The organism is Yersinia intermedia, assembly GCF_900635455.1.
Classification (GTDB): Bacteria; Pseudomonadota; Gammaproteobacteria; order Enterobacterales; family Enterobacteriaceae; genus Yersinia; species Yersinia intermedia.
In genome coordinates, this window is the sequence record NZ_LR134116.1 from 2,422,074 (window position 1) to 2,537,416 (window position 115,343).

A 115,343-nucleotide genomic window follows, 5' to 3' on the forward strand; every position below is an offset into this window, starting at 1 on the left:
GGTGACGGAATCGGCCAAGATAGCCAAAATACGTGCATTGTGGATATCCTCAACCGGATCAGGCAACGCTTTCATATCACTAAAGAAAGGGGGCAACCGGATGTAAGTAGAATCACTCTGCCAATCATAAGTCGGCGTGCTATCGACCTGAATTGACTGCCACTCCTCATCACCATCAAATACAGCAGCATATTCCTTACGGAACATCTCCGTTTTAACCTCTTCCACCGCTTTGGCTATTTCAAACCCGCTAGGCCAAATATCCTTCAAATAAACCGGCTTGCCTTCTGGGTCGTTACCAAGCGCCTCTTGGGCTAAATTGATGTTCAAATTACCGGCCAGGGCATAAGCCACTACCAGCGGCGGCGAAGCCAGCCAGTTGGTTTTGACTAAAGGATGAATGCGCCCTTCGAAGTTTCGGTTACCGGACAGCACCGCACCGACGGTTAAATCCCCACTTTTGATGGCTTTTTCTATTGGCTCTGGCAATGGGCCAGAGTTACCAATACAGGTAGTACAACCATAGCCCACCAGATTAAAACCCAGATTATCCAGGTAAGGGGTTAATCCGGCGGCGTTGAGATATTCAGTCACCACTTTAGAGCCTGGTGCTAGTGAGGTTTTCACCCATGGTTTGGTTTTTAGTCCCTTCTCTGCCGCTTTTTTAGCTAACAGACCGGCTGCCATCAGTACGCTGGGATTCGAAGTATTAGTGCATGAGGTGATCGCGGCAATCACCACCGCACCAGATACCAACTCGTGCGTTGTCCCTTCCAGTGTGAAGCTAACATGGTCAACTTTATCTTTTTTGCTATTGATTTCCAGTTCTTCAAACGCTTTAAAGGCTAAGGGCACTTTGGGTAAAGCGACCCGGTCTTGTGGCCGCTTCGGCCCAGCCATACTCGCTTCTACTGTGCTTAAATCCAATGCGAGCTGGCTGGTGAATATTGGCTCGTCACCAGGATGACGCCACAACCCCTGTGCTTTACTGTAGCCCTCAACCAAGGCTATCTGTTCATCACTGCGGCCACTTAAGCGCATATACCCCAGCGTCACGTCATCCACCGGGAAGAAACCACAGGTAGCACCAAACTCAGGCGACATATTGGCTATAGTCGCGCGATCTGCCAGTGGTAAATCAGCCAGACCATCACCATAAAACTCAACGAATTTGCCGACTACCCCGTGTTTTCGCAGCATTTGCGTTACGGTAAGCACCAAGTCCGTGGCAGTGATCCCTTCACGCATCTTACCTGTCATTTTGAAGCCGACCACATCGGGAATCAGCATTGAGACAGGTTGGCCCAGCATTGCGGCTTCCGCTTCAATCCCACCGACGCCCCAACCGAGTATCCCCAAGCCATTGATCATGGTGGTGTGGGAATCGGTACCCACTAACGTATCGGGGTAAGCAACCGCCCGCCCATCCTGCTGTTCATGCCAAACCGTCTGCCCCAAATACTCAAGGTTAACCTGATGGCAGATCCCGGTACCCGGCGGTACCACACGGAAACGGCTAAAGGCTTTCTGCCCCCAACGCAGGAAGATATAGCGCTCGTGGTTACGTTCCATTTCGAGCCGGACGTTCTCGCCAAAAGCGGCTTTATCACCAAACTCGTCAACAGTGACGGAATGGTCAATAACCAAATCTACCGGTGACAATGGGTTAACCTGCGCCACATTGCCCCCCAGCCGTTTGACTGCTTCACGCATCGCAGCCAAATCGACTACCGCCGGTACGCCGGTGAAATCCTGCATTAATACCCGCGCGGGCCGGTAAGCAATTTCCCGGCTGGCATGCCCGGTTAGCTGCCAATCAATAATGGCTTTTAAATCATCCTCTTGAACCTGTTCGCCATCCAGATGACGCAGTAGATTCTCCAGTAACACTTTCAGTGATTTCGGCAGTCGGTCAATATCCCCCAGCACTGCCGCCAATTGCGGCAGGCTGTAGTAGTGATATTCGTGATTAAGAGCGACCAACTTGGCCATACTCGTTTTTCGCAGATCCAACGACATAGCGCCTCCATTGTTTCTTATAAGTGCTCTAAAACAGCATTCATCCCAACAAGGCTATTCCCTTGTAATTATGAGGTCTGAATTAAATATAACACAAAGAAACATTAACATTTTGGCAACAATGGCGATTACTGGCAGCGATAGGTGTAAACGATGGTGATGGCCAATTTGTGTCAATTACTCAGATTTACATTATCTATCAAATAGCATCGTCCCATTCAAAATCATCTTTTGATCGATGCTCAAATTCATCATTTATCTCTGCAAAATCTTGAGTGAATTTAACTGAATCACTTTCTAGTTGTTTAAGAGCTTTCTCATCATTCTCTATCTCATTTTTAAGATCATCAGAAAAGTTTGTTATCATTTGTTCAATTTTATTATCACTACACTCATCTAATTCATTGTCTATATAATGAGTTATTTCATCAAACTCATGAGAAATTTTTTCAAAAAATTCATGGCGACCATTTTCATACTTTCCATTCGTTCTACTTTCTATTACGGAATCAGCACTATTATCCTGATTGATATTTCCTTTAGAAAAATTCACCTCAATATTATTTTCCATATCGGCAACAAATTGAGCACGTTCAAGCACAGAACCATTCAAATGAAATAAATTCATTAACCAATCTAAAAATACCTTTATTACAGTTCTGGAGTCCAGAGTCTCTTCTAACACCGGAGGGCATTGAGGGGAAAAATCGATAGAAATGAAATATTTTTCATGACTTAATTTACAATCTTTATCAAACAGAAACTCACCCGTCAATTTAAAAAGATTACAGTTATTTTCACTGTGGACTACCCCATAATGCATCTTCACACCAGATTGGCCATTATCCTCAAAGCAGAAAGTTGCGTTATAACCAGGCGGCAGACCACATTTCAGTGCGTTATCGAAACCTATCATCCTTTCTGCCAATGAGGTTTCAGCCAAAGAACTCAGTAAATTGTACAGGTTCGTGTCTTGATAATTTGCAGATGGATTAACCCACCCATGTTTACATAACTCATCTAATACTTTATTAATTCCATTCTTTTTTTCTAAAATAAACTGTTCTTCACCCATTTTCATATTAAAAATTTCATTTCCGGTATAGACATCATCATGGAATGAAAACATATTAGTTAATCTATCACTTAATAACGGACAAGATATTGAAGACATATATTCCCCTGAAAGCACCTATAAAAATAACACCATTATTTTCATAAACAAATTAACAGGAGAGGTGACTATTGGCTTTTGAATTTTTACTTATTAGTTCTGTTATGGAAAAGCCATCACTAAAAAGAGATGGCTTTTATTTCTTTATAAATCACTTAGTCGGCAATTTAATGTCCTTGAACATCGCCTCAATATCATCATTAGAACGCAAAGCAACCGCTTTATCCACCACATCACGGGTCAGATGTGGGGCGAAACGCAGAATAAAGTCATACATATAACTGCGCAGGAAAGTGCTGCGGCGGAAACCAATTTTCGTCGTGCTGTAGGTAAAGATATCACGGGCATCAACTATCACCAGATCAGGATCTTGGATCGGATCAACTGCCATACTGGCGATAACCCCAACACCCAACCCTAATCGCACATAGGTTTTAATCACATCAGCATCTGTCGCGGTAAAGACAATGCGCGGAGTCAGGCCAGCACGATTAAACGCAGTATCCAGTTCAGAACGGCCAGTAAAACCAAAGGTATAAGTCACAATCGGGTATGCTGCCAGCTCTTCAATGCTGACGTGGGTTTTACCTGCTAAAGGGTGATCTGGCTTCACTACCACAGCACGGTTCCAGTGATAGCACGGCAACATAATCAGGTCGTCATATAAATGCAGCGCCTCAGTGGCGATAGCAAAATCAGCGCTCCCTTTAGAAACCGCTTCGGCTATTTGGGTCGGCGAGCCTTGATGCATATGGAGCGACACCCGCGGGTAACGCTCAATAAAACCTTTAATCACATTCGGCAATGCATAACGCGCCTGAGTATGGGTGGTGGCAACATACAGCGAACCTTTATCAGGATAGGTATGTTCACCGGCAACGGCCTTAATCGCATCTACTTTGGACAAAACTTCACGGGCAATACGGATGATTTCCAGCCCTGCGGGGGTCACCTGCGTGAGATGTTTGCCACTGCGGGCAAAAATTTGGATACCCAGCTCATCTTCCAGCATGCGGACCTGCTTACTGATCCCCGGCTGCGAGGTATACAGCCCTTCTGCGGTGGATGATACGTTAAGGTTGTGATTAACCACCTCAACAATATAACGGAGCTGCTGCAATTTCATATCGATACCATCCTAGGTTGAACACTGTGGGAACACCACAGTTTGGTATATCGGTATCACCCGGTATGCCGAGAAGTTATTAACTAAAACCCGTAAACTGCATGGTGCGAAGCTGGTCAGTATTGACCTTATAATAACATTAGGTGATAAGAAAATATTTTATATAACTACTATATCATTTCATTGCTAACTGTATATACCCTTCTGACCTGGCATTACAGTACATCAGCCTAAAAATAATAGTATTTTTTGATAAATGCAGACAGTAGCCAAAGTGCGATAACTTTAGCGGATTAACTAAGACTATAAAGCACTTGAGTGGATTAGCCCAATAAAAAAACCAGCCATTGAGGCTGGTTCTTTTATTGTACCGGAGTGCCACACTATAGGCTTAAGTGTGCTCAGATCGGTTCAGACGCTTATTTCTTCGCTTCAACCCACTTGCCATCAATATAGAAAGCAGACCAACCTGTGGCTTTGCCATCTTTCTCTGATGAAACATACTGCTGTTTAGTTTTACGACTAAAACGCACCATGGTTGTATTACCCTCATTGTCCGCCACAGGCGCATCAGCCAGATAACGTAATTTTTCAGGTAAGCGATCTTTGAAGCGAACCAACTCTTCGACTAACGGCGCACGGGTTTCACGCGACTTAGGGAAGGTGTTCGCAGCCAGGAACACGCCAGCGGCACCATCTCGCAACACGAAATAGGCATCTGACTTCTCACAAGGCAGTTCTGGCAACGGTACTGGATCTTCTTTAGGTGGTGCGACTTCGCCACTGCGCAAGATTTTACGGGTATTTTTACACTCATCATTGGTGCAGCCCATGTACTTACCAAAACGCCCCATTTTCAGATGCATTTCAGAACCACATTTCTCGCACTCAACAATCGGGCCTTCATACCCTTTGATACGGAACTCGCCCTCTTCTATCTCATAACCATCACACGCCGGGTTATTACCGCAAACATGCAATTTACGTTGGTTATCGATCAGATAGCTATCCATTGCCGTACCACATTTCTGGCAGCGGCGGCGGGCGCGTAATGCGTTAGTTTCCGCATCATCACCCTCAAGGATATTGAGAATTTCAGCTTCGGGTACCAGATTAATCGTGGTTTTGCAGCGCTCTTTAGGTGGCAATGCATAACCAGAACACCCAAGGAATACACCGGTGCTGGCAGTACGAATCCCCATCTGACGCCCACACGTTGGGCAATCAATGCTGGTCATCACCATTTGATTCGGGCGCATGCCGCCCTCTTCAGGGTCTTTCTCTGCTTTTTCAAGCTGCTCGCTGAATTCAGCAAAGAAGCCATCCAGAACGGCTTTCCACTCGGCCTGATTGTTGGCAACCTGATCCAGGCCACTTTCCATGCGAGCGGTAAAATCGTAATTCATCAACTCGCGGAAGTTTTCTTCTAACCGGTCAGTAACGATTTCGCCCATTTTCTCAGCATAGAAACGGCGGTTTTCTACCCGCACATAACCACGATCCTGAATGGTCGAAATAATTGATGCATAAGTGGATGGACGGCCAATGCCCCGTTTTTCCAACTCTTTTACCAGCGATGCTTCGCTGTAACGCGCCGGCGGCTTGGTGAAGTGTTGGCTTGGGATCAGTTTTTGTAAATCCAGATCACTGCCCACTTCAATTACCGGTAAAGTGCGGTCTTCATCGCCTTTACGTAGCGCTGGCATCACCTTGGTCCAACCATCGAAGCGCAAAGTACGCCCTTTAGCCCGCAGTTGGAAATCCCCAGCCTGAACGGTCAACGTGGTGGAGTCATACTTAGCTGGTGTCATCTGGCAAGCCACAAACTGACGCCAAATCAGTTGGTACAACTTCTGGGCGTCGGCTTCCATATCTTTTAGCTGCTCAGCAATCACATTCACATCTGAGGGGCGAATAGCTTCATGCGCTTCCTGCGAATTTTCTTTGCTGCTGTACTGATTAGGCGCGGATGGCAGATACTTAGCACCGAAATTATCGCCAATATAATCACGCACCATAGTCAGCGCATCCTGACTTAAATTGGTGGAGTCAGTACGCATATAGGTGATATGACCTGCTTCATACAAGCGCTGCGCCATCATCATGGTTTTTTTCACACCAAAACTCAGGCGGGTACTGGCAGCCTGTTGCAAGGTGGAAGTAATAAACGGCGCGCCAGGCTTGCTACTGGTCGGTTTATCTTCACGATCCAGCACGTTATAGCGCGCATTTTCCAGTAATTTCAGTGCAGCATGCGTCTGCTCGCGATTTACCGGTTTAAACGGCTTATCATGGGCATGGGTGACTTCCATTTGAATCGGAACGTCACCTTTCGCCAGCAAGTCAGCATGCAGCTCCCAATACTCTTCTGGAACGAATGCTTTGATATCCCGTTCACGCTCAACAACTAAGCGCACCGCCACTGATTGCACTCGACCGGCAGACAAGCCACGAGCAATCTTTTTCCATAGCAGCGGGGAAACCATATAACCAACAACCCGGTCCATAAAGCGACGAGCTTGCTGGGCATTCACCCGGTTGATATTCAATTCACCCGGTTGATTAAACGCTTGCTGAATGGCGTTTTTGGTAATTTCGTTGAATACCACGCGGCTAAAGCGCTTATCGTCACCACCAATCACTTCCCGCAAATGCCAGGCAATTGCCTCTCCTTCGCGGTCAAGGTCGGTTGCGAGATAGATGTGGTCAGCGTTTTCGGCTAATGCTTTCAGCTCGGCAACCACTTTTTCTTTGCCGGGCAAAATTTCGTACTGCGCTTTCCAGCCATGATAAGGGTCGACGCCCATACGGTTCACTAACGCAACCTTTTCGTCTTTCTTTACTTTGGTCTTGGGCTTGTCGGTTTTCTTGGCTTTATCTTCAGTTGAGTTAGCGCTCTTCTTACTGGCTGATCCACTGGTCGGCAAATCACGAATGTGACCGACACTGGACTTAACCACGTAGTTATTCCCTAAGTATTTATTAATAGTTTTGGCTTTTGCCGGGGACTCAACTATTACGAGGGCTTTACCCATAATGACCTTTACCTAAATTATTTCTTCTAAAAGAAGGTTTTTATCTTGCCGTACCGCGGCATTCTGAATCTCTTTTTTATATTGCGGTACTTTCTCAGGAGATCAACCTGTTTTTTTGATCGGGGCCATAAATGTGCCTGCCGAGTCTTACCTGACGATCCCTCAAAATTTTTGCCTGCGCCCAGAGCTACTGCAGTGAATTCTGCCTCATGGCGTCAACAAAACCTTCCACCTAATAGTATAAAATCCCACACTGTACCTGATAAAAAGCACTACGCAACCTAATTAGCGAGGAATATGAATTTATCCAATCGCGGCTGCAAAGCAGCCAGAGGCTCGAATAAACCTTAGCCGGTTTGCGGACAAATGCTAACCCGCAGTACAATAGTGAGATAAATTACACTGTAGTGAGGAGATATCATGTTCGGCAACACAACACCGATTGAGCGTAATAAATTATTGGCAGAGGCTAATGAGATTATTCGTCAACATGAAGATTATCTGCATGGCATGCAGGCAACTGAGGTTGAGCAAAAAGGGCCGGTATTAGTATTTCGCGGCGAGTTTTTCCTGGATGCGGACGGTTTACCGACAGCGAAAACAACCGCAGTATTTAATATGTTTAAACATTTGGCCCACGTTTTGTCAGCTAAATATCATTTAATTGATTAATCGCCGGTGACTTTTCTCGTTACTGTGTGGCCCGTTGAGCCACAAAAAACAGGGGGCTAAGCCCCCTGCCTTTCTTCACTAAAAACCCAAAGTTTCAGATTATAACAAAGGTTTTTCGCCACGCTGCCACCAGCGTAATAATAGACGATCAGCACTTTCTGCCGCGCTGCCGGTAAAACGGTCCATCAGACGTTTGCGCCGCGCATAATGCACACCTATAACCTCATGATTATCCATTTCAGCAATCAATAAATCATCACTGGTACCAATAGCATCAACCAACCCTTTATCTTTGGCCTGGGTGCCAAACCAGTGTTCACCGGTCGCAACCGCATCAATGTCCAAAGAGGGGCGTTGCTGCTGCACGAACTGTTTGAATAACAGGTGCGTTTCATTTAAATCTTCACGGAATTTCTCGCGCCCTTGCTCGGTATTCTCACCAAACAATGTCAGCGTGCGTTTAAACTCACCAGCGGTGTGCAACTCGACATCAATATCGTTCTTTTTTAGCAAGCGGTGGAAGTTCGGGATTTGGGCCACAACACCGATGGAGCCAATGATAGCAAAGGGCGCACTGATGATACGATCAGCCACACAAGCCATCATATAACCCCCACTGGCCGCTACTTTATCTACCGCAACCGTCAGGCGAATCCCTTTATGGCGCAAACGCTCCAATTGCGAGGCTGCTAAACCATAACCGTGCACCACACCGCCAGGGCTTTCGAGGCGGAGCAGCACTTCATCTTGCGCACTAGCAACCGCCAACACTGCGGAAATCTCTTCTCGCAATGACGTCACTTCATGCGCATCAATGCTACCTTTAAAATCAATCACATACAGACAGGGTTTTACTGCTGCCACCGCACCGGCTTTGGCGCGCTGCTTCTTCAGTTTTTGATCCGATTTTTGCTGCTTCTTAAACTCTTTGATCCAGGTTTTTTGTTCTGCATGGCTCATGCGCGCCAGCCGCATTTCCCGCTGCATTTCCTTATACTGCTCACCCAGATCAACCAGATTCAATTCTCCCCGTTGCCCTTGTTTTCTCATCCCTTGGCTGACAACCAGTAACACTACCGCACCAATGGCGACCACAATCGTCACTACTTTGGCCAGAAACAGTCCGTACAGAGAAATTAACTCCACAAATACCGCCTTTATTCATCTGCTATTAGAGAGATACCTGCATTCTAGCGAACCCGTAAGCTGCCGTCTTGCGCAAATGAAAAATTGCATTGGTTTCGCTTAAATATAAGAATGTAAAACATATCGCGGCATGTCTGAATACAATATCTGCCGCCAGTAAGAGGAATAGTTATGCATTATCAACCTAAAAACGACCTGCTCAATAATCGCACTATCCTGGTGACGGGAGCAGGTGATGGTATTGGTCGCGAAGCGGCCCTGACTTATGCCCGTTTTGGTGCTCGTTTAGTGTTAGTTGGCCGAACGGAAAGTAAATTGATTGCTGTACAGCAACAGATAGCTGAGGCTCAAGGGTTACCAGCGTTAGCACTGCCACTTGACCTATTACATGCAACAGAACAAGATTGCCAGCAGTTAGCAGGAACCCTAAGCCAGCATGTTTCTCATCTGGACGGTGTGTTACATAATGCCGGTTTATTAGGCGATATCGCCCCAATGGCGGAGCAGAATATTGCCCTCTGGCAAGAGGTGATGCAAGTGAATGTAAATGCGACATTTATGCTTACTCAAGCGCTTTTGCCTCTGCTATTGAAATCCCACAGCGCCTCTCTGGTCTTCACCAGCTCTAGCGTTGGTCGCCAGGGCCGTTCTGGCTGGGGGGCTTATGCAGTATCCAAATTTGCCACTGAAGGCATGATGCAAGTGCTTGCAGAAGAATATAAACACAGCAATCTGCGGGTTAATTGTATTAATCCGGGGGGAACCCGGACTCAGATGCGGGCGTCCGCCTTCCCTGACGAAGATGCGGCTAAGTTAAAAACGCCTGCTGATATTATGCCGCTGTATCTTTATCTTATGAGTGATGATAGCCGCAGAAAAACCGGTATCAGTTTCGATGCACAACCCGGCCGCAAACCCGGCCCCGCCGAATAAAGGAACATGTTATGTCTGAAGAACGCCACCAGCAGCGCCAACAAAAAATAAAAGAAAAGGTTGAATCACGGGTTGCGGCAGCGCAAGAAACACGCGGCATCATGATTGTTTTTACCGGTAACGGCAAAGGCAAGACCACCGCCGCTTTTGGTACGGTGACCCGGGCGGTCGGGCATGGCCTGAAAGCGGGAGTGATTCAGTTTATTAAAGGTGAATGGCCTAACGGTGAGAAAAACCTGTTGCAACAACATGGGGTTGAATTTCAGGTTATGGCGACCGGTTTTACCTGGAATACGCAGAATAGAGAAACCGATACCGCCGCCTGCCAAGGTGTGTGGCAACACGGGTTGCTAATGTTGGCAGACCCAAGCCTGGATTTAGTGGTGCTGGATGAGCTGACTTATATGGTCGCCTATGACTATCTGCCACTTGATGAGGTTATCACAGCACTCAAGCAGCGCCCGGCCCATCAAACTGTGATTATTACTGGCCGTGGCTGCCACCGCGACTTGTTAGAAATGGCCGATACCGTCAGTGAATTACGCCCGGTCAAACATGCTTTTGATGCCGGAGTTAAAGCACAGCAAGGTATTGACTGGTAATTCGCAGTATTCATGCAAATCAATAAGGTGCCGCAGAGGTAATATCTGCGGCATTTTCGCTAGATAGATAAATAGAGACACGCTAGTTTTTTATACTTTAGGAAGGAAAAGGATATCTGAGGAAGTGGGATGATGTGAATGCATAAAATGAATGAGGGGGAGAAAAGGATCCCCCCCTTAGATGAATTACCCGCGCTTGTTCGATCCGCGACGAGCTGCCGTTGCTGCTGGCGCTGCATTACCCGCATTTTGACGAGTAGAACTTTTACGAGCAGAACCTTGACGGCCCGCGACCTGGCGGCCAGCGACTTCAGTGTGGCGTTTAACCGCACGACGGATTTGATTGGCTTTAACCCGGCGTCTGTCTTTCTCTACAGGCAATTTACTGACTGTTTCAGAATTCAATTCGACCAACTCACGCAGGTAGTTGGTTGCCTTTAGATCCAATTCGGTCCAACCGCCGCGTGGCAGCCCCTTCGGCAAATTAATATCACCATAACGCACACGAATCAGACGACTAACCTGCACGCCAACAGCTTCCCACAAGCGGCGAACTTCACGGTTGCGCCCTTCGGTTAACGTAACGTTATACCACTGGTTAATCCCCTCTCCGCCTTGGAAGCTAATGGTGCGAAAAGCTGCCGGACCATCGTCCAACTGCACGCCACGGCTGAGTTGTTTGATTTTCTCGTCATCGATTTGACCAAACACCCGCACGGCATATTCGCGCTCGACTTCACGGCTTGGATGCATCAGACGGTTGGCAAGTTCACCATCAGTGGTGAACAATAATAAACCTGACGTATTCACGTCCAGACGACCTACTGCCACCCAACGCGAACCGCGCAGTTTTGGCAAACGATCGAATACCGTTGGGCGACCTTCGGGATCGTTACGCGTACAGAGTTCACCTTCCGGCTTGTAATATGCCAAAACACGGCAAACAGCCTCTTCAGATTCTTTAATAGAAAGAAGATGACCATCGAGGCGAATTTTGGTGGCCTGAGTGACTTCAACACGATCACCCAGTGTTGATATTTTGCCATCAACACTGACGCGGCCTTGTTGGATAATGGTTTCGATTTCCCGACGCGAGCCATGACCGGCCCGTGCCAAGATTTTCTGTAATTTTTCACCCACAATTTTATCGCCCTGTGGTTTAGGGCTTTGTGGCTTTGAGTTTGGTAATTTTTGGTTTTCTGACTTCTCGCTCATTGAGCAACCTCTAATGTCGCCTTCACAGGCGTCGAGTTATATATTGTAATCAATAAGTTAAGCTCACAATCAAGCAAAACTCACTGATTGTAATACATTTTGGAACACAGCATGGCGCACTAAAAAGGGTGCAGGCGGCTTCACACGCTGGTTCGTGACCCGACATATTACACTAATTTCACACTCAAGGATTCAAAAAGTGTCTGCCCCCCTTTTCACTTGCCCAAAGGTGCACGGGGCCAAGACTGAATTTCGGTTATACCGTATCCAACATCCCAGATATAAAGATATTTAGCGGAACGGCGTGGCGTCCCCCGCTCCTTCACGAATAACTTCAGGAGAAGAATCCGTCAGGTCAATAACGGTAGTAGGCTGTTGCCCTAATGAACCACCATGAATAATTAAATCCACTTGCTTGCCGAGATGGTCTTTGATCTCTTCTGGATCGGACTCAGCAAAGTCATTACCCGGTAGCATCAATGTCGTTGACATCAATGGCTCACCTAATACATCCAGCAACGCCAGCGCAATAGGGTTAGATGGCACACGTAAACCAATAGTTTTACGTTTGTCATTCATCAAACGCCGAGGAACTTCTTTCGTCGCCTTCAATATAAAGGTGTAGTTGCCAGGGGTATTATTTTTGATCAGCCGAAACGCCGAATTATCAACATATGCATAGGTCGATAACTCAGACAAATCACGGCATACCAGTGTGAAGTTATGATTACCATCTAATTGGCGGATGCGACAGATACGTTCCATTGCCGCTTTATCTTCTAAACGGCAGCCAAGGGCATAACCAGAATCTGTCGGATAAACCACCACCCCGCCCTTGCGTAACACATCAACACTTTGGTTGATCAGTCGCGGCTGAGGGTTTTCCGGGTGTATATAAAAAAATTGACTCATGACACTACCTCATCATTCAACATATACGTTAGCTGGCTCTACAGGCCAATCACGCCATACCGGTTCCACCCCAGCGGGGAGCCACAATTTGCGGCCCAATTCAATCCAGGCGCAAGGCTGATGGAAATCAGATCCCTGGGATGCAAGTAAATTATAGTCGCGCGCGTACTGCGCAAGCTGCGCTCGTTCATGGGGAGCCTGCTGGCACTGAGCAACTTCCATCGCATCTCCGCCATGCTCAGCAAAATGGGCTAATAAACGTTTCAACCATTTGGCGGTTAAATCGTAACGACCAGGGTGCGCCAAAACCGCTTGCCCACCAGATTGCTTAATGGCTTCAATGGCTTGTTCTATTGTACACCATTGCGCTGGGACATAACCGGTCTTGCCTTTGGCTAAATACTTTTTAAAAACCTGCCCGACATTACTCGCTAACCCCAACTCCACCAGATAACGGGCGAAATGCCCACGGGTTACCTGGCCGCCCCCCGCCAAGCGGTTCGCACCTTCCCAAGCCCCAGGAATACGTGCTTTTGCCAGACGCGCACTTATCTCTTGCGCTCGAAGATGGCGATAGTTGGACTGCTCACTCAATAATTTGCAGATACTGGCATGCTGGGTATCAATGCCCAACCCCACAATATGAATCTCGTGGTTTTCCCATAATGTGGAAATTTCCACCCCGGCAATAAGCTGCAATGCCAATTGTTGCTGGGCAATGGTGGTAGCCGCTTCTGCCAGCCCTGCGGTGGTATCGTGATCAGTAATAGCCAACACCCCCACCCGCATTTGCGCCGCTCTTATTACCAGCGCTGAGGGAGTCAATAAACCGTCCGACGCAGTGGTATGGCTATGCAAATCATAAAGTGTAAAGGCCGTTGATGTGGCAGCAGCATCCTTATCAGCAGGGATGGTGCTATCAATCAAAACAGGTTTATTTATCAAAACGGTCTTATTAATCAAAACAAAAGTCCGAAAAAACGTGGCTGGCTATCATACCCGTTAATAAGACGCTAACGTTAATCAAACTTGACCGCACTCAGCCACCTGGATTGAATTAAAGTGTAATAGGTAACCATACAGACTTTGTTAGAAAACAATCAATCAAGGGTTGACATTCATCTCGCGAACTAGTTAACTAGTACGCAAGTTCACAAGGCACTTAAGCATCTAAGTAAGCAGCAAGCGAACGTAGCTAACACCCCTACGGCTTCAAGGACTAGGGGGATAAACTGAATGCAATCATAGAGAGTAGTGACTGATAATGAAAACTTCCCTGATTTCCTTACTGCGTTGGTGGCACATCTCCCTCTCTCGGGCGGTGTAATCACGCATATCAGTCACCAGACAATGCAGATTGCTTCAGCCCGCTAATAGCGGGCTTTTTTATGGACAGATTTCAGCGTAATCCCTTTTCAGGAAAGATAAATGATGCAAACTTCGCGCCCCACATTACAGTTACTGAGCGCTCAGGCGTGTTACCGCGATGACCCAACCGCGCTGTTTCACCAACTCTGCGGCGCGCGGCCTGCCACTTTGCTGCTTGAATCAGCAGAAGTGACCAGCAAGCAGAATCTAAAAAGTCTGCTGATTATTGATAGCGCGCTGCGTATCACTGCCCTTGAGCAGAAAGTCACGATCGAAGCGCTCAGTCGCAATGGCGCATCTTTATTACCGTTACTAGATGCCGCCTTACCGCCGCAAGTAGAGATTCAAGTACGCCCGAATGGCCGTGAGTTAACTTTCCCTGTCATTAATGAAGTGCAAGATGAAGACTCACGCTTACAGTCATTATCGGTTTTTGATGCGCTACGCCTGCTACTAAAACTGGTTGATGCCCCAGAGTCTGAGCGGGAAGCCGTCTTCATTGGCGGTCTGTTTGCTTACGATTTGGTGGCAGGTTTTGAGAATCTCCCCCCGCTGCGCCATGACCAACGTTGCCCGGATTTCTGCTTCTATTTAGCCGAAACCTTGTTGATATTGGATCATCAGCATCGTTCAACGCAGCTACAAGCCAGTCTGTTCACCACCGACGAGGGCGAGCATTCACGCCTGACCCAGCGTTTAGAGCAAATTAGCCACCAGCTACAGCAAGCGCCGCAACCGATCCCGGCCAAGTCAGTGCCTGAAATGGAGTTACAGTGTAACCAGTCTGACGAAGAGTACGGCGCAGTCGTAGCCCAATTGCAGTTGGCTATCCGGGAAGGCGAAATTTTCCAGGTTGTGCCTTCACGCCGTTTCTCACTGCCTTGCCCATCGCCACTGGCCGCATACCAAACACTAAAAGATCATAATCCCAGCCCGTATATGTTCTTTATGCAGGATAACGAATTCGCCCTGTTTGGTGCTTCGCCAGAAAGTGCGCTGAAATATGATGCCACCAACCGCCAGATTGAGATTTACCCGATTGCCGGTACGCGACCGCGTGGCCGCCGTGCCAATGGTGAATTGGATCGCGATTTAGATAGCCGTATTGAGCTGGAAATGCGCACTGACCATAAAGAACTGGCTGAACATCTGATGCTGGTGGATTTAGCGCGTAATGATTTGGCCCGTATTTGCGAACCGGGCAGCCGCTATGTAGCCGATTTAACTAAAGTTGACCGCTATTCCTTTGTGATGCATTTAGTCTCACGCGTTGTGGGCACACTGCGTCAGGATCTGGATGTACTGCATGCTTATCAAGCCTGTATGAATATGGGCACCCTGAGCGGCGCACCGAAAGTCCGCGCTATGCAATTGATTGCGGGCAGTGAGGGGTCGCGCCGGGGCAGTTACGGTGGCGCGGTGGGTTACTTTACCGCACACGGCGATTTGGACACCTGCATTGTGATCCGCTCGGCTTATGTCGAAGACGGTATCGCCACGGTGCAAGCGGGGGCGGGTGTGGTGATCGACTCTATTCCACAGGCCGAAGCCGATGAAACTCGCAATAAAGCACGTGCGGTACTGCGCGCGATTGCCACCGCACACCATGCCAGGGAGATCTTCTAATGGCTGATATCTTGCTGCTCGATAATATTGACTCCTTTACGTATAACCTGGTGGACCAATTACGCTCCAGTGGTCATCGGGTGGTGATTTACCGTAACCAAATCGCCGCTGACACCATTATCGCTCGCTTGCAACAACTCGAACAACCGGTGCTGATGCTCTCACCTGGCCCCGGCACACCGGCACTGGCGGGGTGTATGCCCGAATTATTGCAACGCTTACGCGGGCAGTTACCCATTATCGGTATTTGCCTTGGTCATCAGGCCATCATCGAAGCTTATGGCGGCCATGTTGGGCAAGCAGGAGAGATACTGCACGGCAAAGCCTCGGCCATTGAACACGATGGAAAAGGTATGTTTGCAGGCATGCCTAATCCGCTGCCGGTAGCCCGTTATCACTCATTAGTGGGCAGCAATATCCCAACAGAATTAACCGTTAACGCCCGTTTTGGTGAGATGGTTATGGCAGTTCGCCATGATGCACACCGCGTGTGTGGCTACCAATTCCACCCGGAATCTATTTTAACCACCCATGGTGCTCGTCTACTTGAGCAGACGCTGGACTGGGCGTTATGCCCGCCACATATGAAGCTGTAGCGGTGCTAGCTACATTCGTTACTCGCTGGCTGTCTCCCTGTAACACCATGTTCTTTGGGTAGGGTGTAATTAAGGACTATAAGATGCAAAATTTATTATTATCAAAAGAATTATTATTAGAAAAACTGTTTCAGGCTAAATCCCTGACCCAAGCTGAAAGCCAAATTCTGTTTAGCTCTATCGTGCGTGGCGAACTGGAAGCGAGCCAATTGGCGGCGGCGTTAATCAGTATGAAAGTACGCGGTGAAACACCCGCCGAAATAGCGGGCGCAGCACAAGCCTTATTGGCGGATGCACAACCCTTCCCGCGCCCGGATTACCTGTTCGCCGATATCGTTGGTACCGGGGGGGATGGTACTAACAGTATTAATATCTCTACTGCCAGCGCCTTTGTTGCCGCCAGTTGCGGCGTAAAAGTCGCCAAGCATGGCAATCGCAGTGTTTCCAGCCGTTCAGGTTCATCAGACTTGCTGGCCGCATTTGGTATTCGCCTGGACATGAGCGCGGAGCAATCGAGATTAGCATTGGATGAGTTAGGGGTTTGCTTCTTGTTTGCACCGCAGTATCACACTGGCTTTCGCCACGCGATGCCGGTTCGCCAACAGTTGAAGACCCGCACCCTGTTTAATGTGTTGGGGCCATTAATTAACCCGGCTCGCCCGCCGTTGGCGCTGATTGGTGTTTACAGCCCTGAGTTGGTATTACCTATCGCGCAAACCCTGCAAGTGTTGGGTTACCAACGTGCCGCAGTGGTGCACGGTGGCGGAATGGATGAAGTGGCAATTCATGCACCGACTCAGGTTGCTGAGCTGAATAACGGCAGCATCGAAAGCTATGAATTGGCACCGGAAGATTTTGGTCTGAACCGCTATCCACTTGGCGCGTTACAAGGCGGCGCACCGGAAGAAAACCGTGACATTTTAGCACGGTTGTTACAAGGTAAAGGTGAACCGGCACACGCCGCAGCCGTGGCGGCTAACGTGGCGTTATTGCTGAAGTTGCACGGTCAGGAAAACCTGCGCCATAACGCGCAGCAGGCATTGGAAATGATTCACAGCGGTCAGGCTTTTGATCGTGTTACCGCTCTGGCGGCGAGAGGATAAATCATGCAGGAAACTGGGCTTAATAAAACCGTGCTCCACAACATTGTGCACGATAAGGAAATCTGGGTTGCCGCGCGGAAATTGCAACAGCCTCTGGCTAGCTTTCAAAACGATATCACCCTGAGCCAGCGCGACTTTTATCACGCGCTGCAAGGCAGTAAGACCGTTTTTATCCTGGAATGTAAGAAAGCATCCCCGTCCAAAGGGGTTATTCGCGAAAACTTTAATCCGGCTGATATTGCGGCTGTGTATAAAAATTATGCGTCGGCCATCTCGGTATTAACCGATGAGAAGTACTTCCAAGGCAGCTTTGACTTCTTGCCACTCGTCAGCGCAGCCGTCACTCAGCCAGTGCTGTGTAAAGACTTTATTATCGACGCCTACCAGATTCAATTAGCGCGGTTTTATCAGGCAGACGCCATTTTACTGATGTTATCGGTGCTTGATGATGACCGTTATCGCCAACTGGCCGCCGTAGCACACAGCCTGAATATGGGGGTGTTGACCGAGGCCAGTAACGCTAAAGAGCTGGATCGTGCTATTGCATTGGGTGCCAAAGTGGTCGGTATTAATAATCGGGATCTGCGCGACTTGTCGATAAGCCTTGATCGCACCCGCGAACTGGCTCCACGGCTACCAAAAGGTGTCACGGTCATTAGTGAATCGGGCATTAACAATTACCAACAGGTGCGTGAACTGAGCCATTTTGCCAATGGGTTCCTGATTGGCAGTGCGTTGATGTCTGAACCTGATCTCAACGCTGCCGTGCGCCGCGTGTTATTGGGTGAAAATAAAGTCTGCGGTCTGACCCGCGCTCAAGACGCCGCGGCGGCTTATCACGCAGGTGCCGTCTATGGTGGCTTGATCTTTGTTGGCAGTTCGCCGCGTTATGTCGATATTGCCAAAGCACGTACTGTTATTAGCGGAGCACCATTGAAGTATGTCGGGGTATTCCGTGATGCCAAAATTGAAACTGTGCAGCAAACAGCCGAGCGCCTGTCGCTAACAGCAGTGCAATTGCATGGGCAAGAGGATCAGAGCTATATCAATCAACTGCGGGCGATACTGCCGGCCAGTTGCCAAATTTGGCGGGCGCTGCGTGTTGACGATGCCGTGCCGCAACGCAACTTACAGCATGTCGAGCGTTATGTGTTGGACCACGGCAACGGTGGCACTGGTCAACGCTTTGACTGGTCATTATTGGCCGGACAACCACTGGATAATGTGCTGCTGGCGGGTGGGTTAAGTGCTGACAACTGTTGTGCAGCAGCCCAACAGGGTTGTGCCGGTCTTGATTTCAACTCCGGTGTAGAAAGTGCCCCCGGCATCAAAGATCCACAACTGATCGCCGCTGTTTTCCAGACGTTACGCGCTTACTGATGGATGATTTTGCTGGCTAACTTTATTCATGGACATACTTTAGTAACCCCATAGGACAGAAAAATGACCACACTTAATCCTTATTTTGGCGAGTTCGGTGGCATGTATGTGCCGCAGATTTTGATGCCAGCATTGAAGCAACTGGAAGAGGCTTTTGTCAGTGCTCAACTGGACCCTGAGTTCCAGGCAGCATTTCAAGATCTGTTAAAGAACTATGCTGGTCGCCCGACCGCACTAACCCTGTGTCAGAATTTGACCGCCGGGACAAAAACCAAGTTATATCTGAAACGTGAAGACCTGCTGCACGGCGGCGCGCACAAAACCAATCAGGTTTTGGGTCAGGCTTTATTGGCCAAACGCATGGGTAAAACCGAAATCATTGCGGAAACCGGCGCAGGTCAACATGGGGTGGCTTCAGCACTGGCTTGCGCCCTGCTCGGCTTGAAATGCCGTATTTATATGGGTGCCAAAGACATTGAGCGCCAGTCACCAAACGTGTTCCGTATGCGCCTGATGGGGGCTGAAGTGATCCCGGTGCACAGCGGTTCTTCCACCTTGAAAGATGCCTGTAATGAAGCACTGCGCGATTGGTCTGGCAGCTACGAAACCGCCCACTATATGTTGGGAACCGCAGCAGGCCCACACCCTTACCCGACTATCGTGCGTGAATTCCAACGGATGATCGGCGAAGAAACCAAAGCGCAGATGTTAGCCCGAGAAGGCCGCCTGCCGGATGCGGTACTGGCATGCGTAGGTGGTGGTTCGAATGCGATTGGTATGTTTGCTGATTTTATCGATGAGCCAGGTGTTGGTCTGATTGGCGTTGAACCGGCAGGGCTGGGTATTGAAACCGGCCAGCATGGCGCTCCGCTCAAGCACGGTAAAGTGGGTATCTACTTCGGTATGAAATCGCCGATGATGCAGACCAGTGACGGTCAAATCGAAGAGTCCTACTCTATTTCTGCCGGGTTAGACTTCCCATCCGTAGGGCCACAGCATGCCTATTTAAATAGTATTGGTCGTGCTGATTATGTTTCCGTTACCGATGACGAAGCATTAGATGCCTTTAAAGCACTGTCATGCAAAGAAGGGATTATTCCAGCGCTGGAATCCTCCCATGCCTTGGCTCATGCCTTAAAAATGATTAAAGCGTCGCCGGAAAAAGAACAGATATTGGTAGTGAATCTGTCCGGGCGCGGTGATAAAGACATTTTCACCGTTCACGATATTCTGAAAGCACGGGGAGAGATTTAATGGAGCGTTATCAGCAGCTTTTCAATCAGTTGGCAGCAAAAAAAGAAGGTGCATTTGTTCCCTTCGTACAGTTAGGTGATCCAACACCTGCTCTATCTTTAGACATTATTGATACATTAATTGCGGCGGGTGCAGATGCGTTGGAGTTAGGTATTCCATTCTCTGATCCGTTGGCTGATGGCCCAACCATTCAAAATGCAGCATTGCGTGCGTTTGCCGCTGGCGTGACGCCCGGTATCTGCTTTGAGATGCTGGCAGAAATCCGCAAAAAACACCCTACTATTCCCATTGGTCTACTGATGTATGCGAATCTGGTATTCCACAACGGAATTGATAGTTTCTACCAGCGTTGTGCTGCTGTCGGTGTCGATTCAGTGCTCATTGCTGACGTACCGTTTGAAGAGTCAGCCCCGTTCCGCGCAGCGGCACTGCGCCACGGCATCGCGCCTATCTTTATTTGCCCGCCAAATGCGGACGATGATTTACTGCGCGAGATAGCCTCTCATGGCCGTGGTTACACCTACTTACTGTCACGCGCAGGTGTCACTGGTGCTGAGAATCATGGCCACCTTCCGCTGAATCATCTGATTGATAAACTGCGTGAGTACCATGCCGCCCCAGCACTGCAAGGTTTTGGTATTTCAGAGCCGGAACAAGTGAAAACCAGCCTGGCAGCAGGTGCTGCCGGGGCAATTTCTGGCTCCGCAATTGTAAAAATCATTGAAAACAATGTCTCACAGCCCGCAGAGATGTTGGCCCAATTGTCCCGTTTTGTGACCGAAATGAAAGCGGCGACTCGTCGTTAATTTCACTATCAGCGCCTGATTGCTCGTTCAAATCAGGCGCTATATTCGCTCGAAATTCTCGCCTGCCACGCTATATATCTGCTGCAAATTTGAATAAACATCATTCATAACCAATAATTATGTAACACGTTAAGCATTTCTTTACATTTAGGATGCTATGAGTGATCAGTAACACGACGTTAATATGAATTAATTGCGCTTTCGACAAGTTATTTTTTTCGTCATGTTCAGTTAAGACATTGGTAAACATGGAGAGTAATTATGAAGCTTTTTAAGACCCTTTCAGCTTTGTGTATCGCAGTAATCATGGCCATGGCAGTAGCGGCCTGTGCACCAACCCCAAAATCAGAAGGCACCGGTGGCTACCTGGATGATACCGTGGTGACCACCAAGGTAAAATCGGCGTTGCTGGCTGAGAAGAATCTTAAATCTACTGAAGTCAGTGTTGAGACCTTTAAAGGGCGGGTCCAGTTAAGCGGCTTTGTTAGTTCGCGTCAGGATGCAAACCGTGCAGTACAGATCACCCGTACCGTACCAGGGGTGAAATCTGTTAGTGATAAGATGCAAATCAAATAATCCCCTTATCGGAGGCGCTTTGCGCGCCTCCTTTGCAGGCCCCCCCGCAATCACATCAGAGATTCCTCAAAAGGCATTGCCGTTGCAGGTAGGCGGCCAGCAAACGTTTCCCGATGAGCTGACTCAGGTCAGTGATTCGAGTAAATGAGCGCAGCCAACACCCCTGCAGTGGCAAGAGCGAAAGCTATTACCCAAAGTTATTGCCGTTGCAGGTAGGCGGCCAGCAAACGCATCCCGATGAGCTGACTCAGGTCAGTGATTCGGGTAAGTGAGCGCAGCCAACACCCCTGCAGTGGCAAGAGCGAAAGCTATTACCCAAAGTTATTGCCGTTGCAGGTAGGCGGCCAGCAAACGCATCCCGATGAGCTGACTCAGGTCAGTGATTCGGGTAAGTGAGCGCAGCCAACACCCCTGCAGTGGCAAGAGCGAAAGCTATTACCCAAAGTTATTGCCGTTGCAGGTAGGCGCCCAGCAAACGCATCCCGATGAGCTGACTCAGGTCAGTGATTCGGGTAAGTGAGCGCAGCCAACACCCCTGCAGCGGCAAGAGCGAAGGGTAATTAGAAACGATAGCCCGCGCCAAACATAAACACCCATGGATCAAGACGGGTATTGATACTATGTTCCTGACCATTTTGTTTAAATTTCACGTCAGTTTCGATATTTATCCACCAGACCGACATATTCAGCATCCAGTTTTCACTGACCATGTAGTCCATACCCGCTTGCCCGGCAATACCCCACGAATCTTTAACACTTAAATCCGTCAAACCGGCACCTTGCCCTGTGTTGTTGAATTTCTCATCAAAGAAGGTGGTGTAGTTCAGGCCGATACCCAGGTACGGGCGCAGTTTGTCTTGTTTATCGCGGAAATAGTATTGCGCCATTAAGGTTGGTGGCAATTGCTTAACTTCAGCAATAGTACCGGTTGCCTCCAGACCAATTTTATGGCGGAACGGTGTGGCTGCCAACAGTTCTACACCGATGTTATCAGTAACCAGATAGCTGAAAGTCAGGCCCAACTGAGTATTGTTATCCGCTTTGAAGGAACCGTAACCTAGTACATCATCAGACCCGGCATTTGGTCTGACAGTTGCTGTCCCTGCCCGGAAAATATAATCGCCTGCTTGATGCGCGCTTGCCGCAGTGGGAGCCAGAGCTGCTACAGCTAACAATGCCAAAGTGACTTTTTTCATTATCCATTCCATTTGTAGGTTTATTCGCGGACAAAATATACCCATAAATGAGTATTCATGATCCAATCGGGATCACATCTTTGGTAACAAATTAAATAAATCCTATTTTATGTAAGGTTATTTAATTCCTTAATAACGTTGAAATTGATCTGGATCATAAAAGCCACTTTGGGGCAAATAGTGCTAACGCCCATTGCTGAAAAATAGAACCGTTGTCATGCTGCTATGCTTGGATGTTGTATGTGTGAAATCGCGATCGGTTGGCTGTTTACTTTGTAAGGAGCAGTAGATTCAAGATGAGCGCTAAAATTAATCCGTGTGAAAATTGTGGCGCTTGTTGCGCCTATTTTAGAGTGTCGTTCTATTGGGCTGAAGCCAAAGAGGGAGGCGGTACAGTGCCCGATGCCATGACCGAACAAGTCACGCCCTTTATCAGTTGTATGTCCGGCACTAACTGTAAATCCCCCCGTTGCAGTGCACTTCAGGGCGAAGTCGGTCACGTTGTTTCCTGTTCAATTTATAGTGACCGCCCATCCCCCTGCCATGAATTTGAACGGTCAGGAGATGCCGGGATTCATAATCCGCACTGTGATCGCGCCCGCGCACGCTATGGGTTACCGCCGTTACCTATTGATAACTTCGAGGTAATCAGATTAGAAGAAATCACAGCTAGATTAATGACAGGATCCCACAGCGCCCCATAACAAGGTATAATCATCGGCTAGCGCTATTTTTTCGATCTCAAGGAGCTTTCATGCCTATCACGGCGAACAGTTTATACCGTGACAGTTTTAACTTTTTACGTAATCAACTGCCAGCAATCCTGCTGCTGGCTTTGCTGACTGCGTTCATTACCGTCATGCTGAACCAAGCATTTATCCCTGATGCTGAACAACTGGGTATTTTAAGTGCTGCGGACAGTGATATTGCGTCATCCGCAAGTGTCAGCATCAGTGAGATAGTCTCGCAGATGACACCAGAGCAGCAGATGGTACTGCTGAAAGTCTCTGCTGCGGCGACCTTTTCTGCCTTAGTCGGTAACGTGTTATTAGTCGGTGGAATGCTAACCCTGATTTCTATGGTATCGATGGGCCGCCGGGTCAGTGCCTTGCAAGCTATTGGTATTTCAGTACCGATCTTGCCACGTTTACTGTTGCTGATGTTTATCGGTACCTTGTTGATTCAATTAGGATTAACAATATTTATCGTGCCTGGTGTGGTCATTGCTGTCGCGTTATCACTCTCACCGATTATCGTGACCACAGAGAAAATGGGAGTTTTCTCTGCAATAAGAGTCAGTATCAAATTGGCCTTTGCCAATGTGCGATTAATCGTACCCGCTATGATGCTGTGGATAGCCGCTAAACTGATTCTGTTGTATCTGGTCAGCCACCTGACTATTTTGCCAACACCGATTGCGACGATTATTTTAAGCGCACTTAGTAATCTGGTTTCCGCATTATTACTGGTGTATCTGTTCCGTTTATATATGTTGCTGCGCCCTGCAACTCCAGCGGAATAAATACCCCTTCAGATAAAAACAAAAAGGGCCATTACGGCCCTTTTTGCTTATCAATGCTCGATACCTATCAGCTAATTTCAGGCTCCGCAGTTATCTCTGATTCCTGTTTCTCTGCCACCCGTTGCTTACTTTGGATCAGTTTTAGTGCCAAGTAGAGATCAGGCACCAGGATCAGATCATTATCCTGGCTTTTCAAGCGATTAATTCGGAACCAGCGCGTCAACTCGGTGCGCCGACCGGCCAGTATCAACTTAATATTACGTTGTTTCAGGTCACGTTTAAGTTCATCAATCGCCGACAGTACACTGATATCGGCATAGGTAAAGCTGGCAACGGCGTCAATAACCACCCAGTCCGCTGGATGTGGTGTGCTATCAACCAAATTCAAAATCCGCCGCTTAAAATACGCCACATTGAAATAGGTCAGAGGTGAGTTAAAGCGGTAAATCATCACGCCGGGTACCGATTTGATCCCATTGCCACTGCGCATTGAATGGATCATCCCATCAGCATTAACGCCTAACAGTTGCTCTGTTGGGCGAAAAACTGTGCGCAAGAACTGCAATAGCCCCAACAGAACCGCCAATCCGATACCACTAATCACGCCGACCAATACTACGCTGACGAAAGTAAATATCGCCAAATAGAAAGCCTGAGAATTACGTTTACGTAATTGCCATAAACTCCTGAACCCCAGCAGCGACCAGGCAGCATAAATCAGCACCACGCCCAATGCGGCGATCGGAATAAATTGCAGCGGTCGGGTTAAAAATAGCAATACCATCGCAATCATCAACGCAGCAATAATAGAAACCAACTGGCTTTTGCCATTATTGGCGTCATTCACTGCGGTGCGGGTACTGGCCCCACTGATAGCAAAACCTTGCGATAGTGCGGAAACAATGTTGGTAATCCCCAATGCGCGCAGTTCTACATCGGCATCAACCTCATAACCATTTTTGGCGGCAAAACTACGGGCGGTCAGCATCATACTGACAAAACTGACCACTGCCAGGTTAAGTGCAGGAATAACCATATCGCGCAGCAAACCTGGCTGGAAATCAGGCCAATGCACCATTGGCAAGCCCCCATCGAACCCCCCTACCACCGCCACACCAAATTGCTGCATATTGGCAGCCCAGGAAACAAAGGTCGCAATGACAATTGCCAGCAGCGGCGCAGGCCAGTTGGGCCGTAACCACTTAACGCCATACAACACCACAAAGGTCAGTAGCGAAATGGCGACCGTGGGCAAATGGCTGTTAATTAAGTTATGGGGTAGCGCCAGTACCCGCTCAATCAGTTGCGGTGGTCGGGTCATAAAACCAAAAACCTTACCTAACTGATCGACAATAATGGTAACTGCTACCCCATTAAGTAACCCGGTCAATATTGGTCGTGATAATAGATCAGCCAAAGCCCCCAACTTGAAACGACTGGCCACCAGACACCATGTGCCCATCATTAATGTCATCATGATGGTGAGTTGCCAGTGAACTTCACTATTCCCCGCCGCCAGTGGCGCAACCACGGCGGCAATCACCGCACAAGTTGCCGCATCAGGCCCGACGATTAATTGCCGCGATGAACCAAAAAAAGCGTAGGCAATCATCGGTAAAATACATGAATACAAGCCGACGGCGGCACTAACACCGGTCAGCTCAGCATAAGCAATAGCGATAGGCAATGCGACGGCGGCCACGGATAGGCCAGCCCTGACATCAGGTTTGAGCCAGTCGCGTTCATATGCCATCAATTGGGTCAAACCCGGCATCCAATACCGCAGTGTTTTTTTCTGCATAGCGACTCCACACACCCTAACCCAATATTTATTACTTATCATGCTGGGTTAACGCACTACTGGCAATATGCTGACAAAATCTGTTACTTGTTTATCGTAAGTTTCTGCAAATTCCACTGGCAGAGCGCGCATTCCGATAGATAATTAAGGATAATAGCGTTTTAGCACTGGTACCCTCACCTCACTGAATCCGGTATAGTCGGGCTGTGTACAAATGATGGATTGATTCATGAAGCAACTTTTAGATTTTCTTCCGTTAGTCGTATTTTTTATTTTCTACAAGATGTACGACATTTTTGTCGCCTCAGGAGCGCTGATTGTCGCAACATTACTCGCGTTAGCCTTTACCTGGCTTAAATATCGTAAAGTAGAAAAGATGACGTTAGTTACCGCAGTTATGGTGCTGGTATTCGGTACTTTGACGCTTACATTCCACAGTGACTTATTCATTAAATGGAAAGTGACAGTGTTATATGCGCTGTTCGCCGTGGCTTTATTAGTAAGCCAATGGGTCATGAAAAAACCCTTGATTCAGCGCATGCTGGGGAAAGAGCTAACGCTACCAGATGCGGTATGGTCAACACTGAATATGTCATGGGCGCTGTTCTTCTTGGCCTGCGGCCTGCTAAACATTTATGTCGCGTTCTGGTTACCGCAAGATATTTGGGTAAACTTTAAAGTCTTTGGTTTAACCGCACTCACCCTGATATTCACATTGATCAGCGGCGTTTATATTTACCGACATATGCCGGAAGAACAGAAAAAGTCATAATTTAAATAATACCCCCCAACATCATTGAGGTCACAGGCAGGCAACACCGCAGGGCCTCAATGACGTTGGTATATTTTATGCTTATTGAAATTTCAGTGAGCCATTCCAGGTGAATAGATTTACTTTTAGAAGTAGGCAGAGATGACTCAAGAACAATTATCACCTCGCGGTGAGCAATCATTACCTAACGGTGAATTGGTACTTCGTACCCTGGCAATGCCAGCCGATACCAATGCAAATGGCGATATATTTGGCGGTTGGTTAATGTCACAAATGGATATCGGCGGTGCCATTCAAGCTAAAGAGATAGCTCAGGGGCGAGTTGTCACGGTACGGGTTGATGGCATGACCTTCCTCAAGCCGGTCGCTGTTGGTGATGTGGTTTGTTGCTATGCCCGCTGTATTAAAACCGGTCGTAGCTCAATTACTATCAATATTGAAGTCTGGGTGAAAAAGGTCTCTTCTGAGCCAATCGGGCAGCGCTACCGTGCCACTGAAGCGGTATTTACCTATGTCGCTGTAGATGATGCGGGTAAGGCCCGCGCCTTGCCGAGTGGTAGAGGGAATTTCGAAGTTGGCGCGACGCAATAACCGCTGACCGAGTTTGTCCTGACGCAAAAAAGGGTCGCCTTGCATAAGAGCGACCCTTTTCTTATTACGGTATTTACCGGTTATTCAATCACCAATACCCTAATAATCTTAATTCATTTCCATATTGCCACCGATTTTGAATACGATGGTGGTGACATAATCTTTAGCGGCAACCGCTTCAAATCGCCACTTACGCATCACTTGCTTCACCTCACGCTCAAAGGTATTACGCGGCGTCGCTTCCAAAACACGCACATTAGTGACACGGCCATTTTCGTCAATATCGTATTGAACCTTAACCTGCCCTTCGACACCCAAAGCCAGTGCCCTTGCCGGATAAGTTGGCTTTGCCTTACTTAAGGCTTTTGGCCCGGCAGTGGTTGATGCACCCGGCACTGACGCTTTCGGCGCTGCTTTTACCGGCGCATTATTGGCAACCAGTGCTGGCTCATCAGATTTGAACGGTTTGTCATCCGGTGGTGCCTCGGTCTTCTTCACTTCCGGCTTTTTAACTTCTTTTTTTACCGGTTTCGGCTTAGGTTTCGGTTTTGGCTTCACCGGTTCAGGAATGGGGACAGCAACAGGCTCAGGCAGCACTTCAGGCTCTGGCGGTGCCTCTTCAATCTTTTCAGATTCAGGTTCAACCTGTGGCTCTGCCGCCGCAGGTTGTGGCGCAGCAAAGGTGGCTATATTAACCATCGTAACGGCAAGCGGCGCATCCTCTATTTCAGGTTGTATTTTCATTTGCTCTACTGAAACGTACAGCAGAGTTGCAATTACGCTACCATGTAAACCAACTGAAAATGCGATTGGCCATGTAAGCCGACGACCCAAGAAAAATTTATTTAGCTGCATAATAATTCAATGTCCTCTAATGCAGCTAAGTGTAAATGCAAATAGCAATCATATTCAATAAGCAACCGCAAACAATCTTCCTCAACAGCCTTAAATGATGCTTTAAACGGCAATATTAACGGAATAACACTTTCCATTTACGCTTAGTTATCATTCTATTCCATTATTAACTACCGGTGTATTCGTCTGCTAACCAGGGTTGGTGACATTCCCGCATATTATTGAATTTATGGGTAGAACATGGTGTTATGGCACACCGAGTACAAACCATCATATTGAAGTATATACCCTAAATAATTCGAGTTGCAGGAAGGCAGTCAACACACATGCAGCTTGAAGTATGGCGGGTATGATAATTTTAAAGGTGAAACATGCTTTATATAATCTTTGCAACTGATGTTCCTGATTCGCTGGAGAAGCGCTTATCTGTTCGCCCTGCACATCTGGCCCGCCTGCAAGCATTGCAGGATCAAGGGCGTTTACTGACCGCAGGCCCAAACCCTGCAATTGATAGTGCAGACCCTGGTGCCGCCGGATTTACAGGATCTACTGTTATTGCCGAATTTACATCGCAACCAGAGGCCGAGCGTTGGGCGGAGCAAGACCCTTATATTGCCGCTGGCGTGTATCAGTCGGTTATTGTAAAACCCTATAAACGGGTATTCTGAATCACGACAAGTTTGTGACGTATATTCAGCCATAGGCAACTCAGGTTGAATATACGTTCCCCATCGGGTTATTACATGTATTTAATTATCTTTACTTATAATTACTGAGAATCATTGTCTAATCACATATCGATTTTTCTATCGTGACGTTAAGTCATTTTTGTTAAATGCGGAGATGAAGACTATGCAGTGTCCAGTATGCAAAGATACCCAACTGGTGATGTCTGAACGTAAAAGCATTGAGATCGATTATTGCCCGAACTGCCGTGGTGTATGGCTGGATCGTGGCGAGCTAGATAAAATCATTGAAAAATCAGTTGAAAGTACACCGACATCAGCACCATACACTGACGCCAGAGACCGTGAACACGATCGCGATAATCACGGATATTCAAAGCCTAAGCACTACAAAAAGAAAAGTTTCCTGTCAGAGTTATTTGATTAACTCAGTAGGTAATTTTCTGATGTGGTCGTGAACAGTACCTAACGTGATCATACGCCTGAACACAGGCGTATTTGATTTATGCTGTTATTTAAAACAGGTGATCTAAGGCTACGCTCATCAGGCTTTGTAGTGTTTAAGCCAGTGCTCTTCGCATGCATCAACAGCTTTATCCAACATATGCGCCGGTGCCTTTAAAATCATATGGTCTTTTCTTACCCAAACCGAATAAGTGTGTTTGCCAGCAGCAATGACTTGCTCACAATAAATAGCAGCATGATATATCAGCTCAGATTCTTCACAATAAATCTCGTACTTATAAAGTGCAGTGCTGACTTTTAAATCCCCGAAGAATACTGTTTTAGCTAATTTATATTGAGACATGAACTATAGCCTTTACTGAAATAGGGACTTTATCATCCGCTCATCTGCCGCATATAACTGTGATATTCGCAGCAAAAGCACCCTAAGTTGATGTCCTATCGGCAAAATCTGAAATTATCCGAGTGATAACTTATTCACCTCACTCAATGAAAATGAACTAAATAGGTAACCTTGCATGGCATCCACTCCCTGGTCAGATAGTTGAGTAAGTTGCTGGTGGGTTTCTACCCCTTCAACTATCACATACTGGCAGTGTTCACGTAGTTGGATAAGCAAATTATCAAACGTGACACTCCCTCCCCATTGCCAGAAAAAATGCTTATCAATCTTGACACATTCAAAGAAACCACTGGCAGCCGCAGCCAGGTGAGCATTGCCACTACCAAAGTCGTCCAGCCACAGCGAGTATCGTTCAGCCAACTTACTTAATAATGTGTTCTTTGGCCCATCACTGAGATTGGGGAAGCTCTCCATTATCTCCAGCCGGATAAAAGGCATCATAGCTAATAATGAGATGACTTCCTCGTCATACAGCACCGCTTGGGCCATATCAAAATCTATATTAATTGAGAGTATTATTTGTTGGTCAATAAACCATTCCTGCTGTGTTTTTACTGCACATAATTGGTCAAGTAGCAGTTTAGCCTTCATCTGAGCATTAAGTTGATGGAGGAAACGCTCGGTATAAATAGGCGATTTAAAAGAGGCCGTTGTGAAACGACTCAATAATTCCACAGCAAATAACTTACCGTTCTGCCGGTAAACTGGTTCACAGATAAAAGTGCAATCAACTGCAATGTTTAGCCTGCTATCCACAGTAAAACCCTTTTATTTGATTAGAACAGCAGTATTGATCAATTGATAAAATTGATCAATTTTTTATTATTGATCACTAAAAACGATATAAGAAATCGCTAAAAGAAGCAACAAAAACGAACAACCCATTGATAGATAAGAAAGTGTTACTCAATCATGATAATGACTAAGATTATTATTTCATAATCATTTATTTCATAGCGGAATGGCCGCATCGAACAACCGAACAGTAACACCCCTGAAACTGAACGATTAGAACGAAGCGGCCTAATATATAGGGTAGCGCGATGTCATTCTGATGTGAAATAAACTTATAAAGTATTATTGTGCACCTTTTATTATTAATAGTAACATCAGAATTATCGCATTTTGATAATTTAGGATATGAGTGATTTTTCTTCGAACAAAAACGATATTTTAAGTGGAAAATATCATTCTAGATTTTAACGCAGGCAACAAATTATTGACAAGTTCATCAGGAATAATCCAGTAGCAACGTGTGTAATATGAGATTTCCTGTAGTAAAAAGTTAATAAAAGCTGGGAATTGGTGGAGATGAAAACAAAAACAGCCTCATAAAGAGACTGTTTTTATTACCATCACAGTGAACTACCATTCATAAGCCACAGTGAACAATAACGCCCTACGATGCTGATGCTCGTGGAGTTGCCTGACACAATAGATATGGCGATAGCGCCGTGATTGCCCTTCAAGCCAGCGATTTCTTCGGCGCTGATTTTGCCGCAGCATACGCCAGCGGCCCACCTCATTCTTACTCCGTCTCATGAAACATTTCTTCCAAAGCTGAGAACTGGGCTATTATAAACCATTCATCTCTTGAGCCAAGTCACTGCGCGGCAAAATCGTGGGTTTAGCCTAAATAGCCGATGTATCTCAGTGTGAGAAGATCAAAATAATACCGTTAAATGTTTAATTTACCGTTGCAAGTCCTTTAGCTTAAAAGATTTTATCCAGTAATATCTCTGATTAAAGGTTTCGCCTTTGCAATACTGTGCGTACACTCTTTAGTGACCGTTTGTGAACAGGACTTCCGCCCTTATGACAACATTTTATACCGTAATCAGTTGGCTCTCAGTTTTTGGCTATTGGTTGCTTATTGCCGGGGTTACATTGCGTATTCTGATGAAACGCAGAGCCGTTCCTTCGGCCATGGCATGGCTACTGGTTATTTATATTCTGCCATTGGTTGGGATAATTGCTTATCTGTCGTTTGGTGAGCTTCATTTGGGCAAGCGCCGCGCTGAGCGTGCAAAAGCGATGTGGCCTTCCACCGCCCGCTGGCTTAGTGAATTGAAAGACTGCCAGCATATTTTTGCCACTTCAAATAGCGAGGTCGCCACCCCACTATTTCAATTATGTGAACGCCGCCAAGGCATCAGTGGCGTTAAAGGTAATCAATTACAGTTATTAACCACCACCGATGACACATTAAAAGCGCTGGTGCGTGATATTGAACTGGCCCGTCACAACATCGAGATGGTGTTTTATATCTGGCAACCAGGTGGCTTGGTTGATCAGGTCGCCGAATCCTTAATGGCTGCAGCACGGCGAGGTGTCCATTGCAGACTGATGCTGGACTCTGCCGGTAGCCAGCAATTCTTCCTCACCCCCTATCCGGCTATGATGCGCAATGCGGGAATTGAAGTAGTCGAAGCACTCAAAGTTAATGTATTCCGGGTATTTCTGCGCCGAATGGATTTACGCCAACACCGCAAAGTCGTGTTGATTGATAATTATGTTGCTTATACCGGTAGCATGAATATGGTTGATCCTCGCTTTTTCAAGCAAGATGCTGGCGTGGGTCAATGGATCGATATGATGGCCAGAATGGAAGGCCCGGTGGCTACCACCATAGGTATTGTGTATGCCTGTGACTGGGAAATTGAAACCGGCAAACGCATTCTGCCTCCGGCACCTGATGCGAATATCATGCCGTTTGAGGAAGAGAGCGGCCATACCATCCAGGTTATCGCCTCTGGTCCTGGTTTCCCTGAGGAAATGATTCACCAGGCCTTATTAATGGCGGTATATGCCGCCCGTGAGCAGCTCATCATGACGACACCGTATTTCGTGCCTAGTGATGACCTGCTACATGCCATCTGTACCGCAGCGCAGCGTGGAGTTGATGTCAGCATTATTGTTCCTCGAGATAACGACTCGATGATGGTCCGCTGGGCAAGCCGAGCATTCTTCTCTGAATTGTTGGAAGCGGGCGTTAAAGTTTATCAGTTTGAAGGCGGGCTGTTGCACAGCAAAAGTGTGCTGGTCGACGGCCAACTGAGTTTGGTTGGAACGGTCAATCTGGATATGCGCAGCTTATGGTTGAACTTTGAAATCACGCTGGTCATTGATGATGATGGTTTTGGTGCAGATTTGGCACAAGTTCAAGACGATTACATTGCCCGCTCGGTGTTGTTAGATGGTGAATTATGGAATAAGCGCCCTCTCTGGCACCGCGTTACTGAACGATTATTCTACTTTTTCAGTCCGTTACTGTAAGTAACTTAGGCCGCAGGGCCATCAAATTGTAGATTCTCTGAGTTATTGACTTCAGATAGCATAATAATTGTAAAAGCTGCATAGAGAATGTTTTAATGAGCGCAATCTGCAAATAACAAATGGGAATCGGCAAATGGACCAGAACAGACAAGAGCCAAGCTTAATGGATCTCAATAACCGCCTGACTGAAGATGAAACACTGGAACAGGCTTACGATATCTTTCTGGAGCTGGCGGGTGACAACCTTGACCCAGCGGATATCTTGTTGTTTAACCTTCAGTTTGAAGAGCGTGGCGGTGCAGAGTTATTTGACCCAGCCGAAGATTGGCAGGAACATGTCGATTTTGATGTAAACCCTGATTTTTTTGCCGAAGTTGTTATTGGTCTTGCTGATAGTGATGGTGAAGAGATTAATGATGTGTTTGCGCGTGTTCTCTTGTGCCGTGAAAAAGACCATAAGCTTTGCCATATCTTGTGGAAAGAGTGATCGTCATACCCCCTTTACCCCATGGCTGTTAATGCTGTAATGACAAAAATCCCCGTCAGTTCTCTGGCGGGGATTTTGCTATTGGGCGATCACTCAGCGCATGCTATAGCGGATCAACTTTCAGACAAGATACCGCATGGCGGAAGCTGCCCTCTAATAGTGGGCGGGTTTTTGCGCACTCTGGCCCGGCGATGGGGCAACGAGTACGAAATACACAGCCTGATGGCGGGTTAATTGGTGAAGGTAGCTCCCCCTCTAACAACTGGATCACTTTCGCCCTTTCTTTGTCAGGATCAGGGATAGGTACCGCCGACATCAGCGCCTTGGTGTACGGATGCTGCGGATTATGGTAAACCTCATCATAGGTTCCCAACTCTACTGCATGGCCCAAGTACATCACCAACACCCGGTCAGAAATGTGTTTTACCACCGCCAGATCATGGGCAATAAAAATCAGTGATAACCCCATTTCACGCTGCAATTGCTGCAACAAGTTCACCACTTGCGCCTGAATTGATACATCAAGCGCAGAAACCGGTTCATCACAAATCACCAGTTTCGGTTCAAGAATCAATGCCCGGGCAATACCAATACGCTGGCACTGCCCCCCCGAAAACTCGTGGGGATAACGGTTGATTAGGTTAGGTAACAAGCCAACCTTCAGCATCATGGCTTTAACTTTATCTTTGACTTCCTGACGCGGCATTTTAGGATGATAAGTCCGCAGCGGCTCAGCGATGATTTCACCGATGGTCATTCGCGGGTTTAATGACGCCAGCGGGTCCTGGAATATCATCTGAATATCGCTACGGGTCTCACGCCATTGCGCATCACTCAGGCTCAGCAAGTCTTTACCTAACCATGCCACACTGCCACTGGTCGCTTTCACCAAACCAATAATGGCGCGGGCGAATGTTGATTTGCCACATCCAGACTCGCCGACCACACCTAAGGTTTCGCCTTCATACAAGCGCAGTGTTACACCATCAACGGCTTTTAGTGTTTTCGCTGGCTGCCAGAACCATTGTTTGCCATCATGAATATCAAAATGAACTTTCAGATCAGCCACTTCTAGCAATACTTTCTTCTCAGTCATGACATTCATACTAATTCCCCCACTGGCTTATAGCAGGCACGTAAACGGCCTTCACCAAAATGCTCCAATGCCGGAGCAACTCCGCAGCGATCCATTGCATATTGGCAGCGCGGCTGGAATGGGCAACCTTTAGGCAAGCGTAATAAATTCGGCGGATTACCCGGTATCGTCATGAGAGATTCGCCTTCAGCATCAAGACGAGGAACAGCATTCAGCAAACCAATAGAATAAGGGTGGCTTGGGTGATAAAACACATCGCGAGCCTGACCATACTCCATAGTTCGCCCTGCATACATCACCAGAACTTTATTGCAGATCCCCGCAACGACGCCAAGGTCATGGGTGATCATAATGATTGCAGTATTGAACTCATGCTTCAGCTCATTCAGCAAAGTCATGATTTGCGCCTGAACGGTTACATCAAGTGCGGTTGTTGGCTCATCGGCAATCAATAATTTAGGGCGGCACAACAGCGCCATCGCAATCATTACCCGCTGACGCATACCACCAGAGAACTCATGGGGATACATGCGCATGCGCTTACGCGCTTCCGGCATTTTTACCGCATCAAGCATACGGATCGACTCTTCGAATGCTTCGCTTTTGCTCATCTTTTTATGCAGTTGCAGCACTTCCATTAGCTGCTCACCGACGCGCATATACGGGTTCAGAGAGGTCATTGGGTCTTGGAATATCATCGAGATTTCCTCAGCCCGTAAGCGGTTCAATTGTTTTTCTGGCAGATTTAAGATTTCACGGCCATTAAACTTTGCAGACCCCCCGATCCGGCCATTACTGGCCAACAAGCCCATCAACGCAAAAGCGGTTTGTGATTTACCGGATCCAGATTCCCCTACAATGCCTAATGTTTCGCCAGCACGCAGGTCAAAATTAAGAGCGTTAACTGCGGTCACATCACCGTCTGGCGTGCCGAAAGTCACGGTTAAATCTTTTACATCCAGCAGTATATCTTGCGCCAACAATGCAGATTGCTGAACAGCAGACCGATTATCAATAGTCGTCATAGTGCTACTCCTCAGCGATCTTTCGGATCGAGGGCATCACGCAAGCCATCGCCGATAAAGTTGAAACAGAACAAAGTCACTACCAGGAAACCGGCAGGGAACATCAGTAACCACGGCGATACTTCCATGGAGTTAGCACCATCACTGAGCAATGCACCCCAGCTACTCAAAGGTTCTTGTGTGCCTAACCCAAGGAAACTCAAGAAGGATTCAAACAAAATCATGCTAGGAACCAGTAACGAAGCGTACACCACCACCACACCCAGAACGTTCGGAACAATATGGCGTAATACGATGTTGCGAGTGGAAACACCACCAACTACTGCTGCTTCAATGAATTCTTTCCGTTTTAGACTTAATGTTTGCCCGCGCACAATACGCGCCATATCCAGCCAGGACACCATGCCGATTGCCACAAATATCAATAGAATATTCTGGCCAAAGAAGGTCACCAGCAGAATAACGAAGAACATAAAGGGGAATGAGTTAAGAATTTCCAGCAGGCGCATCATCAGTGAATCAATTTTCCCACCGAGATACCCCGATAACGAACCATATAAGGTGCCAACAACCACGGCAACCAAAGCCGCAGCCACCCCCACCATCAATGAAATTCGACCACCGATAGCAACACGAACCAACAGATCGCGACCTGAGGAATCGGTACCGAAATAGTGCCCGGACTCAATATTGGGGGCGGCTGACATCATGCCCCAGTCCGTATCCGAATAGGTAAACTGCGCCAACATGGGGGCCAGAATAACAAATAAGGTAATTAACATCAGGATCACCAAACTGGTGATCGCCGCTCGGTTATGAATAAAACGGCGGCGGGCATCCTGCCAAAGGCTGCGCCCTTCAACTTCCAGTTTTTCACTGAAAACTTCCAGAGCTTCGCTATTTTTATTGCTCAACATAATTGGCGTGCTCCAGTGCTAGTAACGGATTTTAGGATCGATAACGGCATACAGCACGTCAACAATCGCGTTGAATAAAATAGTCAAAGCGCCGACTAAAATGGTCAAACTCAGCACCAAAGAGTAATCGCGGTTTAACGCCCCGTTGACAAACAACTGACCAATGCCCGGCAAACCAAAAATGGTTTCAATAACCATCGAGCCAGTAATAATCCCAACAAACGCGGGCCCCATGTAGGACAACACCGGCAGCAATGCAGGTTTCAGTGCATGACGGAATACAATGGTTCGCAGTGGCAATCCCTTCGCTCGCGCCGTGCGGATAAAGTTAGAGTGGAGAATTTCAATCATTGATCCGCGTGTGATACGCGCAATACTGGCGATATAAGCCAGCGACAACGCGACCATCGGTAAAATAATATATTTTGGTGATCCGCCATTCCAACCGCCACCCGGTAACCATTTCAATATAATGGCAAAGACCAACACCAATAAAGGAGCTACCACAAAACTTGGAATGACCACTCCGGTCATGGCAAATCCCATTACCGTATAGTCCCATTTGGTATTTTGATTCAATGCCGCAATAACACCGGCACTCACACCTAACACGACTGCGAGTATAAATGCGGCAAAACCAAGCTTTGCCGAAACAGGAAACGATGCAGAAACCAGATCGTTCACGGTGTAATCTTTATATTTAAACGAAGGTCCAAGATCGCCGTGCGCAAGTTGACCCAAGTAATTGAAATACTGCTTATAGACGGGGTCATTGAGGTGATATTTCGCCTCAATATTGGCCATAACTTCTGGAGGAAGATTACGTTCGCCGGTAAAGGGACTTCCTGGGGCGAGACGCATCATAAAAAATGAAATGGTTATCAAAATGAACAGTGTCGGAATCGCTTCCAGACAGCGGCGTAGAATAAATTTTAACATTGCCTGTACCTTTAGCCTTTTACTGCACTTTATCCCCTTAGTTCGCTGGTTGCCGACCCTGTCATACCAACTACTTTGGGTAGATATTATCAAAACAAAAAGGGCAACACGCTGATGCAGCGGCTGCCCTTAATATATTAGTGCTTGATAATATACAGATCTTTAACGTGCATATTATCCAGTGGGTCTTTACCGGTATATCCACCGACATAAGGTTTAACTAAACGGGCATTAACATAATAGAACAACGGCACAATAGCAGAATCTTTATCCAGCAATACTTCAGCTTGCTGATACAAACCTGCGCGCTCTTTTTCGGATTTAACTTTCAGCGTATCTTGGATCAGCTTGTCAAATGCCGGGCTTTTATAATGTACGGTGTTATTACTGCTGTCAGATAGCATCATATTCAGGAATGAAGACGGTTCGTTATAGTCGGCACACCAGCCAGCACGCGCGACATCGAAAGTCCCTTGATGGCGGGTATCAAGGAAGGTTTTCCATTCCTGATTTTCCAGCTTAACGTCAACGCCCAGATTTTTCTTCCAGATAGAGGCCGCAGCAATAGCCAGCTTTTTGTGCAAATCAGAAGTGTTGTATAACAGATTGAACTTCAGTGGTTTATCTTGTGTATAACCCGCTTCAGCCAGTAACTTCTTAGCCACTTCATTACGTTTTTCCTGAGTCCAGCCAAACCATTCTGGTGGTGTTAATTCAGCACCACTGGTATATGGCGGCGTAAAGCCATAGGCAGGTAAATCACCTTGGTTTTTCACTTTGTTCACGATGATATCGCGATCCATGCCCAGTTTTAGTGCTTCACGAACGCGTGCATCGGTGAATGGCGCTTTTTGGTTATTGATTTCGTAATAATAAGTACACAGATATGGGTCAACATGAACTTCTTGTGGGATCTCTTTTTTCAGTTTCTGGAATAATTCAATCGGCATGTTGTTATAGGTCATGTCGATCTCGCCGCTACGGTAGCGGTTAACATCAGTCACTTCAGACGAGATTGGCAGGTAAGTAACCTGATTGATAACCGTTTTAGCATTATCCCAATAGGTCGGGCTGCGTTCTAACACAATACGTTCGTTAACGGTCCAATCTTTTAATTTATAGGCACCATTACCGACAAAGCTCTGTGGCTGAGTCCACTTCTCACCAAACTTCTCAACCACGGTTTTATTCACCGGGGACATAGAGGGGTGAGCTAACAGTTTATCCAAATAAGGAACAGGTTCAGTCAGCGTGACTTCCAACGTATGGTCATCTAACGCTTTTACACCCAAGGCATCAGGTGATTTTTTACCGCTAATAATATCGTCGATATTCGCGATATGAGCATATTGTACATAACTGGCATAAGGAGAAACTGTTTTAGGGTCTGCCAGTCGTTGCCAGCTATAAACGAAATCTTGTGCCGTTACAGGGTCACCATTTGACCATTTAGCATCTTTACGCAGATGGAAAGTCCAGACTTTAAAATCCTTATTATCCCAACTTTCAGCTACACCAGGCAAAATCTTGCCGTTTGGATCGTTAACGACCAACCCTTCCAGCAAATCGCGCGATATATTAGATTCTGGCACACCCTCAATTTTATGCGGATCCAATGACTGAGGTTCTGAGCCGTTATTACGAACTAAAACTTGTTTCTCAGCCAGTTGGACACCTGCTGGTACATTGGCTGCAAAAGTGTTCCCTACAGCCATCATACCCATAGCAGCAGCAATGCCTGCGGCCAGGAAAGTTTTCTTTGTGATGTTGGTCATGCTGATATCCACTCCAGATTTTATTATTGCGTCGCTCAGAAACTGAGCAAGCCTCACCTTTAAAAGGTATCTTTAAATCACATTGCACGGGGAACGAACCCGGCCATGTAATGCCCTATATGTATTAGCATCAGACTAAAATCGGTGCTGTGCTATACACCCCTATTATCTTGTCTATATTCTTATTTACTGCCACGCCACAGCGACTCTAGGTTGTGAACAATTGGCATATAAGATTGTTTTACTGCCATAGCGTTTTATTGCTCAACTTTTCTACAACTTGCGAATATAAAGATTTTTTAAGTCCACTAAGTCTTGTGGATCTTTACCCGTAAATCCACCGACGGTTGGCCGGATAAGACGGACACTGACTCGATAATAAACCGGCACCAGCGCAGAATCTTTATCCAGTAAATTCTCAGCCTCTTGATACAAAGCAGTGCGCGCAGTGGCATTCGGCATGGTCAGCGTTTTTGCTAACAGCGCATCGAATTCAGGATTTTTATAGAAGAAAGTATTGTTGCTACTATCAGACAGCAGCATATTCAGAAAAGCAGTCGGCTCGTTGTAGTCACCACACCAGGTTGCTCTGGCAACATCAAACTGCCCTTGATGGCGGCTTTCTAATGAGGTTTTCCATTCTTGATTCTGTAAAGTGACGGTAGCACCCAGGTTTTTCTGCCACATAGATGCAGCGGCAATAGCCTGCTGCTTGTTTTGATCTGAGGTGTTATAGAGCAATGTAAACTTTAAGGGATTTTGGGCATTGAAACCGGCTTCGGCGAGCACTTTTTTCGCCTCAGCATTGCGTTGTTCTTGAGTCCAGTTGGACCATTCTGGCAAGGCGAAATTGCCGCCATCGGTAAATGTCGGGGTAAAGCCATACGCAGGAATCTGCCCTTGCCCCATAATCTTCGTTGCGATGATGTCACGATCCAGCGTTAACTTAATTGCCGTTCTTACTCTGGCGTCGGTAAATGGTGGTTTTTTATTATTAATTTCGTAATAGAAAGTACAGAGATATGGGCTGATATGAACCTGCGATGGCAGATCCTTTTTCATTTTGGCAAATAAATTAGGGGGTATTGCGCTGTTGGTAATATCGATTTCACCACTGCGATAGCGATTAATATCACTGACTTCCGACGTTATCGGTAAAAAGGTCGCTTTGTTGATAACCGTTTCTTTGTTATTCCAGTAAGTCGGACTACGTTCCAGCACAATCCGCTCATTAACTACCCAATCTTTTAACTGAAAAGCGCCATTGCTAATAAAGTTTTGTGGCAGAGTCCATTTATCACCATACTTTTCAACGACCTCACGCTTAACTGGCTTCATCGAGGTGTGGGATAACATGCTGATAAAATAAGGCACGGGTTGCGTCAAGGTAACTTGCAACGTTTTGGCATCTAATGCCTTAACACCTAACTCATCCGGCTTTTTGGTGCCTTTCAATACCTCGTCGACATTCTCAATTTGGGCATACTGCAAATAACTGGCATAAGGTGAACCCACTTTTGGGTTAGCCAAGCGCTGCCAACTATAGACAAAATCTTGCGCGGTGACCGGAGTACCATCACTCCACACGGCGTTGTCACGCAAATGGAAAGTCCAGACCTTAAAACCTTCATTGTCCCAACGAGTTGCAACGGCTGGAATAATATGTCCAGTGGCATCATTGCTTACCAGGCCTTCTAATAGATTCAGAATAATATTGGTTTCAGGGATACCTTCGACCTTATGGGGGTCTAATGAGGCGACCTCAGAACCATTATTAATGGTAATGCTTTGATCTGTAGCTAATATCACACCGGCCGGAACTGCCGCCGCCATCGATACAGCCGAAAATGACAAACCCAACACAGTGCCAATTATTGCCAGTGGTCGTCGCGTAAACTTTATTTGCATTTCAAACCGCCTTTTACGAGATTTGGTGATGTTTTTCTCAAGGTTTATGTCAATCGGCTACCAACAACGACTAGCAATAACTATTCCAAAAATTAAAATTCAGTTTAGTTTTATTAAAAAATAAGATATCTCTTATCACAGAGTTGTCCGAAAACTAACAGAACCCGAAATCTGACGCCAATAAATTTTACAGAAATGTTAAGTAATTCTCTTTTCTACCGAGTAGCTAACGATAGTAGCTAACTAACTTTGCCGGCCAAAGACAAGATAACCATATGATTTAATTAATTTATATTGGGTTGAAGTTTAAATTCACGTCAAAAAAAATGTCTAAAAAACCGTTCTAGAAACATAAAGTTAACATTAGCACCAATGTCAGAATAAACATCTAATCATTGCGGTGTAATCACTAATAACATCTAGATAAATTCCGCACAAGCTCTACAGAATGATGTGAGCATTTTAACAACAACTCGGGTGTTTAATTCACGCTACCGGGCAATGGGTGATTCATTAAAGATGAACAAATAGGCCTTAAGCTAAATTAGTTATATAGAATGGCTTTTATTGCATTATTTAAGTGCAACAGATTAAAATTAATACATTATTCGCACCAAATTAATGCTTTATGATTTAAATATCAGGCTGGAAAAACGAAAAAGGCCACCAGTAACACACGGGTAGCCTCCATACTGCGGGATGTGGGGATGGATTAAAGCAATCCGGGGAAAATCGCTTTGATGCCTGTAACAATAAACTCGATGCCCAGAGCCATCAACAATAATCCCATAATACGCGTTATAACGTTAATACCAGTTTGCCCTAGCAACCGAACCAGCAGTGGCGCCGCCCGGAACAGCAGCCAGCAACAGAAGGCAAACAAGGCCACCGCTAGCGTCAATCCCAACAAATTTTGCCAACTATGGTAGCGGGAGCTCCAAACAATTGTGGAACTGATCGCTCCTGGCCCCGCCATCAACGGCAATGCGAGTGGGACAACACCGATACTTTCACGAACCGCAGTTTCAGTTTTTTCCTGCTTGTTCTGCTTATCCTCACCGAGTTTACCGCTGATCATCGACATCGCAATGCTGACCACCAGTATCCCACCAGCAATACGGAACGAGTCGATGGAAATACCGAAAATTTTCAGGATGGCATCCCCTAAGAACAAGGATATCCATAAGATAATCGCCACTGACAGATTAGCTGTCAGGTTGGTTTTATCCCGCCCCGCCGCCGCCTGATAGCTGGTCATACTGATAAATACCGGCAATATGCCAACCGGGTTCACCAGCGCAAATAAGCCAACAAAAAACTTGATGTAACCTGAAAGGTCCAACAATGATTGACTCACACATCACTCCGCGCAATTGCTGATAAAAACGACACAGATAACAGGCCATTATAACTTAATGCCCCAGGACAACACATCTTATGGCCCGAGCCTGGAAAATTTGCGACAAAAATAATGTTGTTAACATGCAGAATTGCACCCACATTATTCAAGCATTTCACCGCAGTTCTTTTCACTAAAAATTACCCTTAAGGCACCCATCTACAGGTGTGCGCGCTAATGTAATAGAATTAGTCGCAGGAATCTATGTAATAAAGCAGCATTTATAGAAGACTAAATTTTACCGCTTAAAATGATAACTCTTGTTAATGCCCTGTGGCGTTAATGAAGCTTTAACGTCATGAATTATCAATTTATTCGTGCTAATGATAATTACTATCAACAAATAATTGCTGAATGGTGTCAGCTTGCCGATTTTGTGATATAAATCACGAAAAACATACCTAAGAATAGTTAAGCTCTGAGCAGTGGTCGAGAGTAAGTTCACTGAGAAATAGCGTATAAAGGTTGAAATTGGCATTTCCCCGCCCACCTTATTTCTAAAGGAACAGAAGCTCTTTCAGTAAATCAGCGGTAAAAAATGAGAAAGTAAGCTATAAAACTATCTCTATTTGACCTTACGGCATACTAGAGCCTGTCTATACTAGTTGCTTCAACAGCTCATTTACTAAAAGAGTTTAACATTATCAGGAGAGCATTATGGCTGTAACGAATGTCGCTGAACTTAACGAGCTAGTAGCACGCGTCAAGAAAGCCCAGCGCGAGTATGCCAACTTTACTCAAGAGCAGGTTGATAAAATCTTCCGTGCCGCAGCTCTGGCTGCAGCGGATGCCCGTATTCCCTTGGCCAAACTGGCTGTAGAGGAATCAGGTATGGGTATTGTTGAAGATAAAGTGATCAAGAACCACTTTGCTTCTGAATACATCTACAATGCTTACAAAGATGAAAAGACTTGTGGCATTTTAGAAGAAGATAAAACCTTCGGTACTATTACTATCGCTGAACCTATTGGTTTAATCTGCGGTATCGTACCAACAACTAACCCGACTTCTACCGCTATTTTCAAGGCATTAATTAGCCTGAAAACGCGTAACGGTATCGTATTCTCTCCACACCCACGTGCTAAAGACGCAACCAATAAAGCCGCAGATATCGTGCTTCAAGCCGCTATCGCCGCAGGTGCGCCAGCAGATATTATTGGTTGGATTGATGCGCCAACAGTTGAGTTGTCTAACCAATTGATGCACCACCCTGACATTAACCTGATTCTGGCAACCGGTGGTCCAGGCATGGTTAAAGCAGCTTACAGTTCGGGTAAACCGGCTATCGGTGTTGGCGCTGGTAACACCCCTGTAGTGGTCGACGAAACCGCTGATATCAAACGTGTTGTTGCATCTATCCTGATGTCTAAAACCTTTGATAACGGTGTGATTTGTGCGTCTGAGCAGTCTATCATCGTGGTTGATTCAGCCTACGATGCAGTCCGTGAGCGCTTCTCTTCTCATGGCGGCTACCTGTTACAAGGTAAAGAGCTGAAAGCGGTTCAGGATATCATCCTGAAAAATGGCGGCCTAAACGCAGCTATCGTTGGTCAGCCAGCAACTAAAATTGCTGAAATGGCAGGTATTAAAGTTCCTAGCAACACCAAAATTCTTATCGGTGAAGTTAAGGTTGTTGACGAATCAGAACCTTTTGCTCACGAAAAACTGTCGCCTACCTTAGCGATGTATCGTGCGAAGAGTTTTGAAGACGCGGTTGATAAAGCGGAAAAACTGGTAGAAATGGGCGGTATCGGCCATACATCTTGCCTGTACACCGACCAGGATAACCAACCTGCACGCGTTAAGTATTTCGGCGATAAAATGAAAACCGCCCGAATTCTTATTAACACCCCTGCCTCTCATGGTGGTATCGGTGACCTGTACAACTTCAAAGTAGCGCCATCTCTGACGCTGGGTTGTGGTTCATGGGGTGGTAACTCCATCTCTGAAAACGTTGGGCCGAAACACTTGATCAACAAGAAAACTGTGGCTAAGCGAGCAGAAAACATGTTGTGGCATAAACTACCGAAATCTATTTACTTCCGCCGTGGCTCTCTGCCAATCGCGCTGGAAGAAGTGGCAACTGACGGTGCAAAACGTGCCTTCATCGTGACTGACCGCTACCTGTTCAACAACGGTTATGCCGATCAAATCACCAGTGTGCTGAAATCTCACGGTATCGAAACTGAAGTCTTCTTTGAAGTTGAAGCAGACCCTACCCTGAGCATCGTGCGCAAAGGTGCAGAGCAGATGAACTCCTTCAAACCAGACGTGATTATCGCGCTGGGTGGTGGTTCACCGATGGATGCTGCCAAAATCATGTGGGTTATGTACGAACACCCTGAAACCCACTTCGAAGAACTGGCATTACGCTTTATGGATATCCGTAAACGTATTTACAAGTTCCCGAAAATGGGTGTGAAAGCGAAAATGATCGCTGTAACCACTACATCAGGTACCGGTTCAGAAGTGACTCCATTTGCAGTCGTCACCGACGATGCAACAGGTCAGAAGTATCCATTGGCTGACTACGCATTGACTCCAGATATGGCAATCGTTGATGCCAACCTGGTTATGAATATGCCTAAGTCACTGTGTGCCTTCGGTGGTCTGGATGCAGTAACCCATGCGCTGGAAGCCTATGTTTCTGTATTGGCAAATGAATATTCTGACGGTCAGGCTCTGCAAGCGCTGAAACTGCTGAAAGAATTCCTGCCAGCCAGCTATAATGAAGGGGCTAAGAACCCAGTAGCTCGTGAACGTGTACACAATGCCGCGACCATCGCTGGTATCGCGTTTGCTAACGCCTTCTTGGGTGTCTGTCACTCAATGGCCCATAAACTGGGTTCTGAGTTCCATATCCCGCACGGCTTGGCAAACGCCATGTTGATTTCTAACGTTATTCGCTATAACGCGAATGACAACCCAACGAAGCAGACTGCTTTCAGCCAATATGACCGCCCACAAGCGCGTCGTCGTTATGCTGAAGTTGCAGACCATCTGGGTCTGAGTGCACCGGGCGACCGTACTGCGCAGAAAATTCAGAAATTGCTGACTTGGTTAGATGAAATCAAAGCGGAATTAGGTATCCCTGCGTCAATTCGTGAAGCGGGCGTTCAGGAAGCTGACTTCTTGGCTAAAGTAGACAAACTGTCTGAAGATGCATTTGATGACCAGTGTACCGGTGCTAACCCACGTTACCCACTGATCTCTGAGCTGAAACAGATTCTGATGGATACTTATTACGGCCGTGAATTTAGCGAAGAACTTGACCGTGAAGAGGTTGCTGTTACAGCAGCTCCAGCAGCAAAAGCTGAAAAGAAAGCTAAGAAGTAATCTTAAGGTGTAAACCCCACTGTCTGCTGGGGTTTGCAACGGAAGATATAGCCCCCAATGGCCATTGCTGTTGGGGGTTTCTTTTTATAATCACACATAATGATATTCCGCATATGCTCGCTCAAACCTCTGTAGCTGGCCTCCACGGATAGCGTATCCAATCCCCTGGTTTCTTCGCTGTAAGGCTTACTATGCCGCTACCAACCCCCGCTAACGGCGTCTTAATAAGTTAAATGTCATGCCATGCATCCACAATTGTTTAGAAATTTAACATCACCGTCGTTATGTTCTGTCTATTTATTCGAATTGAAGAAATGAAGCGATAAAACCCCTATATAGACTCAGCATGGGATATAGCATTAGGCTGAGGCTTATTACCCAGTATAAATGCATGGTGTTAAGCTGTATGGCCGCGTATGGCGCGAACGCAGTAAGAGGCTGGCTACCCCACAGCTTCAATAAGAAATCCCGTGGGGTATCCTTTGTGGATAATGAGTATCTAAGAAGGATGTTGGAGGCAGGCGGCTTTAATTGCTTCTTTATAGTGGCGGCGACAAACAGAAACATAGCTTTCGTTGCCACCAATAACGACTTGTTCGCCATCGTGCACCGCTCTACCCTGTTCATCTAAACGCAACACCATGTTTGCTTTACGGCCACAATGACAGATTGTTTTCAGTTCAACCAATTTGTCAGCCCATGATAACAAATACTTGCTACCGGGGAACAATTCGCCAAGAAAATCGGTACGCAAACCGTAGCACAATACCGGGATATGCAGTTCATCCACTACCTGACACAATTGCTGAACTTGCTCTTTGGTCAAAAACTGGCATTCGTCGAGTAAAATACAATGAACGGTTTTGTCCTGATGCTCAGCGGCGATAATAGATAATAGTGGGGTTTCACTATTATAAAGCAGCGCATGCGAGGACAGGCCAATGCGCGAACTTACGGTCCCTACCCCAAAGCGATTATCTATCTCTGCTGTAAACACCAAGGTACGCATACCCCGCTCTTGGTAGTTATATGAGGATTGTAACAGCGCGGTGGATTTCCCTGCATTCATCGCAGAGTAATAAAAATAAAGTTGAGCCATGGGCCCGTAACTCCAATGGTATAATAAATGGTCACAATGACAACGAACAGCAAGTTTATCATAAATTCAGATGTTACGATGAGCAGACTACGGCGCTATATTACTGTTTTCTATATTAAGTAATGAAAGCGCTAATGTAGTTGCTGGCACTTTCATTTGAAACTCCTTGCTATTATTAGGTTCATTACATGACCAATCTCACAATATTGGTACAGCAAACACATTTTGCTTGAACATTAACCGGATTAGCCCCCCAACCTGGCGATAGGGTTTGCCAGGGTACATGGCAATTGGTTCATTAATGATACAAGTAATGTATGGGCATGGTTAATTCGTAAAATAGTGATAACAAATATTGTCATAACCTGACAAATCCAATACAGCCTGTTTTTTCCTTACTCAATCTTTCATCACAACTATATCGTTATCGCACTTTTTGACATGATCCGTTATTGCTCATACCAGAGTGATAAGTCGCCTATTTCCGCTTTATTGATATAAAGCAAACTTATAACTTAGTGAGAAAATCATGTTCTCATGTAGTGTCATTAGCGAGCAAAATGAACTTTTCCGTTAAAAACACTACAGAGAATAACAAGTAGCTATCGCTTATTAGTAGCAAGCAGCAACTTTTCGCTAATAAAATACGTAAATTCGAGGATGCTAATCAAATTGGCTATTGCAGAAATTAAAATAGCACTCTATTATTATCCAGACGCCCCCCCACCAATTATAATTTGAGACCAGGACAATGAGCGAAGCGTTAAAGATTCTTAACAACATCCGTACTCTGCGTGCACAATCACGTGAATGCACTCTTGAAACTTTAGAAGAAATGCTGGAGAAACTTGAAGTGGTCGTTAACGAACGCCGCGAAGAAGATTCTCAAGTACAAGCTGAAATTGAAGAACGCACACGTAAATTGGCTCAGTACCGTGAAATGCTAATTGCAGACGGTATTGACCCAAATGAACTGCTGCATACTATGAGTGCAACTAAAGCTACTACTAAAGCTAAGCGTGCTGCACGCCCAGCTAAATATAAGTATGTAGACGAAAATGGCGAAACTAAAACCTGGACAGGCCAAGGCCGTACTCCAGCAGTGATTAAGAAAGCCATTGAAGACGAAGGTAAATCATTGGATGATTTCCTGCTGTAATAGTATTAGTTAATTTACTATTATGATAAAAATGCCCTCCTATTATACGGGGGGTATTTTTTTGCCTCTATGTTACCCAGCAATGATATCTTATCCAACAATCACAGTTGAAATGCTCACCAATGCGATTGCAGCATTAACATACAATTGGCAGAGAGCAACTGGCCTAAACATATCGTATTCGATAAATAACCCTTAGTTATCACTCTGTTTGTAAAGCTATAAGAATGCTCTGCTAATTTATAGCAATACAACAATCGATATAACTGACTAAATTCCCCATAATATTGTGATATCTGAGAATCGTGACGTGAAAAGGTTGTGCTGCCGCTCTGCATGAGAATTGAGCACAAAACAGAAACTAATTTTGTTTTGCGCTCACACATAAAATCATCTTCAACGCTTATTACGCTCGATTAATCGAGCTACCGCGACCAATCCCATAATAGGTAAAGCCCCGGCTATTTAATCGCTCAGGATCGTACAAATTACGCCCATCAAAGATAACTGGCTGTTTTAATCGAAGTTTGATCATATCAAAGTCAGGCGCTCTAAAATTCTGCCACTCAGTACAAATAATCAGAGCATCGGCTCCCTGTAGCGCCGATTCTTTCGTACCCATTAATCTTAGGTCATCCCTTGCACCATAAATGCGCTGTGCTTCATCCATTGCCTCTGGATCATAAGCTTGAACAATAGCGCCAGCACGCCATAAGGCTTCCATCAGAATCCGACTGGGAGCCTCACGCATGTCATCAGTATTGGGTTTGAATGCCAACCCCCAGAGTGCAAATGTTTTTCCTGCAAGCTGCGAATCAAAATGATACTGAATAAATTCAGTTAACTTACACTTCTGTTCGTTATTGATTTGCTCCACCGCACGCAATAACTGTGGTTGATAGCCGCAATTTTCGGCGGTACGAATTAATGCCTGGATATCTTTTGGGAAACAGGAACCGCCATAGCCACAGCCAGAATAAATAAAATGGTAACCAATGCGCGAGTCTGAACCAATGCCTTGCCGTACTTTTTCGATATCTGCGCCTAATCGTTCAGCAATATTAGCAATTTCATTCATGAAACTGATTTTTGTTGCCAACATACCATTTGCTGCATATTTGGTCAATTCTGCACTGCGAACATCCATAATTATCATGCGGTCATGATTTCTGTTGAATGGTTCGTATAGTTCACTAATTAAATCGATGACACCATTGTCATTACTATCAATCCCAATAACGATACGTTCAGGGCGCTTGCAGTCAGCAACTGCTGCACCTTCTTTTAAAAATTCGGGATTCGATACCACATTGAATGCAATATCCTGCCCCCGCTGCTGTAAAATCGTGTTCACCCGTTGCTGCACTTGATCCGCCGTACCCACCGGTACGGTTGATTTATCGATAATAACTTTTGGCGCATCCATATATTTCGCAATGGTACTGGCGACCTCCAACACATATTTAAGGTCAGCCGCGCCATCCTCATCAGGAGGTGTACCAACAGCAATAAACTGAATGGTACTATGTGCAACGCCTGCTGCCGCATCTGTTGAAAACCGAAGCCGACCCTCGTCGAAGTTTTCTTTTACCAGTGGTGCTAATCCTGGTTCAAAAATAGCGACACGGCCTTTTTGTAAATCAGCAACCTTGTTTGCATCGATATCGATACATAGGACATCATGACCAACTTCGGCAAGCACTGCCGCCTGAACAAGCCCTACATAACCAATACCAAAAACTGTCACTTTCATTCAATCAATCCTCGAGTTGAAATTCGATAAGGGACATACCTACAACCATTATAAGGAACTAACCTTAATTTAGCCTGAGGTAGTCAACCTTATTGCCAGCAAGTAATAAAAGTTGCCTGGAAATTTTCAGACAAAAGCAAGGAAGAAAGTATATCAACCGATATTTCTTACTTCTCTGTCATAATCATTGATTGAAACAAATGAGGTTTATTTCGCAGATTCGTTATAGAACCATTTATACTTTGGGGGTTTTAGCGGCAAACGAGTGAGAGAAATACATTAGTTACATGAACTATTTATTGAGTAGTATTTTCAAAACATGAACTATTCAGCGGCTGAAAGCATCAACCTTAAACGACTTCCTCCCCCCCATACCTGACATTGCCATGATTCACAGCGCTGACTAATTTGATTTAAATGTGCTGTTTTTAACGTACCTAAAGGCACACCATTACTAAGTTGAATCTGATTTTTACCCGCGCTAACGTTCGCATGCAGGCCTGCCGAAACCAAAATCAAATTTTTATACTCCACATGATAATAACCAACGAGCAAAGGAAATTGCCCATCCAAATGGGTACGCCTTAATAGTTGGTTTACCTGTTTGAGTAACGTTGACATCTGCGGTAAGCGCTGTTGTTGGTGTGCCAAGTGCTCTTGAAGAATTCCGTTAAACAATACTCGTAATAATAATGCGGCTAAAACACCGTTATCTCCGGCACGCGTAACATCCAGACAATAAAAAGCCAAATCCTTATCTGACAATGCGGCAATATCAAGCACTAACCCTGGCTGCTCGACCATGGTTAATTGCCGGTAATTTACCCGACACCGCGCAATGGTTTGCTGTGCTGGAGGTTGTAATTGCTTGAGTAACTGCGCAGCATCATGAGGATTCTTGCGTAACGCTTCCCAATCTTGAATAAGTTCTGTTTCCTCAATCGCATGGGATGTAAACAGTAAGGGATAAAGGCAAGCCAGCACTGCTTCACGTAATCGATTCAAATCCACGATTGGCTTTAGCAGCACATCTTTAACCCCCAGACGCATAACCTTAGCAATGTCAGTCATCTTATCGGTGGCCGATATAACTAAAATAGGGATATTTACTCCTTGAGCGAGTAAATGCTCAACAAATTCAATTCCTCCCATCTTAGGCATGGCGAGATCACAAAGTATCAAGTCCGGTGATTGGACCTTAATCTGCGCTAGCGCCTCCAGGCCATTTCCTGCCTGCTGGACCATCGCGCCGAGTGATTTTAAAAATTCCGTGATTACTGTACGGAAGACCGTTTCGTCCTCGACGACTAAAATATTCTTACCTGCTAATGGTTTTTCCATGCATTGCTTCTCTTGCTAACCTTAAGGTAATAGTGGCTCAAAATGATTGTTTGTGCTTGACTGAAATTGTTACGTACTACTTTACGGACATACATTGATGATTCATCAACCCCTTATCAAAGGGCTTAACTGTTCAATTTTCTTCTCCACCGCCAAGTGCCCAGCGGCAATTGCTTCATCGGCACGATGGAAATCCAGCATTGATATTTGTGGGCAGTAGGGCTGGATCAACACATCTGGAGGATCCCCCGCCATCCGATTGCGTTTTAACCTGTTCTCTAACACCTGTATTGATGTAGACATTATCTCCATGGCACTGGGAACGGCCATTGTTGTGCTACCAGACATATTGGTTATTCGTGCTGTCAAGCGCCGATGCCAACTCGCGGGCATATCTGCGGGTTTGCCTTCAGGGGATAATTGAGAGGAAAACAGATCTTGCCGGACCAAATGCGCATCATGTTGCAAATCAACAGCAATCACGACGTCAGCGCCCATCGCTCTTGCCAGAGAAACAGGAACAGGATTGACTACTGCGCCATCAACCAACCAATAACCGCCGAACCAAACAGGGGAAAACAATCCAGGCATACTGCATGAGGCCCTAATAGCCTGCTTAATGTCCCCCTCAGTAAGCCATAACTCACGGCCTGTGGTTAAATTGGTTACGACAGAACCAAAGGGTAACTTGCATTCAGCGATATCCTGCACTTCAATTATTTGATTGACTGCATTAAAAACCCGCTCCCCCCGCAGTAATCCACCACGACGCCAGGAGAAATCCATCAATCGAATAACATCCCAATACTTAAACGAACGGACCCAGCGTTCCATGATATTAATATGATCACTGGCATACGCTGCACCGACCAACGCACCAACCGAACAACCAGCAACAACATCGATTTTAACACCCATCTCTTCCAGTGCGTTGATCACCCCGATATGTGCCCATCCCTTCGCAGCCCCCGCACCAAGAGCCAGTCCAATCTTAATTTTTCTCATTTTATTTCGTCCATTTCCGATCAATTGGGCACTTTACCGCTCGACAAAATAACGTCGATTCTAATCTTGTTATCGGCACTGCCGCATATTTCTTAACGCAAACGGCTACAACGCAGCTGTCACTCAGAGGAAAAGCTCATATTCCCAAGCCCGCGTTATAATCTTACTGATTGAACTATAGTGAACATTTATCCTTCTGGTGAATTGATACAAATAGTTTACATATCATTACTAAGATATAGGGTTAAAGCCGAGGGATATACAGTAAATATCGAAATATGCCAAACCGATCTGTTTAATCGAGATCTTATTACATTAATTACTCAATTAGATGCCTATCAAGAATCACGCTACCCGGCTGACAGCAACCATGTAGAGTCAATTGAGAGTATGGTTCAGAAAAAAACCTGACAGTCGAGGTATTGGTATCGCATCAATGTTAGGGACTGCGTTGTTCTATAAGTCCATCCGTTTGAATTTAAATGTTTTTATTTAGAATCAGGAATTCATCAACCTGAAGCGGTAAAATTATACCAGCGGTTGGATTTTGAACTTACGTCGGCATTTGGTTGTTATCAATACGATCCACTTAGCCTATATAGGGTAAAAAAATTGATGAGTAGTACCAAGTGAAAGGTAAAATAGAGAGGTAGCACTCAGCTACTTGGTAACCGTTGCTATTTTGAATTTTATTGTTTTGATTTTCTATATAAAAAAGCAAAATAGCCACTATAGTAGTGGCTATTCAGAGTAAATATTCTGAGTTAAGAGAAATTATAAGATTTAATATTATCTAATAATATGGCACTCGATAAATAGATAATCGCATTACATGCTGTCATTTCACCTTTAGCTCTCACTGGCTATGGTGTTATTAACTATATTTCGACCCTTATCAGAATATTATGAAATATTACGGATTATTAGCCGTTGATAGTACCGAATGATACGCTCATTTTTTCGAACATAGCGATAACTTTATTGATCAGTTTCATGGGTTGCTCCTGTAAATATCATTATTTTTATGTGACACACATCACAGTTATTAAGTTACTCCATAATGAAACACCGGTCAACTATTTTTGTGAGCAACATCACAAAACTTTAGCCCATCAACTAGTCTGCACAACGTTATCAACTTTGAACCTCTCCACATGATTAGGTAAGATGGGCCCTTATTTGCCCCCTATTGGATTACCCGCCCTCTTCTGTTGCTGACCGTTCAGTAGCAAACACGATGGCATTATTGATTTTTCGGAGAAATTTTGTCAGAACAGTGCCCATGCGGCAGCGGCTTTGAATATCAACAATGCTGTGCGCCTTATATTCTTAACACGCAAGTCGCGACCGAACCTGCAATACTGATGCGCTCACGCTATAGTGCCTATGTAAAAAAGGAGGCGGATTATCTCGTTAAAACCTGGCATCCCGACTGCAAAGCACAAGAATGGCGAGATGGGATAATTCAAAGTTTCACCAATACTGTCTGGCATGGATTAACCGTCATCGCACAAACCGCTGGCAGTCATGATGACGAAGCATTTGTGGAGTTCATTGCTCGTTTTACAGATCCCAACAATGTACAGATAAGCGTAATGCACGAACGTTCCCGCTTCCTTCGAATAAAAGAACACTGGTACTATATCGACGGAGTCCGGCCGTCGGTAGGTAGAAATGATATCTGCCCTTGCGGTTCAGGAAAAAAATATAAGAAATGCTGCGGGCATTAACAGTAAAATCGTTTCATTACTGACCGTAACATCAAACATTTACATAACATCAAATACTGTTAAGACAGGATTTACCACCTTATGCCACACCAGAATGTACAAAAGAAAGTGTTACGCACTATATGCCCAGATGCTAAAGGCTTAATCGCAAAAATTACCAATATTTGTTACAAGCACCAGTTAAATATCGTGCAGAATAATGAATTTGTTGATCATCTGACTGGTCGTTTTTTCATGCGTACCGAGCTTGAAGGTATTTTCAACGATACCACCCTGCTAGCAGACTTAGATGATGCTTTGCCAGAAGGCACTAACCGTGAATTGCATACTGCAGGGCGCCGCCGCATTGTCATTATGGTCACCAAAGAGGCGCATTGCCTCGGCGACTTATTAATGAAGAGTGCTTATGGTGGTCTGGATGTAGAAATTGCGGCAGTGATTGGTAACCATGACGCGTTGCAGAATTTGGTGGAGCGCTTTGATATACCTTTCCACCTTATCAGCCACGAAGGTCTAACCCGAGATCAACATGATCAACGTTTGATTGAGCAAATTGAACAATACCAACCTGACTACGTGGTACTGGCTAAATATATGCGCGTGCTGACGCCAGCCTTTGTCCAGAGTTTCCCTTATCAGATTATTAATATCCACCACTCATTCTTACCTGCATTTATTGGCGCTCGCCCTTATCACCAGGCTTATGAAAGAGGTGTGAAGATTATTGGTGCCACAGCTCACTATGTAAACGATAGTCTGGATGAAGGCCCAATCATCATGCAGGACGTTATTCACGTTGATCATTCGTATACGGCTGAGGATATGATGCGAGCCGGGCGAGATGTGGAAAAGAACGTTCTGAGTCGCGCCCTGTATCGTGTTTTGGCGCAACGTGTTTTTGTTTACGGTAACCGTACTGTTATTCTGTAAGCGCACAATAAGCAGATGTTTTTTGTCCAGATAAACATCGCTGAGAACAAAAAAGCACCGAACGACTTATTTTTTTCATTTCAAGTCTTTACAGGGGCGTTTCATTTGATATGATGCGCCCCGCTTACCAAGACAGTCTTGATAAGCGGTTAGGCCAGTGGTGGGGTTCCCGAGCGGCCAAAGGGAGCAGACTGTAAATCTGCCGTCATCGACTTCGAAGGTTCGAATCCTTCCCCCACCACCATTTTTACCCTTGAGTCTCAAGTCGATTCAGCGTTAGGAATCAAAATGAGCCACTTAAGGGGAAGGTAAGAACCTTCGATAAGGTTCGCGCCGAGCGTAGCGAGACAACGACGCGCAGCGGCGGCCCGAAGGGTGAGGAACGAAGTGACGAATAATCCTTCCCCCACCACCATATTTACCCTTGAGTCTCAAATCGATTCAGAGTTAGGAATCAAAATGAGCCACTTAAGGGAAGGTAAGAATCTTCGATAAGGTTCGTACCACAGATACGGCCAAGTATCTTAGTTACAAAAACCACAAATACAGTGGTGGGGTTCCCGAGCGGCCAAAGGGAGCAGACTGTAAATCTGCCGTCATCGACTTCGAAGGTTCGAATCCTTCCCCCACCACCATCTCTCAGAAATACTCCCATTCGATAAAAACAATAAAAATCAAAGACATTGCCATCGGGGAAGGTAAGAACCTTCGACAAGGTTCGCGCCGAGCGTAGCGAGACAACGACGCGCAGCGGCGGCCCGAAGGGTGAGGAACACAGTGACGAATAATCCTTCCCCCACCACCCTCTCTCAGAAGTACTCCCGTTCGATAAAAACAATAAAAATCAAAGATATTGCCATCGGGGAAGGTAAGAACCTTCGACAAGGTTCGCGCCGAGCGTAGCGAGACAACGACGCGCAGCGGCGGCCCGAAGGGTGAGGAACGCAGTGACGAATAATCCTTCCCCCACCACCCTCTCTCAGAAATACTCCCATTCGATAAAAACAATAAAAATCAAAGATATTGCCATCGGGGAAGGTAAGAACCTTCGACAAGGTTCGCGCCGAGCGTAGCGAGACAACGACGCGCAGCGGCGGCCCGAAGGGTGAGGAACGCAGTGACGAATAATCCTTCCCCCACCACCCTCTCTCAGAAATACTCCCGTTCGATAAAAACAATAAAAATCAAAGATATTATCATCGGAGAAGGTAAGAACCTTCGACAAGGTTCGCGCCGAGCGTAGCGAGACAACTTACTGATAATCCAGATAGCTTTACACCATCGAATGAATATATTCAATAAGCCTATTTAATACACTTGAATGTGAGCGTGACTTATAAAAATACAATTTATTCTCGCTTTGAAAACTGGCCAAATTTATGAAATCCAATTTTGAGTCGCCGTTAAAATCATCCATTACTGAATCGGTAATGCATATATATCGGCCTGAATAAATAAAATTCAAGCAGCATGCCAGGCTATCAACCTGCCTAACACTAACTTTATCATGCTGTTTTTTAACTGATTCTTCAAGATTCTTAACGAAATCACTTCTATACAGTGTTGGGTTACACAACCAAACGTTTTTATGTAGAATATTTATTATATCTTGACTTTCATTTATTATATCTTTACGCCCATAGATACCAAAACCACTGTCTGGCACTTCATTTAACAACGTAAATCTTTCGCTGGCGATTTTTTCTGATGAAAGGATAAGTGAATTACCATCATAGTCTCCGATTTCATCAATATTTTCATAATAAAACTTAATTATATTAGCTTGAATGTTATTCTTTTCTGCCTCTTTATACAGTTTCGTTAAGTTTTCACTTTTACCCCAATCGTAGTAAATATTGATAACATTAGATACATGGCCTGTAAGATGTTTTTTTGTGATTTCTTTTTCTTGCTGATACAAATCTTTTAGATCATTATATAAAATCTCACCATCCCTGGTTAAACTCATACCAAACTTCTCTCTTTTAAACAGTTTTTTCCCTATTATATTTTCAAAATCTTTTATCGACTTAGCTACCGGAGGCGTCGTCCTGTTCATCACTCTTGCAGCCTTACTCAGCGAACCATTTTCAACTACGGCCATAAAGGCTTCTAACTTTCGAGATAGAAACATAATTCACTAATCCTTTGCGTAAATTTATCCAAAAAAAATGACAGGCATGTAAACATGCACAAGGCTAGCTGTAGATATTATTCAATATTAAATAAATTAATTGCATAAATTGCATTTAAAATAATTGAGAGGTAAATTATAAAAATTTATGACCGCGCAGAAATTAACACTGTAAAGCAGTATTTCTTACAAAAAACTGGAAAAACCTGCCTATTAACAGCTCGACATTACACATACTTTTAACAGACAACCATTCGTAGTTCTATGATATTTAATAACTATTTTTTATCCACCCCATTACAAAATCAGTTAACCTGCGCAGATAAAACAGCAGGACTCTTGGGGTTAAATCGCAAACCACAGTTACAAGACGCAAGCAATATTATATTTTCAGCCTCAACTTAGTTTGTGGTTACTCCTTGAAAATAACGGGCTGAATTTAAATTAAACAGATGATAAAAGTTATAATTAATACATTTAAAAATAACCAGCTCACCTTAAAAACCATATTTCCCACCATCTATCACGATTAACTAAAAAAACACAACGATAGATATTCAAATATTTTTAAAGAAATTAAAAACCAGCAAGAATAAGTACATTTATTACCTAAATCATTAGCACGACTTTATTTCATTCTTATTGTCAAAAATATTATTAACTTTCTTTATTCTTTCTCCGTGCGTTACATTTTTATTCAGTATCTGCTAATATCTGAAATCATTTCTATCGAATAAACGGTGCTGACCATGAAGTTTGTCTCTTTTAATATCAATGGCCTACGTGCTCGACCACATCAACTAGCCGCGATCATCGAGCAACATCAACCAGATGTGATTGGCCTTCAGGAAACGAAAGTCCATGATGATATGTTTCCCCTTGAGGATGTCAGTCAGCATGGTTATCACGTTTTTTATCATGGGCAAAAAGGCCATTATGGTGTGGCGCTGTTAACCAAAAATGAGCCTTTAGCGGTTCGTCGTGGCTTCCCAACAGATGAAGAAGATGCTCAACGCCGTATTATTATGGCTGATATCGCAACATCAAATGGTCCCCTCACTGTTATTAATGGTTATTTCCCTCAGGGAGAAAGCCGTGATCACCCAATAAAATTCCCAGCAAAAGAGCGTTTTTACGCTGACCTACAGCAATACCTGGAGCAACAACTTTCAGCGGATGCTCAGGTACTGATTATGGGGGATTTAAATATCAGCCCAACTGATCTCGATATTGGTATCGGCGAAGATAGCCGTAAACGTTGGCTGCGAACCGGGAAGTGTTCATTCCTGCCAGAAGAACGGGCCTGGCTGGCGCGATTACAAAACTGGGGGCTGGTTGATACATTCCGCGCAGCCAATCCTGAATGTAACGATCAATTTTCGTGGTTTGATTATCGCTCCCGTGGTTTTGATGAGAACAGAGGCCTGCGCATAGATTTATTGTTAGCAAGCCAGCCACTGGCTACCCGTTGTATTGCGACAGGGATTGATTACGAAATTCGCGGTATGGAAAAACCCTCAGACCACGCGCCAGTATGGTCTGAATTCGCCCTCTGATAACGGCAGTGGTAGTCCTGGCAGCACAGGCCTACCACTGGCAAATACGCGACCAAAGCTGGATAAACAAAAAAATGATTGATGTTGTTGCCGCCATTATTGAACAAAATGGCAAAATTTTGTTAGCTCAACGGGATTCATGCCGTGATCAAGCAGGATTGTGGGAGTTTCCAGGGGGGAAAGTCGAGGCAGGGGAAAGCCAGCCTCAGGCTCTAATACGTGAATTGACCGAAGAATTGAATATTGAGGCATCAGTGACCAGATATATTGCCACTAATCAATGGCATTCAGATAAACAGACCATCCGATTACACGCCTGGCTGATTGAGAGTTTCAGCGGTGAGCTGGCACTGCATTGTCACTCCGCTATCGTTTGGCTGGCACCAGAGGAGGCTTACCGTTACCCTCTGGCACCTGCCGATATTCCGCTTTTAGATGCTTTTATTGCCCAAAAACAGTAGCCCGTTATCTGGTCAACCGCTTCCAAATCAATGGATTGGTACCTACTACACTGCTATCACGCACACACTGCAACACTTCTCCTTCAACGCGCAATACAGCACCTTCAGAATAATTCTGATTTTGATACACACAGCAGCGGGTACAAGGATTGTTGTTCGTGTTGCGATTGGATGAGTTATTCCATACCTCTGGTGGCAGAGGAACAACAACATCAACATTGTTACGATTAGCCATAGCAGCACCAGACATAAACGAGGAAAAACCAATACAACTTAGCAATAACCATGTTCTCATGACTTATTCTCCTTGGCTTTAGATGGTGCTTTTTTACGTTTCTTTATCGCCCCAGACGGTGCCGCTGGCAACCCACGAAATACCTGAGGTGAGCGATTTTGTTTTGCCTGACTGATTAAATCTTGCAATGTTGCCACCAGTGGCTGCATGAAATCCTGATATCGGCAATTTTTCTCACTGATTTGTGTCAGTGTCGATTCCCAATGTGCAGTCATATCTGGCCGTGCTGCAATATCAGGCAGCGCGTGAATCAATGCTCTTCCCGCTGGGCTTGCGTGGATATAACGCCCTTTTTTGAATAAAAAAGTACGTTTGAAAAGCAGTTCAATAATCCCGGCGCGCGTGGCCTCAGTACCCAGACCATCCGTTGCGCGTAACACTTTTTTCAGCTCTTTGTCCTGCACAAATCGCGCGATCCCGGTCATAGCAGACAACAAACTGGCATCGGTAAATGGCCTTGGCGGCTGGGTTTGACGTTCAACAACCTCACCCCGCTCACATAATAATTCAGCACCTTTTTCCACCACTGGCAAAGGTGCGCCTTCGTTTTCTTCATCACGCTCTTTGCTGCCAAGCAAGGTACGCCAGCCAGCCTCCGCCAGAAAACGGGCTTTAGCAACAAACTTCCCACCAGCAATATCGAGTTCAATGACGCATTTACGAAATTGTGCGTCTGGGCAAAATTGCATCAGATATTGCTGTGCTACCAATCGGAAAACCTTGCTCTCATCAGTGGTTAGATTCACCTTACTGGCCCGCGCTGTTGGGATAATCGCGTGATGGGCATCGACTTTTTTGTCATCCCAGCAGCGATTACGCCGATCGCTATCCATTACCTCTAACGGCAATAAGTCAGCCTGATGGATACTAATGGCATTTAAGACCGAATGACGCCCAGCGAAATGCTCTTCTGGTAGGTATCGGCAATCTGAACGCGGATACGTAATTAATTTGTGCGTTTCATATAAACGCTGACAAATATCCAGCACTTGCTGGGCGCTCAAACCAAAGCGTTTGGCGGCTTCAATCTGCAATGTTGAAAGGGAAAAGGGTAACGGTGCGGTTTCTGATTCCCGTTTATCATTATAGGAAGTTACAAATGCAGGCTGACCGGTGATGCGATTAACCACATGTTCAGCCAGTGGCCGATGCAACAAGCGCCCTTCTTCATCCTGATACGACTCGCAAGAATCACTCGGCTGCCATAGGGCAATAAAACGCTCATCCGCAGGTGTGACAATATGGGCTTTGACTTCGAAAAAGTCTTTGGGAATAAAATCTTCAATTTCTTCGTCACGGCGAACAACCAAACCTAATACTGGCGTTTGCACCCGCCCTACTGACAAAACGCCATCATAACCTGCATTGCGCCCAAGAATAGTATAGGCACGAGTCATATTGATGCCATATAACCAGTCTGCTCTGGCGCGTGCCAATGCCGAAACACATAACGGGATAAATTCGCGGTTATAACGCAAACGCTCCACCGCACGTTCCACTGCCTGCGGATTGAGATCGTTAATCAGGCAACGGCGGACATTTTGCCGCTTCTCTGCCACCAAATCGAGGTAATCCAATACCTCATCAACCAAAAGTTGCCCTTCGCGATCCGGGTCACCTGCATGAACCACTTCGTCGGCCTGTTGCAAAAGTTGTTTGATAACATTCAATTGCTTACTGACTGAGGGCCGAGGCTGTAGCTGCCATTTTTCAGGAATAATGGGTAAATCAGCTAACGACCAGCGTGCATAGCGGCTGTCATAAGCATCAGGTTGGGCCTGTTCCAGCAAGTGACCAACACACCATGTCACCATTTGGTCACTACCACAGGCAATAAATCCATCACCTCGACGATGCGGCTTTGGCAGAATATCGGCAATCGCCCGCGCCAAACTGGGTTTTTCAGCAATAAAAAGTCGCATCATTCACCGCAAAAATGCATCAAAGAAAAGGTCATTCTGTAATCTCAATCAACGCCCGGTGATTATCCACAGAGCTTAACTCGCCAATAGAACTGAGCGTCATGCCGTGCTGAGCCGCAATAGCTTGTACCTGCGCCTCCGCTTCAGGTAATACGGCTAACAGCAAACCACCGGAAGTCTGTGGGTCACACAATAACGTTTTCTGTAACTCGGTCATCTCGCCAATCAGGTGACCATAACTGTCAAAATTGCGCCCTGTTCCCCCTGGCACACAACCCGCAGCAATATACTCTTCAACTGCCGGTAACCGTGGTATAGCCGAGAAATGTAACCTGGCCTGAACACCGGATCCTTGACAAATTTCGCTTAAATGCCCTAACAGACCAAACCCGGTAACATCGGTCATGGCAGTGACACCGGCAACACTGGCAAAGTCAGCGCCTGATCGATTTAACTGGCACATGGTTTCCGTTGCTACCCCTTGATGTTCAGGCCGCAACTTACTTTTCTTTTCTGCCGTAGTCAGAATACCAATCCCTAGTGGTTTGGTCAGAAACAGTTTACAGCCTACCTGTGCAGCACTGTTTTTCTTAACCTGCTCCGTGCTGACGATTCCAGTGACCGCCAGGCCGAAAATCGGCTCAGGCGCATCAATGGAATGCCCCCCTGCCAGAGAAATACCTGCCTGCTGGCAAACATAACGTCCGCCCTCAATAACCTGTTGGGCAACTTCAGGCGATAGTTTATCTATCGGCCAGCCCAGGATGGCAATGGCCATAATAGGTTTACCGCCCATCGCATAGATATCACTGATGGCATTGGTGGCTGCAATTCGGCCAAAATCAAAAGGATCATCCACGATCGGCATAAAAAAATCGGTCGTACTGATTATCCCAACACCACCGCCAATATCATAAACGGCTGCATCATCACGCGTTTCATTCCCCACCAACAAATGAGGATCAAGAAACTTCTGTTGGTCGGTGTGCAATATTTTATCCAAAACTTTGGGCGAAATTTTGCAACCACAGCCGGCTCCATGGCTGTATTGAGTAAGACGTATCGCTGGCGATGTCATAACACTCTCCCGTGTGATGGTTCAGTAATAAGCTATTTATTCAGGAATTATGCTCGTAGGCCTGGTATCCAGACAGCCTATGGTAGCGCCTATGGCGTGGCTTGGTAAGTAGAGGCCGCAGTCGGGCAGATAGGTTGGTCACAAAGCAGGCACAAACGCAGCTTATACCCGCAAAATGCATAAGCTGCGCTGCCCAAGACGGCCCTAAACGATGCGGCTCTCCGTTGCCGCTTTGCCGCACCTTGAAACCTGTTGATTATAGACCGTATAACTATCAGAAATAGCGAACAAAAGTGGTGTAATCGGGTGGGGTAACTTTCGTCGCTGATTTCAGTTGTGGCGTGCCAAGATAAAGGAAGCCGACGATTTCATCTTGTTCACGGCAGGCAAATCCCTGACGAACCACGGGATGATGGGTCCAGGAACCTGTACGCCAGATACCATTAAAGCCTTGAGCCAGTGCAGCCATTTGCATCGCTTGTACCGCACAACCAGCGGAAACCACTTGTTCCCAATTGGGCACTTTGGGGTTTTCAGTGACATGGGCAATAACGGTAATAATCAGCGGCGCACGAAACGGCGCTTGTTTTGCTTTTTCCAATACCGCGTCATCAGCACCATCATGTTGCACTGCTTGTTGTAACAATTGACTAAAACGTTCCAGACCCTCATTTTCAATCAAAACAAAGCGCCATGGTTGTAATGTGCCATGGTCAGGTGCCCGCATGCCCGCATGGATAATATGGTCCAATGCCTCACCCGTTGGGGCTGGGGTGGTCAAACGGGACGCCGAACGGCGGTTAAGTAACAGTTCTAACGCATCCATCATTTTCTCCTGATAACGATTTTCATTTTCAGCACGGTAGCATAAGTTGTCGTTTTGTTGCCAGTGTTGACCTTTCAGCTAGGCTTAACAGTGATTTAAAGCTGACTTTTGTTCGTCAGGTCATTAGGATAACCGTACTTGCCCGGTTTTGTTGGAGATAACATGCGCACTTTGTGGCGAATTATTGCTGGTTTTTTCAAGTGGACTTGGCGTCTGCTGAATTTCGTCAGGGAATTTATTCTTAATCTGTTCTTGATACTGTTAATTTTAGTTGGCGTGGGTATTTACCTTCAGTTCCAAAGTAAACCGGCAGAACCGGTTAAAGGCGCGCTGCTGGTGAATTTAAGTGGCGTGGTGGTGGATCAGCCCGCAGTGAATAATAAGTTACGTCAACTGGGGCGTGAGTTCTTAGGTGCATCCAGTAATCGCCTACAGGAAAACTCTCTGTTTGATATCGTCGAAACTATTCGTCTGGCAAAAACCGATAACAATATTACCGGTTTAGTGCTGTCGCTGAGTGATTTTACCGGTGCCGACCAACCTTCATTGCAATATATAGGTAAGGCGCTGCGGGAATTCCGTGATAGCGGCAAACCCATCTATGCAATTGGCGATAGTTATAATCAAACCCAATACTATTTAGCCAGCTTTGCTAATAAAATCTATCTCTCGCCACAAGGGGCGGTCGATCTGCATGGTTTCGCCAGCAATAACCTCTACTACAAGTCGTTGCTGGAAAAACTTAAAGTCACCACGAATATCTTCCGGGTGGGTACTTATAAATCTGCGGTTGAACCGATGATTCGTGATGATATGTCACCGGCTGCACGTGAAGCAGACAGCCGCTGGATTGGTGGGTTATGGCAAAATTATCTTACTGCTGTTGCTGCTAATCGGCAGTTAACGCCGGAGCAACTGTTCCCTGGTGCCGCAGGCGTTATCAGTGGGTTGCAAACCGCTGGCGGCTCTCCGGCAAAATATGCGCTGGACAGTAAACTGGTGGATACATTGGCGTCACGCCCTGAGGTAGAAACCGAGTTGGTTAAAACTTTTGGTTGGGATAAAAAGAATAACGACTTCAATTACGTCAGTATTTATGACTATCAACCAGTACCTACACCACAGCAAGGTGAGCAGATAGCCGTTATTTTTGCTAACGGTGCCATCATTGATGGTCCACAAACCCCAGGCAACGTGGGTGGCGACTCGCTGGCAGCACAGATTCGCCAAGCGCGTTTAGATCCGAAGATTAAAGCCGTTATCCTGCGGGTAAATAGCCCCGGCGGCAGTGTGAGTGCCTCTGAGCTGATTCGTTCTGAATTAGCCGCATTACGCGCAGCCAATAAACCCTTAGTGGTGTCAATGGGGGGAATGGCGGCATCGGGTGGATATTGGATCTCCACACCTGCTAACTATATCGTTGCCAGCCCGAGCACCCTTACCGGTTCGATTGGTATTTTCGGTGTTATTAATACCTTCCAAAATTCACTGGAAAGTATTGGTGTCCATACTGACGGTGTAGCCACGTCGCCATTAGCAGATATTTCGGTTACCAAAAACTTGCCACCTGAGTTCTCGCAGATGATGCAAATCAATATCGAAAATGGCTACAAGACCTTTATTGACCTGGTCGCAACGTCACGTCATAAAACGCCTGAACAAGTCGATCAAATCGCACAGGGTCATGTCTGGCTGGGGATTGATGCCAAAAATAACGGTCTGGTGGATCAGTTAGGTGACTTTGACGACGCAGTGAAAAAAGTTGCGGAACTGGCAAAACTGAAAACCTGGCAGTTGAATTGGTTTGTTGATGAGCCGAGTCTTAGTGACTTAATTTTCGGCCAAATGAGCGCATCGGTACAGGCCATGTTACCGGCTGCCATTCAGGCTTGGATACCCGCGCCAATATCTGCCATGGCACAGGCCGTGAAAGATCAGCCAAGTTTGCTGAGCACATTAAATGATCCGCAGAATCGCTATGCGTTATGCCTAACCTGTGGTGATGTTCGCTAGAAAATCAATCAAAAAACTCCGCCCGGCATCTGTCGGGCTTTTTTTCCTCGCCAGTCTCCCTATAATTCACCCATCTCATTCAGTCCTACTTTCAGGTTCTCATGCTCATGCAGAAGAAATCTATTTATGTTGCCTATACTGGCGGTACTATCGGTATGCAACGCTCGGATCATGGATACATCCCAGTCTCCGGTCATTTGCAACGCCAACTTGCTCTGATGCCTGAGTTCCACCGGCCCGAAATGCCTGATTTCACTATCCATGAATATGCGCCATTGATTGACTCCTCAGATATGACACCTGAGGACTGGCAGCATATCGCCAACGATATTGAGCAAAACTACGACTTATACGATGGCTTTGTTATTTTACATGGCACAGATACCATGGCATTTACTGCCTCGGCCCTTTCATTCATGTTAGAAAATCTGGCCAAGCCGGTGATTGTTACCGGTTCTCAAATCCCGTTGGCAGAATTGCGTTCTGATGGGCAAACCAACTTGCTCAACGCACTTTATCTGGCCGCTAACCACCCAGTGAATGAAGTTAGTCTGTTCTTTAACAACAAACTGTTCCGTGGTAACCGCACCACGAAAGCTCATGCGGATGGTTTTGATGCTTTTGCCTCCCCTAATCTCTCAGTACTGCTTGAGGCAGGTATTCATATTCGGCGCATGGCATCAGTTGAGTCACCGGTGAATAACGGGCCACTGGTTGTCCATAACATCACCCCTCAACCGATTGGTGTGGTGACTATTTATCCTGGGATATCAGGTGCTGTGGTGCGCAACTTCCTGTTGCAGCCCGTCAAGGCTTTGATTTTGCGCTCTTATGGTGTGGGAAACGCACCACAGAAAGCCGAGTTACTGGATGAATTAAAAAATGCCAGTGAGCGAGGTATTGTGGTGGTGAATTTGACGCAATGTATTTCCGGTCGAGTCAATATGGAAGGCTATGCAACCGGTAACGCGCTCGCCAACGCGGGTGTTATCAGTGGCTTTGATATGACGGTTGAGGCCGCACTGACCAAACTGCATTATTTATTGAGTCAATCTTTAACCCCTGAAGACATTCGCCGGTTAATGCAACAGAACCTGCGTGGCGAACTCACTGACACTAACTGATTTGGTGGAACATCAATGAACGCAGCACTGCTTTTAATTGATTTACAAAATGACTTTTGTCCGGGAGGGGCACTGGCTGTTGCTGAGGGTGATCAAGTTATTGCCATTGCGAATCAGGCGATTGATGTTTGTCTTAGCAAAAAGATACCTGTCATCGCCAGTCAAGATTGGCACCCTGCCGAGCACCGCAGTTTTGCCATCAATTCAAATGCAGAATCAGGTACTGTGGGTGAGTTGAATGGGTTGCCACAAGTCTGGTGGCCCATGCATTGCGTGCAAAATGAATCAGGGGCAGCCTTGCATCCGCAATTGAAACAAAATGCCATTGAGGCCATTTTCCGCAAAGGCCAAGATCCTGATATCGATAGCTACAGTGCATTTTTCGACAATGGTCGGCGGGCAAAAACGCCTTTGGATGGGTGGCTACAGCAGCAAGGAATCCATCGGCTGTTCATTATGGGGCTGGCAACTGACTATTGTGTGAAATACAGCGTCTTGGATGCATTGTCTCTGGGTTATCAAACAACGGTCATCAGTGACGGTTGTCGTGGGGTCAATCTACAACCACATGACAGCCAACATGCCCTTAATTCGATGAGTAAAGCAGGGGCAAACTTACAAACACTGGAACAATTTCTTGCTGAAATTGATTCAGCAAGAAAATAACTGGCAGTAAAAACATAACCAACGGAGCCTTACTCGGCTCCGTTAATGTTGATAAATTTTGCGGGCAACCACCCTATTGTGGCTTCAGTTTTACCAATGTTGGCTGGCTGAATTGTTGTTTCAACTCTTGCTTGGTTTTCATCACAATTTGGCCATCAGTGCCAATGCTCATATGCTGGGCATCCTCATTGTGGCGGGCTTGCCATAGCATTACCATTTGCAAGCTATTCTCTTTCTGCTCAGGCGTCAGCGCTACACCATCAGGCCATTTACCCAACTCAACCGCTTGCATCAAACGTTGGTAAATTTCGGGGGTCATCACTGAAATCAGGTCTTCAAGCTCCATCAAAGTATCCTTAACAAAACGAATAATAAGCTGAATCGATTTTTCAACATGCATAATCGTTGAGTATCAACCGGCAATCTGCTCGCCATTCTGGTCATCAACAAAATTCAATGACGCCGAGTTCACGCAATAGCGCTCGCCCGTAGGCTGCGGGCCATCGGGGAAAACATGGCCTAAGTGCGCGTCACAATGACCACAGCGAATTTCAACTCGATTCATATTATGTGAATTATCATCAACATAGCGGATAGAGTCATCTTTAATGGGTTGGTAGAAACTCGGCCAACCACAGCCAGAGTCAAATTTCGACTCTGAGACAAACAAAGGTTGATGACAACACAGGCACTCATAGATGCCATCACGTTTGTTATGCAGCAATTTGCCACTAAAAGGGGCTTCTGTCCCGCGCTGTTGGGTCACATGACGCTGAATATCGGACAGTTTCTCAATATCTGGTACAGGGTTCAGTTGTTTAGCCATTTGTGCGGTTCTCTGACAGGGAATAAAGTCAACGAAAACAATGCCTAATAATAACAAAAAATTAACAACAAAGCAGTTAAAATTGTCCTAAACTGTATGCCATCAAAGTGACAACCGCATATACCCTTTATACTTGACGCTGCAGGGTTGTTAGCTACGCTCATTCACCTGAATCACTTACTCATGTAAGCTCATCGGGGTTGGTTCGCTAGCTGCCTACCTGCAACGCCCATCATTTTGGGTATAAATACGATAAAAATCGCAAATATTACTGATTCTCACTTTAAACTGAATAATTCGCCCCAATATAAAAATGAGGCTAATCGTATCTGGAAACGCGTGATTAATGTTCGATCTAACGTCGTTGGTTTGATTTGTAGCAATAATTGACACGATTCCGCTTGACGCTCGGTAAGGTTTTTGTAATTTTACAACCAACCTTTTATTCACTAACAAATAGCTGGTGGAATATATGACTATCAAAGTAGGTATCAACGGTTTTGGCCGTATCGGTCGCATTGTTTTCCGTGCTGCTCAGGAACGTTCTGACATCGAAATCGTTGCAATCAACGACCTGTTGGACGCTGAATACATGGCGTACATGCTGAAATACGACTCTACCCACGGTCGTTTCGACGGTACTGTAGAAGTAAAAGACGGCCATCTGGTTGTTAACGGTAAAACCATCCGTGTTACCGCAGAGAGAGATCCGGCTAACCTGAAGTGGAACGAAGTTAACGTTGACGTTGTTGCTGAAGCAACTGGCTTGTTCCTGACCGACGAAACAGCACGTAAGCACATCGCTGCTGGTGCTAAGAAAGTGGTTCTGACTGGTCCTTCTAAAGATGACACCCCTATGTTTGTTATGGGCGTCAACCACAAAGAATACGCGGGTCAAGAAATCGTTTCTAACGCTTCTTGCACCACTAACTGCCTGGCTCCACTGGCTAAAGTTATCAACGACAAGTTCGGTATCGTTGAAGCGTTGATGACCACTGTGCATGCAACTACAGCAACTCAGAAAACTGTTGATGGCCCGTCTCACAAAGACTGGCGCGGCGGTCGTGGCGCATCCCAGAACATCATCCCTTCTTCTACCGGTGCAGCTAAAGCAGTTGGTAAAGTAATCCCAGCACTGAACGGCAAACTGACTGGTATGGCGTTCCGCGTTCCTACTCCTAACGTTTCAGTTGTTGACCTGACTGCACGTCTGGAAAAACCAGCGTCTTACAAAGAAATCTGTGCTGCTATCAAAGCGGCTTCAGAAGGCGAGCTGAAAGGCGTTCTGGGCTATACCGAAGACGACGTTGTTTCTACCGATTTCAACGGCGAAAAACTGACTTCAGTATTCGATGCTAAAGCCGGTATCGCACTGAACGATAACTTTGTGAAACTGGTTTCTTGGTACGATAACGAAACTGGCTACTCAAACAAAGTTCTGGACCTGATCTCTCACATCTCCAAGTAATAATGGATTGATGTAGATTTCTGTCAAAAGCCACCTTCGGGTGGCTTTTTTATTTGTAGCTATAATAAATTGCGCAATATCAATGATTCACCACTCCTGTGCCGTCCATTTGCTACAACATTTACAGCCTGTGATATTATCGAAAGTCTGAAGTTCAAAGGATCCCTGCTCCCTTTCCCATAAGGCCAAACGAATGAACGAGAAAGTATTCACCCTCCCTGTTGTTGAACAAATTTCGCCTTACATCAGCCAACGCCAACTGGATGAATTGCCGGTGGTGGTTGTTTCTCATCCGAAGGTGCGTGCCGCTGTATGCCTACAAGGTGCTCATTTGCTGGCCTATCAGCCTAGCGGAGAACAGCCTGTTATTTGGCTGAGCAATAACACGCCATTTAAAGATGGCGTCGCTATTCGTGGTGGCGTGCCGATTTGCTGGCCGTGGTTTGGTCCATCAGCACAACCTTCCCATGGTTTTGCCCGCTTACTGCCATGGACGCTCAGTGCCCATGACGAAAATGAAAATGGGGTTATCCTGACCTTCACCCTGGAAGACAGTGATGAATCACGTAAATATTGGCCACATGCCTTCACATTGATTGCCCGCTTCAAGCTGGGTGACGAATGCGAGATGGAATTGGAATCACACGGTGATTACCAAGCAGTCGCTGCGCTACACACTTACTTCCAAATTGGCGATATCGACCAGATTAAAGTCAGTGGTTTGGGTGAGAAATACTTCGATAAAGTGCTAAAAATTGCTGATGCCACACAACAAGGCGATTTAGTGTTCAACGGCCAGACTGACCGTATTTACACGCACCCCGAAGCTTACAGTTTAATCAAAGATGCGGCACTCAAACGCACCATTGAAATACATCATCATCATCAAAGTGATGTTGTGGCATGGAATCCAGGTGCAGAGGTAGCCAGTAGCATGGTTGACATGCCAAATGAGGGTTATAAGACCATGGTTTGCGTGGAAACAGCGCGAGTTAATAAACCATTGGTTGCAACACCAGATGCCCCTGCGCGCCTCGCTATGACCATCCGTAGCCGTAAAAATAGCTAATACGCGATAGACCATCAGGCACAAAAATGGGGCGCGATGCCCCATTTTTTATGACTCAACAGTACGCTGCCATTCATTAGCGGAAGGTATAAGTTACCCCGGTCCACAGCACACCAGTCCATGATGCGTCCACCATCGGGCTATTTTTCACTTCATTTGCCAGACGGATATAACGGCCAGTAAAGAAAGCATTCCAGTTTGGATTGATATTATAGTTAGCCGTCAATTCCATATACGATGACCAGCTATCATTAGGGCTGTACTGTGCTAAGCCACTGCGGGCAGACTCCCCGCGGCTCACACCATAGTAATAATTATTCTGATCTTCACTGTTCCAGCTCACACCGACGCCCGGTGTCAATGTCCAGCTATCCACATTAAAGCGGTAGAGATAAGCCAGATCGCCGACAAAACCACCACTGTTATCCAGCACGTCGCCAGAGAACATAGCACGCAGAGTCCCCCAATCCTCAATATGAGAATAAGACATACCGGCCATCATGGTACTGCGGCGTTTATCCAACTGTTTCATCTGCTGATCATTACTGTCACCCGGCTTAAAGTTCAGTGGTAAGTAATAAGCATCGATTGATAAGCGATTATTGTCATCTTTCCACAAGTAGTAGCCCGCAGCCAAAGTACGGAAATAGAAATTATCACTTTCATAAGAAATAATAGGTACCGGATAGACACGGTCGTTCTTGCCACGATATGGATCTGGGCTGACTAACGCAGAAGCCCCCACAGACCAAGTCCCAGCCATTGCCGTTGGCATGCAAACCACCGTAGCAATCGCCAACGCAGCCAGAGTTTTTATTTGCCTGGTTTTTATGTAGTGTTTTTTCACGGATTAAATCCCATTAGTAACAAAATAATTAGTTAACTTAGTGTAAATCAAATGGTTGCTCGTGGCGAAATCTTTACACATGTCGACCAGATATCAATATTGCTTGTATAACTTATCGCCTATAACCGGCAGGCTTACAACCTAAAAATTTACGTAGATTTGATTACAATAAAATATCGAGATATTCAAACAGATAAGACCCATAAATCATATATAAAACACTACTAATCAAATAAAAAATAGATTTAATTACCGAATAATGGTTATTTATTGTTTGAGGGGTGGCAAATCTATGGTCTGGCTTAACTTGACCTTTGGAGGAGACACGACCATAACAATAAGGTAGTAGTTTCAAAATTTTAACCCAATAAAGCGCTACTACTATTTTATGTTCCCAACCATTCAAACAGGACGGGCATCGCTATGAACATATTTGATCACTATCGCCAGCGCTATGAGGCGGCCAAGGACGAAGAGTTCACACTCCAAGAGTTCCTCACAATCTGCCAGCAAGATCGCAGCGCGTATGTTAATGCGGCTGAACGTTTGCTGATGGCTATTGGTGAGCCAGTCATGGTCGATACCGCGCTTGAGTCCCGCATGTCTCGACTATTTTCTAATCGAGTTATCGCTCGCTACCCTGCTTTTGAAGAGTTCTATGGCATGGAGGAAGCCATAGAACAGATTGTTTCCTATCTCAAGCATGCCGCCCAAGGGCTGGAAGAGAAGAAACAGATCCTATATTTGCTGGGTCCGGTGGGTGGTGGTAAGTCATCATTGGCTGAACGGCTGAAAGCTCTGATGCAAAGGGTGCCTATCTATATTTTGAGTGCTAACGGTGAGCGTAGCCCGGTCAATGACCACCCGTTATGTCTGTTCAATCCGCAGGAAGATGCGGCGATCCTGGCCAAAGAATACAATATTCCAAGCCGCTATCTCGGTACGATTATGTCGCCATGGGCGGCAAAACGTCTGCACGAGTTTGGCGGTGATATTACCAAGTTCAAGGTTATCAAGGTCTGGCCTTCTATCCTTGAACAAATTGCGATAGCGAAAACTGAGCCCGGTGATGAAAACAACCAGGATATCTCTGCACTGGTCGGTAAAGTTGATATCCGTAAACTTGAAAATCACGCTCAAAACGATCCTGATGCTTATGGTTATTCCGGTGCTTTGTGCCGCGCTAACCAAGGGATTATGGAATTCGTCGAGATGTTCAAGGCTCCCATTAAGGTGTTGCATCCACTGCTGACCGCAACGCAAGAAGGTAACTATAACGGGACCGAGGGGATATCCGCCCTACCATTCAGCGGTATAATTCTCGCGCATTCTAATGAATCAGAGTGGGTAGCATTCCGCAATAACAAGAATAATGAGGCATTCCTTGACCGTGTTTATATTGTCAAAGTGCCTTATTGCCTACGGGTATCAGAAGAGATCAAAATTTACGACAAACTGTTAAATAACAGTGAGTTGACCCATGCACCTTGTGCGCCCGGCACGCTGGAAACGCTGGCCCGCTTCTCTATCCTATCGAGGATGAAAGAGCCGGAAAACTCCAGTATTTACTCCAAGATGCGGGTGTATGACGGTGAGAGCCTGAAAGATACCGATCCTAAAGCCAAGTCTTATCAAGAATATCGCGACTACGCTGGGGTCGATGAAGGTATGAACGGTCTTTCTACCCGTTTTGCCTTTAAAATCCTCTCCAGAGTATTTAACTTTGACCACGCTGAGGTGGCAGCCAACCCAGTGCACCTGTTCTACATACTGGAACAGCAGATCGAGCGCGAACAATTCCAGCAAGATGTTGCGGAAAAATATCTCGAACACCTGAAAGGCTATTTAATCCCAAAATATGCCGAATTTATTGGTAAAGAGATTCAGACCGCCTATCTGGAGTCTTACTCGGAGTATGGCCAGAATATTTTTGACCGTTATGTTATCTACGCCGATTTCTGGATTCAGGATCAAGAGTACCGTGATCCAGATACTGGGCAACTGTTTGACCGTGAATCGCTGAATGCTGAACTGGAGAAAATTGAAAAGCCAGCGGGTATCAGCAACCCGAAAGATTTCCGTAATGAAATCGTCAATTTTGTGTTGCGCGCCAGAGCCAATAACAATGGTCGTAATCCAAACTGGACCAGTTACGAGAAGCTGCGCACGGTTATCGAGAAAAAGATGTTCTCTAACACCGAAGAGTTACTGCCAGTTATCTCCTTTAATGCCAAGACCTCAACGGATGAGCAGAAAAAACATGATGACTTTGTCGATCGGATGATGGAGAAAGGCTATACCCGTAAGCAAGTTCGTTTGCTGTGCGAATGGTATCTGCGGGTAAGGAAGTCGTCATAATCCATTAACCGATTCACTACGGCATAGCAGGGACAGTCCCGATAGATTTCGCGTTGTAGTCAGGCGGCAACTGAACGAAGCCGCCTGAATCTATACCCAAAACAATTGGCGTTGCAGGTAGGCAGCAAGCGAACAAATCCCGATGAGCTTACTCAGGTAAGTGATTCAGGTGACAAATCTGCCGGGAGCAGATTTGAACGCTGCTTGCAGCGGCCTCGCAGAGGTGAGGCCCAAGGATGGGCCGAGTAACGGGTGCAGCTAACACCCCTGCGACGTCAAGTGTGAAGGGTAAAGCCAACACAGCTACAGCGTGAAAGATGCAGGGATAGTCCCAATAGATTTCGCGTTGTAATCAGGCGGCAACTGAACGAAGCCCCAGGAGCTTAGTCTACTAAGTGACTGGGGTGAGTGATGGCAGCCAACGCAGCTACAGCGTGAAAGATGCAGGGACAGTGACAAAGTCGTTTGGGGGATATATGGGCTACTTTATTGACAGACGACTTAACGGCAAAAATAAGAGCATGGTCAACCGCCAACGCTTTTTGCGCCGCTATAAGTCGCAAATTAAACAGTCGATTGCCGATGCCATCAATAAAAGGTCAGTTACTGATATTGAGAGCGGCGAGTCAGTCTCGATACCTATTGATGATATCAATGAGCCGATGTTCCATCAGGGTCGTGGTGGGTCACGCCATCGGGTGCATCCTGGCAATGACCATTTTGTCACCAATGATCGGGTGGAACGCCCTCAAGGTGGCGGTGGAGGCGGCGGCAGTGGTCAGGGTAATGCGGGTCAAGACGGTGAAGGTGAGGATGAATTTGTCTTTCAGATTTCCAAAGATGAATACCTGGACTTACTGTTTGAAGACCTTGCGCTGCCCAATCTGAAGAAAAATCAGTATAAGCAGTTGACCGAATTCAAGACCCATCGTGCGGGTTATACCTCTAATGGCGTGCCCGCCAATATCAGCGTAGTGCGATCACTGCAAAACTCTCTGGCCCGTCGTACCGCTATGACGGCCAGTAAGCGCCGTGAGTTACGTGAGTTGGAAGAAACGCTGAACGTACTGGAAAATACAGAGCCAGCGCAATTGCTGGAAGAAGAACGTGTCCGTAATGCCATTGCTGAGTTAAAGCAAAAAATCGCACGGGTACCGTTTATCGATACCTTCGATTTACGTTATAAAAACTATGAACGGCGTCCTGAGCCATCCAGTCAGGCGGTAATGTTCTGCCTGATGGATGTGTCAGGTTCGATGGATCAGGCCACCAAGGACATGGCAAAGCGCTTCTACATCCTGCTTTATCTGTTCCTGAGCCGCACCTATAAAAACGTTGATGTCGTGTATATCCGTCACCATACTCAAGCTAAAGAAGTTGATGAGCAAGAGTTCTTCTATTCACAGGAAACTGGCGGGACTATTGTTTCCAGTGCCTTGAAATTAATGGATGAAGTGGTTCAGGAACGTTACAACCCAACACAGTGGAATATCTATGCTGCCCAAGCCTCAGACGGCGACAACTGGGCCGATGATTCACCACTGTGTCATGAGTTACTGGCCCAAAAGCTCCTGCCCATGGTGCGTTACTATAGCTACATTGAGATAACCCGCCGCGCACACCAGACTCTGTGGCGGGAATATGAAGACTTACAGGCAAAATTTGACAATTTTGCGATGCAACATATCCGGGAGCCTGAAGATATCTACCCGGTATTTCGTGAGTTGTTCCACAAACAAACCATTGATAATTAATATTAAAATTAGCCGGTCAACTTTTTCTATTACAGGAATGGTTTCCCGGCTTTTTCATGGGTTAAAATTGCCACTACTGTCTTATTTTCAGAGTTGAATTGATGAAATGGCATGATGGACTACGACAGCCCGGTGTATTAGCTGCATTGACTGCTGCGGTGTTGTTTGGCGCTGGCACCCCGCTGGCAAAACAGTTACTCAATACGGTCAGTCCGTGGCTACTGGCGGGTCTGCTCTATTTTGGCTCCGGCGCTGGTCTGGCGCTCTACCGTCTGATCAGCCGTGCAGAGGCGGTGAGCCTGCCTCGCAACGAACGGCTGTGGTTTATCGGCGCTATTACGGCTGGGGGGATTATCGCCCCGGTTCTGCTGATGATAGGGCTAACAGGTATGCCTGCATCTGGCGCATCATTACTGCTCAATGCCGAAGGCGTATTTACCGCCCTGCTGGCCTGGTTCGCGTTCAAAGAGAATTTTGACCGCCGCATCGCCCTTGGCATGATAGTGATTGTTGCCGGTGCGGCTATTTTAAGTTGGCCGGGTGAAGCGCGCTTTGCCGGATGGTGGCCAACACTGGCAATTCTGGGGGCCTGCTTTGCATGGGGGATTGATAACAATCTGACCCGTAAGGTTTCATTGACCGATGCCACCTGGATTGCATCGGTCAAAGGACTGGTTGCCGGTATCGTCAATCTCGGACTGGCTTTTGTACTGGGCGCAACATTGCCACCACTGACCAACCTGGCCGGTGCTCTTCTGGTGGGATTTTTTGCCTACGGCGTGAGTTTGGCACTCTTTGTTATCGGCCTGCGCCATCTTGGTACTGCTCGCACTGGTGCTTATTTCTCTATTGCCCCATTTTTAGGGGCTGTATTGGCCGTCATTATGGGTGACACTGTCACAATGCCACTCATCGTGGCGGGTTTACTGATGGCAGTAGGGATCGCGTTACATCTCACCGAACAGCATGCCCATCAACATATCCATGACGAATTAATGCATGAACATGAACATCACCATGACGAGCATCATCAGCATACACATGATTTCCCTGTTGTAGACGGTGTGGTGCATAAGCATCACCATCAACACCGGCCGCTAGCCCACACTCACCCGCACTACCCGGATTCACATCACCGCCACAAGCATTGAGTCGATATAACTTGCCGCTTTACCAGCGGCTCAGTTATGTAGATGCCTGGTTATCGCTCTTTTGGCTAAAACGCACCGCCAGATGATCGAGGCAGCAGATAACCGGCGCTATCGCTGATTTTAACAGCGGTCGTTTGGCTTCAATGGATGCCCACTCATACCCCTTCATCTGTCTGCCATTACCTGACGCCGTTCTTATCGGGTAATGGCAGGTTACCGCCCAGCAAAGTATCCCCGTTTAAAAATAGACCTTAGTCAAAAAGAGATTGATTGCTGTCACGAGGCAGCAATCAGTCCCACATTTAGTTATCTGTATATCGACTAAACTTAATATTACTTATTGGCTATTTTATCTATTTAGCACTGGCTGATTAACAAAATTGGGGGTGTTGTTATGTTCTGTATCCAGTTCGCGCCTCTCGCCAATGAGCTGCGTATGGGTATATCGTCCGTTAAATAAGACTGCCATATTTTTTAACATCGGAGCTGTTAATTCATATTTGAATATTTGTCATTTATCCTATTTTATTGATTTATGAATAATGCTATCTCAATGTTCACAGTGATAATTTGTTAACGCGACATGACTGCCAAGCGCTTATTTTTCATAGGAATTTATTATGGAGCACAGAAAAACAGCAGCATTACAGGGTGCCACACAGTCTGAGTACGATGAGAATTATGCGCTATTAAGCGCATTAGATAGCTCATTAGCCATTATTGAGTTTGATCTTAACAGTCGTATCATCGCGGTTAATCAAAACTACCTTGATTATTTTGGCTATCAACGTGATGAAGTCATTGGCCAACATCATCTTATGTTTTGCCATCAACAATATGCCAATAGTGAAGAATATCAAACGCTGAAGAAATGTTTACTGGCAGGGAAATCTGTTGAGGGTCGTTTTGAGCGATTGCACAAAAACGGATCAACAGTCTGGCTGGCCGCCATTTATCAACCGGTCCCTGGCCCGGATGGTACGGTTACCCGGATGGTAAAAATCGCTAAGGACATTACTTTTTTAATTGAGCAACAAAAAGCCACTCAAGAGTGGGTACAACTTTTAACGCAATTAACTGACCGCAGCGATAGCGCGATGTTTATTGCTGCCAATAGTGAGCAAGGGCAACAAGCAGTATATATTAATCAAGGCTTTACCAAGTTATTCGGTTATACCCCAGAACAGGCTTTGGGCCAGAACATGGTCGATTTACTCCAAAGTGCACACCCGGAACAACTGAGGTTAATGGATTCTACTTCGCCAAATTCGCGCCAACAATTGCTACCCAAAGAGTTGTTCTACAGTAAAGACCAGCAACCGCATTGGTGTTCTGCCATCATCAACTCGCTGGTTGATGAGCAAGGTAAACCGAGCTATAGCATCGGTGTGTTGACTGATATCACACTGACCAAAATGTATGAAGTGTTGCAATATAAGGTGCTGGAAGCGCTAGTCAAAGAACGCCCACTGGAAGAGGTGATGTCTTTGCTGTGCCACGAAGTTGAACGGATTGCGCCAGAGGTGACCGCCAGTATTTTGCAAGTCAGCGGGCAAAACCACCTCAATCATCTCGCAGCACCCAGCCTGCCCCTGATTTATACCGCAGCGCTGGCCTGCGTGCCTATTGGCCCGATATCTGGCTCATGCGGTACTGCCGCGTTTCGTAAAGAGCCGGTCGAAGTCCGTGATATTGCCACCAATCCCTTATGGGAGAGCTATCGGCACCTGATTCTACCTTATGGTTGGCTAGCTTGTTGGTCCAGCCCGATTATGTCGAGCCAGGGGAATGTTCTGGGCACACTTGCTTTTTACTACAAAGAAGTTCGCGGCCCCAGTGAGTTCCACATTCAGTTGGTGAAATTGATCGCAAACTTGTGCTCGTTGGCGATGGAGCGGGAACAATCACACAAGCAAATTCAGCGTTTGGCTTTTTATGACTCCCTGACCGGTCTGCCTAACCGTACTCAATTTCTGATTTATGCCAAACAGGCCCTCGCCCTTGCCACTGAAACGAATTACACGCTGGCAGTGTTAGTCATTAATCTGGACCGTTTTAAACAAGTTAATGATTCACTCGGTCTTGCCGCCGGTGATGAGCTGTTGGCCTTGATTGCCCAGCGTCTGCGGAGTGAAATGTCAAAAGATGACATTATCGGCCGCTTATCGGGCGATGAGTTTATTATCATTTTAGCCCCCTGTACGATGCAGCAAGCTACAGTGAAGGTTGAGAAAATGCTTAGTCTGCTATCTCAACCCTGCCAGATCGCCAGCGTCAATATTATTCCTTCGGCCAGTGTTGGGATCAGTTTGTATCCTGAAAATGGTTTAGAAATGGATGCGCTGATGAACCACGCTGACATTGCCATGCATAAAGCCAAAGATATGGGGCGTGGGCATTTTAATTTCTTCAGTGCGGAGATGAATACCCTCAATCAGCAGCGTCAGGATATGGAAGATGCCCTGCGTCAGGCATTTCATATCGGTTCTCTTGAGTTATTTTATCAACCACAAGTGATGCTAAAAGATGGGAATATATATGGCGTAGAGGCTCTCAGCCGCTGGATGCATCCCATACTGGGGAACATCCCCCCACAGCGTTTTATTCCTATCGCTGAAGAATGCGGCCTGATCAACGAACTGGCACTGTGGGCGATCGAAACGGCTTGCCACCAGTTAGCTGACTGGCGTTTACGCGGTATTGATGTTCCCTCAATTTCAGTGAATTTGTCACCGACCAATTTCAATAATCAGGGGTTGCCAGACATGATTTTGCATATCTTGCAGCATTATCACTTGCCGCCGCAGGATCTCACGCTGGAAATTACTGAAGATATCTTAATTACAAATAATCAGGCGATCTTTGCCATCATAGAAAAGATTCATCGCCTGGGTGTACGCCTATCAATGGATGATTTTGGTACTGGCTATTCCAGTCTAAGTTATCTGCGCCGTTTGGATCTTGATGAAATCAAACTGGATAAAAGTTTTGTGCATGACCTTGAACATGACGAAACCAGCCGAACGTTAAGTGAAGCGGTCATCCGTATTGGCGAGAGTTTGCAACTCTCCGTGATTGTCGAAGGAGTAGAAAATGAGGCACAACGCACGTTATTGAGCCGTCAAGGTTATAAGATTGGTCAGGGTTTTCTTTTTTCCGAGGCCCTATCTGCCGGTAAACTCGAGCAGTGGTTGGAACAACGCACGGCCAGTAGCTAATGAATAACAAGAGATAAATTATTAGTTGTAGTACCCTATTAATCGATTTAGACCACTAATAAGTGACGTTGTCACTACCGTTAGGTTTGGCTATGTCCAACCTTTTCATTCATCGATAAAATCTTTATCCTTGTCACCCTTGTAATCTGGATGTTGTTTTTTTGTTATGCAAAAATTTCTTTTTCTGCTGTTAAGCCTGATTCTACTCGGCCCACTGGGCATCGATCTCTACTTACCCACTATTCCCGCTATTGCCAAGGGCTTAAATAGTAGCGAATCACTGATTCAATCCACTATTGCCTTGTTTATTCTGGTGCTGGGTATTGGTCAACTTATTGCCGGGCCATTGGTTGATAAGTATGGGCGTAAGCCAATTGCCATCATTGGTATTATTCTTTACATGCTGGGTGCCGCCATGGCTGCACTGGCAGTCAGCCCGCTGATGTTTGTCAGCTCCCGCCTATTACAAGGTGTTGCGGTTTGCTGTACTGCGGTGGTGGCATTCAGTGGCGTGCGTGACCGCCTTAATGGTAATGAGGCCGCTCGAGCCTTTGGTTTTCTTAACGGGACGTTAAATATCGTACCGGCGTTGGCCCCATTGCTCGGTGGTTTGCTGGCAGAAGCCTTTGGCTGGCGCGCCCCATTCTGGTTCCTGGCGTTATATGGCTTGCTGGTATTAATTCTGATAATTCTCTTCCTGCCAGAAACACGCCCGGTGGATACGCAACCCGTAAAGAGCTTGCCGATAAAAAACTATCTGCGCATCTTACGTGATGACCGTTTTCTAATTTTCGCTCTGGTGAACGCGGGGGCTATGGGCATGGCCTTAACCTATGTTTCGCTGGCACCTAACGTGTTGATGGTGGGTGCAGGGCTCAGCCCATTACAATTTTCGTTGGCGTTCGGGGCCAATGGTTTTTGGATCATGGCAGTCAGCTTTGTTGCCAACCGGATTATCCAAAAGATTGGCCGCCCGACCTGCCTGATGATGGGCAGCGTATTGATGGCGTTGGGGTGCCTGGGGTTATTATTTGGTCTGACGCAGTTATCAGCAGAAATACAGCAGCATTGGCTGGTGTACATGTTACCCGTTGCCAGTGCTTGTGCCGGTTTAGCCTTTATGATGGGGCCAGCTACCAGTTACGCACTGGAACCCTATGCCAATGAAGCAGGTGTCGCTTCCGCGTTAGTGGGTTTTGTGCAGATGGCCGGGGGCGCTGGATTAGGCTTACTGGCGATGTCCTTACCGATTGAGCCTAAGTTGTCACTCGCCATCGTGATGCTGGCAGGGTGCCTGCTGGCATGGCAGGCGCGCCGTGCCAGTAGGCATGTTCGCGGTAATTTGCAGAAAATAAACTAAAAACAACCTAAGTGCGCTCGGTGATGACGCTAACGCGACTCGCCAGCGCACACATCAACTCATACCCCACGGTTCCTGCCGCCGCTGCCACATCATCTATCGGCAGATTATCGCCCCAGATCTCAACTTTACTCCCCACTTGCGCCTGCGGGCAGGGTGTTAAATCGACAGTTAGCATATCCATTGAAATCGATCCCACAGTATGGGTCAGTATGCCATCCACCCTGATGGGTGTTCCGCTGGGGGCGAGCCGTGGGTAACCATCGGCATAACCGCAGGCAACAACGCCAATGCGCTGTGTGCCTGTGGCACTGTAGCGGCTGCCATAGCCAACACTGTGCCCTGCTGAGAGCATCTGCGTGGCAATAATTTCGCTGTGCAGCCCCATGACCGGCCGCAATCCAATGCCAGCGATATCGTTTACATCACCACTGGGTGATGCGCCATAGAGGATAATACCTGGCCGCACCCAATCGTAGTGGGTTTCGGGATTACGCAATATTGCTGCCGAGTTGGCAAAGCAGCGCGCAGCCGCTATATGCCCACTGGCCTGCTGAATACGGGTGAATTGCTCGCTGGCACCCATATGATTATCTGCATTAGCAAAGTGGCTCATTAACGTCACCTCACCAATGTTGCTTATACTGTTGGCCCATTGCCACACAGCATCTGCCTGCCCGATGGGAAAACCTAAGCGGTTCATGCCGCTATTAAGTTTTAAATAAATATTGGGCGGTGCGGTCAGACGCGCCGCATTGATGGCGTCAAGCTGCCAGTCACTGTGTACCACGGTAGTCAACCGGTAATGATCCACCAGGGCTAAATCTTGTGTGCGAAAGAACCCCTCAAGCAGCAAAATTGGCCCTTGCCAGCCTTGTTCACGCAACATTATGGCTTCATTTAAATCCAATAAAGCAAAACCATCGGTTGCGTCCAATGCTTGCCAAATTCGGGCCAAACCATGGCCGTAGGCGTTGGCTTTAACTACTGACCAGATTTTAGCGGCCCCCGCATGACGGCGGACAATACTGAGGTTATGACTCAAGGCAGATAAATGCAGCGTAGCGGATATCGGGCGAGACATGCTTATTCCTTCCAGAACGGTATTCAACTATTTACAGCCCGGCGGTGGGCTGTAATGACCAATCGGCGCATTTTTAGCGCACAGGGTGAATGTCGTGTAAGGGCGTAATATTCAGTGGCCGAAAGCCAGCGCTATAACGCGCGACAGATAAATCATCCGCCAAAATAGCTGGGCGACGCCCATACATAATATCAGCCAATAATTGCCCCGACCCACAGGCCATGGTCCAACCCAAGGTGCCATGACCGGTGTTCAGATAAAGATTCTTCAGCGAGGTTCGCCCGACAATAGGCGTACCATCAGGAGTCATCGGGCGTAGCCCGGACCAGAACGTAGCCTGACTGATATTGCCCCCATGAGGGTACAAATCACCCACTACCATTTCCAGCGTCTCACGACGCGCTTGTGCCAATTGCGTATTAAATCCAACGATTTCAGCCATTCCCCCAACCCGAATCCGATCATCAAAGCGTGTAATGGCAATTTTGTAGGTTTCATCCAGTACCGTGGAGAAAGGTGCCGAGTCTGGATCTGTAATCGGAATAGTCAGTGAGTAGCCTTTTAGTGGATACACCGGAATCGACACCAGCCCAGCCAGCAGTGCTGTAGAGTAAGCACCAAACGCCACCACATAGGCATCAGCTTTAATGATATCGTCACCGCATAACACACCCGCGATTTGGTCACCGTCCACCAGCAGTTTATCCACCGAACGATTGAATACAAACTTTACCCCAGCCTGCTCGGCCATTTTGGCCAGGCGCTCGGTAAACAGCTTACAGTCACCGGTTTCGTCATTGGGTAAACGTAAACCGCCAGTCAGTTTGTGGGCGACTTTTGCCAATGCCGGTTCCACTGTTGCCAGTTGATCAGCCGTTAGCAGTGAATATGGCACACCTGCCTCATCTAACACCTCAATGTCCTTGGCAGCGTTATCAAATTGCTGTTCAGTACGGAACAGTTGCAGTGTTCCGCCCTGGCGGCCTTCGTATTGAATACCAGTATCTTCACGCAGCTCTTTTAAACAGTCGCGGCTATATTCTGCCAGGCGCACCATACGGCTTTTGTTAAGGGTGTAATGGGAGGTGTCACAGTTTCTTAGCATCTGCCACATCCAGCGTAACTGGAAGCTACTGCCGTCAAGGTGGATAGCTAATGGCGCATGCCGCTGGAACATCCATTTTATGGCCTTAATAGGTACACCCGGCGCGGCCCAAGGTGCTGCATATCCCGGTGATATCTGGCCTGCATTACCGGCACTGGTTTCCTGAGCTGGCCCCGCCTGGCGATCGATAACCGTAACTTCATGACCATCTTTGGCTAAGTACCAGGCACTGGCGACCCCAACCACACCACTTCCTAAAATGACAATTCGCATATCATCCTCACCCCAAATAACACCAAAAGCATAATGTTCTGTTGACAGAAAATTAACCCAGCAGAAAAAACTAGCCAACATATTAATTATAGATCGTGAGTTAGTTCACAATTAATTTACAATACAGTTACTTTTCAGTTCAATCGTTTTAGAGAAATAACGATAAGATGCTATTTTTGGCCGATTAAGCGCTAGAAAGGCGAGAATCCGCCGTAAATATCATGATTAACAGCATGAATAATTAGCATGTTGTGCAAGGTGATTTTGTTGGGTTTATATTCTGCAAAATGGCGATAAACTCAGAATAATAATCTTAAAAAAAACAATTTAAGATTATCCCTTCTGCGCACACCATTAGGGTTCAGATACCAGGCCGATGATAACCAAGAACCGAATCGGTTGGGCTGATTTGAATAGCATGAATGCTAGCCCACAAGGGAACCATTAGGACAAGACTCATTGGTCTGGTGCAGCTAAGAGGGAGTAATCAACACGCCTGTAGCTTGAAAGATGACGGATATTCATTGACATAAGGTCTTGCCATGCCTCAATTTGTTTATATTGAGCTAGGATTATTGAAGTGACCAGTATTTTGCAGGGTTATAAAACCGTGAGGATGCGCTAATGACAACTTCAACACCGAAACAAACCGCGCAAGATAAGCGCCTGACTGACGGCCCGGACTGGACATTTGAATTGTTACAGGTCTATCTGGACCAAATAGATCGGGTGGCAAAACATTACCGGCTAGATACCTACCCCCACCAGATAGAGGTTATTACCTCAGAACAAATGATGGATGCCTATTCAAGTATCGGCATGCCTATCAACTATACCCACTGGTCTTTTGGTAAGAAATTTATCGAAACAGAGCAAAAATATAAGCACGGCCAACAAGGGTTGGCATACGAGATTGTGATTAACTCCAATCCTTGTATTGCTTATTTAATGGAAGAAAATACCATTACCATGCAGGCCTTAGTCATGGCTCACGCCTGCTACGGTCATAATTCTTTCTTTAAGAATAATTACTTATTCCGGGCATGGACCGATGCCAGCTCCATAGTGGATTATCTGTTGTTTGCGCGTCACTACATCAGTGAATGTGAAGAACGCTATGGCGTAGAAGAGGTTGAGCGGCTACTCGATTCCTGTCATGCCTTGATGAATTATGGGGTGGACCGCTATAAACGCCCACAAAAAATCTCTTTGGTTGAGGAAACCGCCCGGCAGAAAAGCCGCGAGGAGTATCTGCAAAGCCAAGTGAACTCGTTGTGGAAAACGCTGCCGCGCAAAGATCGGGGGGAAGTCCAAGCCCAGGCTCAGCGCTATCCCAGTGAGCCGCAGGAGAACCTGCTCTATTTCATGGAGAAAAATGCCCCGCTGCTGGAATCATGGCAACGAGAAGTGCTGCGAATAGTGCGCAAAGTCAGCCAATATTTTTATCCACAAAAACAGACACAAGTGATGAATGAAGGCTGGGCGACCTTCTGGCATTACACTATTCTTAACCACCTGTACGACGAAGGTCAGGTCACTGACCGCTTTATGATGGAGTTCTTGCACAGCCATACCAACGTTGTGTATCAACCGCCGTATAACAGCCCTTATTACAACGGTATTAACCCGTATGCACTTGGCTTTGCCATGTTCCAAGATATCAAGCGCATTTGCCAGTCACCGACTGAGGAGGACTATTATTGGTTCCCGGATATTGCCGGTAAAGATTGGTTGGATACGCTGCATTTTGCCATGCGCGACTTTAAGGATGAAAGCTTCATTAGCCAGTTCTTATCACCGAAAGTGATGCGTGACTTCCGGCTATTCACCGTACTGGATGATGATAAGCATAACTATCTGGAGATTTCAGCCATTCATAATGAAGAAGGTTATCGAGCTATACGTAATGAATTGTCTGCTCAATATAATTTGAGTAATCACGAACCAAACATTCAGGTATGGAACGTTGATCTACGCGGAGACCGCTCCCTAACGCTACGCTATATTCCTCATGACCGGGCACCACTGGACAAAAGCCGCCAGCAAGTGATGAAACATATTCACCGGTTATGGGGTTTTGATATTCATATGGAGCAACTGAATGACGACGGTTCAATTGAGCTACTCGACAGTGTGCCGCCCAGAGCCAATAAACTCTAGCCCGCGCCAGCCTGATGTGGGTAACCGCGCCAACTATTAGCCACATCTTTCCATGAAAAAGGGGCATTTAATGCCCCTTTTACGTTGCTATTTTACGCGGTATTCACCTAACGGCGCGCTTCTGCCAAATCACTTGGCATAGTGCCCTGCATACTGTGCCAAATAGCACCACTTTCTTTACCGTATGCTCTAAGACACTCTAATACCTGATCATGGGCTTTCTCATCACACAGCGCTGACAACTTGCTGTAGAAGGTCAGTGCCAGTTTACGGGCTTCAGGATTAGAGAAGTAGTAACGCCCTACACGGGTATAAAGCCCTTTCATGCCATTCAGAATCAACCCATAAATAGGGTTACCCGAAGCAAAAGCCAAACCACGGAAAATACCGTAATCCAGTGCAGTGAATGCCTCAGCGTTATCATCAACAGTTTGGGCTTGCCCCAGGATTTCCTGTGCCTTTTCGGGATGATTACGGATTGCGGTGCGAACGAAGATGGTAGCGATATTTGTTCTAACAGCCAGTAAGTTGTCTATCAATTGCGGCACGCTGTCGTGGTCAAGCCGCGCCAGTGTTTCCAAAATATTAAGACCAGACGTTTCCCAAAAATTGTTTACTTTCGTCGGTTTACCATGCTGAATAGTGAGCCAGCCATCGCGGGCTAAGCGTTGTAACACTTCACGCAATGTAGTGCGGGTCACTCCAATCAGCTCTGAAAGTTCACGCTCCGCGGGCAAAATAGTGCCTGGAGGGAAGCGATTATTCCAAATACTTTCAATAATATACTCTTCCGCGAAACCGGCAGGACTTTGCGCCTTTATAACCATATTTTTGACGTTCCGTAGCGATACATATCAGCAATTTAGAACGCTCATCATACCAGACGACGCTATTGTGATATAGCGTCAGGGCCGAACAAATGATGAAAGCAGTCATAAAGTTGTAAAAATTGCGCAGATGCAATGATGTACAGATTATACGTGTTGCTTTTAGAGCAACAACGTAAAGTAAAATGTAACTTTGGGCAGTAATTGCGCCATTATAATTTTATTAAGGAGACCATAACTCACAATGGATATGACCATTAGACAAGCTGTACTTAAGAATTTCCTGGGTAATTCACCTGATTGGTACAAGCTGGCAATTATCGGGTTTCTCATTATTAACCCACTGGTATTCTTTTTTGTCAGCCCATTTGTTGCTGGCTGGATGCTGGTAGTTGAATTTATCTTTACATTGGCGATGGCGCTAAAATGTTACCCACTGCAACCCGGCGGTTTATTGGCCATCCAAGCCGTCGCCATCGGTATGACCAGTCCGCATCAGGTTGCAGAAGAAATTGCTAATAATCTGGAAGTCTTGCTGTTGTTGGTGTTTATGGTGGCAGGCATCTATTTCATGAAGCAATTATTGCTGTTTGTCTTTACCAAACTGCTGCTGACGATTCACTCCAAGATCATTCTTTCATTAGCCTTCTGTGTCGCTTCTGCATTCCTTTCGGCATTCCTTGATGCTTTAACCGTTATTGCCGTGGTTATCAGTGTCTCTGTCGGTTTTTATACTATCTATCATCATGTTGCATCAAACCATACCGAGAAAGACCTTTCTGATGACAGCTGGATCGATAATCAGGAAAACCGTAAAACGTTGGAACAGTTCCGCGCATTCTTGCGCTGCCTGATGATGCATGCCGGGGTAGGTACTGCACTGGGGGGCGTGATGACCATGGTGGGCGAGCCGCAGAACCTGATTATCGCTAAAAGTGCCGGTTGGAACTTTGCCGACTTCTTTATTCGCATGCTGCCCGTGACGCTACCCGTTCTGTTTTGCGGGCTATTAGTTTGTCTGTTGGTCGAGCGATTCAAGCTATTTGGGTATGGTGCAGCGCTTCCTGAGCGCGTTCGCCAGGTTCTGACTGACTATGATCAACAAGCCAGTGCGAAACGCAGCAAACAAGAAAAGGTGAAGCTACTGATTCAGGCACTGATTGGTGTCTGGTTGGTGCTCGCCTTGGCACTGCATTTAGCTGAGGTAGGCTTGGTCGGTTTGTCAGTGATTATTCTCGCCACTTCCCTCTGCGGTATCACTAATGAACATGCACTGGGTAAAGCGTTTCAGGAAGCATTGCCTTTTACTGCCCTACTCACGGTATTTTTTGCCGTGGTGGCCGTCATTATTGAGCAAAGCCTCTTCTCGCCGATTATTCAGTTTGTTCTACAATCGTCACCATCAGCACAGTTATCACTGTTTTATCTGTTTAACGGCTTACTGTCTTCGGTATCAGACAATGTCTTTGTCGGTACGGTTTATATCAATGAGGCGCGCACAGCTTTTGAACACGGCATTATTTCGCTTGGGCAGTTTGAGTTATTGGCGGTTGCCATCAATACCGGGACCAACCTCCCCTCGGTTGCCACACCGAATGGCCAAGCCGCTTTCCTGTTCCTGTTAACTTCAGCGCTGGCCCCTTTAATTCGCCTTTCTTATGGGCGTATGGTGTATATGGCACTACCCTATACTATTGTGATGACCATCGTCGGCCTGTTAGGTGTAGAGTACTTATTAGTGCCAATAACCGAATGGATGATGCAAAGTGGCTGGATAAGTTTGCCTCATCTGGCAACCGAGGTTAGCATCACTCATTGATCGCTTGCATTACAGTATCTGCCAGCCCTACACTTTTCGTCGCCGCGAGGGCTGTTATTAGCTTCAAGGAATAATGGGCTGGCAAAACAAACCAAATATCTCACCTAAAGTAAAATTCATGCTTGTGATAGCATGTTACACGCGAGAAAGAGCTGATTTTTGCCTAATTTTACCTTTGGGTGGCTGGCAGCAAAGATGAATTGGTTTACACTGCCGGTACAATTGCTTACTGCATGGAAAATAAAGATATGTTGCAATTCCTTAACCGCTGCTCTAAAGGGCGCGGTGCTTGGCTTTTAATGGCCCTGACTGCACTTGCACTAGAATTGGTTGCACTCTATTTTCAACACGTGATGTTGTTACAGCCTTGCGTAATGTGTATTTACGAACGTGCCGCGTTGTTCGGTATTCTCGGTGCGTCGTTATTGGGTGCAATTGCACCTAAATCACCCCTGCGCTACCTGGCAATTTTCATCTGGATTTACAGCGCATGGCGCGGCGTTCAGCTCGCTTGGGTACATACTATGCTGCAACTCCATCCTTCACCTTTCACGACCTGTGATTTCTTTGTCAGCTTCCCATCATGGTTACCGTTGGACAAATGGTTGCCGGCGATTTTTGTTGCCAGTGGTGATTGTTCGGTAAAACAATGGGCATTTATGTCATTAGAAATGCCGCAATGGTTGGTGGGTATCTTTGCTGCATACTTATTGATTGGCGTATTGGTGCTGATCAGCCAATTCGTTAAACCGAAAAGACGTGACCTGTTCAGTCGATAATTTTCATACATATCTTTATCTGATAATGGCACCGCTCGGTGCCATTGTTTTTAGGTAAGACTGTATTAACGGATAATCCCACGCGCAGAGCGAGAGAAAAAAGGCTTATAGGACTTGAGTATTTGCCATTCTCTGGCCAAAACCTCAATTTCCAGACTGACATCCCCCACCAGCCCACCGTTATGATAAATAAGCTGATAGGCATTTTGAACGGCTCGGTAATCATCACTGTTCAGCCAAGCGTCGCCCATTCCTGCCCCTCTGATACCTATCGGTACTGCGCGATTACCCGCAGCAATAACATAAGGGGGCACATCTTGTACCACACAGGCGCTTTCACTAATCAATGCATGGGTACCAATAACACAAAACTGATGCACGGCACTGGCCGCGCTGATAATGGCGAAACTATCGACCTCTACGTGGCCGGCTAATCCCACATTCGACGCCAATAAGCAGTCGTTACCAATGATGCAGTCATGCCCGATATGCACATGATTCATCAGTCTATTGTCATTACCGATGCGGGTTATACCATGTCCTTGAACCGTACCGCGATGTATCGTGACATTTTGCTGAATCACGTTGCGATCGCCAATCACAACCTGTGTAGGCTCACCCTGGTATTTAAGATCCTGATTAACCTCTCCAATAGAGGAAAATTGTCCAATATTATTGTCACATCCAAGCTCGGTAATACCATTAATTACAATATGCGATTTAAGCACCGTGCCGGAACCAATAGTGACTTGAGAACCAATGTAACAAAAGTGACCAATCTGCACATTCGCACCAATCACCGCACCCTTCTCAATAATTGCAGAAGCCGAAACTATCGCGGTGTTATCAATCAAGCTATTTCACTCTCCAGATGGAGGACTCACGTTACTACTTCGTGGGTAACTTCAACATCAACTCAGGACTAATCCATCCGGTGGTTTAATCAAATTTACAGCCATAAATGGTCATACAAAAAAAAGGCCACCAGAAGGCAGCCTCACTTTAATTCGATTATAAACCAGTTAAGCTTCAGTGTGGGTACAAATGTACTGGTTAGCCTGCTCATCATCAACCACCGCCAAACGAATCGGCATCGCAGAGATATTGAGAGAAGCGATAACTTGCTCTTGGCTGTTGGCTTTCTGGAATATTAACGCCTCACCCTGGCCTTCTGGATTAACTTTTACAAACTGGAACACTGATTTATCAATGGTCAATTGTTGATTCGGGCCATCCAACACTGCGGTCAAGTTGGCTCCCTCTTTCAATTTACAATCAAGATTAATCAGAGTGGCCCCAGCGGCCTGGACTTGGTGCGAAACGCTACCTACAGTAGCGGATATGCCGACGATAATCGCGGCTAACGTTGAATATTTCATTTTATTAAGTTTCTTGGTTAAATTTCGGCGTTAGTATGCCATATCTGGCTTCTGAATAGGTATCAGTTACCTGAGAGACTACGATATAAATTACTTATATATCAATGGTTATCTGGCCCACTGCGGTTTATTCAAAATAAGCCACCACAGGTTAAGGTAACACGTTGGAGTAGGTGGAATCTAAGGTTTTAGCAATGCATTACCGCAAACTGACTCACTTCGCATGTTGCTTTGAGTTGTTTTGCGGTAATTTTTTGCCCCTCATATGCCCCGGCATCCTTGCCCACTAACCACTCCGGTGCTACCAGCCAATATCAGGAACGATCACCTCATGAAGGTACCATGTGTATGTGATGGGGGGTTGGTTACTTGAAGCAAGAATTTAATTTGGAAACTTACTATCTATGAAGTTATTTAACTTCCGTCCAACGAGTATGCATGGTTGCTCGATAAATCTAAATGCAATATATGCTACAAATAATGAAATCAAAACCAAATAAATTACGGTTGAGAATCCTTTTTGCTCATTAAATAGCGTAAATGTATCTGTATACTTGTGGAATACTTCAATTACCATTGCATACGTTGAATATATGGAGTATGAAATATTTCCTAAGATATTAAGCGATTTGTTTTCTTTTATCTCACTAAATGTTTCAAATACTAGCGCTGATAGAACAAGAACTGCACTCCATGATCCCCATAGAATCGGTCCATGCCATAAACTTGAACTGATAATATTCCCAGTGCCGTGATAGAGAAAACAAACATGGATATAAGCTTTGTCCACAGCTAAGACTGTTAAAAATGAGTGAAAAGCGACCACATGTGAATCAAGTGTGGATAAAAAACAGTACCTTTGGTAAACAATTTAACAGAAGCACTACCGTTAACCGACGAACCCCACATACGATGGTGCCCTCATAAGTGTGGGGTTCTTGTTATTCAGTTGGGTAATTTCAGCGTACCAGCCTCATAAAGTCTCAATCATTCATCTGATAGAGACTTTACCTAATGCTTCAGGACTGTTTATCTTTACGAAACAGTATGAATCTGGATGTCGCTAAATTGATAATCATGCCAGCAATGCTTCCTGCCGCGATGCCGATAATCGGATTATCAAGAACCAACGTATATGATGTGATTAGCCAACTGTAAAGGCCATAATTAACTATACCACCCCCCAACATCAGGACAAGATATGACAGAAATTCGTTTTTTAGACTCATCCCAGAACGTTGTTTTTTGAAAGTAATACCTCGATTGAATACCCACGTCACTAGCACAGCGGCGAAAAATGAAAACCCTCTCGCAATAAACGGTCCCCAGTATCCACGTAAAAGGTAAAGCACCGCAGTATCAACCAAAAACCCGATGATGCCACTAATTCCGAAGAAGAAAAATTCTCTCAGAATTTTTATCATCTTTCTGAATCCACATCTGGCCGTGGTACTCCAAGATAGACAAGTCGTTTCATTTCATGTCGCCCTCTGGTCACATTGTCCAGAATTAATCCACAGACGAATGATAATGCCGCAGACATCATTATTGATGCCGCTAGTACGGCAGTTGGCAGTCTTGGTACAAGTCCATCACGCAAATATTCTGTTAGCAGCGGGAATCCCAGCACTATCGATATAAGCGCAAGAGTTAAGCCACAAATACCAAAGAAAGCAAAAGGTCGCTCGCTAATATATAGTCGTCCAATCGTCTTTAATATTCTCCACCCATCTCGGTATGTAGACAACTTGCTGACAGAACCTTCCGGACGAGCTCCGTAGGCAGTCATTACCTCACCATACGGCATGCGAAGTTCTAATGCGTGTACAGTCAGTTCAGTTTCAATTTCAAAACCGTTGGAAAGAGCGGGGAATGACTTTGCGTATCGGCGCGTGAAAGCACGGTAACCGGAAAGCATATCAGTGAAGTTACCACCAAATATTTTAGCAACACTTTGAGTCAGTATATAGTTTCCCCACTGATGCCCACGCCTATATGCCTCTCCTGCAATTTCTTGTTTAGTTTCTCTACAGCCGACCACCATATCAAGATTGTGGTCCAGTAGTTTGTCAACAAGGTTTCGAACCGCACTTGCATCATAAGTTGCATCTCCATCGACCATCACGTAAACATCTGCATCGACATCGGCAAACATGCGGCGCACCACATTCCCTTTACCTGACAGTGGGACTGAAACGACCTTGGCCCCGGCATTCTGTGCAACTTGGATCGTTTGATCTGTAGAGTTGTTATCAAAAACAAAAACATCTATCTCTGGCATAGCTTCACGAAATTCACGAACTACTGCTTCAATCGCGGCTTCTTCGTTATAACAGGGAACGATTAATACCACATGCTGACCACGATAATACATACCAACCTCGTTGAAATTATTTCTTTGTTTTTATTGACAGTAAGATAAATGGAACGCTTGTCGAAGTAGCCAAGATTGACCAGTACGCATATCTAAAATCAGAAGCAACACCGACAAAGAAATACGCGAGAAGATACAAGAAACTTGAGGTATTCAAAGCAAGAAAAACATCTCTCGCAAAACTCTTGCGCGTACATAACCCATAAAATGAAAATGCAAAGGAAGCTATGAGCCAAAAACCTGGTTTAAATATGAACGAGTCTTTTAAAAGACTGGTTGTAATTTCAAGAGTTCTGAACATCCCTGTTTGTTCAAATTTTGAACCATCTGAAATTCCCAGCGTCTGATTGTCCAGCACTGCTTTTGGATGCCACAACAACTTCACGTAATTTTCATAGCGATGCTTTAGATAAGCACTAGGCTCATGATATATACTGGTAACCCACTTTTCCATTAAAGTGCCATCACTCCAAGCGCCAGAATTTTGTATTTGCTTTAGAACAAAACCACAATCACCCCAAGCGTAGACGTCCCAAGCACTAGAATCATAACATATTGAAGTTACTTTATTTTTTTCTTCACCACCCCAATTTTCTTTAAAATAGTCTTTTCCAGAAAAATGAGAAATTCCTCCAATATCAAAAATTATCAATGATTGATATACGCGAGACTTCGAGGCGTTTAGAAAACCGTAATTAAATGCTGCATTTACAAAAATTGTAAATGCAGGGAATAGAATACAAATAACCATCAATTTTTTCCATGAGTGCAGTCTACTTTTATTGAAAAGTAACCATACCAATGGTAATAGACCAAATATTGCATTGAAGCGGAGCATGCTTCCCATGACTAGTAAAAAGCCAGCGAGAAGCAACCATTTCTTTCGCCTTCCCTCCTCTAGGTAACTGCCTACGCAAATAACGCCAACTGCGAAAAGCCAGATAACACCGTGGAGTACATCTTTCCATATGTGACTAAGTGTACCGATCGTGAACGGCATGAAACCAACAACAACAACTGCTATCGAGAGTTTTCTGTGGCTTAGTGGGATAGACAATGACAAAAGTAACAAAGCCCCCCAATACAAAAGGCATTCAATCAACAGCATTCCAAATGGGCCTGGTATCCAGTCATTTATAATTGCCCAGATAAAGCTCATGAGTGGCGGATGCCAGTCATTGAAAATAAAGACTGTCCCTTGCTGATATTGATCTAAAGCGTCGCTAGTGACTATTCCAGGAAAAAATGCCCGTAAAGTGATTATTAGTCCGAGCATGGCTAAGGAAACCTGTGGAAGGATAGCCTTTGTGCAGAGTTTTGAAGTTAACATTTAGTTATCTAATTTTTTGAGGTTTCTGTATCTTAGAGCTTAAAATCATCCCATAGAAGATTTGTTCAAGCAAGAGTTATAGGGTTCAGAAGAGAGAAGTTATCAAAGCATCTAAACCTGTTTTGACAACCACTTACCTATTAATAATTCAAATAAAAACGCTATAGTTGCGTAACCTTAGCTCCTGACGCGACATCCCATTGGTTAATAACAGCACCTAGTAGTTTCACTTCGCAATTAGAACCTGATGCATACGAATCGCGTCATACATTTGCATGCTGGGCATTAAGTGCGGGTGCCAATCCAAACTTTGTAGCAAATCAAATGGGCCACGCATCGGCACAGATGATTTACAACGTATACGGGAAATGGATGTCAGAGAATAACCTTGATCAGATGGCTATTTTGAACGCTGGTTTTAATGACAATACCCCACTCATGCCCCAAACAATAGCCATCTGATATAAATTACTTATATATCAATGGTTATCTGGCCCACTGCGGTTTATTCAAAATATGGTCTTGCCAATCGATAACCTCGCTCTCACGTACGGCAATATGACGTACCGAGATCCGCTCACCGTGCATCGCGGATTTTGAACCGGCTAACAAGGGATGCCAACTCGCCAGACCACGGCCCTCGCCCACCATGCGATAAGCACACGTAGGGGGTAACCACTCAAACGTCACCAGATTCTCTCTGGTTAACTTGATGCAATCTTCTTCTAATTCAAAGCGGCGCTCATAATTGCGGCACTGGCAGGTTTTGAGATTGAGCTGATCACAGGCCACATTGGTGAAATAAATTTCATCCGTGTCCTCATCAATCAGTTTATTCAAGCAACATTGGCCGCATCCGTCGCACAGTGATTCCCATTCACTATCTGACATTTCAGCGAGTGTTTTTTGTTGCCAAAAAGGAAGTTGTGACATATCGGTATCCGGTGTGAATAAATGAGCGGGTCGTTATAGACGCTTTGGCCGCCAGATGCAAGTTTTGCCGCCCAGCCTATTGGCTTAAGCGGCAAAAAGCCGCTTAGATTATGCGGGTGTTCAACGTTTTACCATTTAGCATAATTTTCAGCATATCGCCTGATTTCATCGGCCCGACCCCTTGTGGGGTGCCCGTCAGAATGATATCGCCAGCACGCAAAGTAAAGAAACGACTGATATAACTGATTAGCGGAATGATGGGTGTGATCATATCGCGAGTGTTGCCTTGCTGGCGAACCTCATCGTTGATGATCAGCGCTAAGTCAGCCTGTTGTGCATCACCAAATTCAGCCACCGGAATAAAGCCGGAAATCGGGCAAGAACCATCAAATGCTTTAGATTTTTCCCACGGCTGGCCCGCTTTTTTTAAGTCAGATTGCAGCTCGCGCAGAGTCAAATCCAATGCGATGCCATAACCGGCTATTGCACGCGCCACACGGTCTTCACTGGCTTGTTTTAACGGCGTTCCGATCAAAACGGCCAATTCTACTTCATGGTGTACTGCACCGAACTCTTTCGGGATCGACACGGGCTGGCGAATATCGCATAGCGCGGTTTCAGGTTTAATAAACAGCACCGGTTCAACTGACTTGGTGCTTCCCATCTCTTTAATATGTTCGGCATAGTTACTGCCAACGCAAACCACTTTACTCACTGGAAAATCCAGCAAAGCCCCTTGCCAGTCTCTATGTTGATACATACTGCTCTCCTGAATTGACATCCTGCCTGAATTTGCATTCCGCTAACCATTGCGCCACAGTTACACAACCTATCCGCAATGATTATGTGTTCGCAGACATTATTGACTTACTCTATCTGCCATCATACCAATACTGATGGCGAAATAGTAAGAACGGTTCCAGTGCATAATAGTGCGGAAATTATCATAAACCAGAAATGCCCGCCCTTGTCCATCATCAGGTATGATGACCCAAGCCCGTAGATCTGAGTTGGCAAAGTTGCCACCGGGTACTGGAATTACCCCGAGTTGCTGCCATTGCGTAACGCTTTTGGCCTGACTGTCTTTTAAGCCCGCAAGCTTAACGTCAAACCCTTCAGGCAACGTTGCTTCCTGGCCCCAATCAATACCAGGCGTCCAACCTTCAGTAGACAGATAATTAGCAGTAGAAGCAAATACATCATCGATATTATTCCAAATATCAATTTTCCCATCGCCATCGCCGTCAGCGCCATAGGTCAGGAAAGAGCTAGGCATAAATTGGCTCTGCCCCATTGCTCCGGCCCATGATCCTTTCAACTCTGGATCGTCAACCTTGCCTTGCTGAATGATTTGCAATGCAGCTATCAACTCTTTGGTGAAGAACGCCTCTCGCCGCCCTTCAAATGCCATGGTTGATAAGGCAGAGATGACATCCTCTTTGCCTTGAAACTTGCCAAACCCACTTTCCATGCCCCAAAGCGCCACGATATAGCGCTCAGGCACGCCATAACGCGCAGTAACTTGTGATAACTGAGGCTGATAGCGCTGATATATCTCTTTACCTTGTGCGACTTTTGCATCAGTCAAAACTTTGTTCAGGTAATCATCCAATGTGACTTTTTTTTCTAGCTGATTGCGATCTGATTGGATGACCCGGTCCACAAAATGAATATTGGCAAACGCTTTATCAAGCGTAGCATCGCTGATCCCTTTGGCGCGAGCTTGTGCCTTTAACTGTTCGACATAAGCAGGAAACTGCGCCGGATCGCGCCCTTGCTGGGATAATGTCATTTTTGTACTGCTATTAGCAGCGGGTGGATTCAGCATGGTTTGTGGTGCTGTTGCTGGCGTTTGTTTGGTTAGTGGGGCCGCAGCATTCTTATTGGTACATCCCACCGAGATAAGCGTTAGCAGAGCAACCGCAATCATTGACAATTTCATCGACGCGTTCCTGTGTAAAAAACAACCAGAGAGGAAGCTGGAAATTTAAAGTTAGGTCAGATTTGATACATGGGCATCCACCTTAGTGTTGTGATGGATGCCATAACGGCAGGTAATTTTTATGAACAATCAACGCTATACGTTAGTTTCGCCCAAATGCATTTTTAATAAACTTTCAAGTGGCGGTGGGACTTGCAGATAAAAGCCCTGTTCAATGAGTGCACTCTTTACCTTCTCGATATCCGCCGTTGCCAAGGTTTTGCGTTCATTTAATGACAGCAACATAGCAAACTGTGGCTTGCCAAAACTGATCAGTAATTCAGCCGGTATCCGCGAAAAATCATCTTTCTTTTCAATATACAGGTAGGTTTGATCCCGTTTAGGGCTTCTATAGATAGCACAAAGCATGTTCTGGACTCTATTTGATGAATTCATAAGTAGACTGTAGATATTATAACACGCAAGCCTCGCAGAGAGGCTTGGGATATCAATAGATATTGATGCCTATACTGCCGGCACAGGGATCAGGCACAGCATATTGGCGTTTATCATTTTCGGTGCGCCGAGGTGGGTAATATTCCTGCTGTTGACATTTGGCCTGTTTTTCGTTTTCCCGCTTTGCCGCTTCGGCATCTATCCGCGCTTTTTCCTCATCCAATTGCTTTTGCCATGACTCAGCACTTGGCGCCGCGGATCCAAGCGCCTTACGTTTTTCAAGATAATCGGTGGGAACCTTACTGTCTTTTGGGATTTCAGCGTGATAGCCAAAGTCCGCTAATGCAGTAAATGAAATCGGTAAAAACATAAAGCAGATAAATGGTAGTGGGATGAAACTCCTTTTCATTACTGATTTCCTTCAGAACAATGAGTGCAGAAACCGCAAAATATCACAAAATGATTATCATTCTCAATGAAAAATCACTAAAAGAAATAATAGTGGTTAGTGTCATTTATCACTGAGACGAAAGATAGGCTCTGCTGTGTTTTAAATTACTACTTGCTCGTGGAATGTCACGATGCGCAGATTACTGAGTGAGATTTCTCTGAAATAATAGTGTGAACTATTTCACTATGTCGTTAATAGCCCCACTCAATATCCCTATTTCATCAGCTTCAAAGTGATAATAATGGTGAACCATTACTTTATTTTATAAAAATCGGCTTCACTTGATAAAAAAATGCCCATATCAGATTAAAAATTGCGACTTTTATGGGTGGAGCTAAACCGGCCATAAGCAGGTTTTCTTGTTGAAAAAATACACAATTTAACAATGGAAGTGATAACCGCCAAATATAGGCATGTCAGGGCTAGCGAATAAGCAGAAGTTATGCTGTAATTTCTTGTCAGATTGAAGTTATTCTGACCTTAGGATTTCAATATATTGATACGGATAGATTTATCTTTATATTACCTATAACATGCTTAGGAACATCAGAATATTGTACCCCGAATGGTATTTTGGGGATTAAACGTAGCTGAAACTGAGTCAGGATAGATGTCACAATCGCCAATTGAGTTAAAAGGCAGTAGTTTTACCCTATCGGTCGTTCATTTACACGATTCACGGCCGGAGGTAATCCGTCAGGCATTACAAGAAAAGGTGGATCAAGCCCCCGCTTTCTTGAAAAACGCCCCTGTTGTGATTAACGTTGCAACGTTACCAAACGGTGCTAACTGGAAGGATCTCCAACAGGCTGTCACTTCAGCAGGTCTGCGAATTGTTGGCATTAGTGGTTGTCAGGATGAGCGTCAAAAACGGGCGATAGCACGTGCAGGTTTGCCGTTACTGAGTGAGGGTAAAGGCCAGAAGATGGCCCCCGAATCCATTACCAGCCCGCCGGAAAACGCGCCTACCAAGACACGCATCATCAACACACCTGTTCGTTCCGGCCAACAGATTTATGCCCGTAATTGCGATTTGATTGTTATCAGCAGTGTCAGTGCCGGTGCTGAATTAATTGCCGACGGCAATATTCATATCTATGGAATGATGCGAGGCCGTGCGCTAGCAGGTGCATCCGGTGATGCCCAATGCCAGATTTTTTGCACACATCTAGGCGCTGAACTCGTCTCTATCGCGGGGCAGTACTGGTTGAGTGATCAGATCCCGCGTAACTATTTTGGTCAGGCTGCGCGTTTGCATCTGCTGGATAACGCATTAACTATACAACCTTTAAATTAAGCCCTTTTGACAAGGAATCCATTTCATGGCACGCATTATTGTTGTTACATCGGGTAAAGGGGGCGTTGGCAAGACCACATCAAGCGCGGCTATCGCAACCGGCTTGGCCCAAAAAGGTAAAAAAACCGTGGTGATCGATTTCGACATCGGCCTACGGAATCTAGACTTGATCATGGGATGTGAGCGCCGGGTAGTTTATGATTTTGTTAATGTGATTCAAGGTGATGCCACTTTGAACCAAGCATTAATAAAAGATAAGCGTACAGATAATCTGTATATCCTGCCGGCTTCTCAGACCCGTGACAAAGACGCCCTGACCAAAGAGGGTGTTGAAAAGATTTTAAACGATCTTGGCGATATGAATTTCGAGTTTGTGGTATGCGACTCCCCTGCGGGTATCGAAAGCGGTGCCTTGATGGCACTCTATTTTGCTGACGAAGCCGTTATCACCACTAACCCTGAAGTCTCCTCGGTTCGTGACTCTGACCGCATCCTCGGGATACTGTCTTCCAAGTCACGCCGTGCTGAAAATGGGCAAGATCCAATTAAAGAACACCTGCTGTTAACCCGCTACAATCCTGGGCGTGTTAATCGCGGCGATATGCTTAGCATGGAAGATGTCCTCGACATTCTGAGGATCCCACTGGTTGGCGTTATTCCAGAAGATCAATCTGTATTGCGCGCCTCGAATCAGGGCGAGCCTGTGATTCTGGACAAAGAGTCAGATGCCGGTAAAGCTTATGACGATACCGTTGACCGTTTGCTAGGAGAAGAACGCCCCTTCCGCTTCATTGAAGAAGAGAAGAAGGGCTTCCTGAAACGCCTTTTTGGGGGATAAACCATGGCTTTGTTAGACTTTTTTCTGTCCCGCAAAAAACCGACAGCCAATATAGCCAAGGAACGGCTGCAAATTATCGTCGCTGAGCGTCGTCGTGGGGACAGTGAGCCCCACTATTTGCCTGACTTGAAACGCGATATTTTGGCGGTTATTTGTAAATATATACAGATCGATCCTGAAATGCTGCATGTGCAATTTGAGCAGAAAGGAGATGATATTTCGGTACTTGAACTTAACGTGACATTACCGGAAACGGAAGAAACGCCTAAATGATTTCTTCGCAATAACTACCCCCTGTATTTATTTACAGGGGGTACTTTCGTTTAATTAACTGTATATACATCCAGCAAATAACGTTAATAAATATATCCGCCACCAAAACAAGAAAGTTCTTAATCTCCATTTCAATTAACCATAAAGTACATATGAATTAAATTGAAACACTCAGAGTGAAGTTACCCCCCACCCCGAATATAGATTAATACTGCTTCAAAATCTCAGTCAATTCCAGTGATAACAAATCGCCCCGCCACCCGCTTAATAATTCAGGCTGCGTATCCGTTGATTTTAGTTTCCAATGCCAACTGAGTAATTGGTTTATTTGACGGCGCGACGCCAGTAACTCACTACTCAGCCCGCTACGCTCACTAACTGACAGGATTAACGCTTTAATATCTTTAAAGACTTTCTTGTAGCCTGGCTGGTCAATCAGGTTAGCCACCGGTTGCGGGAGCTGCTCTTCCGGTACAGCATTCCCCTCAGCCACCAGCGCCAACAAAATACGCCCATGATAGCGAATCTCCTGCCCACTCAGGCCCAGGGAATCTAGCTCACCCAACGATGTTGGCTGATAACGGGCAACTTGCCACAGGTTCTCTTCACGCACCACAAAGTTAACCGCCAGATCACGCTCACGCGCTTGGCGCAAGCGCCATGCCGCCAGTTTCTGCAAACATGCCAACTGCTGGCCGCGTAACTGCCAGGCATTCGTTATCTCACGATAGGCAAGCTCTGGGTCAAGTGTTTCACTGCGGCGGCGACACAGCAATTGGCATTCATCTATTGCCGCATCCATACGCCCTGCGGCTTCAGTGGCTTCAACTAATTTAGCTGCCAAGGGTAATAGGTAGAAAACATCGGCGGCGGCGTAATCACATTGCTTTTCACTGAGTGGGCGGGCAATCCAGTCGGTACGTGATTCACTTTTATCTAACTCGACACCTTCAAACTCATTTACCAGCATGGCAAAACCGCAAGATAGGGTTCGGCCAGAAAATGCCGCCAATATCTGAGTATCTATCATTGGCGTCGGCATCCGGCTAAAGGCATTTAAAAATACCTCGAGATCTTCACTACCAGCATGCAGGTATTTCACCACATTCAAATCTTGCAGTAACTCACTGAAAGGTTGCCATTCAGTAATGGGTAAGGGGTCAATGAGTGAAAGTTGTTCACCGTCATACAGTTGAATCAGGCCCAACTGAGGATAGTAGGTGCGCGTTCTGACAAACTCCGTATCCAACGCAACATGAGCATGTGTCCGGGCTTGCTCGCAGACCTGCTGCAACGCACTATTGGTCGTGATCAACTGATAATTCAAAACATGATTCTCTTGGTCGTTAGTCTATGACAAACACAACAACGCCGGCGATGACCGGCGTTGTTGATAATGGAGTGACGCTGTTAAATTAGGCGGCGCTTTGTTCGCTACCGTTAGCCTTAACTTGCTCGTCACGCAGTTCCCTACGCAAAATTTTGCCGACATTTGATTTCGGCAACTCGTCACGGAACTCTACTATTTTCGGTACTTTATACCCTGTAAGGTAGCGTCGGCAATGGGTTAGCAGCTCTTCGGGTGTCAGTGAGGCATCTTTTTTCACGACAAACAGTTTTACCGTCTCACCAGAGACCTCATTAGGCACGCCAACCGCAGCAGACTCCAGCACTTTCGAATGTAACGCTACCACATCTTCGATCTCATTGGGGTAAACGTTAAAACCAGAAACCAGAATCATATCCTTTTTGCGATCAACGATGCGCAAAAAACCTTGCTCATCAAGCGTCGCGATGTCGCCTGTTGCCAGCCAACCGTCTTTTAACACTTCATCCGTCGCGTCTGGTCGCTGCCAATAGCCTAACATAACTTGTGGCCCACGCACCCATAGTTCGCCCGGCTCGCCTAATCCCACTTCGTTCCCCTCATCATTTATCAACCGAACATCGGTAGAGGGTACAGGCAGGCCAATGCTGCCACTGTAGTGTTTCAAATCATAAGGGTTGCCAGTCACTAGCGGCGAGCACTCGGTCAAACCATAGCCTTCCAACAGATGTTTCCCGGTCAGTTTTTCCCAGCGCTCAGCAACCGCTTTCTGCACTGGCATGCCACCACCAACAGAAAGGCGCAATGTAGAGAAATCCAACTTGGTAAATTCTTCATTATTTAACAAGGCGTTAAATAAGGTATTCACTCCCGTCATTGCCGTGAATGGGTAGCGACTTAGCTCTTTTACCATCCCTGGGATATCACGCGGATTGGTTATCAATAAGCTGCGCCCACCTAACTCAATGAACAGTAGGCAGTTCATGGTTAAGGCAAATATGTGATAAAGGGGTAACGCCGTGACCACTAGTTCGTGACCAGGTTGCAGCAAAGGCGCATAAGCCGCTTTCGCCTGTTCCAGGTTCGACTGCATATTGCGGTGTGTCAGCATTGCGCCTTTCGCCACACCAGTAGTACCACCGGTATATTGCAAAAATGCCAGGTCAGTATTGATAACATCCGGCTTAACATACTGCATGCGACGGCCTTTTTGCAGCGCGGTACGGAACGAAATAGCATCAGGTAGATAATATTTTGGTACCAGTCGTTTGATGTATTTCACCACGAAATTAACCAGCGTCCCTTTAGCCGTCGATAGCTGGTCACCCATACGCGTTAAGATGACATGCTTGATCTGGGTTTTAAAAACGATCTTTTCCAGTGTGTGAGCGAAATTCGAGACAATGACAATTGCCACAGCCCCACTGTCATTCAGTTGATGCTCCAGCTCGCGCGGGGTATACAGCGGGTTAACATTCACCACCACCATACCTGCACGCAAAACGCCAAACAATGCTATAGGATATTGCAGTAGATTGGGCATCATCAATGCGACACGGTCGCCTTTTTGCAACCCTAAGCCTTGCTGTAAATAGGCGGCGAAAGCACGACTGCGCTCTTCCAACTTACGGAAAGTCATCACCTCCCCCATATTGATGAATGCAGGTTGGTCCGCATAACGCAGTGCGGCATTCTCAAACATTTCCACCAAAGAAGAATAGCGGTCCGGATCAATCTCTGCGGGGACATCCGCCGGATAGCGCTTTAACCATACTTTTTCCAAGGTAGTACTCCTGAAATTATTATTGGTCGCCAGGGTAAGACGCAAATTAGCACCAGAACTTTAACAATATTTTAACTCAGCTTACCAGTTTGCTTTTAAACAATTTTGAGGTTGGGATATACATCACTATTTTCTGGCGCTGAGATCTCAAAAATAATCAAGGCGGCCAATGCCGCCCATTAAAATTCAATAAAATCAAAATATTACAAGAAACCTTTATCATTTTACACTGTAAGCCTTTGATTATAGACTCTTTTACGTTTTATCCACGTAAAAAAGGCGCTAAATTCAGCGCCTTTCATGTATTACGTTATAACTTCTGACAGTAATCCAAACCGGTTAGGTTAACTACTCCGTAACGATAGTTTGAATCTGCGCGGGCCCTGGATTGTACCAACCACCCCATCCCGGCCCCCACATTCCAGGGTTATGATAACCCCACGGGCCCATTGCTGGTGGCATCATCACTTGTTGTGCAAGATTCCAACGTTTGTAACCGGTGGCATTTATCACCACAAAGTTATACGGTGTCATCCCAATTTTACCGGCTTCAACACCGGTAATCGGCCCAACCACGGTCACGAGATGACCGCGAAAATCAACTGGTTCAAGGAAACCATTAACATAGGCGATCACTCGCCCTTGTGAAGGCTCCCCCAAAATAGGCCTGGCACCTGAATCTAAGGGCACGCTGGCGATTTCAAGCCGGGTGCGATGCGCTTCGTTAGCCACATTAATGACTGTCCCACCAAAACGCGCTTCCTGACCTACAAATACCTTCGGATCGGTTCGAACCAAATTAAGATTTTGCTGCGGCGTCACAGTAGTACCCTGAATAGCGGGCGGGACCGTAATACAGCCGGACAGGAGCAAAACGCCCAATCCTAGCCAGCCACACGTCCATTTACGGCTTCTATTCTTTATAGATTGAGTTGTTGACGTATTTATCGCCATCGTGTGCTGCTCCTTATCATATCTATAGCTATCTGAATATTTTAGACTCTAAACAGGATGACAAGTTGCTATATCCTTAATTTTTCACATGACTGTGGCGCAGGCCAGTTCTAGCGGCCTGGCAGTTTTTTCCAGGTTACTTCATTTCTCAGATATACCGGCTCGGCATTTTCTACACTGACAGCCTGCCCACTCGCCCATGATGATAACGCCAGTGGCAACATATCTTCTGCCTGCGGCAGTAGCATCTGCCCGTCAACCAGCACCACATTATCGCTGCTAACCAGATCAGGATACGTCTGCCAGCCAGTGCCTACCGTTGCCCAATGGCCGCTGAGTGATGGCACGCGCGCCAATACTTGTGCCGGCGTCATGACTGCCTCAGTCTGTTCACCAAGCCAATCGCCTTGTGCGCCACGCTCAAACTCGCCCCAGTAAACCTCCCCCATGCGGGCATCAATCGCAGCCAATACGCGAGACGCTCCCGTCAGGCGAAATGCGCCCTGAGCCATAGTCTGCAAGGTGGAAACACCGATCATCGGCAAGTCAGCTCCCAATGCTAATCCCTGGCCAATACCAATGCCAATACGGACACCGGTAAAGCTGCCTGGGCCACGGCCAAAGGCCAATGCATCGAGTTGCGTCAGTGATAAACCCGATTCAGCCAGGACTTGCTGCACCATCGGTAAAATTCGTTGGGTGTGTTCCCGTGGACAAAGCTCAAACAACGCCTGAACTTCGCCGTTATTCCACAGTGCAACAGAACATGCTTCTGTTGCGGTATCGATCGCTAAAATTCGCGTGGACATGCCAACCTCGGCAGGAAAAGAGTATGAATTCAATACAGGGCGCGCATGATAGCACACCCCTCCTCGCTTTTCCCTTAATCGCGTTGCTTGAGAAAAGCGATGGCTTTCGCCAAATCACGGGTGCGGGGTGCGGGCGGGAGGCTATTAAGGAACATCGCGCCATAAGGGCGCATCACCAGGCGATTATCACAGATAACCAGCACCCCACGATCGTCGATGTCACGAATCAAACGCCCCACACCTTGTTTCAACGTGATAACGGCATCAGGCAATTGCACATCATTAAACGGGTCACCGCCGCGTAGGCGGCAATCTTCGATACGGGCTTTCAACAAAGGGTCATCCGGTGAGGTAAACGGCAGCTTGTCGATGATGACACAAGATAACGCGTCGCCCCGCACATCCACCCCTTCCCAGAAACTGCTGGTCGCCACTAACAGCGCATTGCCTGCTGCGACAAACTGTGCCAGCAATTGCCCTTTGCTGGTTTCGCCTTGAACCAAAACTGGCAGTGTCATACTGGCGCGGAACTCTTCGGCTAAACCACGCATCATCTGGTGTGAGGTACACAAAAAGAAGCAACGCCCTTTATTGGCATCAATCAATGGTTTTAGCATCACCGCCAGTTTACGGGCAGCCCCAGGTTCATTCGCCGACGGCAAATTGCGTGGTACACAGAGCAATGCCTGATTGGCGTAATCAAACGGACTGGGCAGTAGTAGCGTTTTGGCGTTCGTTAGCCCCAACCTTGAGGTGAAATGTGACAACTGATCATTAACCGATAGCGTGGCTGAGGTAAAAATCCAGCTTCCCGGTTTTTCTTCTATCAGTTCACGAAAACGATCAGAAACCGACAGCGGTGTCAGCGCCAGCACGAAATGGCGTGAATTACACTCATACCAATAGCTGTAGCCAGGCGTAGTGACATCTTTTAAGCGCTTAAGGCGGTTGCGATACACCGTTGCACGTTCAAAAGCGGCATCCAGCATGGCTGAGCGACCAAGGGAAAGTTTCATCACGTCATAACACAACTCTAACGCATCATCGAGCAACAGCAACGCCCGCTGAATCGCCGGTTGTTCCATCACATCGCGTAAATTGCCACGATACCCTGGGTCGCCGAGTACCAGACGGAAATCTTGTGTGCTTTGCGTCAGGCGGTCAGCGCTTTTTTGCAATTGGGCCGAGTCACGCACTTCGGTGCGATAGGCAATAATAATGTCTTTTGCCAAATCCATTAGTTGCCTACTGGTCAGTTGTTGACCAAAGTATTGGCTGGCAATATCGGGGATCTGGTGGGCTTCATCGAAAATCATCACATCCGCAGTGGGGATCAGTTCGGCAAAACCGCTCTCTTTCACCACCATATCCGCCAGGAACAGATGATGGTTAACCACCACTACATCCGCATCCATCGCCTTACGGCGGGCTTTTACCACGAAACAATCTTTATACAGCGGGCAATCACTGCCCAGGCAGTTATCATTGGTACTGGTGACCAACGGCCAGACAAAACTATCTTCCGCAACCTGACCACAGGTACTGATATCACCGTCGATGGTTTCGGCTGACCAGCCACGCAAACGAACCAAATCAACCAATGTCTCACTGGCTAATTCGCCTCCGGCCAATGATTGCTGTTCAAGGCGTTCCAGACAAAGATAGTTTGAGCGCCCTTTTAATAAGGCCAACTTCCCTTTGTATTTGAGAGCAGTGGCTACCGTGGGTAAGTCACGCGAATAGAGCTGATCTTGTAACGCTTTCGAGCCTGTGGAGATAATCACTTTGCAATCAGCACGCAGTGCGGGCGCTAAATAGGCAAATGTTTTACCGGTACCGGTACCTGCCTCTACCACTAATTGTTGTTTGGCATCAATAGATTCACTGATGGCCGCAGCCATTCGGCGCTGAGACTCTCGGGGGTTAAAACCTGTAATGGCCTGCGCTAATGCGCCGTCTGTTGCAAAATCGTCTGTCACGCGTTCTCTTCCGGGCGAAATCAGCGGTGATTATGCCAAGCCTATCGCCCCGCGACCACACATTCTCATCACAAGCTATGCTACCCTACTGCTGATAACTGACATTGACATTCACACAAGGGAGTGAAAATGAGTATTGAACGAATTAATCCAGAAAAACGTTGGTCAGATGCGGTGGTGTACAACAACACTATCTATTACACCAGCGTACCGGAAAATTTGGATGCAGATGCCACGGCACAGACGGCCGACACTCTGGCAGCGATAGATATGATGCTGAATCAGCTCGGTTCAGATAAAGGCCGTATTTTGGATGCCACCATTTTTCTGGCAGACAGTGCGGACTTCGCGGCGATGAATGCGGCATGGGATGCCTGGGTGGTTGATGGCAATGCACCAGTGCGTTGTACCGTCGAAGCCAAATTAATGAATCCGAAGTATAAAGTTGAAATCAAAATTATTGCAGCGCTCTGATTAGCCGCTAAATGTACCTGGCTTCTCTCAAACTAATCACAAAGTGAGAACGCGGGGAAATGTACCGAATGGGTCGTAGCGGCATAAGCCGCCGGAGCGCCCATCGGTGCAGTCACCCCGCAAACGCCAGATTAGGACAGCTTAATCATCACCATCCCGGCCAGCAGCAGTATTAAACCGACCCAGCCTTTATAGTTCAGGCGCTGATTGAACAAAATCCAACCTGCTGCCACGGTGGCGGCAATACCAAACCCACCCCATAACGCATAAGCCACTGATAATTCAATGCCTTTTACTGCTTGTGCCAAAGCACTGAATGCCCCTAACACTGACAGCAGTGATAATATGCCCAACCATACCCGGCGAAAACCATCTGACATTTTCAGCAGGATATTGGCAATGATTTCCAGGATGACCGCCAAAATCAGAAACGCGATGTGGTAAAACTCAAGCTGTTGCATGCTGATCACCTGAATTCTTGCGCGGACTGCTTGGTTTCTTCGGCTTACGCGTCCCTGATTTCACTAGCATTATGCCGCCAATCAAGGTCACTAAACCGGCAATTTTCAGTGGTGATAAACTTTCATCAAACCACAACACGCTGAAGACCGTAATAATCAGGATACCAATCCCTTCCCACAGGGCATAGGCCACCCCTAACGCGACTTTCTTCACTGCCAGAGCCAGTAAAATATATGAGCCGGTTATCATAAAATACATCACGATATGTCCGGCCATCTCACCACTGACACTGGCGTATTTCATTGATAACGTGCCGATAATTTCTGCGACAATCGCTAAACCTAAAAATATCCAATAAATCATCATTCTTCTCCTAACACACAGCTACCCTATCGATTTCAACGTGCAGGGAAATATCCCAGCTTTTTGAACAATCACGGGTAAAACGCACGCTAAGGTCTATTTGTTACGGTTATCCTCACTCGGCACCCTATTCACTGGGAACAGATGTGCGCAGGCCGTAAGAAATAGAAACTCACTTGGCGTATAAACTTTTAGACCCTAAATAATCCGAGTTGCACGAAGGCGGTAAGCGAGAGCCCCCGATGAGCTTACATGAGTAAGTGATTCGGGTGATTGAACGTAGCCAACGCACATGCAGCTTGAAGCATGACGGGTATTTAAGATGGAAGAAGAAAGACGCTACAGCTCACTGCACCAGTGATGCTCACTGGCCAGAATGGCTGACAGGAAAAGTTGGCAGGTAGAAGGTTTGAAAGTAATTCCATTAGTTTTAATCATAATATATCTCTTTTTTTTAGCCACACATGCTTTAGCCACATACTTGTTTGCCAAACCTAGTGTGATACGCCTAAAACCCTCATCAAAATGGAATAATTAACTGCTGTATTTTTACCACAGTCAATTTTATAAAGCAAACCATCAATTTTATAAATAGTTTAAAAAAAGAGATTAAAAAATAATAAGTTAGTTATTCTAAAAAAACAAAACCCCTGCATGGCAGAGGTTAATTACTTTACGAGAATATTGAGATTATCTCGTCAGTTCATGGCGTTAGAGCAACTTACGCTGTTGCACCCGCTACAGCCTGTTTGGCTAATTCAGTAATGCGAGCGTAGTCACCATTTTCCAGCGCATCAGCCGGAACCAACCATGAACCGCCAATACACAGTACGCTTTTCAGCGCCAGGTAATCACGGTAGTTGTTAGGTGTAATGCCGCCAGTTGGGCAGAATCGCACTTGCGAGAATGGGCCGCCAATGGCTTGCAATGCTTTAACACCACCGTTGGCTTCCGCAGGGAAGAATTTAAACTCACGCAGGCCATAGCTCATGCCCAGCATCAATTCTGAAACAGTGCTGATCCCTGGAATTAATGGGATTGAGCCTTCAGTTGCCGCTTTGAGTAATTCAGCCGTCAGCCCTGGGCTGATAGCAAATTGCGCACCAGCCTCAACCACATCAGCCAATTGCTGCGGATTAAGCACAGTCCCTGCGCCGACAATCGCCTCAGGGACTTCTTTTGCGATAGCGCGGATAGCCTCAACAGCACAAGGGGTGCGCAACGTCACTTCCAGCACCCGAACACCGCCGGCCACCAGGGCTTTTGCCAACGGTACCGCCTGCTCGAGCTTATTAATCACAATCACCGGGACAACAGGGCCTGCGGTCATGATCTGTTCTGCGCTCGTTTTCCAGCTTTTCATCAGTTGTTATCTCCACTTATGCCGATTGGCATGTACTCACCCGAGGGTGCCAGTTGAAATATGGCAGGCAGAACACTTACAACGGATTTCTGTCTGCCATAAAGAATCACAATGCGAGCCAGCTAACGACTCTTTATTATTGCGCCTAGGTGCGGCGCTGTTATCGGGAATATATCCGTCATACTTCAAGCTGCATGTACGTTGGCAACGCTCAATAACCCGAATCACTTACTGATGTAAGCTCATCGGGGTTAATGAGCCTCATCCTTGAGTCCCACCCTACGGGCTAGCATAAATGCTGTTCAAATCGGTTCCCGACCGATTTTTCTCTCGCTTGCCGCCTTCCTGCAACTCGAATTATTTAGGGTATAGTCATAACCTAAATATTTATTCGAACTCATTCCATGAACGACCGTCACGGGTAATCATGGCAACGGATGCCACCGGACCCCAGGTTCCTGATTGATATGGCTTAGGTGCGTCATTATCAGCTGCCCATGCATCCATAATGGAATCGACCCATTTCCAGGCTTCCTCAACCTCATCGCGGCGCACAAACAGCGCCTGGATCCCACGCATGGTCTCCAGCAACAGACGTTCGTAGGCATCAGCAATATGCTGCTCGTTAAAGGTTTTGGAGAAGCTGAGGTCCAGTTTGGTGGTTTGCAGACGGTGCTTATGCTCCAGACCTGGCACTTTATTCAACACTTCAATCTCAATGCCTTCATCCGGTTGCAAGCGGATCGTCAGCTTGTTTTGAGGCAATTGCTGATAAGACTCGCGGAACAGATTCAGTGCAGGATTCTTAAAGTAAACCACCACTTCAGAACATTTTGTTGGCAGGCGCTTACCGGTTCTTAGATAGAACGGTACCCCAGCCCAACGCCAGTCATCAATATCGACACGGATAGAAACGAACGTTTCAGTGTTGCTGTTCTTATTCGCCCCTTCTTCTTCCAGATAGCCGGGCACTTTATTACCCTGGACGAAACCGGCGGTATACTGACCTCGCACTGTGGTTTCTCGCACATTAGTGTGGTCGATACGGCGCAGCGATCGCAGTACTTTCACTTTTTCATCACGAATACGGTCAGTACTGAGATCTGCTGGCGGTGACATCGCGATCATGGTCAGAATTTGCAACAAATGGTTCTGGATCATGTCACGCATCTGACCGGCCTGATCAAAATAGCCCCAACGCCCTTCAATCCCGACTTCTTCTGCAACCGTGATCTGCACATGGTCAATAGTGCGATTATCCCAGTTAGAGGCAAACAGTGAGTTAGCAAAGCGCAGAGCCAACAGGTTCAGTACCGTCTCTTTACCTAAATAGTGGTCGATACGGTAAACCTGACACTCATTGAAATATTCTGCCACTTGATCGTTAATCACCCGAGAAGAGGCCAAATCCTTCCCTAACGGTTTTTCCATTACCACACGAGCAGGCTCTTTATTCAGCCCTGCTTCGCCCAATCCTTTACAAATTGCACCAAACGTATTGGGTGGCATAGCAAAGTAGTTAATGGTGGTGCGATTTTTTTGATCCAGCATCTTGCCCAATTTGGCAAAGTGTTTGCTGTCATTGACATCTAAATTACAGAAGTCGAGACGAGAACTGAGCTTTTGCCACAATTCATCATCCATCTTCTCTTTCATAAAGGTATCGAGGGCTTCCTTTACCACGGCTGTGTACGCGTCTTTGTCCCACTCGGCACGGCCTACGCCAATGATGCGAGTATCTGGGTGGATGTGACCCGCTTTCTCTAATTGGTAAAGGGAAGGCAGCAGTTTCCGGCGAGCCAAGTCTCCCTTAGCGCCAAAAATCACCAGATCACACGCCTGGGCTGCCTGGGCTGTATTAGTTACCGCCATGTTATTCTCCTCGTTGCAGGATATTTGTAATTTTCTTACATTACTAATGTACTCTCTTTGACTATAGCCAGTAAACCCAGATAAAAGCAGAGCAAAAAAGGTTAAAAAACACTCATCATGGTGCCAGACCGCGCCAAATCAGGCCGTGCAACTTTAAAATGTAATTTTATGACGTTTTTGACAACTATTTACCATTATGAAAATTAGACACAGGTCATATTCTGGTGAAAAAACCTTACTTCACCCCCTATGCCACTGCCAACGGGTCCCAGCTCGTAGTATATTTTCATTAAACCGGCATAGATTTCTCCTTTAAATGAAATCGGTAAAACCCATGGGTGACTCTCGATATATGAATACGCTGGAAAATATCCAAAATAGTCTGGACCTCCTGAGCAAATCAGAAAGGAAAGTCGCTGAGGTGATCCTCGCCTCCCCACAAACTGCTATCCATTCAAGTATCGCGACACTGGCCAAAATGGCGAACGTTAGCGAACCCACGGTAAACCGTTTTTGCCGCCGACTGGACACCAAAGGTTTCCCTGATTTTAAACTTCATTTGGCGCAAAGTCTGGCAAATGGCACACCTTATGTGAACCGCAATGTTGAAGAAGATGATAGTGTAGGCGCTTACACGGCAAAAATTTTCGAATCGACCATGGCCAGCCTGGATATGGCGAAGAACAATTTAGATATTCCAGCCATTAATCGGGCAGTAGATTTATTAACTCAGGCGAAGAAAATTTCGTTCTTTGGCCTTGGCGCATCTGCCGCTGTTGCCCACGATGCAATGAATAAATTTTTCCGCTTCAATATTCCGGTAATTTATTTCGATGACATCGTTATGCAACGTATGAGTTGTATGAATTCCAGTGAGGGTGATGTGGTGGTTTTGATCTCCCACACTGGCCGAACAAAAAGTTTGGTCGAATTGGCGCAGTTAGCCCGTGAAAACGATGCCACAGTGATTGCTATTACCTCACGCGATACACCGTTGGCAAGTGAAGCGACGCTATCACTGCTGCTGGATGTGCCGGAAGACACCGATATGTATATGCCGATGGTGTCCCGTATTGCTCAGTTGACATTAATTGATGTACTGGCAACCGGGTTTACCCTACGGCGCGGGGCAAAGTTCAGGGATAACCTGAAACGCGTAAAAGATGCATTAAAAGAATCACGTTTTGATAAAGGTTCGCCGCGCGTCAACAGCGGCGAATAGCGTCAGAGGCAGAAGTCGCTTTGTTTTGTGTTAGCGCATCTTCTGGAGTAATAATTTGACGTATTATTAGAAAATAGTCCTTGTTATGGTGACGGTAAGCGTTACCAAAACCGATAAGGGGTAAATAGCGCGCTTTTGTAATGTTGTCATTGATGTGCAGGTAGCACCCGAATGGGGCTATTTGTTGCATCAATCGTTTTACATCCGCAAGCGGATAACATGCATGGCACCGTGTTTTAACGCAGGGTTCGTGTTGTAACACAGGGTGGTCGTATAGCATGTCGTCGTAAAATTTGATCTTAATTATTTTTTACTATCGGATTCATTATCCGCTGTTTTAACAACACCATGCTTCATCAGTCAACGGAGTAAGAGATGTCCAGACGGCTCAGAAGGACCAAGATTGTTACTACACTGGGGCCGGCTACTGACCGCGACAATAATCTGGAAAAGATTATTGCTGCTGGTGCTAACGTAGTCCGCCTGAATTTTTCCCATGGTAGCGCCGAAGATCATGAATTACGGGCCAATAAAGTCCGTGAAATCGCTGCAAGATTAGGGCGTCATGTTGCTATTCTTGGCGATTTGCAAGGTCCTAAAATCCGGGTATCTACTTTTAAGGAAGGTAAAGTATTCCTTAATGTGCATGATAAATTCTTGCTTGATGCCAATATGGCAAAAGGCGAAGGTGATAAAGACAAAGTCGGCATCGATTATAAAGGCCTGCCAGCCGATGTGGTTCCTGGTGATATTTTGCTGTTGGACGATGGTCGGGTACAGCTAAAAGTTATTGAAGTTCAGGGTATGAAAGTCTTCACCGAAGTTACCGTCGGCGGCCCGCTCTCCAATAATAAGGGCATTAATAAGCTCGGTGGCGGTCTGTCCGCAGAAGCGCTAACAGAAAAAGACAAAGCCGATATTATTACCGCCGCTAAAATCGGAGTGGACTTCCTGGCCGTTTCGTTCCCGCGGACGGGTGAAGATTTGAATTATGCCCGTCGTTTGGCGCGTGATGCTGGCTGTAATGCACAAATCGTGGCAAAGGTTGAACGTGCTGAAGCAGTAGCAACCGATGAAGCGATGGATGACATCATCCTGGCCTCTGATGTAGTAATGGTTGCTCGTGGTGATTTGGGTGTGGAAATTGGTGACCCAGAGCTGGTGGGGATTCAGAAGAAACTGATCCGCCGTGCGCGCCAGCTTAACCGCGCGGTTATCACCGCGACGCAAATGATGGAGTCAATGATAACCAACCCAATGCCAACCCGTGCGGAAGTGATGGATGTTGCTAACGCCGTGCTGGATGGTACTGACGCGGTTATGTTGTCAGCAGAAACCGCTGCCGGCCAATATCCAGCAGAAACCGTTGCGGCGATGGCACGGGTTTGTCTTGGTGCAGAGAAGATCCCAAGTATCAATGTGTCTAAACACCGCCTTGATGTGCAATTCGACAATGTCGAAGAAGCCATCGCGATGTCGACCATGTATGCAGCAAACCACCTGAAAGGTATCACGGCCATTATCGCAATGACCGAATCAGGCCGTACCGCGCTGATGATGTCCCGTATCAGCTCCGGTTTACCTATCTTCGCCATGTCGCGTCATGATCATACATTGAATCTGACGGCAATCTACCGTGGTGTTACCCCGGTTTATTGTGATACTCACACTGATGGTGTTCTGGCGGCCAGTGAAGCGGTTAACCGATTAAAAGATAAAGGTTTCCTGGTCTCTGGTGATCTGGTTATCGTTACTCAGGGCGACGTGATGGGAACGATTGGCACCACCAATACTAGCCGTATCCTGCGCGTTGAGTAATTTGTTGTAAACCATTAAACACAAAAGCCCGCAACTCAGATATGCGGGCTTTTTTATGTTTAATCGCGATAGCGGCGGCTAGATATCCTTACGGACATAAGGTTCTATCTCACCCTCTTTACGGGTTTTCAACAACTTAAGAATCCAGGTATATTGCTCTGGGTTAGGGTTAACTAACAGCTCAACCTCTTCATTCATACGGCGAGCAATATAGGCGTCATCAGCGTCGGCTAAGTCATCCATCGGTGGACGAATATAGATATCAAGGCGATGTTCACGATAATTATAGACTGGGAACATGGGGACGATCGCCGCACGACACACTTTCATCAAACGCCCTACTGCAGGCAAGGTCGCCTTATAGGTAGCAAAGAAATCAACAAATTCACTTTGCTCAGGGCCATAGTCTTCATCAGGCAAATAGTAGCCCCAAAACCCCTGACGCACTGAACTGATAAATGGCTTAATACCACTTTCACGCGC

Annotated in this window: 100 protein-coding genes, 2 tRNA genes, 4 other RNA genes, 1 pseudogene and 1 other annotated feature (2 of these 108 cut by a window edge); of the genes and pseudogenes, 51 read left to right on the forward strand and 56 right to left on the reverse strand. The window is 46.2% G+C overall.

Annotated elements, in window-relative coordinates; translation table 11 throughout:
• From acnA to topA, 4 genes are all read right to left on the reverse strand, one after another.
• Positions 1-2,019, reverse strand: partial view of an aconitate hydratase AcnA gene (gene acnA / locus EL015_RS11050; RefSeq protein ID WP_032907703.1) — the 5' portion only. 654 nt of this gene lie to the left of the window's left edge; 2,019 of the gene's 2,673 nt are visible here — the first part of the coding sequence; its start codon is at positions 2,017-2,019; its stop codon lies beyond the left edge, outside the window.
• A 199-nt stretch (positions 2,020-2,218) separates the two neighbouring features.
• Positions 2,219-3,193 carry a hypothetical protein gene (locus EL015_RS11055; RefSeq protein WP_126286785.1) on the reverse strand — a complete coding sequence of 325 codons (975 nt, stop codon included), beginning with the start codon at positions 3,191-3,193 and terminating at the stop codon, positions 2,219-2,221.
• A 151-nt stretch (positions 3,194-3,344) separates the two neighbouring features.
• Positions 3,345-4,319, reverse strand: a complete 975-nt coding sequence (gene cysB, locus EL015_RS11060) for an HTH-type transcriptional regulator CysB (RefSeq protein WP_005191584.1) — start codon at positions 4,317-4,319, stop codon at positions 3,345-3,347.
• Between the two features lie 419 nt (positions 4,320-4,738).
• Positions 4,739-7,354: a type I DNA topoisomerase gene (gene topA, locus EL015_RS11065; protein WP_005191581.1), complete on the reverse strand. Its 2,616-nt coding sequence runs from the start codon at positions 7,352-7,354 to the stop codon at positions 4,739-4,741.
• A gap of 420 nt (positions 7,355-7,774) precedes the next feature.
• On the opposite strand from topA, the gene EL015_RS11070 reads away from it, so the two are divergent.
• Positions 7,775-8,026, forward strand: coding sequence for a YciN family protein (locus EL015_RS11070; protein WP_005191579.1), 252 nt, complete (start codon positions 7,775-7,777; stop codon positions 8,024-8,026).
• A gap of 99 nt (positions 8,027-8,125) precedes the next feature.
• Here EL015_RS11070 and sohB read toward each other — a convergent pair whose 3' ends face one another.
• Positions 8,126-9,172, reverse strand: coding sequence for a protease SohB (sohB, locus tag EL015_RS11075; protein WP_005191577.1), 1,047 nt, complete (start codon positions 9,170-9,172; stop codon positions 8,126-8,128).
• 171 nt (positions 9,173-9,343) lie between these two features.
• Here sohB and EL015_RS11080 point away from each other — a divergent pair, with 171 nt between their 5' ends.
• Positions 9,344-10,105: a YciK family oxidoreductase gene (locus EL015_RS11080; RefSeq protein WP_005191576.1), complete on the forward strand. Its 762-nt coding sequence runs from the start codon at positions 9,344-9,346 to the stop codon at positions 10,103-10,105.
• An 11-nt stretch (positions 10,106-10,116) separates the two neighbouring features.
• The gene (gene cobO / locus EL015_RS11085; RefSeq protein ID WP_005191566.1) at positions 10,117-10,707 is read left to right on the forward strand and encodes a cob(I)yrinic acid a,c-diamide adenosyltransferase; all 591 of its coding nucleotides are present in this window, start codon (positions 10,117-10,119) and stop codon (positions 10,705-10,707) included.
• Between the two features lie 186 nt (positions 10,708-10,893).
• Here the strand turns inward: cobO and rluB are convergent, their stop codons facing one another.
• From rluB to rnm, 3 genes are all read right to left on the reverse strand, one after another.
• Entirely contained in the window at positions 10,894-11,847 is a 954-nt protein-coding gene (gene rluB, locus EL015_RS11090) for a 23S rRNA pseudouridine(2605) synthase RluB (protein ID WP_072103850.1), read from the reverse strand.
• 366 nt (positions 11,848-12,213) lie between these two features.
• A complete protein-coding gene (locus tag EL015_RS11095) occupies positions 12,214-12,834 on the reverse strand; it encodes an L-threonylcarbamoyladenylate synthase (protein ID WP_005191561.1) in 621 nt (206 codons plus the stop codon).
• Positions 12,835-12,846: 12 nt separating this feature from the next.
• Positions 12,847-13,779, reverse strand: coding sequence for an RNase RNM (gene rnm / locus EL015_RS11100; RefSeq protein WP_407842439.1), 933 nt, complete (start codon positions 13,777-13,779; stop codon positions 12,847-12,849).
• Positions 13,780-14,098: 319 nt separating this feature from the next.
• Here rnm and trpL point away from each other — a divergent pair, with 319 nt between their 5' ends.
• From trpL to EL015_RS11140, 8 genes are all read left to right on the forward strand, one after another.
• On the forward strand, positions 14,099-14,161 hold the full coding sequence (gene trpL, locus EL015_RS11105; protein WP_061512357.1) for a trp operon leader peptide: 63 nt from the start codon (positions 14,099-14,101) through the stop codon (positions 14,159-14,161).
• Positions 14,123-14,224, forward strand: a sequence feature (Trp leader region). Its footprint overlaps the gene before it by 39 nt.
• 41 nt (positions 14,225-14,265) lie before the next feature.
• Complete coding sequence (locus tag EL015_RS11110) at positions 14,266-15,828, forward strand: anthranilate synthase component 1 (protein ID WP_032907729.1); 1,563 nt, start codon at positions 14,266-14,268, stop codon at positions 15,826-15,828.
• Entirely contained in the window at positions 15,828-16,424 is a 597-nt protein-coding gene (locus EL015_RS11115) for a glutamine amidotransferase-related protein (protein WP_032907702.1), read from the forward strand. Before EL015_RS11110 ends, EL015_RS11115 begins: the two co-directional genes overlap by 1 nt.
• Positions 16,425-16,507: 83 nt before the next feature.
• Entirely contained in the window at positions 16,508-17,527 is a 1,020-nt protein-coding gene (gene trpD, locus EL015_RS11120) for an anthranilate phosphoribosyltransferase (RefSeq protein ID WP_005191553.1), read from the forward strand.
• 3 nt (positions 17,528-17,530) lie between these two features.
• Entirely contained in the window at positions 17,531-18,907 is a 1,377-nt protein-coding gene (gene trpCF, locus EL015_RS11125) for a bifunctional indole-3-glycerol-phosphate synthase TrpC/phosphoribosylanthranilate isomerase TrpF (protein WP_005191551.1), read from the forward strand.
• Between the two features lie 63 nt (positions 18,908-18,970).
• Positions 18,971-20,161, forward strand: a complete 1,191-nt coding sequence (trpB, locus tag EL015_RS11130; RefSeq protein WP_005191549.1) for a tryptophan synthase subunit beta — start codon at positions 18,971-18,973, stop codon at positions 20,159-20,161.
• Positions 20,161-20,967, forward strand: coding sequence for a tryptophan synthase subunit alpha (gene trpA, locus EL015_RS11135; RefSeq protein WP_032907700.1), 807 nt, complete (start codon positions 20,161-20,163; stop codon positions 20,965-20,967). Before trpB ends, trpA begins: the two co-directional genes overlap by 1 nt.
• Positions 20,968-21,228: 261 nt before the next feature.
• Positions 21,229-21,543: a BON domain-containing protein gene (locus EL015_RS11140; RefSeq protein ID WP_032907699.1), complete on the forward strand. Its 315-nt coding sequence runs from the start codon at positions 21,229-21,231 to the stop codon at positions 21,541-21,543.
• Between the two features lie 560 nt (positions 21,544-22,103).
• Here EL015_RS11140 and ompW read toward each other — a convergent pair.
• Complete coding sequence (gene ompW, locus EL015_RS11145) at positions 22,104-22,739, reverse strand: outer membrane protein OmpW (RefSeq protein WP_032907887.1); 636 nt, start codon at positions 22,737-22,739, stop codon at positions 22,104-22,106.
• A 296-nt stretch (positions 22,740-23,035) separates the two neighbouring features.
• Between ompW and EL015_RS11150 the strand changes: the two genes are divergently transcribed.
• Together EL015_RS11150 and EL015_RS11155 are read left to right on the forward strand one after the other, a co-directional pair.
• On the forward strand, positions 23,036-23,443 hold the full coding sequence (locus tag EL015_RS11150) for a YkgJ family cysteine cluster protein (RefSeq protein WP_032907886.1): 408 nt from the start codon (positions 23,036-23,038) through the stop codon (positions 23,441-23,443).
• A 50-nt stretch (positions 23,444-23,493) separates the two neighbouring features.
• Complete coding sequence (locus EL015_RS11155) at positions 23,494-24,261, forward strand: YciC family protein (protein ID WP_005192289.1); 768 nt, start codon at positions 23,494-23,496, stop codon at positions 24,259-24,261.
• A gap of 67 nt (positions 24,262-24,328) precedes the next feature.
• On the opposite strand, the gene EL015_RS11160 is transcribed toward EL015_RS11155, so the two are convergent.
• Complete coding sequence (locus tag EL015_RS11160; RefSeq protein ID WP_005192288.1) at positions 24,329-26,062, reverse strand: SulP family inorganic anion transporter; 1,734 nt, start codon at positions 26,060-26,062, stop codon at positions 24,329-24,331.
• A gap of 229 nt (positions 26,063-26,291) precedes the next feature.
• On the opposite strand from EL015_RS11160, the gene EL015_RS11165 reads away from it, so the two are divergent.
• Together EL015_RS11165 and yciA are read left to right on the forward strand one after the other, a co-directional pair.
• On the forward strand, positions 26,292-26,834 hold the full coding sequence (locus EL015_RS11165; protein WP_005192287.1) for a septation protein A: 543 nt from the start codon (positions 26,292-26,294) through the stop codon (positions 26,832-26,834).
• Positions 26,835-26,975: 141 nt separating this feature from the next.
• Positions 26,976-27,425 (forward strand): acyl-CoA thioester hydrolase YciA, encoded by a 450-nt coding sequence (yciA, locus tag EL015_RS11170; RefSeq protein ID WP_005192286.1) that lies wholly within the window; start codon positions 26,976-26,978, stop codon positions 27,423-27,425.
• 108 nt (positions 27,426-27,533) lie between these two features.
• Here the strand turns inward: yciA and tonB are convergent, their stop codons facing one another.
• A complete protein-coding gene (gene tonB / locus EL015_RS11175; RefSeq protein ID WP_032907885.1) occupies positions 27,534-28,280 on the reverse strand; it encodes a TonB system transport protein TonB in 747 nt (248 codons plus the stop codon).
• A 371-nt stretch (positions 28,281-28,651) separates the two neighbouring features.
• Between tonB and EL015_RS11180 the strand changes: the two genes are divergently transcribed.
• A complete protein-coding gene (locus tag EL015_RS11180; protein WP_005192268.1) occupies positions 28,652-28,948 on the forward strand; it encodes a YciI family protein in 297 nt (98 codons plus the stop codon).
• Between the two features lie 184 nt (positions 28,949-29,132).
• The gene (locus EL015_RS11185; RefSeq protein ID WP_005192260.1) at positions 29,133-29,393 is read left to right on the forward strand and encodes a TFIIB-type zinc ribbon-containing protein; all 261 of its coding nucleotides are present in this window, start codon (positions 29,133-29,135) and stop codon (positions 29,391-29,393) included.
• 117 nt (positions 29,394-29,510) lie between these two features.
• Here EL015_RS11185 and EL015_RS11190 read toward each other — a convergent pair whose 3' ends face one another.
• The 3 genes from EL015_RS11190 to EL015_RS11200 all read right to left on the reverse strand — a co-directional run bounded on the left by EL015_RS11190 (position 29,511) and on the right by EL015_RS11200 (position 31,376).
• A complete protein-coding gene (locus EL015_RS11190; RefSeq protein WP_005192258.1) occupies positions 29,511-29,774 on the reverse strand; it encodes a hypothetical protein in 264 nt (87 codons plus the stop codon).
• A gap of 114 nt (positions 29,775-29,888) precedes the next feature.
• Positions 29,889-30,590 carry an EAL domain-containing protein gene (locus EL015_RS11195; protein WP_032907883.1) on the reverse strand — a complete coding sequence of 234 codons (702 nt, stop codon included), beginning with the start codon at positions 30,588-30,590 and terminating at the stop codon, positions 29,889-29,891.
• Between the two features lie 609 nt (positions 30,591-31,199).
• The gene (locus EL015_RS11200; protein WP_071843552.1) at positions 31,200-31,376 is read right to left on the reverse strand and encodes a YciY family protein; all 177 of its coding nucleotides are present in this window, start codon (positions 31,374-31,376) and stop codon (positions 31,200-31,202) included.
• Positions 31,377-31,649: 273 nt separating this feature from the next.
• Here EL015_RS11200 and cls point away from each other — a divergent pair, with 273 nt between their 5' ends.
• Together cls and EL015_RS11210 are read left to right on the forward strand one after the other, a co-directional pair.
• A complete protein-coding gene (cls, locus tag EL015_RS11205; protein ID WP_005192252.1) occupies positions 31,650-33,110 on the forward strand; it encodes a cardiolipin synthase in 1,461 nt (486 codons plus the stop codon).
• A 163-nt stretch (positions 33,111-33,273) separates the two neighbouring features.
• Complete coding sequence (locus EL015_RS11210; RefSeq protein WP_005164171.1) at positions 33,274-33,597, forward strand: HI1450 family dsDNA-mimic protein; 324 nt, start codon at positions 33,274-33,276, stop codon at positions 33,595-33,597.
• Between the two features lie 103 nt (positions 33,598-33,700).
• Here EL015_RS11210 and oppF read toward each other — a convergent pair whose 3' ends face one another.
• From oppF to EL015_RS11245, 7 genes are all read right to left on the reverse strand, one after another.
• Positions 33,701-34,702, reverse strand: coding sequence for a murein tripeptide/oligopeptide ABC transporter ATP binding protein OppF (gene oppF / locus EL015_RS11215; protein ID WP_032907882.1), 1,002 nt, complete (start codon positions 34,700-34,702; stop codon positions 33,701-33,703).
• On the reverse strand, positions 34,699-35,718 hold the full coding sequence (gene oppD / locus EL015_RS11220; RefSeq protein ID WP_005192247.1) for an ABC transporter ATP-binding protein: 1,020 nt from the start codon (positions 35,716-35,718) through the stop codon (positions 34,699-34,701). Before oppD ends, oppF begins: the two co-directional genes overlap by 4 nt.
• An 11-nt stretch (positions 35,719-35,729) precedes the next feature.
• On the reverse strand, positions 35,730-36,638 hold the full coding sequence (gene oppC, locus EL015_RS11225; protein WP_032907881.1) for an oligopeptide ABC transporter permease OppC: 909 nt from the start codon (positions 36,636-36,638) through the stop codon (positions 35,730-35,732).
• A 15-nt stretch (positions 36,639-36,653) separates the two neighbouring features.
• On the reverse strand, positions 36,654-37,574 hold the full coding sequence (oppB, locus tag EL015_RS11230) for an oligopeptide ABC transporter permease OppB (RefSeq protein WP_005192241.1): 921 nt from the start codon (positions 37,572-37,574) through the stop codon (positions 36,654-36,656).
• 137 nt (positions 37,575-37,711) lie between these two features.
• Positions 37,712-39,349 carry an oligopeptide ABC transporter substrate-binding protein OppA gene (gene oppA, locus EL015_RS11235; protein ID WP_032907879.1) on the reverse strand — a complete coding sequence of 546 codons (1,638 nt, stop codon included), beginning with the start codon at positions 39,347-39,349 and terminating at the stop codon, positions 37,712-37,714.
• A 273-nt stretch (positions 39,350-39,622) separates the two neighbouring features.
• Entirely contained in the window at positions 39,623-41,257 is a 1,635-nt protein-coding gene (locus EL015_RS11240) for an ABC transporter substrate-binding protein (protein WP_005192234.1), read from the reverse strand.
• A gap of 712 nt (positions 41,258-41,969) precedes the next feature.
• Positions 41,970-42,614, reverse strand: coding sequence for a YchE family NAAT transporter (locus EL015_RS11245; protein ID WP_005192231.1), 645 nt, complete (start codon positions 42,612-42,614; stop codon positions 41,970-41,972).
• 699 nt (positions 42,615-43,313) lie between these two features.
• Between EL015_RS11245 and adhE the strand changes: the two genes are divergently transcribed.
• Positions 43,314-45,992 (forward strand): bifunctional acetaldehyde-CoA/alcohol dehydrogenase, encoded by a 2,679-nt coding sequence (gene adhE, locus EL015_RS11255; RefSeq protein WP_005192226.1) that lies wholly within the window; start codon positions 43,314-43,316, stop codon positions 45,990-45,992.
• 499 nt (positions 45,993-46,491) lie between these two features.
• On the opposite strand, the gene EL015_RS11260 is transcribed toward adhE, so the two are convergent.
• On the reverse strand, positions 46,492-47,091 hold the full coding sequence (locus tag EL015_RS11260; RefSeq protein WP_005192223.1) for a thymidine kinase: 600 nt from the start codon (positions 47,089-47,091) through the stop codon (positions 46,492-46,494).
• A gap of 751 nt (positions 47,092-47,842) precedes the next feature.
• On the opposite strand from EL015_RS11260, the gene hns reads away from it, so the two are divergent.
• On the forward strand, positions 47,843-48,250 hold the full coding sequence (gene hns / locus EL015_RS11265) for a histone-like nucleoid-structuring protein H-NS (protein ID WP_005192220.1): 408 nt from the start codon (positions 47,843-47,845) through the stop codon (positions 48,248-48,250).
• A 406-nt stretch (positions 48,251-48,656) separates the two neighbouring features.
• Here hns and EL015_RS11270 read toward each other — a convergent pair whose 3' ends face one another.
• From EL015_RS11270 to rssA, 3 genes are all read right to left on the reverse strand, one after another.
• A complete protein-coding gene (locus EL015_RS11270; RefSeq protein WP_005192217.1) occupies positions 48,657-50,003 on the reverse strand; it encodes a UDP-glucose dehydrogenase family protein in 1,347 nt (448 codons plus the stop codon).
• A gap of 324 nt (positions 50,004-50,327) precedes the next feature.
• Positions 50,328-51,344, reverse strand: a complete 1,017-nt coding sequence (gene rssB, locus EL015_RS11275) for a two-component system response regulator RssB (protein ID WP_005192214.1) — start codon at positions 51,342-51,344, stop codon at positions 50,328-50,330.
• A 105-nt stretch (positions 51,345-51,449) separates the two neighbouring features.
• Positions 51,450-52,349 carry a patatin-like phospholipase RssA gene (rssA, locus tag EL015_RS11280; protein ID WP_005192210.1) on the reverse strand — a complete coding sequence of 300 codons (900 nt, stop codon included), beginning with the start codon at positions 52,347-52,349 and terminating at the stop codon, positions 51,450-51,452.
• Positions 52,350-53,614: 1,265 nt separating this feature from the next.
• Here rssA and EL015_RS11290 point away from each other — a divergent pair.
• From EL015_RS11290 to EL015_RS11325, 8 genes are all read left to right on the forward strand, one after another.
• Positions 53,615-54,079 carry a YchJ family protein gene (locus EL015_RS11290; protein WP_005192206.1) on the forward strand — a complete coding sequence of 155 codons (465 nt, stop codon included), beginning with the start codon at positions 53,615-53,617 and terminating at the stop codon, positions 54,077-54,079.
• A gap of 81 nt (positions 54,080-54,160) precedes the next feature.
• A complete protein-coding gene (gene purU, locus EL015_RS11295; protein ID WP_005192203.1) occupies positions 54,161-55,009 on the forward strand; it encodes a formyltetrahydrofolate deformylase in 849 nt (282 codons plus the stop codon).
• Positions 55,010-55,168: 159 nt separating this feature from the next.
• Positions 55,169-55,253 (forward strand) — tRNA-Tyr (locus EL015_RS11300).
• Between the two features lie 44 nt (positions 55,254-55,297).
• Positions 55,298-55,424, forward strand: a non-coding RNA gene (locus EL015_RS11305) — RtT sRNA.
• A gap of 135 nt (positions 55,425-55,559) precedes the next feature.
• Positions 55,560-55,644 (forward strand) — tRNA-Tyr (locus EL015_RS11310).
• 43 nt (positions 55,645-55,687) lie between these two features.
• Positions 55,688-55,814, forward strand: a non-coding RNA gene (locus EL015_RS11315) — RtT sRNA.
• Between the two features lie 43 nt (positions 55,815-55,857).
• Positions 55,858-55,984, forward strand: a non-coding RNA gene (locus tag EL015_RS11320) — RtT sRNA.
• Between the two features lie 43 nt (positions 55,985-56,027).
• Positions 56,028-56,154: non-coding RNA, RtT sRNA (locus EL015_RS11325), on the forward strand.
• 128 nt (positions 56,155-56,282) lie between these two features.
• On the opposite strand, the gene EL015_RS11330 is transcribed toward EL015_RS11325, so the two are convergent.
• Positions 56,283-57,143 carry a LysR family transcriptional regulator gene (locus EL015_RS11330; RefSeq protein ID WP_032907593.1) on the reverse strand — a complete coding sequence of 287 codons (861 nt, stop codon included), beginning with the start codon at positions 57,141-57,143 and terminating at the stop codon, positions 56,283-56,285.
• Positions 57,144-57,892: 749 nt separating this feature from the next.
• Between EL015_RS11330 and xthA the strand changes: the two genes are divergently transcribed.
• Positions 57,893-58,699 carry an exodeoxyribonuclease III gene (xthA, locus tag EL015_RS11335; protein ID WP_032907592.1) on the forward strand — a complete coding sequence of 269 codons (807 nt, stop codon included), beginning with the start codon at positions 57,893-57,895 and terminating at the stop codon, positions 58,697-58,699.
• Between the two features lie 74 nt (positions 58,700-58,773).
• Entirely contained in the window at positions 58,774-59,160 is a 387-nt protein-coding gene (locus tag EL015_RS11340) for a pyrimidine (deoxy)nucleoside triphosphate diphosphatase (RefSeq protein WP_032907591.1), read from the forward strand.
• Between the two features lie 4 nt (positions 59,161-59,164).
• On the opposite strand, the gene EL015_RS11345 is transcribed toward EL015_RS11340, so the two are convergent.
• The 4 genes from EL015_RS11345 to EL015_RS11360 all read right to left on the reverse strand — a co-directional run bounded on the left by EL015_RS11345 (position 59,165) and on the right by EL015_RS11360 (position 63,281).
• Positions 59,165-59,455, reverse strand: a complete 291-nt coding sequence (locus EL015_RS11345) for a DUF1496 domain-containing protein (protein WP_042569715.1) — start codon at positions 59,453-59,455, stop codon at positions 59,165-59,167.
• Positions 59,452-61,377 (reverse strand): DNA topoisomerase III, encoded by a 1,926-nt coding sequence (locus tag EL015_RS11350; protein ID WP_032907590.1) that lies wholly within the window; start codon positions 61,375-61,377, stop codon positions 59,452-59,454. The genes EL015_RS11345 and EL015_RS11350 overlap by 4 nt, the downstream gene beginning before the upstream one ends.
• Before the next feature lie 31 nt (positions 61,378-61,408).
• Positions 61,409-62,455 carry a selenide, water dikinase SelD gene (gene selD, locus EL015_RS11355; RefSeq protein ID WP_032907589.1) on the reverse strand — a complete coding sequence of 349 codons (1,047 nt, stop codon included), beginning with the start codon at positions 62,453-62,455 and terminating at the stop codon, positions 61,409-61,411.
• 274 nt (positions 62,456-62,729) lie between these two features.
• Complete coding sequence (locus EL015_RS11360) at positions 62,730-63,281, reverse strand: NAD(P)H nitroreductase (RefSeq protein WP_032907588.1); 552 nt, start codon at positions 63,279-63,281, stop codon at positions 62,730-62,732.
• Between the two features lie 162 nt (positions 63,282-63,443).
• Here EL015_RS11360 and sppA point away from each other — a divergent pair, with 162 nt between their 5' ends.
• From sppA to pncA, 3 genes are all read left to right on the forward strand, one after another.
• Complete coding sequence (gene sppA, locus EL015_RS11365; protein WP_005191041.1) at positions 63,444-65,294, forward strand: signal peptide peptidase SppA; 1,851 nt, start codon at positions 63,444-63,446, stop codon at positions 65,292-65,294.
• Between the two features lie 107 nt (positions 65,295-65,401).
• The gene (ansA, locus tag EL015_RS11370; protein ID WP_005191038.1) at positions 65,402-66,418 is read left to right on the forward strand and encodes an asparaginase; all 1,017 of its coding nucleotides are present in this window, start codon (positions 65,402-65,404) and stop codon (positions 66,416-66,418) included.
• A gap of 15 nt (positions 66,419-66,433) precedes the next feature.
• Positions 66,434-67,084 carry a bifunctional nicotinamidase/pyrazinamidase gene (gene pncA, locus EL015_RS11375; RefSeq protein ID WP_005191035.1) on the forward strand — a complete coding sequence of 217 codons (651 nt, stop codon included), beginning with the start codon at positions 66,434-66,436 and terminating at the stop codon, positions 67,082-67,084.
• A gap of 73 nt (positions 67,085-67,157) precedes the next feature.
• Here the strand turns inward: pncA and EL015_RS11380 are convergent, their stop codons facing one another.
• Positions 67,158-67,430, reverse strand: coding sequence for a YeaC family protein (locus tag EL015_RS11380; protein ID WP_032907587.1), 273 nt, complete (start codon positions 67,428-67,430; stop codon positions 67,158-67,160).
• 66 nt (positions 67,431-67,496) lie between these two features.
• Positions 67,497-67,910 (reverse strand): peptide-methionine (R)-S-oxide reductase MsrB, encoded by a 414-nt coding sequence (gene msrB, locus EL015_RS11385; RefSeq protein WP_005191029.1) that lies wholly within the window; start codon positions 67,908-67,910, stop codon positions 67,497-67,499.
• 472 nt (positions 67,911-68,382) lie between these two features.
• On the opposite strand from msrB, the gene gapA reads away from it, so the two are divergent.
• Positions 68,383-69,378 (forward strand): glyceraldehyde-3-phosphate dehydrogenase, encoded by a 996-nt coding sequence (gene gapA / locus EL015_RS11390; protein ID WP_032819960.1) that lies wholly within the window; start codon positions 68,383-68,385, stop codon positions 69,376-69,378.
• Positions 69,379-69,571: 193 nt separating this feature from the next.
• Positions 69,572-70,447: a D-hexose-6-phosphate mutarotase gene (locus EL015_RS11395; protein WP_005191021.1), complete on the forward strand. Its 876-nt coding sequence runs from the start codon at positions 69,572-69,574 to the stop codon at positions 70,445-70,447.
• Between the two features lie 76 nt (positions 70,448-70,523).
• On the opposite strand, the gene EL015_RS11400 is transcribed toward EL015_RS11395, so the two are convergent.
• Entirely contained in the window at positions 70,524-71,294 is a 771-nt protein-coding gene (locus EL015_RS11400; RefSeq protein WP_005191018.1) for a MipA/OmpV family protein, read from the reverse strand.
• A 423-nt stretch (positions 71,295-71,717) separates the two neighbouring features.
• Here EL015_RS11400 and yeaG point away from each other — a divergent pair, with 423 nt between their 5' ends.
• The 5 genes from yeaG to EL015_RS11430 all read left to right on the forward strand — a co-directional run bounded on the left by yeaG (position 71,718) and on the right by EL015_RS11430 (position 81,135).
• Positions 71,718-73,652, forward strand: coding sequence for a protein kinase YeaG (gene yeaG / locus EL015_RS11410; RefSeq protein ID WP_005191016.1), 1,935 nt, complete (start codon positions 71,718-71,720; stop codon positions 73,650-73,652).
• A 476-nt stretch (positions 73,653-74,128) separates the two neighbouring features.
• Positions 74,129-75,406, forward strand: a complete 1,278-nt coding sequence (locus EL015_RS11415) for a YeaH/YhbH family protein (protein WP_032907596.1) — start codon at positions 74,129-74,131, stop codon at positions 75,404-75,406.
• A gap of 101 nt (positions 75,407-75,507) precedes the next feature.
• Positions 75,508-76,557 (forward strand): DMT family transporter, encoded by a 1,050-nt coding sequence (locus EL015_RS11420; protein WP_005191010.1) that lies wholly within the window; start codon positions 75,508-75,510, stop codon positions 76,555-76,557.
• Between the two features lie 620 nt (positions 76,558-77,177).
• The gene (locus EL015_RS11425) at positions 77,178-79,775 is read left to right on the forward strand and encodes a bifunctional diguanylate cyclase/phosphodiesterase (RefSeq protein ID WP_005190996.1); all 2,598 of its coding nucleotides are present in this window, start codon (positions 77,178-77,180) and stop codon (positions 79,773-79,775) included.
• A gap of 166 nt (positions 79,776-79,941) precedes the next feature.
• A complete protein-coding gene (locus EL015_RS11430; protein ID WP_005190993.1) occupies positions 79,942-81,135 on the forward strand; it encodes a multidrug effflux MFS transporter in 1,194 nt (397 codons plus the stop codon).
• Positions 81,136-81,142: 7 nt separating this feature from the next.
• On the opposite strand, the gene dadX is transcribed toward EL015_RS11430, so the two are convergent.
• Together dadX and EL015_RS11440 are read right to left on the reverse strand one after the other, a co-directional pair.
• The gene (gene dadX, locus EL015_RS11435; RefSeq protein ID WP_005190989.1) at positions 81,143-82,219 is read right to left on the reverse strand and encodes a catabolic alanine racemase DadX; all 1,077 of its coding nucleotides are present in this window, start codon (positions 82,217-82,219) and stop codon (positions 81,143-81,145) included.
• Between the two features lie 73 nt (positions 82,220-82,292).
• Positions 82,293-83,597 (reverse strand): D-amino acid dehydrogenase, encoded by a 1,305-nt coding sequence (locus EL015_RS11440; protein WP_032907595.1) that lies wholly within the window; start codon positions 83,595-83,597, stop codon positions 82,293-82,295.
• Positions 83,598-84,221: 624 nt separating this feature from the next.
• On the opposite strand from EL015_RS11440, the gene EL015_RS11445 reads away from it, so the two are divergent.
• Complete coding sequence (locus EL015_RS11445) at positions 84,222-85,757, forward strand: SpoVR family protein (RefSeq protein WP_005190985.1); 1,536 nt, start codon at positions 84,222-84,224, stop codon at positions 85,755-85,757.
• Positions 85,758-85,864: 107 nt separating this feature from the next.
• Here the strand turns inward: EL015_RS11445 and fadR are convergent, their stop codons facing one another.
• Positions 85,865-86,584 (reverse strand): fatty acid metabolism transcriptional regulator FadR, encoded by a 720-nt coding sequence (gene fadR, locus EL015_RS11450; RefSeq protein WP_005190983.1) that lies wholly within the window; start codon positions 86,582-86,584, stop codon positions 85,865-85,867.
• Between the two features lie 244 nt (positions 86,585-86,828).
• On the opposite strand from fadR, the gene nhaB reads away from it, so the two are divergent.
• Both nhaB and dsbB read left to right on the forward strand, forming a co-directional pair.
• The gene (gene nhaB, locus EL015_RS11455; protein WP_005190981.1) at positions 86,829-88,403 is read left to right on the forward strand and encodes a sodium/proton antiporter NhaB; all 1,575 of its coding nucleotides are present in this window, start codon (positions 86,829-86,831) and stop codon (positions 88,401-88,403) included.
• Positions 88,404-88,651: 248 nt separating this feature from the next.
• On the forward strand, positions 88,652-89,182 hold the full coding sequence (dsbB, locus tag EL015_RS11460) for a disulfide bond formation protein DsbB (RefSeq protein WP_032907594.1): 531 nt from the start codon (positions 88,652-88,654) through the stop codon (positions 89,180-89,182).
• A gap of 65 nt (positions 89,183-89,247) precedes the next feature.
• Here dsbB and lpxA read toward each other — a convergent pair whose 3' ends face one another.
• The 5 genes from lpxA to EL015_RS11485 form a co-directional block, all read right to left on the reverse strand.
• The gene (gene lpxA / locus EL015_RS11465) at positions 89,248-90,036 is read right to left on the reverse strand and encodes an acyl-ACP--UDP-N-acetylglucosamine O-acyltransferase (RefSeq protein WP_005190975.1); all 789 of its coding nucleotides are present in this window, start codon (positions 90,034-90,036) and stop codon (positions 89,248-89,250) included.
• A 168-nt stretch (positions 90,037-90,204) separates the two neighbouring features.
• On the reverse strand, positions 90,205-90,561 hold the full coding sequence (locus EL015_RS11470; protein ID WP_032907586.1) for a hypothetical protein: 357 nt from the start codon (positions 90,559-90,561) through the stop codon (positions 90,205-90,207).
• 1,019 nt (positions 90,562-91,580) lie between these two features.
• The gene (locus EL015_RS11475) at positions 91,581-91,985 is read right to left on the reverse strand and encodes a GtrA family protein (protein WP_032907585.1); all 405 of its coding nucleotides are present in this window, start codon (positions 91,983-91,985) and stop codon (positions 91,581-91,583) included.
• Positions 91,982-92,935, reverse strand: coding sequence for a glycosyltransferase (locus EL015_RS11480; RefSeq protein ID WP_005190954.1), 954 nt, complete (start codon positions 92,933-92,935; stop codon positions 91,982-91,984). The genes EL015_RS11475 and EL015_RS11480 overlap by 4 nt, the downstream gene beginning before the upstream one ends.
• 16 nt (positions 92,936-92,951) lie before the next feature.
• Positions 92,952-94,265: a hypothetical protein gene (locus EL015_RS11485; RefSeq protein ID WP_005190952.1), complete on the reverse strand. Its 1,314-nt coding sequence runs from the start codon at positions 94,263-94,265 to the stop codon at positions 92,952-92,954.
• A gap of 249 nt (positions 94,266-94,514) precedes the next feature.
• On the opposite strand from EL015_RS11485, the pseudogene EL015_RS21935 reads away from it, so the two are divergent.
• Positions 94,515-94,727: pseudogene (locus EL015_RS21935) on the forward strand (site-specific integrase); the annotation flags it as partial.
• Between the two features lie 24 nt (positions 94,728-94,751).
• Here EL015_RS21935 and EL015_RS11495 read toward each other — a convergent pair.
• From EL015_RS11495 to EL015_RS11515, 5 genes are all read right to left on the reverse strand, one after another.
• Entirely contained in the window at positions 94,752-95,198 is a 447-nt protein-coding gene (locus tag EL015_RS11495; RefSeq protein ID WP_005190942.1) for a YcgN family cysteine cluster protein, read from the reverse strand.
• A 103-nt stretch (positions 95,199-95,301) separates the two neighbouring features.
• Entirely contained in the window at positions 95,302-95,958 is a 657-nt protein-coding gene (locus EL015_RS11500) for a fumarylacetoacetate hydrolase family protein (RefSeq protein WP_005190938.1), read from the reverse strand.
• Positions 95,959-96,057: 99 nt separating this feature from the next.
• On the reverse strand, positions 96,058-97,140 hold the full coding sequence (locus EL015_RS11505; RefSeq protein WP_005190937.1) for a lytic murein transglycosylase: 1,083 nt from the start codon (positions 97,138-97,140) through the stop codon (positions 96,058-96,060).
• 135 nt (positions 97,141-97,275) lie between these two features.
• Positions 97,276-97,548: a YcgL domain-containing protein gene (locus EL015_RS11510; protein WP_005190934.1), complete on the reverse strand. Its 273-nt coding sequence runs from the start codon at positions 97,546-97,548 to the stop codon at positions 97,276-97,278.
• 79 nt (positions 97,549-97,627) lie between these two features.
• Complete coding sequence (locus EL015_RS11515) at positions 97,628-97,984, reverse strand: hypothetical protein (protein ID WP_032907583.1); 357 nt, start codon at positions 97,982-97,984, stop codon at positions 97,628-97,630.
• 652 nt (positions 97,985-98,636) lie between these two features.
• Here EL015_RS11515 and minC point away from each other — a divergent pair.
• Genes minC through minE form a run of 3 tightly spaced genes read left to right on the forward strand, consistent with a single transcriptional unit; the run spans position 98,637 to position 100,434 of the window.
• Positions 98,637-99,323: a septum site-determining protein MinC gene (gene minC, locus EL015_RS11520; protein ID WP_005190925.1), complete on the forward strand. Its 687-nt coding sequence runs from the start codon at positions 98,637-98,639 to the stop codon at positions 99,321-99,323.
• Between the two features lie 25 nt (positions 99,324-99,348).
• Positions 99,349-100,161 carry a septum site-determining protein MinD gene (minD, locus tag EL015_RS11525; RefSeq protein WP_005190923.1) on the forward strand — a complete coding sequence of 271 codons (813 nt, stop codon included), beginning with the start codon at positions 99,349-99,351 and terminating at the stop codon, positions 100,159-100,161.
• Between the two features lie 3 nt (positions 100,162-100,164).
• Positions 100,165-100,434, forward strand: coding sequence for a cell division topological specificity factor MinE (gene minE / locus EL015_RS11530; RefSeq protein WP_002211180.1), 270 nt, complete (start codon positions 100,165-100,167; stop codon positions 100,432-100,434).
• Positions 100,435-100,639: 205 nt separating this feature from the next.
• Here the strand turns inward: minE and rnd are convergent, their stop codons facing one another.
• The 5 genes from rnd to EL015_RS11555 all read right to left on the reverse strand — a co-directional run bounded on the left by rnd (position 100,640) and on the right by EL015_RS11555 (position 107,286).
• Positions 100,640-101,761, reverse strand: coding sequence for a ribonuclease D (gene rnd / locus EL015_RS11535; RefSeq protein WP_005190918.1), 1,122 nt, complete (start codon positions 101,759-101,761; stop codon positions 100,640-100,642).
• 88 nt (positions 101,762-101,849) lie between these two features.
• Positions 101,850-103,544, reverse strand: a complete 1,695-nt coding sequence (gene fadD / locus EL015_RS11540; RefSeq protein WP_032907581.1) for a long-chain-fatty-acid--CoA ligase FadD — start codon at positions 103,542-103,544, stop codon at positions 101,850-101,852.
• 348 nt (positions 103,545-103,892) lie between these two features.
• Positions 103,893-104,498 carry a Slp family lipoprotein gene (locus EL015_RS11545; RefSeq protein WP_032907579.1) on the reverse strand — a complete coding sequence of 202 codons (606 nt, stop codon included), beginning with the start codon at positions 104,496-104,498 and terminating at the stop codon, positions 103,893-103,895.
• Between the two features lie 110 nt (positions 104,499-104,608).
• Positions 104,609-105,307, reverse strand: a complete 699-nt coding sequence (tsaB, locus tag EL015_RS11550) for a tRNA (adenosine(37)-N6)-threonylcarbamoyltransferase complex dimerization subunit type 1 TsaB (protein ID WP_005190911.1) — start codon at positions 105,305-105,307, stop codon at positions 104,609-104,611.
• Between the two features lie 74 nt (positions 105,308-105,381).
• Entirely contained in the window at positions 105,382-107,286 is a 1,905-nt protein-coding gene (locus EL015_RS11555; protein WP_005190904.1) for a DNA repair helicase YoaA, read from the reverse strand.
• Between the two features lie 129 nt (positions 107,287-107,415).
• Here EL015_RS11555 and EL015_RS11560 point away from each other — a divergent pair, with 129 nt between their 5' ends.
• A complete protein-coding gene (locus EL015_RS11560) occupies positions 107,416-107,760 on the forward strand; it encodes a RidA family protein (protein ID WP_032907578.1) in 345 nt (114 codons plus the stop codon).
• A 131-nt stretch (positions 107,761-107,891) separates the two neighbouring features.
• Here the strand turns inward: EL015_RS11560 and mdtI are convergent, their stop codons facing one another.
• The 4 genes from mdtI to zwf all read right to left on the reverse strand — a co-directional run bounded on the left by mdtI (position 107,892) and on the right by zwf (position 111,820).
• Positions 107,892-108,221, reverse strand: a complete 330-nt coding sequence (mdtI, locus tag EL015_RS11565) for a multidrug/spermidine efflux SMR transporter subunit MdtI (protein ID WP_032907576.1) — start codon at positions 108,219-108,221, stop codon at positions 107,892-107,894.
• Positions 108,208-108,585 carry a multidrug/spermidine efflux SMR transporter subunit MdtJ gene (gene mdtJ / locus EL015_RS11570; RefSeq protein ID WP_032907575.1) on the reverse strand — a complete coding sequence of 126 codons (378 nt, stop codon included), beginning with the start codon at positions 108,583-108,585 and terminating at the stop codon, positions 108,208-108,210. Before mdtJ ends, mdtI begins: the two co-directional genes overlap by 14 nt.
• Before the next feature lie 721 nt (positions 108,586-109,306).
• On the reverse strand, positions 109,307-109,948 hold the full coding sequence (locus EL015_RS11575; protein ID WP_005190888.1) for a bifunctional 4-hydroxy-2-oxoglutarate aldolase/2-dehydro-3-deoxy-phosphogluconate aldolase: 642 nt from the start codon (positions 109,946-109,948) through the stop codon (positions 109,307-109,309).
• 387 nt (positions 109,949-110,335) lie between these two features.
• Complete coding sequence (gene zwf, locus EL015_RS11580) at positions 110,336-111,820, reverse strand: glucose-6-phosphate dehydrogenase (protein ID WP_005185258.1); 1,485 nt, start codon at positions 111,818-111,820, stop codon at positions 110,336-110,338.
• Positions 111,821-112,172: 352 nt separating this feature from the next.
• On the opposite strand from zwf, the gene EL015_RS11590 reads away from it, so the two are divergent.
• Together EL015_RS11590 and pyk are read left to right on the forward strand one after the other, a co-directional pair.
• Positions 112,173-113,042 (forward strand): MurR/RpiR family transcriptional regulator, encoded by an 870-nt coding sequence (locus tag EL015_RS11590; protein ID WP_005185256.1) that lies wholly within the window; start codon positions 112,173-112,175, stop codon positions 113,040-113,042.
• A 375-nt stretch (positions 113,043-113,417) separates the two neighbouring features.
• Positions 113,418-114,860 (forward strand): pyruvate kinase, encoded by a 1,443-nt coding sequence (pyk, locus tag EL015_RS11595; RefSeq protein ID WP_005185255.1) that lies wholly within the window; start codon positions 113,418-113,420, stop codon positions 114,858-114,860.
• 78 nt (positions 114,861-114,938) lie between these two features.
• Here the strand turns inward: pyk and lpxM are convergent, their stop codons facing one another.
• Positions 114,939-115,343: the end of a lauroyl-Kdo(2)-lipid IV(A) myristoyltransferase gene (gene lpxM / locus EL015_RS11600; protein WP_005185252.1), read on the reverse strand. It continues 558 nt past the right edge of the window; only the last 405 of its 963 coding nucleotides appear in the window; its start codon lies off the right edge, out of view; it ends in the stop codon at positions 114,939-114,941.

Excerpts from the sequence above, each read along its gene's own strand:
- mdtJ (WP_032907575.1), bottom strand. The coding sequence starts at position 108,585 with ATGATTTATTGGATATTTTTAGGTTTAGCGATTGTCGCAGAAATTATC.
- dadX (WP_005190989.1), bottom strand. The coding sequence starts at position 82,219 with ATGTCTCGCCCGATATCCGCTACGCTGCATTTATCTGCCTTGAGTCAT.
- minD (WP_005190923.1), top strand. The coding sequence starts at position 99,349 with ATGGCACGCATTATTGTTGTTACATCGGGTAAAGGGGGCGTTGGCAAG.
- trpA (WP_032907700.1), top strand. The coding sequence starts at position 20,161 with ATGGAGCGTTATCAGCAGCTTTTCAATCAGTTGGCAGCAAAAAAAGAA.
- trpD (WP_005191553.1), top strand. The coding sequence starts at position 16,508 with ATGCAAAATTTATTATTATCAAAAGAATTATTATTAGAAAAACTGTTT.
- EL015_RS11115 (WP_032907702.1), top strand. The coding sequence starts at position 15,828 with ATGGCTGATATCTTGCTGCTCGATAATATTGACTCCTTTACGTATAAC.
- nhaB (WP_005190981.1), top strand. The coding sequence starts at position 86,829 with ATGGATATGACCATTAGACAAGCTGTACTTAAGAATTTCCTGGGTAAT.
- EL015_RS11500 (WP_005190938.1), bottom strand. The coding sequence starts at position 95,958 with ATGTATCAACATAGAGACTGGCAAGGGGCTTTGCTGGATTTTCCAGTG.
- xthA (WP_032907592.1), top strand. The coding sequence starts at position 57,893 with ATGAAGTTTGTCTCTTTTAATATCAATGGCCTACGTGCTCGACCACAT.
- EL015_RS11180 (WP_005192268.1), top strand. The coding sequence starts at position 28,652 with ATGCTTTATATAATCTTTGCAACTGATGTTCCTGATTCGCTGGAGAAG.
- EL015_RS11545 (WP_032907579.1), bottom strand. The coding sequence starts at position 104,498 with ATGGCGATAAATACGTCAACAACTCAATCTATAAAGAATAGAAGCCGT.
- EL015_RS11510 (WP_005190934.1), bottom strand. The coding sequence starts at position 97,548 with ATGCTTTGTGCTATCTATAGAAGCCCTAAACGGGATCAAACCTACCTG.
- oppD (WP_005192247.1), bottom strand. The coding sequence starts at position 35,718 with ATGACGACTATTGATAATCGGTCTGCTGTTCAGCAATCTGCATTGTTG.
- EL015_RS11165 (WP_005192287.1), top strand. The coding sequence starts at position 26,292 with ATGAAGCAACTTTTAGATTTTCTTCCGTTAGTCGTATTTTTTATTTTC.
- EL015_RS11270 (WP_005192217.1), bottom strand. The coding sequence starts at position 50,003 with ATGAAAGTGACAGTTTTTGGTATTGGTTATGTAGGGCTTGTTCAGGCG.
- EL015_RS11440 (WP_032907595.1), bottom strand. The coding sequence starts at position 83,597 with ATGCGAATTGTCATTTTAGGAAGTGGTGTGGTTGGGGTCGCCAGTGCC.
- EL015_RS11140 (WP_032907699.1), top strand. The coding sequence starts at position 21,229 with ATGAAGCTTTTTAAGACCCTTTCAGCTTTGTGTATCGCAGTAATCATG.
- oppA (WP_032907879.1), bottom strand. The coding sequence starts at position 39,349 with ATGACCAACATCACAAAGAAAACTTTCCTGGCCGCAGGCATTGCTGCT.
- sppA (WP_005191041.1), top strand. The coding sequence starts at position 63,444 with ATGCGCACTTTGTGGCGAATTATTGCTGGTTTTTTCAAGTGGACTTGG.
- EL015_RS11350 (WP_032907590.1), bottom strand. The coding sequence starts at position 61,377 with ATGCGACTTTTTATTGCTGAAAAACCCAGTTTGGCGCGGGCGATTGCC.
- adhE (WP_005192226.1), top strand. The coding sequence starts at position 43,314 with ATGGCTGTAACGAATGTCGCTGAACTTAACGAGCTAGTAGCACGCGTC.
- EL015_RS11445 (WP_005190985.1), top strand. The coding sequence starts at position 84,222 with ATGACAACTTCAACACCGAAACAAACCGCGCAAGATAAGCGCCTGACT.
- EL015_RS11260 (WP_005192223.1), bottom strand. The coding sequence starts at position 47,091 with ATGGCTCAACTTTATTTTTATTACTCTGCGATGAATGCAGGGAAATCC.
- ompW (WP_032907887.1), bottom strand. The coding sequence starts at position 22,739 with ATGAAAAAAGTCACTTTGGCATTGTTAGCTGTAGCAGCTCTGGCTCCC.
- selD (WP_032907589.1), bottom strand. The coding sequence starts at position 62,455 with ATGACATCGCCAGCGATACGTCTTACTCAATACAGCCATGGAGCCGGC.
- tsaB (WP_005190911.1), bottom strand. The coding sequence starts at position 105,307 with ATGTCCACGCGAATTTTAGCGATCGATACCGCAACAGAAGCATGTTCT.
- EL015_RS11395 (WP_005191021.1), top strand. The coding sequence starts at position 69,572 with ATGAACGAGAAAGTATTCACCCTCCCTGTTGTTGAACAAATTTCGCCT.
- EL015_RS11380 (WP_032907587.1), bottom strand. The coding sequence starts at position 67,430 with ATGGAGCTTGAAGACCTGATTTCAGTGATGACCCCCGAAATTTACCAA.
- EL015_RS11345 (WP_042569715.1), bottom strand. The coding sequence starts at position 59,455 with ATGAGAACATGGTTATTGCTAAGTTGTATTGGTTTTTCCTCGTTTATG.
- mdtI (WP_032907576.1), bottom strand. The coding sequence starts at position 108,221 with ATGCAACAGCTTGAGTTTTACCACATCGCGTTTCTGATTTTGGCGGTC.
- EL015_RS11240 (WP_005192234.1), bottom strand. The coding sequence starts at position 41,257 with ATGCAAATAAAGTTTACGCGACGACCACTGGCAATAATTGGCACTGTG.
- EL015_RS11095 (WP_005191561.1), bottom strand. The coding sequence starts at position 12,834 with ATGAGTCAATTTTTTTATATACACCCGGAAAACCCTCAGCCGCGACTG.
- minC (WP_005190925.1), top strand. The coding sequence starts at position 98,637 with ATGTCACAATCGCCAATTGAGTTAAAAGGCAGTAGTTTTACCCTATCG.
- EL015_RS11505 (WP_005190937.1), bottom strand. The coding sequence starts at position 97,140 with ATGAAATTGTCAATGATTGCGGTTGCTCTGCTAACGCTTATCTCGGTG.
- EL015_RS11360 (WP_032907588.1), bottom strand. The coding sequence starts at position 63,281 with ATGGATGCGTTAGAACTGTTACTTAACCGCCGTTCGGCGTCCCGTTTG.
- rssA (WP_005192210.1), bottom strand. The coding sequence starts at position 52,349 with ATGAGAAAAATTAAGATTGGACTGGCTCTTGGTGCGGGGGCTGCGAAG.
- EL015_RS11070 (WP_005191579.1), top strand. The coding sequence starts at position 7,775 with ATGTTCGGCAACACAACACCGATTGAGCGTAATAAATTATTGGCAGAG.
- gapA (WP_032819960.1), top strand. The coding sequence starts at position 68,383 with ATGACTATCAAAGTAGGTATCAACGGTTTTGGCCGTATCGGTCGCATT.
- EL015_RS11155 (WP_005192289.1), top strand. The coding sequence starts at position 23,494 with ATGCCTATCACGGCGAACAGTTTATACCGTGACAGTTTTAACTTTTTA.
- EL015_RS11330 (WP_032907593.1), bottom strand. The coding sequence starts at position 57,143 with ATGTTTCTATCTCGAAAGTTAGAAGCCTTTATGGCCGTAGTTGAAAAT.
- EL015_RS11495 (WP_005190942.1), bottom strand. The coding sequence starts at position 95,198 with ATGTCACAACTTCCTTTTTGGCAACAAAAAACACTCGCTGAAATGTCA.
- pncA (WP_005191035.1), top strand. The coding sequence starts at position 66,434 with ATGAACGCAGCACTGCTTTTAATTGATTTACAAAATGACTTTTGTCCG.
- tonB (WP_032907885.1), bottom strand. The coding sequence starts at position 28,280 with ATGCAGCTAAATAAATTTTTCTTGGGTCGTCGGCTTACATGGCCAATC.
- EL015_RS11575 (WP_005190888.1), bottom strand. The coding sequence starts at position 109,948 with ATGAAAAGCTGGAAAACGAGCGCAGAACAGATCATGACCGCAGGCCCT.
- yciA (WP_005192286.1), top strand. The coding sequence starts at position 26,976 with ATGACTCAAGAACAATTATCACCTCGCGGTGAGCAATCATTACCTAAC.
- rssB (WP_005192214.1), bottom strand. The coding sequence starts at position 51,344 with ATGGAAAAACCATTAGCAGGTAAGAATATTTTAGTCGTCGAGGACGAA.
- dsbB (WP_032907594.1), top strand. The coding sequence starts at position 88,652 with ATGTTGCAATTCCTTAACCGCTGCTCTAAAGGGCGCGGTGCTTGGCTT.
- oppF (WP_032907882.1), bottom strand. The coding sequence starts at position 34,702 with ATGAATGTCATGACTGAGAAGAAAGTATTGCTAGAAGTGGCTGATCTG.
- pyk (WP_005185255.1), top strand. The coding sequence starts at position 113,418 with ATGTCCAGACGGCTCAGAAGGACCAAGATTGTTACTACACTGGGGCCG.
- cls (WP_005192252.1), top strand. The coding sequence starts at position 31,650 with ATGACAACATTTTATACCGTAATCAGTTGGCTCTCAGTTTTTGGCTAT.
- EL015_RS11055 (WP_126286785.1), bottom strand. The coding sequence starts at position 3,193 with ATGTCTTCAATATCTTGTCCGTTATTAAGTGATAGATTAACTAATATG.
- hns (WP_005192220.1), top strand. The coding sequence starts at position 47,843 with ATGAGCGAAGCGTTAAAGATTCTTAACAACATCCGTACTCTGCGTGCA.
- purU (WP_005192203.1), top strand. The coding sequence starts at position 54,161 with ATGCCACACCAGAATGTACAAAAGAAAGTGTTACGCACTATATGCCCA.
- EL015_RS11415 (WP_032907596.1), top strand. The coding sequence starts at position 74,129 with ATGGGCTACTTTATTGACAGACGACTTAACGGCAAAAATAAGAGCATG.
- topA (WP_005191581.1), bottom strand. The coding sequence starts at position 7,354 with ATGGGTAAAGCCCTCGTAATAGTTGAGTCCCCGGCAAAAGCCAAAACT.
- yeaG (WP_005191016.1), top strand. The coding sequence starts at position 71,718 with ATGAACATATTTGATCACTATCGCCAGCGCTATGAGGCGGCCAAGGAC.
- EL015_RS11475 (WP_032907585.1), bottom strand. The coding sequence starts at position 91,985 with ATGATAAAAATTCTGAGAGAATTTTTCTTCTTCGGAATTAGTGGCATC.
- trpCF (WP_005191551.1), top strand. The coding sequence starts at position 17,531 with ATGCAGGAAACTGGGCTTAATAAAACCGTGCTCCACAACATTGTGCAC.
- ansA (WP_005191038.1), top strand. The coding sequence starts at position 65,402 with ATGCAGAAGAAATCTATTTATGTTGCCTATACTGGCGGTACTATCGGT.
- zwf (WP_005185258.1), bottom strand. The coding sequence starts at position 111,820 with ATGGCGGTAACTAATACAGCCCAGGCAGCCCAGGCGTGTGATCTGGTG.
- cysB (WP_005191584.1), bottom strand. The coding sequence starts at position 4,319 with ATGAAATTGCAGCAGCTCCGTTATATTGTTGAGGTGGTTAATCACAAC.
- trpB (WP_005191549.1), top strand. The coding sequence starts at position 18,971 with ATGACCACACTTAATCCTTATTTTGGCGAGTTCGGTGGCATGTATGTG.
- EL015_RS11110 (WP_032907729.1), top strand. The coding sequence starts at position 14,266 with ATGCAAACTTCGCGCCCCACATTACAGTTACTGAGCGCTCAGGCGTGT.
- EL015_RS11080 (WP_005191576.1), top strand. The coding sequence starts at position 9,344 with ATGCATTATCAACCTAAAAACGACCTGCTCAATAATCGCACTATCCTG.
- EL015_RS11485 (WP_005190952.1), bottom strand. The coding sequence starts at position 94,265 with ATGTTAACTTCAAAACTCTGCACAAAGGCTATCCTTCCACAGGTTTCC.
- EL015_RS11560 (WP_032907578.1), top strand. The coding sequence starts at position 107,416 with ATGAGTATTGAACGAATTAATCCAGAAAAACGTTGGTCAGATGCGGTG.
- EL015_RS11425 (WP_005190996.1), top strand. The coding sequence starts at position 77,178 with ATGGAGCACAGAAAAACAGCAGCATTACAGGGTGCCACACAGTCTGAG.
- EL015_RS11480 (WP_005190954.1), bottom strand. The coding sequence starts at position 92,935 with ATGTATTATCGTGGTCAGCATGTGGTATTAATCGTTCCCTGTTATAAC.
- cobO (WP_005191566.1), top strand. The coding sequence starts at position 10,117 with ATGTCTGAAGAACGCCACCAGCAGCGCCAACAAAAAATAAAAGAAAAG.
- EL015_RS11200 (WP_071843552.1), bottom strand. The coding sequence starts at position 31,376 with ATGAGACGGAGTAAGAATGAGGTGGGCCGCTGGCGTATGCTGCGGCAA.
- minE (WP_002211180.1), top strand. The coding sequence starts at position 100,165 with ATGGCTTTGTTAGACTTTTTTCTGTCCCGCAAAAAACCGACAGCCAAT.
- EL015_RS11430 (WP_005190993.1), top strand. The coding sequence starts at position 79,942 with ATGCAAAAATTTCTTTTTCTGCTGTTAAGCCTGATTCTACTCGGCCCA.
- fadR (WP_005190983.1), bottom strand. The coding sequence starts at position 86,584 with ATGGTTATAAAGGCGCAAAGTCCTGCCGGTTTCGCGGAAGAGTATATT.
- EL015_RS11160 (WP_005192288.1), bottom strand. The coding sequence starts at position 26,062 with ATGCAGAAAAAAACACTGCGGTATTGGATGCCGGGTTTGACCCAATTG.
- EL015_RS11190 (WP_005192258.1), bottom strand. The coding sequence starts at position 29,774 with ATGTCTCAATATAAATTAGCTAAAACAGTATTCTTCGGGGATTTAAAA.
- oppB (WP_005192241.1), bottom strand. The coding sequence starts at position 37,574 with ATGTTAAAATTTATTCTACGCCGCTGTCTGGAAGCGATTCCGACACTG.
- EL015_RS11590 (WP_005185256.1), top strand. The coding sequence starts at position 112,173 with ATGAATACGCTGGAAAATATCCAAAATAGTCTGGACCTCCTGAGCAAA.
- EL015_RS11340 (WP_032907591.1), top strand. The coding sequence starts at position 58,774 with ATGATTGATGTTGTTGCCGCCATTATTGAACAAAATGGCAAAATTTTG.
- EL015_RS11150 (WP_032907886.1), top strand. The coding sequence starts at position 23,036 with ATGAGCGCTAAAATTAATCCGTGTGAAAATTGTGGCGCTTGTTGCGCC.
- EL015_RS11515 (WP_032907583.1), bottom strand. The coding sequence starts at position 97,984 with ATGAAAAGGAGTTTCATCCCACTACCATTTATCTGCTTTATGTTTTTA.
- EL015_RS11470 (WP_032907586.1), bottom strand. The coding sequence starts at position 90,561 with ATGAAATATTCAACGTTAGCCGCGATTATCGTCGGCATATCCGCTACT.
- EL015_RS11420 (WP_005191010.1), top strand. The coding sequence starts at position 75,508 with ATGAAATGGCATGATGGACTACGACAGCCCGGTGTATTAGCTGCATTG.
- EL015_RS11210 (WP_005164171.1), top strand. The coding sequence starts at position 33,274 with ATGGATCTCAATAACCGCCTGACTGAAGATGAAACACTGGAACAGGCT.
- msrB (WP_005191029.1), bottom strand. The coding sequence starts at position 67,910 with ATGGCTAAACAACTGAACCCTGTACCAGATATTGAGAAACTGTCCGAT.
- EL015_RS11185 (WP_005192260.1), top strand. The coding sequence starts at position 29,133 with ATGCAGTGTCCAGTATGCAAAGATACCCAACTGGTGATGTCTGAACGT.